Here is a 112,702-nt window from a genome sequence, read left to right on the forward strand (position 1 = left end):
TTCGATACGAATGAACGGCAACGGTGATGCCATTCTATTGAGCCGCGCGGCGAACGCAATCTTGGGGATGCTACGAATCGTGTCGCCGTATTTCACTCGCGATGCCGCGTAATTTCGCCGACATGCGGCGACATAAGTTATGACTCACGGATCGGATGGCGCTTCGCTATCGTTCTCATCGCCGGCAGGGCTGTTTCGTTCGCGCTGCCGAATCGATCGTCTCACGATGCATGAGGACTTCAACATGAACTTCCGTTTGCTCAGCGTTTCCACCATTGCCGCCATCAGCCTGACCTGCGCGAAAACCGCATCCGCCGGAACGAGCGTGCAGGTTTCCTATGTGGCGCCCGCCGTGGTCTATGCGCCGCCGCCGCCTCGTCCCGTCTACTACTACGCGCCCCCGCCGAGGCCGCCGTATTACTACGTCCCGGTGCGCACGGTCGTCGTCGCGCCGCCGGTCGCACCCGTGGTGATCCCAGCGCCGCCGCCGCCTCCGCCACGGCCGACCGTCGTCGTGGCGCCTTATGGGGTCGCGCCGGCCGTCAGGGTCACCTATGCGCAGCCGGTTCTCGCCGCGCCCGTCGTCGTGATGCATTGAGCGACGCTAGCCAGAGGCGCGTGCAAGCCCGCTGCGCCGAATGCGCACGACGATACGCCGCGATGCAAAGCGCGGCCGACTCCTATACTGGATGAACCGCACCGGCCGCATAGGCCGACGCGGCGGCGAATCCGGCGCGTCGCGCCGTTTCATGGCGTTCCAACAGGAGGATCGAGCCATGCTATTCATCGTCAACTGGACTGCGCAACCCGAGGTCGAGCGACAGGCTGCCGAGCGGTTCCTGCAAACCCGCGGCGCGCCGCCCGATGGCATTCATCTGCTGGGCCGCTGGCACGCGATCGGCTCGATCTGGGGCATCGCCGTGTGCGAATGCGACACCATCGAACCGCTCGCGCGCTGGGCGCACGAGTGGGCCGATCTGTTCATGTTCGACATCAAGCCGGCGATCACCGACGAGCAGGTCGGAAAAATGCTCGCCGAGGACGCCGAGCGAAAGTAGACGGGGACGTGGCCCGATTCGTCTTACGAACGCACCGCGGGAGCTTAGGGTTTGTGTGGCTTGCAGCGGACCGGAGAATGCCTCACCATTACAAACGTACTAGTTAGTTCAAATTTGAGTGCCGTTCGCGATCCCGGTAATGGCGGTCGCCAGGACGGTGCCGTCAAGGAGCGAAGCGTGACCCAATCCCCTACTAAAGAACCCTGCGTCATATCGGTCGCGATCACTGGCTCGGTGCCGCGCAAGAAGGACAATCCCGCCGTGCCGATCACGATTCCCGAGCAGATCGAGAGCACGCACGAGGCGTATGAAGCGGGCGCGACGCTCGTGCATCTGCACGTGCGCGACGAAGACGAACGCTCGAGCTCGGATCGGCATCGTTTCGCGGAGTTGCAGGAAGGCATTCGCAAGCATTGCCCGGACATCATCATCCAGTTCTCGACGGGCGGGCGCGGCCGTTCGTTCGAGCAGCGCGGCGCGATGCTCGATCTGAAGCCCGACATGGCATCGCTCGCGACGGGCTCCGTCAACTTTCCGACGATCGTGTACGAGAACCCACCCGACTTCGTGCGCTCGCTCGCGCAGACGATGCTCGATCACAACGTGAAACCCGAAATCGAAATCTTCGATCTGGCGATGCTCTATAGCACGGTCGATCTCGTGAATCAGGGCTTGCTGAAGTCGCCCGTGCACGTGCAGTTCGTTCTCGGCGTGAAGAACGCGTTGCCCGCGCGGCGCGAGATTCTCGAATTCGAAGTCGAGCAGTTGAAGAAGAATCTGCCGGATGCTACGTGGACTGCTGCGGGCATCGGACGTCACCAGCTCGAAGTGAACCACTGGACGCTGCAACTGGGCGGACACTGCCGCACGGGTCTGGAGGACAACGTGCGCTGGGACAAGGACACGCTCGCGAAGAGCAATGCGCAACTGGTGAGCCGCGTGGCGGCGTTGTGCGCCGAGTATGGGCGACCTGTGGCGACCGCGAAGGAGGCGCGCGAGCTGTTGTCGATTTGAGGGGTAAGCATTTGGTCCGAGAAGGCGCGTCGTCCGAATGGGCGTCGCGCCTTTTCTCATTTGCGTGACGTGCCTTCTTGTAATTCCGTTTCCGACCATTTATCCAAATTCCAGTGTCTTGATAATTTAGGTAACGGAAGTAAAGTAGATTCGTTATATGACTGACTATCGTCAATATTCCGGAACGGCCCCGCGAATCCGAGAGCCGCGTCTTGGTACACGCCCACCTTTCGCAAACAATGCCGCATCTTAAGTTTCATCTCGCACGAAATATCTTTAAATTCAATACCTTATCAGTATTATTGTCGATCACGATCGCTGATTAATGTAGTTTCGCACGTAATCATTCATACGCTGTTTAGGAATTTCGACGTGGAAATTTAAACGCGTCTAGCCAAGAATGCCGGACACGAACAAGATTGCCTAAAAACTGTTGTGCAATGGCAATCTTATTAATTAGGAATGCGATTTATATGCAACGTTTTTGAGGCGCATGTTCGATCATTGGGCAAATAACAACGTTGACAAGAATGAGGTCGTATGAACAAGCGGTATCGTGTTGTCTGGAGCGAGGCATCCGACGGATGGGTTGTGGTTGCGGAAAATGCGCGGGCAAGAGGTAAGGGATGCAAGCAGTCGGCCGCCGCCGTCGTGGCGCTCTTCGCCGCCGCGGCGGGAAGCGCACAAGCCGGATCGCCGTGGTCGTATTCGATCGGTTTGCTTGGGGATGGGACGTTTCCATCGGAGTGTTTCAACTCTGGCGCGCCGAGTGTAATTTCGACTGGTTCGGTGTGCGATGGTAATGGCCACGTCGGTGCCGGTTTTGGCGCGTATGACGCTTCGGGCAATCTGAGTGCGTTCGCCGTCGCGGTCGATCCCTACACGGTGCAACTAGGCGCTGGTGGCAACACGATGCTTACCCTGGATGCGGGCACCTCCCTTCCCGTCATCAGAGCCAGCGCGCAACTCGATATGGGGGGAGAAAGATCGCCAATGTCGCCGCAGGCTTGTTGACCAACAACGTAGGAAAGGAGGCTGTTAACACTGGACAGCTCTACACCGCACTGTCGACCACTGCATCGGCGCTGGGAGGTGGAGCATCGGTGAATACAAACGGAACGATCAATTCACCGCAATACACGCTGAACGGTACGCAATATAACGACGTCGGCAGCGCGCTCACTGGCGTCGATACACGCGTGTCTACGATATCGACATCTGTTTCCACTGCGGTGAACTCGTTATCCACAGGACTTAGCACAGTTACTTCCGACGTAGGTTCGCTTTCGACAGGGCTTAGCACGGTGACGTCGAACGTGAGTTCGCTGTCCACAGGACTTAGCACAGTAATGTCCGATGTGAGTTCTCTCTCGACTGGCTTGAGCACCGTGGCGTCGAACGTTGATTCGCTGTCGACTTCGACTTCGACAGGTTTGAGCACGGTCACATCAAGCGTCGGTTCTCTTTCGACTGGTCTGAGCACCGTCACATCGAACGTCGCCTCGCTGTCGACGGGTATCGACTCGCTCTCGACTTCGACCTCGACCGGTCTGAGCACAGTCACATCAAGCGTTGGTTCTCTCTCGACTGGCTTGAGCACCGTGACGTCGAACGTTGATTCGCTGTCGACGGGCATCGATTCGCTCTCGACTTCGACTTCGACAGGTTTGAGCACGGTTACGTCAAGCGTTGGTTCTCTCTCGACTGGCTTGAGCACCGTGACGTCGAACGTTGATTCGCTGTCGACGGGTATCGATTCACTCTCGACTTCGACGTCGACAGGTCTGAGCACGGTCACGTCAAGCGTTGGTTCTCTCTCCACTGGCCTGAGCACTGTGACATCGAATGTCGCCTCGCTGTCGACGGGCATCGATTCGCTCTCGACCTCGACCTCGACCGGTCTGAGCACAGTCACATCAAGCGTCGGCTCCCTCTCGACTGGCCTGAGCACCGTGACGTCGAACGTTGATTCGCTGTCGACGGGTATCGATTCACTCTCGACTTCGACATCGACAGGTCTGAGCACAGTCACATCAAGTGTCGGTTCTCTCTCGACTGGCTTGAGCACCGTGACATCGAACGTCGCCTCGCTGTCGACCGGTATCGATTCGCTCTCGACTTCGACGTCGACCGGCTTGAGCACAGTCACATCAAGTGTCGGTTCTCTCTCGACTGGTTTGAGCACCGTGACATCGAACGTCGCCTCGCTGTCGACCGGCATCGATTCGCTCTCGACTTCGACGTCGACCGGCTTGAGCACAGTCACCTCAAGCGTCGGTTCTCTCTCGACCGGCCTGAGCACCGTCACATCGAACGTCTCCTCGCTCTCGACAGGCGTCAGTTCACTCTCCGTCGCCTTGAGCAACACAGTCCAGTACGACGATCCGAGTCACACGAGCGTAACCTTCGGCACACTCGGCACGCCCGTTACACTCAAGAACGTCGCTCCCGGTGCGGTGAATGCAAACAGTCTGGAAGCCGTGAACGGTTCTCAGCTCTTCGCGACCGCGCAAAGCGCCGCGGACGCGCTGGGCGGCAATGCCGGCGTGGACGCGAACGGCAAAATCATCAAGCCGACCTACACGTTCCTGGACAACTCCACGTTCGATAACGTCGGCGACGCGCTCGCGAATCTGGATGGCCGGGTGACGCAGAACACATCCGACATCACCACGATCAACACCACGCTGAGCACGATCGAGAACGGCGGTGGCATCAAGTATTTCCACACCAATTCGACGCTGCCCGATTCGCAGGCCATCGGCACGGATGCGGTCGCGATCGGCGGTAACGCGGTTGCATCGGCGAACAACGCAGTCGCGCTTGGCTCCAACTCGGTAGCGGATCGTGCCAACACAGTTTCCGTTGGCGCGGCAAATGCGGAACGCCAGATCACGAACGTCAAAGCGGGCACGGAAGACACCGATGCAGTCAACGTCTCCCAATTGAAGACGACGATTTCGTCCAGTGTCGCGAACGTCGTGACCTACGACGATACGACCCATACCAAGGTCACCTTGGGCACGCCGGGCACGCCGGTGACGATCGACAACGTCGCGCCGGGCGAAGTCAGCGCGACCAGCCTCCAAGCCGTGAACGGTGCGCAATTGTTCGGCCTGGCGCAAAGCACGGCGACCGGCCTCGGCGGAGGCTCGACCGTGAACGCGGACGGCTCGATCACCGCGCCGACCTACACGTTCAAGGACAACTCGACCTTCAACGACGTCGGTTCCGCGCTCACCAACCTCGATGACCGCGTGACGCAGAACACATCGGACATCGACACGATCAACACGACGCTCAATAACATCACGACGGGCGGCGGGATCAAGTACTTCCACGCGAACTCGACACTGGCCGATTCGACCGCGAGCGGGGCCGACTCCGTCGCCATCGGCGGCAACGCGCAAGCCACGGCGAACAACTCGATCGCGCTCGGCTCGAACTCGGTCGCGAATCGTGCGAACACGGTGTCGGTCGGCTCGGCCGGTGCCGAGCGCCAGATCACGAACGTCGCGGCAGGCACGCAAGACACCGATGCCGTCAACGTCTCTCAGTTGAAGCAGGCGGGGCTGATCAACGGCGACGGTTCGTCGAAAACAGCCGTCACGTACGACGCCGGGACGGACGGCAAGACCGACTACGCGAACCTCACGCTCGGCAACGGCACCGGCGCTACAACGATTCACAACGTCGCGGACGGCGTCGCGGGCAACGATGCCGTGAACGTGAATCAGATGAACGCCGCGATCGACCGCGTGACGAACATCGCCGAAAGCGGTGGCAATCCGCTGTTCGTGGCCAACGGCGATCGCAATAGCGAGGTCGCCAGCGCCACAGGCGTGCACGCCACGGCAATGGGCGCGAACGCCAACGCCAGTGCGGACAACTCGGTCGCGCTCGGTGCGAATTCGGTGGCCGACCGGGCGAATACGGTGTCGGTCGGTTCGGCGGGAAGCGAGCGTCAGATCACGAACGTCGCGGCGGGCACGCAAGCCACCGATGCGGTGAATCTGAGCCAGTTGAATCTGGCGGCGGCACAGGCGCAAAGCTACACCGATTCGCGCGTCGCCAACCTGCAAGGCCAGATCAACAACGTCGCAAGCACCGCGTACGGCGGTATTGCCGCGGCGATGGCCGCAGCGGGATTGCCGCAGCCGACCGCTCCCGGCAAGACCATGGTGGCGATCGCGGGGGCGCGTTACGCGAGCGCATCCGGCGCGGCCATCGGTATCTCGTACGTGACGCAGGACGAACGTTGGGTCGTGAAGGCGTCGGGGAATACCAGCAGTTCCGGGAACGTCGGGTTTACGATCGGGGCGGGGCATCAGTGGTAAGCGCCTGACGTAGCATCCAGGCGATCAGGATCGGTCGACGCGGCCCATGCGTCGACCGATTTTTTTATGCGCGCGTCCGGCCCGACCGCGTGTCCCCGCACGAAAAATCTGTCTTACAATCGTTCTCCACCCTGACAAGCACGCCACGCGCGAACATGAACGAGCGTAAGTCATCCGGTCTCGCCGACCGGATCTACAGCGACATCCTCAACAGCATCATGGAAGGCGAGTTCAAGGAGGGCGACCGGCTCCTCACCGAACACGCACTCGCCGAACGCTTCGCGACCTCGCGCCCGACCGTGCGCGAAGCGCTCGCGCGGCTGCGCGCGGATGGCATCATCGTGACGCGGCGCGGATCGGGAACCATTGTCGGACGCCGTCCCGACCCGGACGTGCGCCGTTTCGCTCCGCTCGAAACGCTGTCCGACATTCGCCGCTGCTACGAATTTCGTGTGGTGACGGAGTCCGGCGCTGCCGAACTCGCCGCCATCAAGGCCGAAGAAGACGACATTCGCGCGATCCAGAAGGCGTGGGACCAACTCGAACGTGTCGTCGAAACGCAGCAGGGCATCGGCGCCAAAGACGATTTCGCTTTCCATCTAGCGGTGGCGCGTGCATCGAAGAATCAGTTCTTCATCACCGTCCTCTCGTTCATCGAGGAACAGGTCGAAGTCAGCATGAACCTGTCGCGCAATCTGTCGTTCGTGAAGACGCTCGAACGACAGCGGCTCGTCCAGCGAGAACATCTCGACGTGCTCGAGGCGATCCGTGCCCGCGATCCCGCGCGCGCCGGAAAAGCGATGAGGGCGCATCTGGAAAACGCGCTCGAGCGCATGTTCGGCGAGTAGCGACATAGAGGCAGTTGTCACACAACCTTAGCGCCGACACGCGAAAGCTCGCCGTCGAGTGCCAAGTTGTTTGACAACTTTGAATGGTGTTGATACCTTCTGCCGACCATCCGTCGATCCTGCGAGGCGTCGTGAACACCCATCCCATCACCGTCAGCGAGTTTTCCGAATCCGTAATGGCCGTGCCGCCCCTGGCTCGGCGCGCGGACTACTCCCTCAATCCTGAAGAAAATCGCAGGCTGATCGCCCATATCGAGGCGGGCGGCGTGCGTACGCTGCTCTACGGCGGCAATGCGAATCTCTACCACGTCGCCGTCAGCGAGTTCCGCGAGTTGCTTGACATGTTGTCGTCGCTCGCGGGTCCGCAGACGCGCGTGATACCCGCCATCGGGCCGGACTACGGCAAGATGCTCGATCAGGCGCGCATCCTCGCGCAGACCGACTACCGCACCGCGATGATCCTGCCGCTTTCGGGCTTCACGACGCCCGAAGGCGTTGCGACCGGCCTCAGACGTCTCGCCGATGTGGCCGGCATGCCGTTCACCCTCTATATCAAGAGCGAAAGCTACATCGACGTCGATACGCTCGCTCAGCTCATCGACGACGGCACTTTGCTGGCAGTGAAGTACGCGATCGTGCGCGCCGATCCGGCCGAAGACGACTATCTGCGGCGTCTGCTCGACAGCGTGCCGGCATCGAAAGTCGTGTCGGGCATGGGCGAACGCCCAGCGCTGATTCATACGCGCGACTTCGGCCTCGCGTCGTGGACGACCGGTTCCGGATGCATCGCGCCGCACGCCGTGACGGCGCTGCTGCGTGCCGCGAAAGCGGGCGCCCTGCGTGAAGCCGGTACGCTCCATGAGCGCTTTCTGCCGCTCGAAACGCTTCGTGACGACATCTCGCTGATCCGCGTCTTGCATGATGCCGTGACGCTATCCGGAATTGCGGACATGGGCCCGATCCTGCCGCTTCTGAGCACATCGCCCGATTTCGCCATCGCGGCCATTGCGCGGGAAGCACGTGCGCTTCTGGCATTCGACGAATCCATTCTCAAAGGGCTTGTGGTCTGACACGCCTCATTCGGGGGAAACGCGCGGGAAACCTGCAGGAAACCACAGTTAACTTCCGGTTAAAAAGGGAGGTAACGAGCGCTCGGGGTATATCCCGAGTTAGCTTGCAAAGCGCTGTCGGCTGAGGAAAAAGGCGCTTGCGCTGTTTCGGTAACAGCGCTCACAAGATCCGATTTGCTTGACATCCTATAACCCCGTTAGCTATTTTTCAGCATCCAATCGCATCGAGGGCGCACGCGCACAGAAACACGCGAGAACCAGAACCAAACACAAACAGGCCGGCGATCGACACAATCGACAAACATCGAAGATACGACCGGACCTCTTCCCGAACGTGGTTGCGAGAGAAGTGAGGAGACGACATGGCTTTCAAGGCAGGACTGTCAGTGAAACTGGCGGCGGTTTGCGTCGCCGTTGGCGCGGCTTTCGGCGCGAGCGCGGCACGCGCGGCCGATCCCGTATCGATCAATATCGTCGATGTCGCGGGCAATCTGCAACTGACGCAAAAGGGCTTCGAGGCGTTCAAGGCGAAGTACCCGGACCTCGTGTCGAGCATCACGTTCACGAACGCGCCCGCGCCGCAACTGCCGGGCAAGATCAAGGCGATGCAGGCGGCGGGACGCTCGGACATCGACCTTGTCGTGACCGGCACCGACGCACTCGCGGCCGGCATCCAGCAAGGCCTGTGGGAGAAGCTGCTGCCCGATAACGCGAAGGCGTTCCCCGGCGTGCTCGACAAGTACGCGCCCGGCCCGCGCAAGATGCAGGACATCGCGCAGGGCTACGGTCTCGAAGTGACCTACATGCCGGCAGGTCCGCTGCTCGAATACAACCCGGCGAAGGTCACGGACGTGCCGAAGACGCCGGATCAGTTGCTCGCGTGGTGCAAGGCGCATCCGAACAAGCTGATCTATGCGCGCCCGGCGAACTCCGGCCCCGGCCGCACCTTCCTGATGGGCCTGCCGTACGTGCTCGGCGACAAGGACCCGATGGACCCGATCAACGGCTGGGACAAGACCTGGGCATTCCTCAAGCAGCTCAACGACTGCATTCCGTACTACCCGGGCGGCACTTCCGCCGTCATGAAGGAACTGGGTGAAGGCACGCGCGACATGACCGTCACCGTGACGGGCTGGGATATCAACCCGCGGGCGCTCGGCATCGTGCCGGCGGAATTCAAGATCGGCGCGTTCGACAACATGACCTGGGTCAACGACGCGCACTACATGGTGATTCCGAAGGGCGTGCCGAAGGAAAAGCTCGACGTGCTCTACAAGCTGATGAACTTCATGCTCGAACCGGCGCAGCAGGCGCTCACGTATGACGACGGCTACTTCTACCCGGGCCCCGCCGTGAAGGACGTGCCGCTCTCGATGGCGCCGGCGAAAAGCCAGGAAGTCATCCAGAAGTTCGGCCGGCCGGAATACGCGAAGCTCCTCGCAGACCGTCCGCACGTGCTGCCGCTCAACGCGCAGGCGATGGTCGCGGCGTTCCAGAAATGGGACCGCGAAATCGGCGCGGCGAAGACGAAGTAAGGCGGCGTACCGCTGTGTGATGAGACGGCGACGTTCCTCGCGAGGAGCGTCGCCGCTTGTACAAAAAAGCGCAGGAAAATGTCATGAAGCACACTTTTGAGCAGTTGCGCCTCGACTCGGTCTCGCGCAGCTTCACCAATGCAGAAGGCCAGCAGCTCGCGGCGTTGAAGGGTCTCGACCTGAACATCCAGCGCGGCGAATTCATCGCGCTGCTCGGGCCGTCGGGCTGCGGCAAATCGACCGCGCTGAACTGCATCGCGGGACTGCAACCGTTGACCGGCGGCGGCATCTGGCTCGACGACAAGCGTATCGACGTGCTGCCACCCGAAAAGCGCGGCTTCGGCATGGTCTTTCAGAACTACGCGCTCTTTCCGCACATGTCGGTGCTCGACAATGTCGGCTTCGGGCTGAAGATGCGCGGCGTGCCGAAGGCGGAAGCGATGAAGCGCGCGAAGGCAGCGCTGCAACTCGTGCAACTGATCGGCCACGACGGCAAGCTGCCCGGCCAGCTCTCGGGCGGCCAGCAGCAGCGTGTCGCGATCGCGCGCGCGATCGTCATCGAGCCGCCGCTCGTTCTGATGGACGAGCCGCTGTCGAACCTCGACACCAAGCTGCGCATCGAGATGCGCGCGGAAATTCGCCGCATCCACGGCAAGCTGGAGCGCGCGACCATCTACGTGACGCACGATCAGGACGAGGCGCTCTCGATGGCCGATCGCATCGTCGTGATGAAGGAGGGCGTCGTGCAGCAGGTGGCGGCGCCGAAGGAAGTCTATTCGCGGCCGAAGAACCTGCACGTCGCGCGGTTCATGGGCTTTCGCAACGTCGTGCAGGCGACGCTCGAAGGCACGCAAGGTGAAGCCGTCGCGGTGAACGCGAACGGCGTCAGGCTCCTCGGCACGTCGATGGAAGGTTTCGACAGCAAGCGTGTTTCGGTCGCGCTGCGTCCGGAGGACATGGAGCGCGCCGCGCCCGGCGCCGAGAACGCGTTCGATGCGCACGTCGAAGTCGTCGAATATGGCGGACGCGATTCGCTGATCATCGTGAATACGGCGTTCGGCAAGCTGTGGGCGCGTATCGCGGGCGAATGCAGCGAAGGCGAGCGCATCACGCTGCGGGTCGCGCCGTCGAAGACGCTCGTGTACGGAGAAGACAAATGATCGCGCTCCCTGCGCAGCAACGCGATCCGAAGGGCTGGCTCGTAGCGCCCGCGCTCATCTTCATTCTCGCGCTGTTCATCTACCCGTTCGCCTACGGGCTGATGCTGTCCTTCAATCCGATGAACGGCGGCGGCATCTGGGCGAACTACGTCACGTTCTTCACCGATTCGTCGATGTGGCCGACGATCATCGTCACGCTGAAGCTCGCCGTGCCCGCGACGATCATCAACGTCGGCGTGTCGGTGCCGGTCGCGTTCGCGTTGCGCCGCACCTCGCCGTGGCAGAAGTTCGCGACGACGCTGCTCGTCGTGCCGGTGACGCTCGGCACCGTGCTGATCGCCGATGGCATGCTGACGTACTTCAGCCCGAACGGCTGGTTCCCGCAGGCATTGCAGGCGCTTCATCTCTACAGCGATGAAGTGCGTCTCACGCACAACTACTGGGGCGTGCTGATTTCGCTGATCGTGTCGGGATTTCCGTTCGCGTTTTTGCTGACGCTGTCGTACGTGACCGGCATCGACCCGACGCTCGCGCGCGCCGCCGCGACGCTCGGCGCGAGCCCGTGGCAGCAGTTCCGTCAGATCTATCTGCCGCTGCTGTTGCCGGGACTCACGATGACCGCGTGTCTTTCGTTCGTGCAGGCGTTCTCGGTGTTTCCGTCGGCGGTACTGCTCGGCGCGCCGGCCGGCCCGACGCGCGTGATCTCCATCGCCGCATCGGAGGCCGCGTTCGAGAACTACGACTACGCGCTCGCATCGACCATCGCGATCGTGATGGGCTTCGTGCAGTTGCTCGTCGTGGGCGGCATGCTCGGCGCGCGCCGCTTCTTCTACACGGGTCCGGTGACGGGAGGCAAGGGATAATGACAACCGACAACCGCGCGGCGTCCGGCTGGCAGGCCGGCGCCCTGACTCAAAGCCCCGGCAAACAGATGAAACAGCAAGTGAGCCTGCGCGACAGGCTATGGAAGTTCTTCGTCTGGACGACGATGGGCTTCTTTCTCGTCAACGTGCTGCTGCTGATCGCGACCGTCGCCGTGAACTCGGTGGCCACGCGCTGGTTCGGCACGCTGCTGCCGCAAGGCTTCACACTGCACTGGTACGCGCAGGCGTGGAGCGATTTCCAGTTGTCGAGCGTGCTGCTCGTGACGCTCGAAGTGGTGGGCGCGGTGGTGCTGCTGTCGATCGCGCTCGGCGTGCCGGCCGCGTATGCGCTCGCCCGCGTGCAATTCCCCGGCAAGCGCTTCGCGATGCTCGTGTTCCTGCTGCCGCTGATGGTGCCGCCCGTGACCTACGGCATCCCGATGGCGACCGTCATGTACAAGTTCCATCTCGCGGGCACGCTGACCGGCGTGATCCTCGCGAATCTGGTGCCTGCGCTGCCGTTCGTCATTCTCGTGATGACGCCGTTCATCGAGCAGATCGATCCGAATCTGGAATCGGCCGCGCGCATTTTCGGCGCGAACACGCTGCGCTACTTCCGCTACGTGCTGCTGCCGCTGCTCGTGCCCGGCATGCTGGCGGCCGGGCTGCTCGTGCTGGTGCGCACCATCGGCATGTTCGAGCTGACCTTCTTCACCGCTGGGCCGACGACCCAGACGCTCGTCGTCGCGCTGTACTACGCGGTGTTTTCGACGGGCGTGCGCGCGCCGCAATCCATCGACGCGATGGCGATGATCTACATGGCCATCACGATGGTCTGGGTGCTGATCGCGCTCCAGTTCGTGAGCCCGACGCAGCTCGTGTCGCGCGTGAAGGAACAGAAGCAGTGATGTTCGCCCGTGCCGCCGCGCACGGGCTTTTTTTCATGTCGAAGTCGTGCCGCAAGCAAAGTGACGAAACTCCGTGAAGTCGTAGAACTGAAGGCCGAGCCGCGCCTCTGCATTTCCAGCGGGCCGCATGTGATCGAAATCGCGCCGATGGCGGGCGGGCGCATCACGCGCTTCGCCACGCGGGACGCGCGCGGCATGCACGACTGGCTCGCGCCGGTGACGGTCGCGAGCTGGCCGTGCGATGCGTGGCCCAAGGGCGGCTGCTATCCGCTCGCGCCCTATTCGAATCGCGTGCGCGATGCGCGCTTTCCCGCGCCCGACGGTTCCCTCGTCGAACTGGCGACGTTTCCGGGCATGGCGCACGCATTGCACGGCTTCGGCCAGTTCGCGGCCTGGAGCGTCGAGCTTCTGGAGGCGGATTGCGTCGTGCTGCGCTATGTGCACGGCGAGGGCGAGCACGGTTGGCCGTGGGCGTTCGAGGCCGTGCAACTGATCGAGGCGAACGCGCAGGGCGCGCGGCTGTCGATGCGAATCGCGAACCGGTCGTCGAGCCCGATGCCGGTCGGCCTCGGCTTTCATCCTTATTTCGGTGCGCGGGAAGCCGAACTCCATACCACGACACACTGGCGCCACGAAGCGGAAATCGCGATCGAGCCGACCCTGGAACAGCCCGCGCGCCTGCATGAGCGCGAGCCGGAAGGCTACACGCGCTATCTGGGCGGCTGGGACGGCCGCGCGACCCTGCGCTATGCCGACGGCCGCACGCTCGAACTGATAGCCGACGACGCGCTGAGCCACGTCGTCGTGCATTGTCCGGCCGGGGCGGGCTATCTGTGCGTCGAACCGGTCTCGCACGTGAGCGACGGCTTCAACATCGCGGCACGGGGTTTGCCCGGAACCGGCGTCGCCATCATCGAGCCAGGTAGTGAAATACAGGCGTCGCTCGCGATGGCAACCGGCGCGAGCCCGGTCCGGCACGACGGCGGCGCCGCCTGACGCGCGCTTCCACGCAGGCACGCCCGCGCAGCGCCGAAAGTCGCGACGCATGCGCCGGCAACGTGCGCCCGACGACGAGGCAAGCATCCCTATTCATGGCGGCACCTCCTTCCAGTGTGCGCGTCAGCGCGTGAGCGGCATCGAAAAGAACGATTCGACGAGATCGACGATGCGCCAGGTCGCGCAAGGCCGGCGGCAGTGCGCGTCGAAGCCGGCTTCTTTCAGCGTCTGCACCGGATCGGCCGGCCAGACGTTGCTCATCGCGACGAGAAGACGACCGGTGAGATCGGCGTCCATGCGCAGCGTGCGCAGAAAGACATAGCCGGATTCGTTGTCGAGACGCGTGTCGAGCAGCAGCGCGTGCGGCTGCCAGCTGTTCACCAGTGCGCGCACGGATTTAAGATCCTGCGAAAGGATGACCTGCAAGCCTTTGAGCCGAAGTTGCACGGCGAGCGAATCGCCGACCGACTTGTCCGTGTGGGCAATCAGCACACGGCGCGCGGCATCGCCGGCGCGGGCCCGCTTGATACGCCACAACGCGAATTCGCTTTCGTTGTCGGCCAGACGGCTTGACATCTCATCCTCCATGCTCGTATCGGGTTACGTGGTTGAATCGACTGCGGCCAGTTTCGACCGAACGTGCTGGTCGATAAACCCGGCACGGGAGGGGAAGCGGAGGATTTTGGGGGACTGCCGAATGTATCCCTGCGAAAGGGGGGTGGAACTCGCACGAGGCGCGCGTAATATCGGAACGGTTCTCGGAGCGTCGCAATGGAAAATGGCTATTTCAAAAATGTGTTGCTAGTAGAGGACGAAGGGCTCACCAGGAGCGCCATGAAAAGCCTCATCCTGGCGAACGAGCCTTTGCTCGAAATCGACGAAGCCGATGGATTCGAGCAGGCGAAAGCCAAGCTTTCCGCCAATACCTACGATCTGATGTTCCTCGACTATCACCTGCGCGGCCAAGACACGGGCATGGATCTGCTCAACTGGATCCGCGAGGAAGAGCGCGAAATCCAGACGATCATGCTCTCGGCGCAGGATGACCGCGACACCGTGCTCGAATGCATCAAGAACGGCGCGTGCGGGTTCATCTCCAAGGGAAGCGAGCAGGGCGCGAGCGTGTTCCGCGAAGCGCTGAAAACGATTCTCAACGGGCGCGTCTACCTGCCGAACACCGTGCTCGGCAAGGGCGGCCACAGTCCGAAGCCGGTTTCGCCGCACGCGGGCGTGACGATCGAATCGCTCGATCTGCCGCCGCGGCTCACGGAGACGCTGCGTTACCTGCTGCAAGGGCTGTCGAACAAGGCGATCGCGCGCAAGATGAACATCAGCGAAAACACCGCCAAGGAATATTCGAGCGATCTGCTCGCGCGTTTTCACGTCACACGGCGAACGTTCCTGATCGTCGAAATGGCGCGGCGCGGGATCGAAATGCCGATGAGCAACACGTCGTCGGCTTCCTGAGCGTAGGTTTCATTTTTCTTCTTCGACGCGGGCGCACCCGAAAGGGCGTCCGCGTCGCCGCATCTGCGGCGACTTTTTTCATCGTTCCGAGGAATATGCCCGGGGATGGTAAGGTATAGCCCCGAGCCAATTTCGAGATAAGGTCAGCGCAGGTGATTCGCAGGATGACGTTCATAAAAGTGCAAGGCGCCGGCACGGCATTCACGGTGACAGCGGCGCTGCTTCTCGGCGCATGTGCGCCGCTTCCGCAGCAAAACGACGCCGACGCAGCCGCGGCGGCATCGGCCGCACAAGCGGCGCAGGCGCCGGTCAAGGCACCCGCGTCTGCGACGCCGCCGGGCGAGCAGCGCATCATGGTCGGCACCGCGAATGGCTACCATCTGATGCTCAAGACGACGCCGCCATCGCAAGTCTGCGACAGCGACGCGTTCGCCGACGGCGTGCGCTATGGCTACGCGCTGACCTGGAACCGGCTCGTGAGCGAAGACGTGCGCAACGGCGGCAAGGCCAAGCGCAAATTCGACGCATCGGTCGTCCATTCCCAGGACGATCAATACAAGATCCAGTGGGACGGCAAGGAACGCGTCAACGCGTGCGCGTCGGACGGCTATTTGATCGGGCGCGTGGTCGGCACGCATCTGGCCGGCGTCGACATGCACAACGGCAAGCCTTCCTGACCGCGAAAACGGGGATCAATCGCAGGTGTGCGTGGCCGTTACGTAGCGGCTCGCCGCCGCGATATCGCCGTAAATCGTGTAGCCCGTGCCGCTGGCCGACGCCTGGGCGATGACGAGCACCACCGACTGGCTCGTCAGACCGCCGCTCGGCACGGACACGGCCAGCGTATCGGAGCTCGGCGAGTATTCGCGCACGCGCGGCGCGATCGGGGTCCATTTTTCCTTGACGCAACGGATGAAGTCGTAAGGTTTGTATTGCGACGTGCCGGACCCGAACGGCACGGTCTTGAGCAGGGCGTCGTCGGTCGAAACGCACGCGCTGAGGAAGGACGCGCCGATCGCGGCGAACAAGATTGCTGTGGTTTTTCTCATGATTCCGATGCCTTTTTCTGTAATATCCGCTTAAGCTACCGTCCCGTGTTCATTCGATGCCAGCAGCCTTCGCGGCGTCGATCCTAACCGCTTCCCTGACATATCGTAAAGCCGCGCGACCGCTCGTTCGTGCCGCTCGTGCCGTTCGGGAATCCGCGCCAGATCTGAACGCAAGCTTTCGATCCGTAGTTTTCCCAATATTGATCAAGTCGGGTCAACCGCCGCCGTTATATAGGCGTTTCACGCAGTAAAGCCTTTTGTATGGCGCGAGCGCGGGCGGCGGGAGCCGAAATGGCGCTCTCCGACTGCGCGAAGTGCGCGGATCCCGATAATCGTGATGTATCGTTGCCGCCGTCAATTTCTTGACGACCGGCAGCGTGAGCCAGTTTGATAGAACGCATGTCTCGCACAAAGTTGCTCGCCCGGCTTCGCGCCATCTCCCCGATCGGACGTTCGTCCGGGGGCGTCGATCTTCAGCGGCTCGCCGCGCCCGCGCTCACGATCGTCATTTGCGTGCTGCTGCTGGTCGTCTTCCAGCATCTCTCGCGCTCGGTCGATTACAAATCGGTGATGCATTCGCTGCGGATGATGACGGCGCAAGCCTGGATCGCCGCGCTTTTCGCCACCGCGCTCAGCTTTGCCGCGCTCGTCGGGCGCGACGCGGTGGGACTGCGCCACATCGGCGTCGCGGTGCCGCGCTCGCTGCTTTGGGTCGGCGCGACGGTCGGCTCGGCGCTCGGCAACGTGACGGGCTTCGGTGCGCTGACGGGCGGCGCCGTGCGCTGCCGCGTTTATGGCGCGGCCGAGGTCACGCCCGCGCAGGTCGGCCGCCTGACCATCTTCACCAGCATTACGCTTGCGCTGTCGCTCGCTTTCATGGCCGCCGCCGGCATGCTGTTCGGCGCGGGCACGCTCTCCGGCATGATGCATCTGCCGCCGACCGCGTTGCGCGCGACCGGCGCGGCGCTGCTCATCGTGTTCGCCGCGATGGTCATGGCCTGCGGTCGCGAGCCGCGCACTTTGCGCTCGCGCTGGAAGTGGCTGTCGTTCACCGTGCCGGCACGCCGCGATTTCGTCGCGCAGAGCGTGCTCGCGGTCGTCGACGTGTTCGGCGCCGGCCTCGCGCTCTGGGCGCTTCTGCCGCACCCGCAAGTCGGTTTCGGCGAATTCATGACGGTCTTTTCGGCAGCGATGCTGCTCGGCATGATCGGCCATACGCCCGGCGGCGTCGGCGTGTTCGAAGCCGCGATGGTGTTCGCGCTCGGCGGCAGCGTCGAGACGCCGGACGTGCTCGCCGCGCTGCTCGCGTATCGTGCCATCTACTTCGGCCTGCCGCTGATCCTTTCGGCCGGCGTGATGGCCGCTTTCGAAGGCCGTGCGCTGAAGGGCCGGTTCAACTTTCTGAGCCCGCGTCACGTTTCGCAACTCGCGCCGGTGTTCCTGTCGATCGTCACCTTCGCGTCGGGCTCCATGCTCGTCATCTCGGGCGCGACACCCGCGTTCAAGATGCGGATCGCGCTCCTCCAGACCATCGTCCCGTTGTGGGTGCTCGAAAGCTCGCAACTGCTCGGCTCCGTGCTCGGCGTGCTGCTGCTCTTCGTCGCGCGCGGCCTGATGCGCCGGCTCGACGCAGCCTGGTGGCTCGCGCTGGCGCTCGCGGTCGCGAACCTTGCGCTGTCGCTCGCCAAGGGTCTCGCGTTCGTCGAAGTCGGCGTGCTCGCGTTCCTCGTCGTGCTGCTCGTCCTGACGCGCGAGCGCTTCAACCGCCGTTCATCGCTCTTCGCCGAGCGCTTCACCGCGACGTGGCTCATTTCGATCGGCGTCGTGTTGGCGCTCGCCGTGTGGATCATGTTCTTCGCATTCCGCGACGTGGCGTACAGCCGCGATCTCTGGTGGCAATTCGCGTTCGACGAGCGCGCGCCGCGCGCGCTGCGCGCGACACTCGCGGCTGCGGTGTTCGCCGCGGCGTTCGCCGTATGGCAATTGCTGCGTCCGGCGGCAGGCCGCTTCGTGAAACCCGCGCCGCAGGATCTCGCCGATGCCGCGCGCATCTTCCGCGCGCAGGAACGCAGCGACGCCGGCCTCGCGATGATGGGCGACAAGAGCTTTCTGTTCTCCGAGTCGCGCGAAGCGTTCCTGATGTACGCGAAGCACGGCCGCACATGGGCCGCGCTGCACGATCCGGTCGGTCCGCGCAGCGAATGGGCCGAACTGATCCGCAAGTTCGTCGAGCTCGCGCATGCCCACAATGGCCGCGCGGCGTTCTATCAGGTGCGCGCCGACGCGCTGCCGCTCTACCTCGACGCCGGTCTCACGCTGATGAAGCTCGGCGAGGAGGCGCATGTCGCGCTGTCCGAGTTCGACCTGAAGGGCTCGCATCGCTCGCATTTGCGTTACGCGCTGAAGCGCGGCGAGCGCGACGGCTTCGATACCGAAGTCATCGGGCCGGAACACATCGCCGAAAGCATGCCGATGCTGCGCGCCATCTCCGACGATTGGCTCGAAAGCCGCTCCGCGCGCGAGAAGAGCTTCTCGGTCGCCGCGTTCAACGAGGAATATCTCGCGGCGCAGTCGGTGCTGCTCGTGCGCCAGCAGGGCGAGCCGGTCGCGTTCGTCACCTTCATGACGACCGACATGAACACCGAAGCGACCGTCGGCGTGATGCGCCATGTTTCCGCTGCGTCGCCTTACGCGATGGAGTACCTCTTCACCAAGCTAGCGCTGCATCTGAAGGAAGCAGGGTTCAAGTCGCTGTCGCTCGGCATCGCGCCGTTGTCGGGCATGGAGCCGACGCCGCTCGCGTCGCACTGGCATCGACTGGCCGGACTCGTGTGGCGCTTCGGCGGCCGTTTCTACAACTTCCGCGGTCTGCGCGGATTCAAGAGCAAGTTCCAGCCGCGCTGGGAGCCGCGATATCTCGCGGCCTCCGGCTCGGTCGGCGTATTTTTTACTTTGGCGGATCTTTCGCTCCTCGCGGGCGGCTGGCGTTCATGAAATTCATTTGCAAGAAAGCGGCGGCGCTGGTAATGGCCGCCGTCTGTGGTGTGTCCGCGGCCGGTATGGCGCATGCCGCCGAGTCGATTTCCGGCGGACGTTACGGTCAGGTCACGCTCACGAAGCCCACCGGCGACATGACCGGCTTCGTCGTGCTGTTCTCCGAGAAAAGCGGCTGGACCAAGGCGGATCAGCAAGCCGCCGATGCGCTCGCCGCCAAGGGCGCGATGGTCGTCGGTGTCGATACGCCGCGCTACGCCGCGCGCCTCGCTGCCGACAAGACCGAAAAGTCCTGCCACAACCTCGTCGGCGATGCGGAGAACATGAGCCATCAGCTCGAACGCACCGTGCAGTCGAATCACTATTTTTCGCCGATTCTCGTCGGCACGGGGCAGGGCGCAATCGTCGCGGAAAGCTCGTTGAAGCAGGCGCCGGATAACACGGTCGCGGGTGCGGTGTCGCTTGCGGCTGACCCGATGCTCGACGCACGTTTCAATCCGTGCGCGCCGGATTCGACCATCATCCACGCGAAGGGCTTGCCAGGCTTCTTCGAGTACACGGCCGTGCTCGAAGCGGGCCGCTCGAAAGCCGACGCGCTCGTCGCGATGACCGCGCCGCACCTGAAAAAGCCAGCGCCTCCGACCGACAGCGACGTCTCCGATCTCCCGCTGATCGAACTACGCGCCGCGCAACCGACCGATCTGCTCGCCATCGTCATTTCCGGCGACGGCGGCTGGCGCGATCTCGACAAGACGATGGCGCTCGCGCTACAGCGCGACGGCGTCTCGGTGATCGGCATCGACTCGCTGCGCTACTTCTGGAGCGAGAAGTCGCCGCAGCAAACCGCCGACGACCTCGCCCGCGTGATCCGCGCGTACAACGCGCGCTGGCATACGAGCCATGTCGCGCTCGTTGGCTATTCGTTCGGCGCGGACGTGATGCCGTTCGCGTATAACCGTCTGCCGGACGCGGTGCGTGCGCAGGTGTCGTATATCTCGCTGATGGGCTTCGCGCCCGACGCCGACTTCCAGATTCGCGTGACCGGCTGGCTCGGCATGAAGGCGAGCGAAAAGGCCCTGAAGGTGCGGCCGGAATTCAACAAGCTGCCGCCCGCGATGGTGCAGTGCATCTACGGCGAGAACGAAGAGGACACGCTCTGTCCCGCGCTCACGAAGACCGGTATCGAAGTGGTGAAGCTGCCGGGCGATCACCACTTCGGCGGCGATTACGATGCGCTCGCCCGACGAATTCTCGCAGGCTGGCGCAAGCAGATCGCGGCGCGACAGAATTGAACGGCTGACCGGCGCGGGCAGTCCGATGTCGGGCTGAATCGCGCGGCGCGCGCTCGACCGTCGAGCGCGCGTCGCGGCTTACGCCGTTAATTGAGCGGCCCGAGAAAGTCCCGCTTGCCGATCGGCACGCCGAGATGGCGCAGGATGTCGTGCGTCGTGACGACGTGAAAGTAGAAATTCGGCAGCCCGAAGCCGAACAGATAGTCGTCGCCCGAAAACGACGGTGAGAAATCCGGAAACTTCAGCGTGACCGTGCGCGTTTCGCAACCGGCGAACGACGCCTTGTCGATGCTCTTCAGAAACGCGATCGTCTTCTCGATGCGCGCCTGCAATGCCGGAAAACTGTCTTCGTCGTCCGCGAAGCGCGGCGCTTCGACGCCCGACAGACGCGCCGCCGACGATTTCGCCGTATCGCTCGCGCGCTGGATCTGCGCGGCGAGCGGCAGCATGTCGGGCGCGAGGCGCGCGTTGATCATATCGGCGTGCGCGAGGCCTTTTTCATCGGCGAAGGCGGCGCCTTTCTTCAGCAGATCCGCGCAGACTTCGAGCCCGCGAATGAAGACAGGGATCGATGCGCGATACATCGTGAGAGACATGGACTTGCGCTCCTTGAGGTTCTGGTTTCGACAGCGACAGGGCAGACAAGCATAGCGCCGCGCGCGCTTGCCTGCCGAATCGACGGGACCGGCTCACGCGCCGGACTGCCCCGCATGCCGCGCCTCCCACGCCCGGAGTTCGGCCGCGTAGCGCTCGAGCGCCTCCTGATACAGATCGAAGACGCACGGTTGGCAGCCGCTCTGGCAGCATTCTTCCGGCAGCGGACGCTCGGGCGGCATCGGACGGGGATCGCCGAGATGGCTGGATGGATCGGTCATCGCTTCATTGTGCATCGGCTTCGCCGAGCGGGCGCGAGCGGCTAGACTTTGGCGGCGTATCGTGCTTCGCGCGATGCGATACTGCGCGCGGGGCGGTACTGCCCCCGTCATCACGTCGATCGGACCGAGGGACTCACGCGATGAATCAGATCGTAAGCAGTGCGATCTCCGGCGCGCTCGCGAGCGCGTTGCTGGCTGGCTGCGTCGCACCGGAAGGAGGGCCGGGCGGTCCCGGGCAAACAAATGCGGGCGCGCAAAGCGCCTGGAGCGCCGAAATCCGCCGCACCCAGGACGGCATTCCGCATATTCGCGCGGCCGACTGGGGCAGCCTCGGCTTCGGTTTCGGCTACGCGCAGGCGCAAGACAACCTCTGCACGCTCGCCGACGGCTTCGTCACCTATCGCGGCGAGCGCTCGGCATGGTTCGGCCCGGACGCACACCCGCCGTCCGCCGCGACCTTCGGCCAGCCGCGTAACATCGACGCCGATTTCTTCTTTCGTCTGATCGGCGATCAGGCGGCGGTCGACCGTTACCGCTCGGCGCAATCCCCGGAACTGCGCGATTTGATCGACGGCTTCGCAAACGGCTACGACCGCTATCTCGCCGATCTGAACGACGGCAATTTCCCGGAGGCGCATGCGGCGTGCCGAGGCAAGCCGTGGGTGGAAAAGATCAGCGCAGACGATATTTACCTGCGCCTGATCGCCGCCAATCTGGCGGGTGGCTCGGCGCGCTTCGTTACGCCGATCGCGATGGCGCATCCGCCGAAACCGGCCGCAACCGCGCCGCGCGGCGACCGCGAGACGCCCGCCGCGCAAACCGCGCAAACCGCGCTCGACTCGTTGCGGTTTGCGATCGGCGAGCATCCGGGCATCGGCAGCAATGCACTGGCGTTCGGCGCGCCAGTCACGCGCGACAAACGCAGCATCCTGTTCGGCAATCCGCACTGGTTCTGGCGCGGCCCCGATCGCTTCTATCAGGCTCAACTGACGATTCCGGGCCAGGTCAACGTCGCGGGCGTGTCGTTTCTCGGCGTGCCGCTGATCGTGCTCGGATTCAACGAGAACATCGCGTGGACGCATACGGTGTCGAGCGCGCGACGCTTCGGCATTTTCCAGCTGGCGCTCGATCCCGCCGATCCGACGCGCTATCTCGTCGATGGCCAGAGCGAAGCGATGACGCCCGTGCCGCTCACCGTGCGCTCGCTCCGCTCCGATGGCACTTACGAATCGGTGTCGCGCACGCTGTACAGAACGCGCTTCGGGCCGGTCGTCGATCTGTCGGCGATGGCGCAAGGCCTCGGCTGGAACGCGCAACGCGCCTACGCGATCGCCGACGTGAACAGCGATAACACGCGCGCGTTTCAGAATTTCTTCGCGTGGAATCAGGCGCGCTCGCTCATCGACTTCATGGCGATCCAGAAGCGCTACGCCGGCATGCCGTGGGTCAACACCTTCGCGATCGGGCGCGGCGACGATCGCGTCTGGTTCGCCGATATCGGTCCGATCCCGAACGTGCCCGACGCGCTCGCGCAGGCGTGCACGACACCGGCCGGCCGCGCGTTCGCGGCCCGCGTGCCGGGCGTGCCGTTCCTCGACGGCTCGAAGAGCGCATGCGCGTGGACCGTCGATGCATCGAGCGTGCAGCCGGGCGCGCTCCCCGTCGCGCAATTACCGAACACGGTGCGCGGCGACTACGTCGGCAATTTCAACGACAGCTACTGGCTCACCAACGCGAACGCGCCGATGTCGGGCTATCCGCGGATTGCGGGTGCGACGCGCGTCGAGCAGTCGCTGCGCACGCGCTATGGCCATCTGCTCGCCGCGCGCCTGCAACGCGAGCGCGGCGGCGTCACGCGCGAGGCGGTCGAATCGGCCGTGCTGGAGACCCATTCGATGTCCGAGCGGCTGTTTCGCAAGCCGCTGCTCGACGCGGTGTGCACGGTCGACGAAGCGGTCGGCCCGCTGCACGAAGCCTGCGAAGTCCTGCGCAACTGGAACGGCACGGCCGATATCGACGCGCGCGGCGCGAACCTCTGGGACGAGTTCTGGCTGCGCACGATGCGCATCGCGCCGGAGCGCCTGTACGAGTCCGGCTTCGATCCGAACAAGCCGCTCGCGAGCCCGGCGGACTTCAACGTCGACAATCCCGCCGTCGTTCAGGACTTGCGTCAGGCGCTCGGCGGCGCTGCGCTCGCGCTGAAGCTGAACGGCTTCGCGCTCGATTCGCGGCGCGGCGACATCCTCTACACGACGCGCAACGGCGCGCGCGTGCCGCTCTACGGCGGCTGCGATGAAGCGGGGTACTTCACCATCGTCTGCGCGCGGCGTCCGCTCGATGCGAAGGGGTACCCGATGGACATCAGCGGCCAGGGCGACAGCTACGTGCAGGTGGTGACCTTCGGCGAAAACGGCGTGGAAGCCGACACGATGCTGTCGCATTCCGAATCGGACGATCCGGCGTCGCCGCACTCGGGCGACTCGACGCGCGCGTTCGCGGCGAAACGCTGGGCGCGGTTTCCGTTCACCGAACAGGCGATCGATTCCGATCCGGCGACGACGCGTGTCGTCGTGTCGGGAACGCGCGATGGCGCAACGAGCGCGCCGGGCCGATAAAAATCACGCAAAAGGTGCATGCGCGGGCCAGTGCCAGTCGAGCCGAGGGCAAATCCCGTCTATGATGGAAGTTTGCCTCGAATGGAAACACGGTCATGACTATCGGCGACAGCACGCAACACCACGACGCGGTCCGGCTCGATTCCGCCGCGCTGCGGGATTTCGTGGATCGCAAATGGAACGACGAGATCGTTCCCGCATTGACCGACTACATCGCCGTGCCCGCGAAAAGCCCGATGTTCGATAGCGACTGGGCGCGCCACGGCTTCATCGAGCGCGTGGTCACCGATGCGGTCGACTGGATCAAAACCCAGCCGGTCAAAGGTCTGAAAGTCGAAATCGTGCGCCTGCCGGAACGGACGCCGGTCATTTTTTTCGAAGCGCCCGCCACGCGTTCGGGCAGCGCCGAAACGGTCGTGCTGTACGGGCATCTGGACAAGCAGCCGGAGTTCGAAGGCTGGCGCAGCGACCTGGGCCCGTGGACGCCGAAGCTCGAAGACGGCAAGCTCTACGGCCGCGGCGGCGCCGACGACGGCTACGCCACCTACGCCAGCATCACCGCGCTCGCGGCGCTCGATGCACAGGGCGTCGAACGTCCGCGCTGCGTGGGCATCATCGAGACGTGCGAGGAATCGGGCAGCTACGATCTCTTGCCCTACATCGATGCGTTGCGCGACCGGCTCGGCGATGTCGGCCTCGTGATCTGCCTCGATTCCGGCGCGGGCAATTACGATCAACTCTGGCTGACCACATCCTTGCGCGGTCTCGTCGCGGGCGATCTTGAAGTGCAGGTGCTGGACGAGGGCATTCACTCGGGCGGTTACGGCGGCATCGCGCCGTCGGCGTTTCGCATCTTGCGGCAACTGTTCGAGCGCCTCGAAGATTCGAGCAGCGGCAATCTGCTGCCGGAAGGCTTTCACTGTCCGATCCCGATGCTGCGCCGGCGCGAAGCCGAAATGACCGCGCGCATTCTCGGCGACGACGTCTGGAAGAAGCTGCCGTGGGCGTGCGGCGCGGACGGCGGCAGCGTCCTGCCGACGACGACCGATCCGCGCGAAGCGCTGCTCAATTCCACCTGGCGTCCTTCGCTCACGGTGACGGGTGCGTCAGGTCTGCCGCCGCTCGCGGACGCGGGCAATGTACTTGCGCCGCGCACGGCGTTCAAGCTGTCGCTGCGCTTGCCACCGCTCGTCGATGCGGCCAGGGCGGTCGTGCAGTTGCAGCGGCTGCTCGAAATGGATCCGCCGTACAACGCCAAAGTGACGTTCAAGCCGGAAGCGGGCGCGGCGACGGGCTGGAACGCGCCGGACCTCGCGCCGTGGCTGCGTTCGTCGCTGAACGATGCATCGAAACGACACTTCGGTGCGGATGTCGCCTATATCGGGCAGGGCGGCACGATTCCGCTGATGAATACGCTCAAGGAAGGTTTTCCGCGCTCGCAGTTCATGGTGTGCGGCGTGCTCGGTCCCAAATCGAACGCGCACGGTCCGAACGAATTCCTGCACGTGCCGTATGCAAAGAAGCTAACGGCGTCGGTGGCCGAGGTGATCGCCGCGGCGCCTTGAACTCGGTCGGTCGATCGCTGATCTCGAATAAGCCCGGCTCATCCGGGCTTTGTTTTGCCCGTCTTCAGTGATTTCGTAAAAACAAACTGGTAAGGCCAGTTGATCGTCTGTAAAGTAATAGGTCAACGCGCGTCTCAAAAAACGGAGCGCGCGAGCCATCAACTACGGAGACGATTGTCGCAATGAATGCATCCCCCACGTCGACCCTTTCCGCCGGCGAGCAGCGCATCGCTGCCGATACGCTGCACGCCTACGTCCGCGCGATCTGGGAATCCGCCGGGAGTGCGCCGCGCGAAGCGGAACTGGTCGCGGATCACCTCGTGATGTCGAATCTGTCGGGCCACGATTCGCACGGTGTCGGCATGATCCCGCGCTACGTCGCATCGCTCGGCGAAGGGCAGTTGAAGCTCAACACGCATGCCGAGATCGTGCGTGACGCGGGCGCGGTATTGACTGTCGATGGCCGCAAGGGCTTCGGTCAGGTCGTCGCCTACGAGGCGATGGAGCACGGCATCGAACGCGCGAAGAAACTCGGCGTGTGCGCGGTCGGGTTGCGCAACGCGCATCACATCGGGCGCATCGGGCATTGGGCGGAGCAGTGCGCGAATGCAGGGCTGGTGTCCTTCCACTTCGTGAACGTGGCGGGCGATCCGCTCGTCGCGCCCTTCGGCGGCATCGATCGGCGCTTCGGCACGAATCCCTTCTGCGCCGCGTATCCGCGCGACGGCAAGAGCCCGCTCGTGCTCGACTTCGCGACCGCGGGAATCGCTTACGGCAAGACGCGCGTCGCGTACAACAAGGGGGTGCAGGTGGCGCCGGGCATGCTGCTCGATCACGCAGGCAGGCCCACCATCGAGCCGAAAGTGATGCACGAGGAGCCGTTCGGCTCGCTCACGGCATTCGGTCTGCACAAAGGCTCTGGCCTTGCAGCGCTGTGTGAAATTTTCGGCGGGGCGCTCTCGGGCGGCTATACGACGCATGAGGACACGCTGGAGAAGTCGAGCGCGATCATCAATTGCATGACCTCGGTGATCGTGGACCCGAATGCGTTCGATGCACCCGCTGCGCAGGCGGAAGCCGAGGCGTTCCTCGACTGGATGAAGGCGTCGCCCCGTGCGGATGGAGTCGACGCGATCTACGCGCCGGGCGAGCCGGAAGAGGCGCGCCGGGCGGAGCGCACCGCCAACGGCATCGCGATCGATCCGACGACATGGAAGCAGATCCGCGATTCGGCGACGAAGTCGGGCATGCCGGAGGCAGAAATCGAGAAATTCGCTGGCGCGCTGAAGTAATTCGGCGACTGTCGGCGCGGCGAATTGGTCAAGCCACTTTGCCGCGCCGCCCGCGCTCAGGCGACCAGTTCCTTTTCGATCCAGTCAATCACGGACGTGCGCTTCGGCTGCCAGCCGAGCATCTCGCGCGTGCGTTTGCTGCGCACCCGGCTATTCGAGCCGAGCCCGTACGACGCCATTTCGTAGCCCCATTCCTCGATCGCTTCTTCGAGCGGCCAGTCTTCCGGTCCGCGCAAGTCGAGCGCCTTCGCCATTGCAATCGTCATGTCACGGAATTGCGCCTCGCCGCTTTCGACGAAGTAGAACGTACCCGCCGGCGACTTTTCGAGCGCGAGCCGATAGATCGCGACGACATCGTCGATATGCACGTTCGACCAGATATTCAACCCACGTCCCACATGGCGGACGATGCCGCTCTTTCGTGCCTGACGCTCCAGACGCGGCAACTGGACGCTCGATGTGTCCGGCACTGCGCCGTGGCCGTAAATCAGCGTATTGCAGAGCACGGCCGAGCGCACGCCGCGACCGGCGGCGGCGAGCACGAGATTGTCGATCGCCACGCGCGGCGCCTTGTCGGGCGTCGGTTCCGGCAGGTCGTCCTCGATATAGATTTTGTCGGATGCCTCGCCGCCCGACGCGTCGCCGACGATGCTCGAACCGCTCGTATGAAGAAACGGTTTGTTCGTGCCTTCCAGCGCGCCGATCAATGCCTCGACCGCGCCACGATGATCGCTGCTCGCCGCGTTGATGACCGCATCGGCGGCGCGTGCTTCGGCAGCGAGCAGAGCCGCGTCGTCCAGACTGCCGGTTACCGGTTCGATGTTCAGGCGTTTGAGAGCGTCGGCCTGCTCCGCGCGACGGATCAGCCCGCGCACGCGATGTCCGTCACGCGCGAGTCCTGCCGCGATCGAGCCACCGATGAAGCCGCCCGCGCCCGTGATGAAGATATTCATGTTCTTGCTCCGTTGAATGTTCAAACTGCGATGAGCGCAGTATGACCGGCTTCGACTTTCGCAAAAACGGTGATAGTCTCAAATGAACCTTGACTCGGAATCAACAATCCGGGTTTACCAACTCGACCTGAACGACGATGCCACCGATCGAACTCATCAACGCTCCCGGCCTGCCGATGCCAGCCGGGCACTACAGCCACGCGACGCGCGCGGGCAATCTCGTCTGCGTGTCCGGCCAGTTGCCGGTCCGCCCCGACGGCACACACACAGGCGACCTGCCGTTCGAAGAGCAGGCCGAACAGACCTTGTCCAATTTGCGCACCGTGCTCGAAGCAGCGGGGGCGAGCCTCGCCGATTGCATCGAAGTGACGGTGTATCTCGTCGGCGTCGAGCATTGGAAGACGTTCAACGAGATCTACGCGCGTCACTTCGGCGCGTGGAAACCGGCGCGCGCCGTCGTGCCGGTCGGCGCGCTGCACTACGGCTATTTGCTGGAGATCTCCGCGCGGGCGTGGATCGAACGCGCGTAGCCGTTACGCGAGATCGAGCGATCGAGTCAGATCGCCGAGCGGCGCCTGACCGTTCGCCGCGAACGCACGATCCCGACCCGCCACGCCGTCGAGCGGCGCGAGATCGTGCACCCGTGAGATGAAACGCAGGATCGAGTTCGTGTCATACACGGTGTGATCGACGTAACCCTTCTTCGCAAACGGCGAAATGACGAGTGCCGGGATGCGCGAACCGGGTCCCCAACGATCGCCCTTCGGCGGCGAGACGTGATCCCACCAGCCGCCGTTCTCGTCGACGGTGACTACCACCACGGTGTTCTCCCACTGCGGGCCGCGCCGGATATGCTCGATCACGTTCGAGATATGCCGGTCGCCCGACGCGATATCCGCATAGCCCGCGTGCATGTTGAGATTGCCCTGCGGCTTGTAGAACGTGACGGTCGGCAGGCGGCCCGCGTCGATATCCGCGAGCAGTTTGTTCGTCGACGGATCGTCGCCCAGGCCCGCGTCGCGCAGATGCCGGGCGCGCGCCGCCGTGCCCGGTGCGAAATTGGCAAAGTAATTGAACGGCTGGTGGTGGTACTGGAAATCGGGCACCGCGCCGGTGTCGCGATGCTCCAGCGCGTACGCCCACGCGCCGCTGTACCACGCCCAGTCGACGTTCTTGTCCGACAGACGATCACCGATGGTCGCGTAGGTCTGAGGCGGCAGCACCAGAGCGTTCGAGCGGTCCGCGTAACGCGGATCGCCGCCCTTCGGGGGCGGCACATTGCTCGGCTGGTACGGCGGGAACATGGTGTTGACCGCGTAGCCGTCGGCGGTGAGCGCGCCGTCGCGCACGAACTTCGGCGGGCCCTCGAGCGCGGATTTCGGTGAATCCGGCGCGAGCTTCAACTGCGCACCGGTGGGATCGTCGCCTTCGACGACCGCGAGCAGCTTCGCCGCCGGACTGCCTTTTACATCGGGATAAAAGGGTGCCTGCGCGGAAATCAGGAAGATATGGTTCAGCCAGGAGCCGCCGAACGCCGACATGAAGAAGTTGTCGCAGAGCGTGTATTGCTGCGCGAGCCCCCACAGCTTCAGCGTTTCCGGCGAATTCTGGTAATGGCCCATCACGAGTCCGCCCGAATCTCCCCACGCCGCGAATTGATTGTTGCGTCCCGCATTGATCTGCATCTGGTTCTGATAGAAGCGATGCACGAGATCCCGCGTGATAACGGAATTGGGTAGCGGCGCGCCTTGCGCATCCAGGATCTGAAAGGGCGCGTTGCGCAGATCGACGATTTGCTGCTCGGTGATCGCATAGCGCTTGCCGGCGACTTCCTGCGCCTGCGGTACGAGCCCGCCCCAGATTTTCGGGAGTGTGGGCATGGGCGTGACGCCATCCCGGTCGAGCTGCGTATAGCGAGCTTCGGGCACGGCCGAGAGCGGATATTGAACGCCCGGATAGTTGCCGTAGAGATTGGTGAAGCTGCGGTTTTCCGCGTAAATCACGACGATGTGCTGCACCTTCGCCGCGAGCGTACGGTCGAGCGCGATATCGGCTGCGGTTTTCGGGGTGGACGGCTTGTTATCGAACAGATTGCAGCCGCCGAGCGACAGCCCGGCGAGACCGACTCCCGCCGCGAGAAGCCGCCGCCGCGCAGGGTCCGCGGGTGCGTCGCCGGCTGGCGTATCGTTGCCGGCAGGAAGCTCGTGCTGCGGATGATCGTTTTCATTCATCGCCTGACTCCTCGTGAAATGCGGCATACGTCCGACGACGCGCACCTGCATTATCGACGCCGAAAGATGACGCGCCCATTATCCGGCGCCCCGACTTGACCGCTTCGCTGCTCGCGGATCAACTGAGTGGGGATGATGCCGCATTGGGCCGCTGCACGAAACCCGGCCGAACGGCATAGGGAAAAAACAGGAAAATCGTGCGAATCGGCCTATGTCTTTTGGCCGACTGGAAAGCGCGAACGAGCGTGACTAACATCAACTGAACACGAGCTTTACGCCGACGAGAACGAGCGTCGCGGCGAGCACGTAGCGCAGCAGCGCTTCCGGCGCCTTGCTGGACAACGCGCTGCCAATGGCAATGCCCGGAATCGAACCCACGAGGAGCGAGGCGAGCAGGGCCCAGTCGACCGAGCCGAGCATCCAGTGACCGGCGCCGGCGATCAGCGTCAGCGGCACCGCATGAGCCACGTCGGAGCCAACGATGCGCACCGTCGCGAGACGCGGATACAACAGCAGCAGCACGGTCACGCCGATCGCGCCCGCGCCCACGGAGGTGAACGACACCAGCACACCGAGAATCGCGCCGGTGAGGACCGTCCAGGCAGCGGTGCGCACGGGGTGCTCGGGGCGGCCGTGTCCTTTCTTGTACGCGAGACGTGCGAGTTGCGGCCTGAAGATCAGTGAAATAGCGGTGATGAGGAGCGCCGTGCCGAGTATCAACTGGATGAGCCGCGCGGTGCCCGGCGCCGCAATGCCGTGCTCGTGCAGGAAATAGAGTGTGATGGCCGCCGCCGGCACGCTGCCCGCCGCGAGGCGGCCGGTGATGCGCCAGTCGACTGAGCCCTTGATGCCGTGCACGAGCGTGCCGGCGGTCTTGGTCGCGGCGGCGTACAGCAGGTCGGTGCCGACGGCCGTCGCCGGATGAATGCCGAAAAGCAGGACGAGCAGCGGCGTCATCAGGGAGCCGCCGCCTACGCCCGTCAGGCCGACCAGGAAACCCACCGCGAGTCCTGAGGCAGAATAAAGTAAGTCGATATGCGGAAATGACATTGCGCGCGGAGAACCCGTCAGGCGTGGTTGGGTCGAAAAACCGTCGATGATAGCGGGTAAGCGGCTCACTTGCTGCATGAAAGCAACGCCGGACCGTGCGACTGCCACATGACGGGAGCACGGACGCGCTCCGAAGCGGCTCACGAATATCCTTCAGATTACTTTCAGGAAGGTGCAATGAATACACAGGAACAGACGCAACAACAGCAACAACAAATGCAAGAGTCGCAACCGAAACTTCAGGATGAGGCCTTCATCCCGACCGAGCACGCCAACTTGCCGAGCGAACGCCAGTTCGTGCTGAAGTCGGGCAATACGTTCGCGGTCTACGACGCGAACGGCGATATCCGCGGCGGCGACGACGGCCTCTTCGTCAACGACACGCGGGTGCTTTCGGAGCTCGTGCTGACATTCGGCGGCCGCGCGCCGTCTCTGCTTTCCGGGAGCGTCTCGAGCGACAACGCCGTGTTCACGGCGCATCTGACCAATCGCCCGTTGCCGCCAATCGGCGGTGCGCGCACGCCGGAAGGCGTGATTCACGTCGAGCGCAAGCGTGTGCTGTCGGGGCACGTGCTCCACGAGAGCATCGTGCTGACGAATTACGGCACGGAGCCGTCCACGGTGCCGCTCTCCATTTCCTTCAAGGCGGACTTTCTCGACATGTTCGAGGTGCGGGGCGCGAAACGCGGCAAGCGCGGCGCGCTGGTCCCGCCGGTGGTCGAGAACGGCGAAGTGGTTTTGCGCTATATCGGCCTGGACGAAGTGGAACGCACGGCGCGCATCCAGTTCACGCCCGCGCCGGATGTCCTTTCGCCGACGCGCGCCGATTACGCGCTGCATATCCAGTCGGAAACGGCAATCTCGGTGTATCTGTCGGTGACGGCGGTGACGCACGCGCTCTCCGACGCCAGCGAGGAAAGCAAGCGTAACGCTGCGGAAGCGGCCGAATGCGCGCCCGAATCGGGACGTCCGGCAATTCGCGAGGCGCTCGTCGAGGCGCATCGCCGCATGCGCGACCGGCGCCGCGCTAGCGCACGTGTGCGTTCGAGCAATCCGCTCTTCAGCGAATGGATCGACCGTTCGCTCGCCGATCTCGGCCTGCTTACCACCGATCTCGAAACCGGCCCTTATCCCTACGCGGGCATTCCGTGGTTCTCGACCGCATTCGGACGCGACGCGATCATCACATCGCTGCAAATGCTCTGGCTGCATCCGACGCTCGCGCGCGGCGTGTTGCGCTTTCTCGCCGCGCATCAGGCGCGCGAAGACTCGGCATTCCGTGACGCCGAGATCGGCAAGATCATGCACGAGACCCGCAAGAGCGAGATGGCGGCGACCGGCGAGGTGCCGTTCGCGCTGTACTACGGCGGGGTGGACAGCACGCCGCTCTTCATCGTGCTGGCGGGCGCCTATGCCGAACGCACCGGCGACCGCGCATTGATCGACGAAATCTGGCCGGCGCTGCAACTCGCGGCGCAATGGGTCTCGCGCCATTGCGACAAGAATCCGCATGGCCTGCTCGACTATCAGCGCGCATCCGAGCACGGGCTGGCGAATCAGGGCTGGAAGGACAGCCAGGATTCCGTGTTCCACGCGGACGGGCAATTTCCGGTCGGGCCGATTTCGCTCGTCGAAGTGCAAGGCTACGCATCGACGGCCTTCTCCACGATGGCGCGCCTCGCGCGCGAACGCGGCGAAGACGACAGCGCGCGCGAGTTCGAGCGGCGCGCGCGTCACATTCGCGAGCGCGTCGAAGAAATGTTCTGGATGCCGGAAATGGATTTCTACGGCATCGCACTCGACGGCAAGGGGGAGTTGTGTCGCGTGCTGTCGTCGAATGCGGGGCATCTGCTCGCGTTCGATCTGGTCGAGCGCAAACGAGGCGAAGCGGTCGCTCGTCAACTCGAATCGACGTTGTTTCACACCGGCTGGGGCGTGCGCACGCTGGCAGCGGGTCAGCCGCGATTCAATCCGATGTCGTATCACAACGGCTCCGTGTGGCCGCACGACACCGCCCTCTGCGCACGCGGTCTCGCCCGTTACGGTGACCGCAATGCCGCCGTGGGCCTGCTGCAGTCGCTGTTCGAAGCCGCCGTCACGTTCGACATGCGTCTGCCGGAGCTGTTTTGCGGATTCACACGTCAGCGCGGCGAACGGCCGATCGCTTATCCGGTCGCGTGTCTGCCTCAGGCGTGGGCGGCGGGCGCGCCTTTCATGATTCTGGAAGCGTGCCTCGGCATGACCGTCGACGCCGTCAACGACGAAGTGCGCATCGACCGGCCGGCGTTGCCCGAGGGCATCGACTGGCTGGAAATCGGCGATCTGCGTCTGGGCGACAAGACCGCGACGATCACGTTCCGGCGCGTCGGCGGGCAGGTGATTCCGTCGGTCGAAGGCGATGTGCGGGTCGTCGCGGTGCTGTGATGCGGAAGACGCACGGCCGCGAAAGAGCGCCGTGCGTCCGCTGTACGCTTAAACCGCGACGCTGCCGACGTAGTTCTCGGCGAGCGCGGTAGCGGCCGCACGCGATGTCGTCACGTGCTCCAGCTCCGCCACTTGCAGGCGCTGCTCGAACGGCGACGTGTCGTCGAGCTTGTGCAACATGCGCGTCATCCACCACGAGAAATGCTCGGCGCGCCAAACACGCTTCAGGGCGGTCTCGGTATAGCGGCCGAGCTTCTCGCTGTTGCCTTCCTGATAGAAGTCGAGGAGCGCGGCGTTGAGCACGCGCACGTCGGACACGGCGAGGTTCAGGCCCTTCGCGCCGGTCGGCGGCACGATATGCGCCGCGTCGCCTGCGAGGAAGAGTTTGCCCGACTGCATCGGCGTCGACACGAAGCTGCGCATCCCGACAATGTTCTTCTGGAAGATCTTGCCTTCCGTGATCTGCCAGCCATCGGCGGTATCGACGCGTGCGTGCAGCTCGGCCCAAATACGATCGTCGGACCAGGCATCGACCGAATCCTTCGGATCGCACTGGAAGTACATGCGTTGCACGCCCGGCGAGCGCGTGCTGATGAGCGCGAAGCCGCGGTCGTGACGCGCGTAGATGAGTTCGTCGGAGGAGGGCGGCGCTTCGACCAGAATCCCGAACCAGCCGAACGGATAGATGCGCTGATAATCCTGCCGCACCGCTTCGGGAATCGACTGGCGCGAGACGCCCTGCGAGCCGTCGCAGCCGATGATGAAGTCGCATTCGAGTTCTTCGTCGCGGCCTTCGTGCTGATATTTGATGCGCGGCTTGCGATCGCTGCCGTCCTGGAAGTCGTGCAGCGACACGTTCGACACGTTGAATTTCAGTTCGCCTTTCGCCGCGAGCCGAGCCGCGACCAGATCCTTGATCACTTCGTGCTGCGCGTAGACCGTGATCGAATGCCCGGTCAGTTCGGTCAGCGCGATGCGGCGGCGCTGCCCTTCGAAGGCGAGCTCGAAACCGTGATGTAACGCGCCTTCAGCCTGCATGCGCGCGCCGAGTCCGGCCTGAGTCAGCGTGTCCATCGTGCCTTGCTCGAGCACGCCGGCACGGATCGTCGATTCGATATCGAGCTGGCTGCGCGCTTCGAGTACGACCGATTCGATGCCGCGCAGATGAAGAAGATGAGAGAGAAGAAGCCCGGCGGGGCCCGCGCCGACGATGCCGACTTGTGTACGCATGATTGTCTCCGTGAGGCAGTGGTGATGTTGTGCGTACAGTGTCGGCAGAGCGGCGTTATGCCGCAACGCGATAGGAAGGATAAGGTCTATCGGATTTTGAGATAAAGGCCCTAAATCGCCGGAAAAGCGCTGGAACTACGGGAAAATCCCTAGCAGGCGCGGGGCACGCCCGCGCTGAACGACCTTATTGCGCCGCCTCTTCTTTCAACTGATTGCGCCGGTATTCGCCCTGCCGCGTGAGCATCCAGCCTGGATATTCCGACGGCAACTGGCTCACTTCGTCGAGTGCGGCGAGTTCGTCCTCGTTGAGCCGGACTTTCGTCGCCGCGATGTTGTCATCGAGTTGCTCGATCCGTTTTGCGCCGATGATCACGCTCGACACAACCTTCTGATGCAGCAGCCACGCAAGCGCGATCTGCGCGACCGACACGTTCTTGGACTCCGCCATGCGGCGCATCACGTCGACGCAGTCGTACGCGCGTTCGACATTGACCGGCGGAAAATCGAACTTGGTGCGCCGGCTGCCTTCTTCCTTCGCGCCTTCACGCGTGAATTTGCCGGAAAGCAGTCCGCCCGCGAGCGGACTCCAGACCATCAGCCCGACGTTCTCGCTTTGCAGCAACGGCACGATTTCGCGCTCGAGATCGCGGCCCGCGATCGTGTAATAAGCCTGCAGCGATTCGAAACGCGCGAGGCCGAGACGCTCCGACATGCCGAGCGCCTTCATGATCTGCCACGCGGCCCAGTTCGACACGCCGATATAGCGCACATGCCCGTGCTGCACGAGATTGTCGAGCGCGCGCAGCGTTTCCTCGATCGGCGTCGCCGGATCGAAACCGTGGATCTGATACAGGTCGACGTGGTCGAGTTGCAGCCGCTTCAGGCTCGCCTTCACGCCATCGATGATGTGATAGCGCGACGCGCCGCGAGAGTTCGTGCCCTTCGTCCCGGTCTCACCGAGAATCTTCGTCGCGACGACCACGTTTTCGCGTGGAACCTTCAGGTTCTTGAGCGCCTGGCCCGTGATGACTTCGGATTGGCCGTCGGCGTACACGTCGGCGGTGTCGATGAAATTGATGCCTGCATCGAGCGAGCGGCCGATCAGCTTGTCGGCGTCGGCCTGCTGCAACTGGCCGATGTTGTCCCAGATTCCGCCCGTTCCGCCGCCGAAGGTCATCGTGCCCAGGCACAGTTCGGAGACGAAAAGGCCGGTATTGCCGAATTTCCTGTAGCGCATGGTTGCTCCCGATTGACTGGAATGGCGCGGCCTCGCACGACCCTTCGCGAGCCGATCCGCGCCGGCAATGCAGTATCGTCCCGGCGCGCGGCCGGTTCATAGCCTGATCCTGTTCAATCCTTGCCTGTTCCTGCAAACGCTCGGGGTGCGCGCGAGCAATCTCGCGTCCGCGCGAGTAAGCTAAACGAACTCATCCCATCTCAAAATAATCCGTAAGCCATGGCTCTGAACGACACGCCCGGCCTCGCCGGAAAAGACAGACACGACCAGCCGAAGGAGGCGCGTCACGATCCCGCGCTGGATCAGGCGCGCCTCGATCTCGTCGCGCTGCTCGACCGATTCACCGCGGGCTGCGAAGGTTCCGTGGAAACGCCGGTGCCGGGCCTGTTCCTGCACCGGATCATGAATCCGGGCGGGCCGAAGCACGGCATCCAGACGCCCGCGCTCGCGCTGATCGCGCAGGGCAGCAAGCGCCTCATGGTCGGCGACGAGGTCTATATCTACGATCCGATGCACTACCTGGTCTCGTCGGTGGATCTGCCGGTGTGCGGACAGGTGTCGGTGGCGAGCGAATCGGAGCCGTATCTCGGCATGCGGCTGGATCTCGACGTCGACGAAATCACCTCGCTGATCCAGGACGAGAGCCTGCCGCCCGCGATGCAGACCGACGCCTCGCGCGGTCTCTACGTAAACCGTCTCGGCAACTCGATGCTCGACGCCGTGCTGCGCCTGCTGCGTCTCGTCGATACGCCCGAGGACGTGCCGATTCTCGCGCCGCTCGTGAAGCGCGAAATTCTCTATCGCCTGTTGATGAACGGCTCGGGCGCGCGGCTGCGCCAGATCGCGCTGCAGGACAGCCAGACGCAGCGCATCGCGAAGGCGATCCAGTTGCTGCGCCAGCATTTCGACCAGCCGCTGCGCGTCGAGGATATCGCGCGCGACGTGCATATGAGCGTGTCGTCGCTGCATCATCATTTCAAGGCCGTCACCGCGATGAGCCCGCTGCAGTATCAGAAGCAGTTGCGGCTCCAGGAGGCGCGACGCCTGATGATGCTCGATATCGTGGATGCCGCCACTGCCGCGCATCGCGTGGGCTACGAGAGCGCGTCGCAGTTCAGCCGCGAGTACAGCCGGCTCTTCGGCGCGCCGCCGTTGCGCGACACTCGCCGCTGGCGCGAAGCAACCGCCGCCGGCGCGAGCGCCTGAACGACGAAATTTCAATGAACCTCTGGCAAGGTGCGCGCGAATGGTCTTGAATGGAGTGCCGGCTGACGATGCGACGGCGCTGCCGCATCGATTTATTTCATCGTCCGCGGAATAGTGCAGCGCTTCCGAACGTTCTACGGATACTTCTACAACAAGGAAAGATGAAATGAAGAAGCGCATCCAGATGTTCGCCGCTGCCGCAACAGTCGCCACCGCTTTTGCCTCGCTCGCGTCTTCCTCGTATGCTGCGGCGCCGAAAGAATCGAACGGCATGTTCGTCGATGAAAACGGCATGACGCTCTACACCTTCGACAAGGACACGAAGGGCAGCCCGAGTGCCTGCAGCGGCGGTTGTGCGCAGGCCTGGCCCGCCGCGATGGCGAGCGATTCCGACAAGCCGAGCGGCAAATGGACCATGGAAGCCGCCGACGGCGGCAAGCAATGGGCTTACGACGGCAAGCGCGTCTATCGCTTTGCGAAGGACACGAAGCCCGGCGACAAGAACGGAGACAACTTCCGCGACGTCTGGCACGTCGTGAAGCCCTGACGGTCTTCGGCGCGCAATCCGGAAGAAATTTCGTCATGGGCAGGTTCGCGGAATAAATCGGCGGGCCTGCCGGTCTATGAATCAACGGGTAATGATCATGAAACGATCGATCGGAGTGACGGTGCTCCTGATCGCGCTCGGGCTCGCGGTGGGCGCGGCGGGTTGCGCGAGCGGCACGCAAGGTCCGCCGAATTCGTCGGGCGCGCCGAGCGGGCCGGCCGGCGGAGGCAGCTATTGATGGCGAACGTCCTTGGCGGTTCCTTCATGCAAGCGGACGCACGGCCTTGAGCTTCGAGAGCGATCTTCTCGCGCATCTGCCGCAGTTGCGTCGCTATGCGCGCGCGCTGACGGGCGATCGCGCATGGGCCGACGATCTCGTGCAGGACGCGACCGAGCGCGCGCTCAACCGCGCGAAATCGTTCCATGCCGGCACGAATTTGCGCGCCTGGCTGTTCACGATCATGCGCAACCTGTATATCGACCAGTTGCGTGGCCGTCGCGATATCGCGGTCGACGATGAAACCGCGCCCTGGCGCCAGATGGCCGCGCCGCGCGGCGAAGTTGATGGCCTCGTGCTGCGCGACGTGCAGCGTGCGCTTTACTGTCTGCCGGTCGAGCAGCGCGAGGTGATGCTGCTCGTGTGTGTCGAGGAAATGAGTTATCAGGAGGCATCCGTGGTGTTGAACGTGCCGACCGGAACCGTGATGTCGCGCTTGTCGAGAGCGCGGGAGCACATGCGCGTTCTGCTCGGCGAGGAATCGGGCCGCAAGACGTCTTCTTCGTCGCTGAAAGTGGTGAGCCGCTCATGACCAGTCAAGACCGTCCATTCGAAGGCGGCGACCGTATGGGTCCCCCGAAGCCCGATCGCGATCTGCAGGCGCTGTCCGCCTTCATCGACGACGAATTGCACGGCGACCAGCGCGACGCCGTGGCCGAGCGCATCGCGAAAGATCCCGCGAGCGAGGCGACCGCCGCCGCGTATCGCGCGCAGGACAATGCGCTGCGCGCGCTCTTCGCCGATCAGGGCGAACCGCAGATCGTGCGCCTGCGGCCGCGTTCACGCGAGCGTTATCTGCTCGCGGCGTGCTTTCTGGTCGTCGGCGTGGCGTGCGGATTCCTGCTGCACATGCTCCTGCCCTCGTTGCAGGACAGGCCGCGCTTCGCTGAGCGTGCGGATATCGCGTATGCCGTGTATGCGCCCGAGCAGCGGCATGCGGTCGAGGTGGCGGCGGCGCAGCAAGACCATCTCGTCACCTGGTTGTCGAAGCGGCTGAATCGCGCGGTGACGATTCCGTCGCTGGCCGAGTACGGATTTCAGCTCGTCGGCGGACGCCTGTTGCCGGACGAGGAGGGACCGGCCGCGCAGTTCATGTATCAGAACGCGGCAGGCGAGCGTCTCACGCTCTACATGACGACCGCCACGATCAGGCGCAACGACAGCAAGATCCGCACGCTGAAGGACGGACAGCGCACGACCTTCTACTGGGCGTGGGATCGCGTCGGCTATGCGCTCTCGGGGCAGATCGGCGAGGCGAAGCTGCAGGCGATCGCCTACGACACGTGCAAGGAGCTGGGCGGCGATCCGAAGAGCTGGTGAATCGCCGATCAAAACGAAGGCCGCGGCGAATACGCTTCGCTGCGGCCTTTTTCATGCCTCACCGGATTCAATAGTAACGATGAGGCGGCGGAGGCGCGACATGGTGATGATGACGCTCCCACTCCTGACGCTGCCAGTAGCGATGGCCGTCCCAGTAGCGGTCGCCGTGCCAGCCCACCGTCACATGATGCGGGACATCGCGATGGACGTCCGCGGACGCCACGTTGGCGAGACCCATGCCCAGCGCGGCAGCAAGGGATGCGATCAGCAGGCTCTTCTTCGTCTTGTTCATGATGTTTGCTCCTTGGTCTTTTGCTTGCGGACGAAACCGCGAGTCATGAGGTAGCAGTTTCGCTGAAATCCGGTGCATGGTTCGGAGCCGGATCAGTCGCGGTAATAACCGTGATGATGGTGATACCCGCCATCGTCCGGCACGACGATGCAGCCCGATAGCGCGCTGCCCAGCAACACGCCCAACGCTGCAAGGATCGCTAGTTTCTTCATGGGTTTCTCCGTGTGAATCCATGGAAAGCAATGTAGCGGTTCGCAAAATGACAAGCCGTGTTCGTTTGTAAGCAAACGTGTAATCTGAAATATTCACGACGGACGTCTGTAATGGCGTTGCATCGCATGGCGGATGCGTTGCACGCGAACGCACAAAGGGTTATCCTGAACTCCGATTCAGATTGTCGGAGTGAACATGTCTCACATCAGCACGGGCGTCGAGTACGCGCTGCATTGCATGCTCTATCTCGCGGAACCGCCGCACGGCGTGCGCGAGGCGAGCGTGCGCGATCTCGCGGACTTGCAGGGCGTGCCCGCGGAGTACGTCGCGAAGCTCTTCACGAAGCTGCACAAGGCCGGACTCGTCGTCGCGACGGAAGGGGCGCGCGGCGGCTTTGCGCTTGCGCGCCCGTCGACGCAGATCAGCGTGCTCGATGTCGTCGACGCGATCGACGGCGACAAGCCGCTCTTCGACTGCAGGGAGATTCGCGCGCGCTGCGCGGTTTTCGGCGATGACGCGCCGCCTTGGGCGACGAGCGGCGTTTGCGCCGTTCACGCGGTGATGAAGAACGCGGAGAAGCGCATGCGCGAAGCGCTCGCGGCGGATCGGCTATCGGATCTCGCGGGCCGCGTGCATGCGAAGGCGCCGCGCACCTTCGGGCCACAGGTCGTCAAGTGGCTGGACGAACGCACCGGCCAGCGGCGCGCGGCGAAAACCTGAAGAAGTCAGCGGACGATCTTCGGCTTCATGTTCGGCGTGAGCGACACGCCGACCACGTGACCATCGCGCACGCCACAGCGGCTGTCCACGCGCGTCCATTGCTCCTTGCCGCGCGCTTTCGCGAACGCGCGCATCACGATGACCTGGTCGACCGGAATCGGGTTGCCGACACTGAAGATCGCAGTATCGTCGTCGATCTTCGCGGAGAGCACGCGCCGGTCGGGCACGATCAGCGTGTCGTACTTCGGCGCGTTCTCCACCCAACGGTCGAATGCGGCAACACATTGCGCGACCGCGTCGGGCACATGAAGTCTCGTCAGATACGAATAATCCTCGGGCAGGTCCGGCGTTTCCTGAGCCTGGACGAGCTGGAACATGGACGCCGACAATGCGAGCGCGAGCAAGGCGGGAACAAGCGTGTTCTTCATGCGATGGGCGATGAAAAGGGGGCGTTCGGGACGTGTGGCAGTGCGCGGATCGCCAGGGCACGGATCGCGTGAATGGCGCAGAGGTGCGGTGCGCGCGCCTGCGCAGGAATGGCGCGGAGTATACCGTGTGACGTTTTGTGACGTCGAGCGATTCGCGCATTTCGAATGCTCTTCGAAAGCATTGCGCGGCGCGATGTATCCTGTCATGCGAACGAACACACGCAAAGAGGTGCGCGATGAAAGCGGTGCGATGGTCGCAGCAGGACCGCACAGGGCTCGAACATCTCGTTCTGAGCGAGACGGGCGATGGCATCGTGATCGAAAGCGCGGTGGTAGGCGAAGATGAAGCACACGCCTTCGGCCTCGTTTATCGCATCGAATGCGATGCGCAGTGGCGGGTCACGCGGCTCGCGCTGAAGCTCGCGGGCGGCGCGTCGCTCGACCTGCATCGCCGCGACGGCAATAACGGCGACGCGCATGCCTGGAGCGATGCGAACGGCGAGCCGCAGGAACTGCTGCGCGGCTGCATCGACGTGGACATCACCGCGACGCCTTTCACCAACACGCTGCCGATCCGCCGACTGCAACTGGAACGCGGCGAGCGGCGCGTGATCCGCGTGGTCTATGTGCGCGTGCCCGAACTCACCGTGAGCGCGGTGGAGCAGGCGTACACGTGTATCGAACCGAATCATCGCTATCGTTACGAAGGTCTCGATACGGGCTTCACCGCGGACATCACCGTCGACGAAAGCGGCCTCGTGCTCGACTATCCGGGACTCTTCAAACGCGTCATCGGCGTCGAGCGGCGATAATGCTGCGTATTGCAAGATTCAGCGCCGACCTTCCGACCATGACCGAAACCACTTCACCCCGTCTCACGAGCCTCTCACACGGCGGCGGCTGCGGCTGCAAGATCGCGCCCGGCGTGCTGGCCGACCTGCTCAAGCGCGCGACGCCGTTGCCCGCGTTCCCGAATCTCCTCGTCGGCAACGACACCGCCGACGATGCCGCCGTCTACAAGCTCAACGACGAGCAGGCCATCGTCGCCACGACGGATTTCTTCATGCCGATCGTCGACGATCCGTTCGACTTCGGACGCATCGCCGCGACCAACGCGCTGTCGGACGTCTATGCGATGGGCGGCAAGCCGATTCTCGCGCTCGCGCTCGTCGGCATGCCGATCAACGTGCTGCCGCATGAAGTCATCGCACAAGTGCTGAAAGGCGGCGAAGCGGTGTGCGCGGAGGCAGGCATTCCGGTGGCGGGCGGTCATTCGATCGATTCCGTCGAGCCGATCTACGGGCTCGCGGCGCTCGGCGTCGTGCATCCGTCGCGCGTGAAGCGCAACGCGGCCGCGCGCGCCGGCGACGTGCTGGTGCTCGGCAAGCCGCTCGGCGTCGGCGTGCTGTCGGCGGCGCTGAAGAAGGACAAGCTCGATGCCGCCGGCTACAGGGCGATGATCGACGCGACAACCAAGCTCAATCGTCCGGGTGCGGACCTCGCGCAACTCGACGGCGTGCACGCGCTCACCGACGTCACCGGCTTCGGCCTGCTCGGGCACACGCTCGAGCTCGCGCGCGGCGCGAAACTGACGGCGCGCATCCGTTACGCCGACTTGCCGTGGCTGCCGCAAGTGCGCGAATTCGTGCACGCGGGCATCTACACGGGCGCATCGGGACGCAACTGGAGCGCGTATGGCGGCGACGTCTCATTGAACATCGAAGGCGACGAGGCCCGTGCCTTGCTCACCGATCCGCAAACGTCGGGCGGGCTGCTCGTGTCGTGCGCGCCCGAGGCCGTGAACGACGTGCTCGCGATCTTCCGCGCGGACGGCTTCGACGACGCAGCGGTCATCGGCGAGATGGTGGACGGCGCCGGGCGCGTCGAAGTGAACTGATCAAACACAAAAAGGCATGAAGGAAGAATCACCGAAAGCCATTTTCTACGCGCTCGCCGCGAATTTCGGCATCGCCGTGTGCAAGTTCGGCGCGGCGGCTTTCACCGGCTCGGGCGCGATGTTCGCCGAAGCCATCCATTCCACCGCCGATTGCGGCAATCAACTGCTGCTGCTCTTCGGCCTGAAGCGCGCGCAGGCGCCCGCGAATGCGCTGCATCCGCTGGGCTCGGGGCGCGAGATCTACTTCTACGCGCTGATCGTCGCGCTGCTGCTGTTCTTCGTGGGCGGCGCGTTCTCGGTGTACGAGGGCGCGCATCGGCTGATGCATCACGAGCCGTTGTCCAATCCGATCGTCGCGCTCGTGATTCTCGGCGTCTCCGTCGTGCTCGAAGCATTCTCGCTCGCGGGCGCGGTGCGCGAGATCCGCAAGGGCGCGCCCGACAAAACGCTGTGGCGATGGTTCCGCGAGACGCGCGAGTCGGAACTGCTCGTCGTCGCGGGGGAAGATGTCGCCGCGCTGCTCGGCCTCGCGATCGCGTTCGCCGCCGTGCTCATGACGATGCTCACCGGCAATCCGGCCTACGACGCCTGGGGCTCGATCGGCGTCGGCGTGCTGCTGATGATCATCGCGTTTCTCGTCGCGCGCGAAGTGAAGTCGATGATCGTCGGCGAATCGGCGAGCCCGGAAGTGCGCAAGGCGATCGATGCCCGCTTGCGCACGCGTCCCGAGATCACGCGCATCATCAGCCTCATCACGCTGCAATGGGGCAAGCACGTGGTGGTCGCGGTGCAGGCCGAGATGATCGACTACGAGAGCGGCCGCGCGATGATCGATGCGATCAACCTCATCGAGGACGATCTCCAGCGCGCGTTTCCGCAAGTGCGCTGGGTGTTCTTCGAACCCGATGTCGCGCGCGATCGCGGCGAGCAGGCGGCCGCTTAGGTTCGCTCGGGCGCGGTGCAGGCGCGCCGCATGCTACCGCTTTCAGGGTTGTCCGGCGCCGCTTCTGCCGCGCCGGCGGCATCGCGTTAACATACGTCGTGCGCGTCGTCCGCATAGAGTTCCTGAAATTTCGTGATCTTCATCCGACCCATGCGCAAATTGCTCCTTGCCGTGCTGCTCGTCATCGTGTCGAGCGTTCTTCCGATCTGTTCGCAGTCCTCCTTCGCTGCAACCGCTTCGCCACAGCACGCGTCGCAGCCTGCTGTCGCGCTGACGCCGCAACAGGCGCGCGATGCGCTCGCGGTGCTCAACGATCCCGCGCGCCGCACACAGGTCGCGGACACATTGCGCGCGATTGCGGCCGCAGGCGCGCTGGCCGCGCCCGCGAGCGCCCCGCAGGCCGCATCGACGACGGCCGCCGCGACGCCGGCATCGGGCGCGTCGAGCGTGCTCGCGCAATCGTTGACCGCAAACGGTCTCGCATCGCAGTTGTCGCGGCAGGCCGGGCACTGGCTCGTGCAGACCGGCGCAGGCCTGCGGCACTCGACCGGGGCGCTGCTCGATTTCGGTTCGGTGATCTCGTGGTGGCGCGACCGCACGTCGAGCGAGCAAGGGCGCGCGCTCATCGGTCATGTAACGTGGACCGTGCTGGCGTCGCTGTTGCCTGCGCTGCTGATCGAATTCCTGTGTCTGCGCCTCCTGAAACGCCCGCGCGCGCGGATTGCCGCGCGCGGCGTCGCGGATGCCGAAGAGCAGGATCCCGGCCTCGCGCGTGACGAGCACGAGGCCGAGCGCGCGGAGGTTGCCGCCGCGCAGAGCGGCGACGCGACCGCGATGCATCTCGCCGAGCGCAAGGCCGACGACGCGCGCGGACAGCGTCACGCCGCGCGCCACTGGACACTGTTGCAGCGCCTGCCGAGCGCGCTCTTGTACGGCCTGCTGTCGCTGATTCCGCTGATCGTGTTCGTCGGCGTGGTGACCTTGCTGATGTCGATCTTCATCGACGAGAACACGCCCGAGGCGCGCGTCGCGGGCTCGCTGATCGATGTCTACCTGACATGTCGCGCGATCGTGATCGTCAGCGGCTTTCTGGTCGCGCCGCGTGCGCCCGGATTGCGCCTCATCCAGATGCGCGATTTCTACGCGGCCTATACGCATCGCTGGGTGCAGCGGATCGTGTGCGTCGGGGGCGCGGGCATCGCGCTCGCCAATGCCGCCGAACCGCTCGGGCTGTCCGGCGATGCGCGCATCGCCATCCTGAAGTTCGTCCTGCTGATCGTTCATCTGATGATCGCGTTCGTGATCTTCGAGAGCCGCACGTCGGTGGCCGAGCGCATCCGGCAACGCGCGCGGGCGAATCGCTCCGTGAGGCTCTTCGGCAACTGGGTCGCCGATGTGTGGGCGGGCGTCGCGATCTTCTTCGTGATCGCACTGTGGTTCGTATGGGCGCTCGACGTGCAGAACGGCTACCGGACGCTGTTTCATCTGGGCGGCGTGTCCTTGCTCGTGCTCGTCGGGGCGCGCGTACTGGCGATCGTCACGTTCGGCGCGCTCGCCCGCGCATTCCATCGAGACGATGAAGACGATCTCGCGGGCGAGTCGATCGCGCGACGGCGCGCCTACCGCTATTACCCGGCCTTGCGCCGGGTGGTGCAGGCGTTCATTTCCGTGGTCACGGTGGTCGCGCTCCTGCAGGTGTGGCACATCGACATCCTGCGTTTCTTCACGGCGGGCGGAATCGGCAACCGGCTCGCGTCGGCGCTCGTCACGATCGTGATCGCGGCCGTGTTCGCCGTGCTCGTGTGGGAAGCGGCGAATATCGTCGTCGAGCGGCGGCTCGAGCAATGGACCGCGAGCGGCGAGCGTCTGCGCGCCGCGCGCCTGCGCACGCTGCTGCCGATGATGCGCACGGGCCTTTTCATCGTGATCGCGATGGTCGTCGTCCTGACGGGACTTTCGGAGCTCGGCGTCAACACGGCGCCCTTGCTCGCGAGCGCGAGCATCTTCGGCGTGGCGCTCGGTTTCGGCTCGCAAAAGCTCGTGCAGGATCTCATCACCGGCATCTTTCTGTTGATGGAAAACGCGATGCAGGTCGGCGACTGGGTCACGCTCGCGGGCGTGTCGGGCACGGTCGAGTATCTGTCGATTCGCACGGTGCGTTTGCGCGGCGGCGACGGCTCGCTCTACACGGTGCCGTTCAGCTCGGTGTCGACGGTGAACAACACGAATCGCGGCATCGGCAACGCGGCGGTGCGCGTGTCGATCGCGCTCGGCCAGGATGTCGATCTCGCAATCTCCACGCTGAAGGAGATCGGCGCGGCGTTGCGCGACGACGAGGCCTTCCGCGACGGCATTCTCTCCGACTTCAGCTTCTGGGGCGTCGATGCCGTCGACGGCTCGACCGTCACGCTCGCCGGCCAGATCCAGTGCCGCGACAGCGCGCGCTGGCCGGTGCAGCGCGAGTTCAACCGGCGCATCCTCAATGAGTTCACTGCGCGCGGCATCGAGATCGCGAATCCGCAGCGCAACTTCGTGATCGTCAACGGCGGCAATCAGGACGGCAATCCGGAAGGCGTTCAGGACCCGGAAGAGGCGGGCGCGGATCAGCGCGGCGAGCCGTCGAAGGCCGCGCAGCATCCGACGAGCGAGGCGGCGGGCGCGCCGAACGTCGCATCGAATGCGCCGCCGCCGCGGACGTCGCAAAGCGGCACGTAACGGCGCGCGCGGACATCGCGCGAAACAGGATTGGTTGGCGCTCCTATAATTGTGCGGGCTGACCGCGTCCGGCCCGGGCGCGGTCTTCTTTCGAAGGTCGAACCCTTACGAGGATCCGCTCCGCCATGAGAAAAATCCGCGCGTCACGATCGAAAGAGAAGCAAGACACGCCACGAGCGATCAGGCTCAGAAAGGCCGCCTGCGCGACGCTGTTCGCCGCCGGCCTCGCGAGTCTCGCGAGCTTCACCGGCTGCGCCTTCGCCCAGCCATCCCATGACGCCGACGAAGCAGGCGAGCACGGTAACGGCGGCCGCGACGTCAAGGTCATGATCATCACGATGTTCGGGCCCGAAGGCCAGATCTGGCTCGACAAGCTCGGCCCGTGGCACGCGGTCAAGGTGCCCGGGCTGTCGCCGGATTATCCCGCGGTGAACTGCAATCGCGACGATGTCTGCGTCATCACGACGGGCATGGGTCACACGAACGCGGCCGCGTCGATGATGGCCCTCGCATTCTCGGACCGCTTCGACCTGCGCCACACCTATTTCCTGGTCGCGGGCATCGCGGGCATCGATCCGAAGCAGGGGACGATCGGCTCGGCGGCGTGGGCGAAATATCTCGTCGACTTCGGCATTCAGTGGGAACTCGACGCGCGCGAAAAGCCCGCCGACTGGCCGACGGGCTTTCTCGGCATCAACACGAAGAGTCCGTACGAGAAGCCGCCGCTCGACTACCGGACCGAGGTGTTCGCGCTCAACGCTTCGCTGACGGACGCGGCGTATGCCATCTCGCGAAACGTCACGCTTTCCGACAGCGACCAGGCCAAGGTCGCGCGCGCGAAGTTCGGTTACGCGCCGGCGAACCAGCCGCCGCGCGTGATCCAGTGCGACACGCTCGCGGGCGATACATGGTGGTCCGGCAAATATATCGGCGAGCGGGCACGCGCGTGGACGCAGTTGTTGACGGACGGGCGCGGCGTCTATTGCACGACGCAGCAGGAAGACAACGCGACGTACGAAGCGTTGAAACGTGCGGCGAGCGTGAAACGGGTGGATCTGTCGCGCGTGGCGGTGCTGCGCGCCGGCTCCGACTTCGACCGGCCCTACGAAGGGCAGGCCGCATCGGACAACCTGCTCAACTACGCGGATCAAGGCGGCTTCACGCCAGCCATCGAAAATCTGTATCGAACGGGCAATCCATTCATACAGGAGGTTGTTACACATTGGGGCGCGTGGCGTAAAGGCGTCCCGCAGAAGTAACAGAGGTTGTTACGAACTCAGTCAAAACCCGGGATTTCGCGCCGTAACAAACTTGTTACGGCGACAAGGTAATTATTACCTTATAAGCTGCGAGTCGGTAATTGCCGATATCGCGGCATTTTTTTGGCCTATAACATCAGATGAATGGCGAATAAAAGCTGTGTTCTGGCGTCAACCGAATCCGCCAAACCCCCGTTATATGGCGCTGTAGGCAATTATTACGATAAAAATGAAGCCGCGCTGGCTGGACGTCGCAAACGTTAGACAAATACGGACGTCATCCAAAAACCGGTAGAAATCTCCATACCGAAAAAGTTACCGATCGAAAGTGTTGTTTGCAACAAAATATTATTGAGACACTCTTGCAAACGATTCAGAGCTTTCTTAGAATCCGTCTCACAGTGGTTGTTACAAGATGTAACGCACTGAAACAAAGATTACGCAGGACGTAGCCGGGCAGAACAAGCTCGGTGAGGCACAAAAAAGATATCGGCTAAAAGCCGGCGGGAAATTCGGGGATTTACTGGAAGTTGCAACCATGAACGGTCGCGAAACGCTGGAATCGATCCGGGAAATCAACTTGTCGTACATCATGCTCGCGCAGCGTCTCTTGCGCGAAGACCGCGCCATCGGCATGTTCCGGCTCGGTCTGTCGGCGGAGCTCGCCGATCTGCTGTCGGGCCTCACGCTCGCGCAGGTCGTCAAGCTCGCGTCGTCGGATAACCTGCTTTGCGCTTTCCGTTTCAACGATCACACGATGCTGTCGGCGCTGACGCAACCCGCGAAGAATGCGGACATCGCGCCGACGCACGCGGCAATCCTGCTGGCTGGCCAGCCGGCCGAACAGTTCGCTTAAGTGATGACGGAGCGAGCCATGCTGAAGAAGAGCCTCACCGAAGACGCCCAGGAAGTTTTCCGCGCCATTGCACTGATCGAGCTCGGCGCGCGCATGCAGGTGCTGGAGAGCGAACTCACGCTCTCGCGCGATCGCATGATCCGGCTGTATCGCGAAGTGAAGGGCGTGTCGCCGCCGAAGGGCATGCTCCCGTTCTCGGCCGACTGGTACATGACGTGGCTCGCCAATATCCACGCGTCGCTTTTCTATAACACCTATACGTTCCTCAAGAACGAAGCTGGCTGCTCGCATCTCGATGCGTTGACCAAAGGGTATCGGCTGTATCTCGAGCACTGCAACCATAGCGGCGCCGAGGCGGTACTCGACCTTACGCGGGCCTGGACTCTTGTGCGCTTTTTCGACGCCGGCATGCTGCAGATGACGCCGTGCTGCCGCTGCACCGGGAAATTCGTCGCACACAAGCATGATTTGCAGAACAACGTGGTGTGCGGGGCCTGCCAGCCGCCGTCACGCGCGGGGAAGACCAAGAAAGCGGCGGCCGCGAAACAGGCCAGTCAAGAAGCCGCTCTGGAGGTGGTGATGTCGAAGAACGAAGTGCCGGAGCATGCGGAGCACACGGCACTCGGTAACGTAGCGGCGTTACAGCCGCAACGGGCAAGCCTGGTCGCACAGGCTGCTTAGGCGGTAGCGGCGGCCGGCCGTTCTCCGGGGACCGTCCGCGAGAGGATGGTGGATGACCGGCTTGCTGCTACCGCGTTTTACTTCGCTGTTTTTGTTTCCCGACTCCCGAAGCCCGGCGCCGATTGGCCGCCGGGCTTTTTTATTTTTCCGCCAAGTAAAATGCTTCGATGGCACGCGTTCTCGAAGGTATCGGCTTGGCTTCCGCACAACAGGGTTTTCTGCTGACCCGTCACTGGCGCGACACCGCGGCCGGGACGGAAGTCGATTTCTGGCTCGCCACCGACGCCGGCCCGAAGAAAATCCGCATTGCGTCGCAGACGAGCGTCGCGTTCATCCGCGCGGAGGATCGCGCGAAGGCAGAGCACATCGTCGCCGGCGTTCGGGACGCCTGTCTGCGCGACTTGACGCTCAGGGACTTTCGCCAGAAGCCGGTGTTGGGACTCTATTGCCCACAGTATCGCCAGTTGCTCGCGCTCGAAAAGAACCTGAGAAGCGCGGGCGTCGACGTCTTCGAAGCCGACATCCGTCCGCACGAGCGCTATCTGATGGAGCGTTTCATCACCGCGCCGGTGTCGTTCGAAGGCGTCGAGCGCGACGGCCGCGTGTCCAGTGAACTCAAGCCCTCGGCGGATTACCGGCCGTCGCTGAAAGTCGTGTCGCTGGATATCGAAACGAGCGTGAAGGGCGATCTTTATTCGATCGCGCTCGAAGGCTGCGGCGCGCGACAGGTGTATATGCTCGGGCCGCCGAACGGCGCGGCCCCCGGCGACGCCGATATCGATTTCGCGCTCGACTATTGCGCGTCCCGCGCCGACATGCTGCGCCGTTTCAACGCGTGGATCGCGCAACACGATCCGGACGCGATCATCGGCTGGAATGTCGTGCAATTCGACTTGCGCATTCTGCAGCGTCACGCCGACGACTACGGCGTGACGCTCGCGCTCGGCCGCGACGGCAGTGCGGCCGAATGGCGCGAGCACGGCATGAACCGCAATCACTGGTTCGTTTCGATCGCGGGACGGCTCGTGATCGACGGCATCGAGGCGCTGCGCTCGGCGACGTGGAATTTTCCGTCCTTCAGTCTCGAATACGTCGCGCAATCGCTGCTGGGCGAGGGCAAGGCGATCGACAGTCCGTACGCGCGCATGGACGAGATCGAGCGGCGCTTTCAGGAGGACAAGCCCGCGCTCGCGCGTTACAACCTGGGCGACTGCGAACTCGTGACGAAGGTTTTCGACAAGACGGAACTCTTGCCGTTCTTGCTCGAACGTGCTTCCGTCACCGGATTGCAGGCCGATCGCAGCGGCGGATCGGTGGCGGCGTTCACGCATCTGTACATGCCGCGCATGCATCGGCTGGGTTATGTCGCGCCGAATCTCGGCGACGTGCCCGAGGAAGCGAGTCCCGGCGGCTTCGTGATGGATTCGCGGCCCGGTCTCTACGACTCCGTGCTCGTGCTCGATTACAAGAGCCTCTATCCGTCGATCATCCGCACATTTCTGATCGATCCGGCCGGACTCGCGCAAGGCATGGCCACGCCCGATGACACCGCCACCGTGCCGGGTTTTCGCGGCGCGCGCTTTTCCCGCGACACGCACTGTCTGCCTGCGATCGTCGCGCAAGTGTGGGAAGGGCGCGAGGCCGCTAAGCGTCAGCGCAACAAGCCGCTGTCGCAGGCGCTCAAGATCATCATGAACTCGTTCTACGGCGTGCTCGGATCGAGCGGCTGCCGCTTCTTCGATCCCCGGCTCGCGTCGTCGATCACGATGCGCGGTCATGAAATCATGCATCGCACGCGCGAGCTGATCGAGGCGCGCGGCTACAGCGTCATCTACGGCGATACCGATTCGACCTTCGTCTGGCTGCGGCGCGCGCGCGGCGAGGAAGACGCGGCGCGCATCGGCCGGGCGCTCGTCGCGAATGTGAACGGCTACTGGCGCGAGCATTTGCGCGAGACGTTCGGACTCGACAGCGCACTCGAATTGCAGTTCGAAACGCATTTCACCCGCTTTCTGATGCCGACGATCCGCGGCACGGAAGAGGGCAGCAAGAAACGCTACGCCGGCCTGACGACGCGCGCGGACGGCAGCGAGGAAATCATCTACAAAGGGCTCGAAACGGTGCGCACCGACTGGACGCCGCTCGCGCAGCGCTTTCAGCAGGAGCTCTACATGCGCGTGTTCAAGGGCGAGGCGTACGAGGACTACGTGCGCGACTACGTCGGACGCACGCGGCGCGGCGAGCTGGATGAACTGCTGGTCTATCGCAAGCGCCTGCGACGCACGCTCGGCGACTATCAGCGCAACGTGCCGCCACACGTGCGCGCCGCGCGCATCGCCGATGACTACAACGCGCGCGCCGGCCGCCCGCTGCAATATCAGAACGGCGGCTGGATCAGCTACGTGATGACGACGGCCGGTCCCGAGCCGGTGGAAGCGCGGCATGCGCCGATCGACTACGAGCATTACGTGAGCAAGCAGCTTCAGCCGGTCGCGGACGGCATCCTGCCTTTCATGCGCGACGACTTCACCGCGCTGATGTCCGGCCAGCAGGAACTCTTCCAGCGCTAGAAGCGCACGCCGAAGCCCGCCTCGATGATGTCCGCATCGCGGTCGTAACGCGTGACGATGCGGTTCCACGTCACGCGCGCGAGCCATCGGTTCGTGAAACGGTAGCTCGCCGACACCGAGACGAGACCCGAGAATCGGCCGTCGCCGGTGCGGTTCTGCGGCAGGTCGTCGTTCTGCGTGATCGACAGATACGGTCCCGCCCCGACGCTGAGCGTGAGCTTGTCGTCGAAGAACGCGCGCGTCGCCCACAATTGCGCGGCGATCCCGTCGCGGCGCGACTGGACGTGCCCGCCTTCGTGCAAATAGGACGCGGTGAAATCGATGTAGTGCCATAGTCCGCGGCGGTACTCGATGCTCTCCGCCAGATTCGTTTCCGTGTCGGGGCTGTTGAGGACCGTCGTGCCGAGCATCACGGTGACTTCGTTGTTCGTGACGTTCGTCGTGCGCGGCACGGCACGCGCGCGCGGTCCGCGTCCTTCGGGCGCATCGAGCTGATAGCCGATGCCGAAGAGAAGCGCGGTCGTGTCCGGGCCGCCGAACGCCTGCACGCGGTTCAGCTTCATTTCGGCGATCCAGCGGTTGTCGAAGTAATACGCCGCGCGCAGCGTGAACATGCCGCCCCAGCCGTGCGTATTCGAGTATTCGCCGCCGGCCTGTGCCTGACTCGTGTCGAAATAGCGATAGGGCCCGGCGCCCGCCGACAATTCCAGCCGGTCGTTCCAGAGCGGCAGGCGTCCCCAGAGCTGGAAGGCCTGGCCGTCACGGTGATGATCGGGAATATGGCCTTCGTTCAGCCAGGAAAAACTCCAGGCCGCGTAACGTCCGAGTCCTTCCCGATAGTTCGCTTCCCAGGAATACGTGCTCTGGCTGCTGCTCTTGAGCGCGCCGGCAAGAAACGAGAACTCCTGAGCGTGAACCGGCTGGCTCGCGAATCCGAGCGCGGCGCAGGCGATCACCCACGCGGCGGTCCTGCAATGTCGTTCGTTTTTGGCGGCTGTCATTGGCGAGGTCCGATTCGGGCGACCCGGCACCGTTCATCAGGGCCTGTCCGAATCAGGATACAGACTTAAGAAAGTGCGCGCAGAAATCTTATCCATTCCCATTTACATCGATTCGAAGGTCAAACGTTTGCGCGTTCTGCCCGGCTTCGTCGCGGCGAACAATCGCTCGGCCTACGTTCGCAGCCACTCACACGCGGGGTTACGCGTTGCGCGGACCTTGCGTAGATTGATCTCCTTCAATGCATTCGCACAAACGAGGTCAGCCGTGGACTCCACTCCAATCGAATATCGAGGCTGTGAGCTTTCGGTCATCGTCCGGCATCGCGCCGGGGAATTCGTGGCGACGCTCCTTATCGAGCGGCCGGGCGGCGTGCGGCGCGCGATCGGGCCGCTTCGCGCATTTTCGACCGCGCAGGCCGCCGCGAATTTCGCGATCGAATGCGGCAAGGCCGAGCTCGACGGCCGCTCCGCGATGTGCGAGCCGCGCATTGCGGTGTCGGGCTGAACTCGCCGCGCGTTCGGATGGCGCTCAGGTGCCGCTCGTGCGCGGCTCGCCGGATGTCCGGGCCGATGCCGCTACTTGCGACGGATGCCGCGCACGATACGCGGCGAGCGCGCACACGCTGAGCGCCGCCAGCGCGATCGGCACGGCCACCGCTTCGAAGATGCTCGGCGGCAGCCAGTGCGCGGCGAGCATCGCGCCGCCGATCATCGAACCGACGATCGAGCCGACGCGGCCCATGCCGAGCGTCCACGCTACGCCGGTCGCGCGCGCCGCGGTCGGGTAATAACCCGTCGAGAGAATATTGGTGCCGGTCATCGTGCCGCCCGTGCCGACACCCGTCACGAAGAGCGCGACGAGGGACAGCCACGCGAGCGTCGGATGTCCCGCGAGATGCCCGAACGAAGCAAGGCTCGCAGCCGCGCAGACGAATGCCACCGCGAGCACGTACTGCGGATTGAACCGGTCCATCAGCACGCCGAGCAGGATCGCACCGAGACTGTTGCCGGTGAGATAGAGCGCCGTCATCAGCGATGCCTCACGAAACGGCACGCCGCTTTGCTGGATCAGGATCGGCAGCCAGTTGCCGAGAAAATAGATCACGAATAGCGCCATGAACGCCGTGATCCACAACAAGATCGTGCCGCCGCCGATGCCCGGCCGTAATAACTGGCCGACTGGAAAGCCGCGCACGCGGGCCTCGCCGAGCGTGAGTTGCGCGTTCGACAGATCGACGTGCGGCGCAATGCGCGTCACGATCGCGCGCGCTTCGGCCTGACGTTCGTCGTGCGCCACCAGATGCCGCACCGATTCCGGCAGCCAGCGGGCGAGCATGAACAACAGGATGACCGGCAGCACGCCGCCCGCGACGAGCATCGATTGCCAGCCGAACGCGCCGATCAGGTGCGGCGCCGCCAGCCCGCCCAGCGCGCCGCCCGCGGCGATGCCGCAACCGATCGGCGCGACGAGCGTCGCGCGCAAACGCGCCGGGCAATATTCCGCGGCGAGCGTGTACGCATTGGGCATCGCACCGCCGAGACCGAGGCCCGTGAGGAAACGCAGGACGGTCAGCATCGGGATCGAATCGGCCCACGCCGAGAGGAGGCTGAACAGTGCGAAGATGACGATGGACGCGAGCAGCGTCGGCTTGCGCCCGAAGCGGTCCGCCACAGGACCGAACACGAACGAGCCGATCGTGAGGCCGAAGAGGCCTGCGCCGAACATCGGCGCGAGTTGCGCGGGCGTCGCGCCGAAATGCGCCTTGAGCGCCGGCGCGATATACCCGACCACGACCGTGTCGTAACCGTCCAGCACGAGAATTGCGAAGCACAACAGGAACGTGACGATCTGAAAGCGCGAGAGCGGCGCTTCGTCGATCAGGGTCTGCACTGCCAGCGTAGGGGATCGCGGGGTCATGCGTGTCTCCTGCGCCTTGGTCGGCGCCGATGTGTCGGGATCGGCGTCGAACTTATCATCGTGAATAAAAAACACAATCCGGTTCGGCGCTATAACATGGCGTACTTCGCTCATTTGATGTCGATTATGTTCGGATATCGAACGATTTCAATGCTGACGCTCGCGACGACGCTTTCCGCGTGCGCAACATCGGCCACACAGACGTGCGCGACGGGTGAGCAGCGCGTTGTGTACGACCTCGTGTATTTCGGCACGGCCAAACCGAGGGATTCGGTCACGCCCGACGAATTCGACGACTTCCTGCGCGCCGAAGTCACGCCGCGCTTTCCGCAAGGTTTCACGACCTGGCGCGCGAACGGACAATGGCGCGCGGCGGACGGCTCGATGGTGCGCGAATCCACTTGGGTGCTGAACCTCGCGCATCCCGACGACGAAGCGAGCGACAAGGCCATCGGTGAAATTCGCGAGCACTACCGCGTGCGCTTCGAGCAGGAATCGACGCTGCGCGTACGACATGCGGCGTGCGCGTCTTTTTAGCGCGTCGCCCGTGCGCGTCGGGGCCGTTTTGCGCGGCCACACTGCTGTCCGTTACCATGCGGACGCGCCATTCATCCCAATAACAGAAAGTTCGATGACGAATCACACGCAGGAACCGCGCGTCAATTACTGGGCCGTCATCTCCGTTCTGCTCGGCTCGTTCCTGGGCAATCTGGATTCGTCGATCGCCAACGTCGCGTTGCCGACCATCGCGCACGACATGTCGCGCACGGCGGCGCAGACGGTCTGGGTCGTGACCGCGTACCAGTTGGCGGTCGCCGTATCGGTGCTGCCGTTCGCGGCGCTCGGCGAAATGATCGGCTTCAAGCGCGTGTTTCTCGGCGGCGTCGCGCTCTTCACGGCGGCATCGCTCGCGTGCGCGGCGGCGCCGAGTCTCGCGCTTCTCGTCGCGGCACGGGCGGTGCAGGGTATCGGCGGCGCATGTATGTCGACGATCGTGCCCGCGCTGCTTCGGCAGGTCTATCCGCCGAAGCTCGTCGGGCGCGGCATCGCGCTGCTCGGTCTCGCGGTGGCGTTGTCGGCGGCGCTCGGGCCGACGGTCGCGGCGGGCATTCTCTCGGTCGCCGGCTGGCGATGGCTGTTCGCGGTGAACGTGCCGCTCGGCATCTTCGGCCTGTGTCTCGCGAGCGCGACGCTTGCGCCTGTCGCGCCTTCATCGGCTGCGCGGCGCTTCGATTACACAGGCGCGCTGCTGAGCGCGGGCGCGATCGCGCTGTTCATACTCGGCGTCGGGGGATTGGGCGCGGGCGAGGGGCAGGCCGTGAGCGAAGGCATGCGCTTTCACGCGCTGCCTGTCGTCGAGATCGCGCTCGCGTGCATCGCGGGCTTCGCACTCATGCGTCATCAGCGCGGACGGCCCGCGCCGCTCGTACCGCTCGATCTGCTGCGCATTCCGATTCTCGCGTTGTCCGGATTGACGTCGATCTGCTCGTATGTCGCGCAGACGCTCGCGTATCTCGCGCTGCCGTTCATGCTCCAGCATCAGCTCGCGCGAACCGCGACCACGACCGGCCTGCTCGTCACGCCGTGGCCGCTCGTGATCGTGTTCGTCGCGCCGCTCGCCGGGCGTCTTTCCGATCGTCACGCGCCGGGGCTCGTCGGCGGCTTGGGACTCGCGATCATGGCGGCGGGGTTGTGCCTGCTGATCGGTTTGCCGGCCGAACCGTCGAATTTCGATATCGTGTGGCGCGTCGCGGTGTGCGGCATCGGTTTCGGCTTTTTTCAGACGCCCAACAACCGCATCATGCTGACGTCCGCGCCGCATGAGCGCACCGGCGCGGCGGGCGGCCTGATGACGATGGCGCGCATGATCGGCCTTTCGCTCGGCGCGGCGCTCGCGGCGGTGGCGTTCGGCCTCTACGGGCAAGACGGCGCGCGGGTGGCGCTCGTGGGCGCGGCGGTGTCGGCGGCGCTGGGCGTGATCGTCGGCGTCGTGCGGGTCGTGCGCACGAGATAGAGGTGTCCTCGTGTTCGCGTCGCACCGTCGCACCGTCGCGCATCGGCGAAACTTTCCGAGTGGCATGGCTAACCCGCAGTGCGCCGGTGTCGTTTCTCCGGCTTGACTCGATAATTTACAAATACGCGAAACGGCCCGGCTATGCTGGGAAGGGCGAGCATGCAGGTCGTCGGAGTCTCGCTTCCCGTCTCCCGTCTTTCGATTGTTGAACCGTCATGGTCACTCTGATTAGTTGTTTCTCTGATCGCAACGCGACATCGTCGCTCGACAACCATGCCGAATTTTGCAGGCGCACCGGTGCGAAACATCGCTTCGAACCGACGTCGAACTGCATCGGTTCGCTCGAACTGCGCACGCTCTATAAGTACCAGTTGCTCAGCGACATGTTGCAGGAAGCGGAAGAGGGCGAGGTCTTCGTTTTCGCCACGGAAAACGCGCTCTTCATCCGTTTTCACGATTTCGAACAGATCATGGCTGACCGTGACGTGCTGTTCACCAAAGGGCCCTTCGGCATCAACACCGAGATGTTCGTGTTGCGAAACAACGAGGAGAACCGGCGCATGGCGCGCGGGCTGGCCGCGCGATGCCGCAAATACTATGACTGCGGCGAGTTCGTCACGGAAGAAGCCTTGCTCGAAGAGCAGCCGACCGTGCCCGACTGCGACGATCTGAACGGCGTGGTGCCGATCGCGTCGATGTGGTCGGGGCAGCACCCGGATCTTCGCAACAGACCGGTCATTGCCGTAGCGCTCGTTTTCACGCCGCGTCTCTACAGCAAATACGGGCCGCTGTGGCGCGCGATGTTCGCGCGGCACGTGAACGCGTGCCACGCGTCCGGTGAATGGCGTGTATTCGACACGGCCGCGCCGTTGTCGATCGATTCGAACGAGCCATTGTCGGTGTATCGGCCGGGGTGCGCCGTGGCGGTCGTCATGCTCCATACGCCGAACATCGCGAGTTATGCGCGCTTCGGCGAAGCGAGCCTGCGCGCGTACTGCGAGCAGCACGGCTACACGCTCTACGTGCATCGCGACTTGCCGCCGGATTTCGGGCGCGACGGCTGCGGCAACTGGGCGAAGCCGTTCCTGCTCTGCAAGTATTTGCCCCAGCACGAATGGGTCTTCTGGATCGACGCGGATATCATCGCGATGAACCGGACGGTGAAACTCGAAAAGTTCACCGAAGGGCGCGAGCGCGTGTTGACCGCGGACATTTGCGGCTGGCCTTTCAATTCGGGCGTGATGGGCTTTCGCAACACCGAAGCGAACATCGCCGTGCTCGAAGCCGTGCTCGCGAAAGTGCGCGAAATCGACGACATCGGTCACACGTTCTCGAATCGGGGCGATCAGTTCATTTTCCTCGAGCAGCTGCAGGCGCACGGCCTGTGCCCCGAGACGGACTCGCCGGAGTTCGTGAGCTTCCGCGAGTTGAACACGCCGTGGTATTACGCGGACCGGAACACGTTCCTGTGCCACTTTCACGGCCTGAGCACCGAATTGCGCACGCTCTTCATGTCGATGGACGCCGTGCCCGACGGCGGCTTCGAAGCCATCGAACAGAGCGCGCCGATCTAGCCTTACGCGCCGGCCATCTTCCTCATGAGGCGCACGCGAGGATCGACGGCCTCCTGCAGCGCCGGCTCCGGCGCGAAATCCCATGCAAGCCCGCGCGCGCGCACGCGCCGCGTCGGTTTGACGGCCTGACGCCGGCGCACCAGCGAGCGCACGGCGCGAGCGAGCGCGAGATCGATTGCGCCGCGCCAATCACGCGCGATCGAGGTCGCCACGACCTTGTTCTCCCGACTCAACTGCACTTCCACCTGACAGCGTTTGTCGACGCCGCCGCGCGGCCCGTTGATGTCGGACAAGCTGACGGTCGCCTTCGAAATCAGCCACGCGAGGCGGCGAAAGACGAATTCGCTGCGCGCCTTCGCGAGCTCGTGCATCGCAATGGCTTCGGGATCGCGGGACTTGAACAGGACTTTCATTGACGCCTCCTCGTTGGACATGACTCCAGCGTAAGGCGCCCGCGCAATTCGAAAAAGCAGATCGAACGGAACACGAACTTCGGAAAAACCGAAGTTAAGTGATGGCGCGCGCGAGCACTTGCTGCGTCAGCGGATGATGCCGCCCGCGCCGCGACACGATCGCGTGCACTTCCTCTTTCACATCGGGCGAGCGGCCGAGCCAGCGCAGACCGCGCAACAACGGCGCATCGCCCGCGCCGAATTCGGCGAGCGGAAACACGCCCAGCCCGCGCGCGCCGAACACGGCCATCAGCGCGCTGTCCTCGAACTCGCCGACGATGCGCGGCGCGATGCCTTGCGCCTCCAGCCATCGATCGAGCCGTGCGCGCAGCGACGAATGGCCGGTCGGCAGAAGAATCGGCAGCGAGGCCAGACTCTCCGGAAAATGATCGATGGCGCTCTTGCGCACGATGGAAGCCGGCCCGTACCAGTCGACCGGCGAGGCGATCAGCCGCTCGCTCGTGAGGCGCAGATTCTGGTTGTGCGGCGCGGGATGACTCGCGAGCACGAGATCGAGCCGATGCAGCGCGAGTTCGCCGAGCAGTTCGTCGGTTTCGCCTTCGTGACACAGCAGGCGCAGCGAAGGATTGCCGAGCACCGGCGCGAGCAGTGCGTGCGCGGCAAGCTTCGAAATGCCGTCCGACAGCCCGACGGCAAGCCGCGCGAGCGTGCCGCTCGCCGCTTCGCGCACTTCGTCCTGGATCAACTGACCGATCTGAAAGATTTCCTCGGCGCGCGCGAAGGCCGCCTGTCCCGCTTCGGTCATCGTGACACCGCGGCCGGCCGGCTTCAGCAGTTGATGACCGAGCGATTTCTCCAGTTCGCGCACTTGAGCGCTGATGGTCTGCACGGCCATGTCGAGCCGCTCCGCCGCGCGCGCAAAACCGCCTTCCTTCACGACGACCCAGAAATAATGCAGATGACGGTAGTTGAGCATGCGTCGGATGTCCTGTTCGATACATCGAAAAAACCGAAGTATGGTTTCGATTATCGCTGATTTTTTCGAGAGCGAGACAAGCCGATCATGGCGCGATACGTCCAATCAATCAATTCTTCCGCACTCATGGAATATCTTCTTTCGCTTGCCGCCGATCCCGCCGTCTGGGCGGCGCTCGTCACGCTGATCGTGATGGAAGTCGTGCTCGGCATCGACAATCTCATCTTCATCTCCATTCTCAGCAACAAGCTGCCCGTCGCGCAGCGCGCGCGCACGCAGCGAATCGGCATCATGCTCGCGCTCGTGATGCGGCTCGCGCTGCTCGGTGCGGTCGCGTGGATCACGCAACTGACCACGCCGGTGTTCTCCGTGCTGGATCACGCGTTCTCGTGGCGTGACCTCATCCTGCTCGCAGGCGGCCTGTTCCTCGTCTGGAAGGCGACCAAGGAGATGCATCACCACGTCAGACGGGATCACGACGACGCTCCGGGTGTCATGTCGAGCGTCGGCAGCATGACGGCGTGGGCGGCGATCGGCCAGATCCTGCTGCTCGATCTCGTGTTTTCGGTCGACAGCATCATCACGGCGGTCGGCATGACGGAGCATCTGCCGATCATGTATATCGCCGTCATCTTCGCCGTCGCGACGATGCTGTTCGCTGCGCAACCGCTCTCCCGCTTCATCGAACGCAACCCGACTATCGTGACGCTCGCGCTCTCGTTCCTGCTCGTGATCGCGATGACGCTGATCGCCGAAGGTTTCGGAACGCACGTGCCGAAGGGCTACATCTACGCGGCGATGGGCTTCGCGGGATTTGTCGAAGGACTGAATCTGCTTGCAAGGCGCGCGAAGGGCAAGCGGGAAGGGAGCGCGCGGGCGCAAGGCCGCGCCCGGCTCGACAGCGTGTCCGGCTGAATTCGAACGAACATTCGCCTGCCGATGATCACCGTGCGCCGACCCGCAGTCCACGCGATACGGCCGGGAATTTGCCTTGCTTCTCGCACGGCAAGTGGCTACGTTATGCGATAGCGAGCGCAGGATTCCTTTCGGTTCCCGAACTATCCGCCGATGAATCCGCGCGTCGCGGCCATGGCGATCAATCGTCGACAGAATGGAAACAACCAAAGCCGGCGATTGATCAGGCGTACACCCGCGGCCTCGCTTTCCTCGGAATGCAGGCGACAGGAGGGAACGATGAGCCCGCATTGGGAGATCGGCACGGCGAGCGAAGGGTTCGAGCCCGTCGCGCCACGCGCGCTCGCGGCGGTCGCGCGGATCGATCCGTATATCGTGTGGGCCAACGCGACGCGCTATCGCGACCTGGGCGGCATGCCGCGCGGGCGCATGCCGATCGCCATCGAGATGAAGCAGGGCGGCGACACCGCGCAACAGTTCGCGCAAACGATCGAGCAAAATGGCTGGCAGCCCTGGATCTGGATGTCGGCGCTCTATCGCGATCCGCCCGCGGCGCTCGCGGCGACGCGCTTCTGCACGGCCCACGTGACGCGCGAGTTCTATACGCATCTGAATACGCATCTCGCGGGCAGGTTCGAACGCTTCACGGAAGCGCTGGCGATCCCGTCGCACGTCGACGCGCGCGCGCAACGCGTGCCGGCCGATCATGCGCCGATGCGCGAGGGGCTGGGCAATGCGATCGTCGGCGTATGCGATGAAGATGTCGCGTTCACGCATCCGCGCTTCTCGGAGGATGCGGCCGGAACGCGCACGCGCTTTCAATGTTTCTGGAATCAGAACGATGCGGCCGACTCCGCGGCGGGTCTCGGCTACGGAAGCGAGTTGCTCAAACATCAGATGGACGCGCTGCTGGACGACGCACGCCTTCATGCCGAGGCGGCGCACGCGGCCGGCGGGGCCCGCATCTACGGATTCGCGCACGACGGTCCGGCCGCTGCCGAGCTTGCGGGCCGTTATCCGTCGCGCGTGCTACGGTCTGCCGATTCGGCGCAATCAGGCGACGATCGCGACGCGCCCTTGCCGATGATCGGCGTCCAGCTCAAACGGCGCCTGCGCACGATGCGCGACGCGTTCGGCCCCTGTCCCGATGCGGAAGTGCTCGACGCCGTCCGCTATGTCGTGCAGCGCGCGCAGGACATCGGCGGTGCGGGGTGTCATGCGCTCGTCAGCCTGAATGCCGGGAACGTCGCTTGGCAGCAGGATGGCAGTTCGCTCATCGAAAGCGCGCTCGACGAACTGATGGACACCGGCGCCTGCTCCGTCGTGCTGCCGTCCGGAAACATGGATCTGTCGCGCTGCCGTGGCGCGTTGACCATCGCCGGCCGCGATCAGGCGGACTTGCGCTGGCCGGTGCGCGCGCATGCGCCGTCGCCGAGTCTCGCGGAGATATGGTTTTCCAGCGATGGCGACGCGCCCCGCGTCGACGTGCAGATCGTGCCGCCCGACGGGATCGCGAGCGCCTGGCTTGCGCTCGGCGACATCGGCAAATACACGCGCGGCGGCGAAGCGATCTGCACCGTCGTGCATCTCGGACGCGGCGCGCGCGGCGACGGGCACATGATTCTCGTCGCGCTCGCGCCGACCGGCGCGCGCAGCAGCACGCGCCGCGCCGCCGCGGGCGAATGGCTCATCCGCCTGAGGAACAGCGGCAGCGCAACCGTCACCGCCTATGCATGGATGCAATGCGACGATTCATCCGACGAGACGCCGCTCGTCGTCCCGTCGCACGAGCGCGGCGCGGGCCACTGAGCGCGCTCAGCCGCGCGAATGAAGCGCGATGATCTCCTGAAGATCGAGATCGTGCTCCAGCGAGTGCAGCAGTTCGTCGTGAATCTCGCCTGCGCGATGCATTCGCAGCAGTTCCGCGCGCCCGGCCGCGAGCGCGGCGAGCACGACGTCGTAGTGAGCATGGCGCGCTTCCGTCGGAAACGCCTCCATGCTTTCGAAACGCCGGGTGAGCTCCGCGCGATACGTATATTGCTCGAGCAGTCGCGGATGGATCACGGTGCCGTTCGCGTCGTGCACGAGCGGCTGGATCGCCGCCAGTTGCGCGGTTTCCATGCGCGCCCATGCCTGCGGCTCGGTGAGATGTCGCGGCGAACGCTCGTGGCCGCGCGTGAGCGAGAGCAGCGCGATGAGCGGGCCGATCGTCGCGCCCTGAAGAAGCACCGTGACGAGAATCACCGCGAAGCCGGCAAAGAGAATGAGATCGCGGCCAGGCATCGTCTCGGGCAGGGAAATCGCGACCGCGAGCGTCACGACGCCGCGCATGCCGGCCCAGCTCACGACCGTGGCCGCGCGCCAGTCGGGAACGGCGGCGCCGGCTTCGTCGGGCTCAGCGCGTGTGCGTCCGGTGACGGTCCACGCGATCCATTTCAGCGCTTCGACGCCGAATACCCACACGAAGCGCGACAGGATCACCACGGCGATGACCGCCGCCGTCGCGGGTCCGAGCAGCGAGAATGCATCGCCGACGCCGCCGAGCCGCACCGCGATGCCGCGCAGCGACAAGCCGATCAGCACGAAGACGAGCGCCTCCAGCACGAACACGACGACCTGCCAGAACGCCGTGCCGCGCATGCGCTGCGCCGCCGTGAACACCTCATGCTGATGCCAGCCGACGACCATGCCGCACGTGACCGTCGCGATGACGCTCGACACGCCCAGCTCTTCGCCCGCGATATAGCTGACCCACGACGTGAGCATCGACGTGGTGATGACGAGGTAATCGTCCTCGAGCGAGCGCATGAGCTTGACGGCGATGAACCCCGCGACGATCCCGACGACGACGCCGCCGATCGCGAGCCCCGCGAAGCTCGCGACGGCGCGCGGCGCGCTGAACACGCCGCTCATCGCGGCCACGAGCGCGAAGCGGAACAGCACGAGGCCGGCCGCGTCGTTGAGCAGGCTTTCGCCTTCGAGCAGCACCATCAGACGACGCGGCAGCGCGACGCGCTCCAGCACGGCCTTGGCGGCGACGGCGTCGGGCGGCGAGACGACCGCACCGAGCGCGAAGCACGCGGCCCACGGAAGCTCGGGCACGACCAGATGCACCGCGATGCCGACGACGAGCGTCGTGAACGCGACTGCGCCGATCGCGAGCAGCAGGATGCCGCTCAGGTTGCGCTTGAAGTCGTCCCACACGAAGAAATACGCGCCGTACATCAGCAATGGCGGCAGGAACACGACGAGCACGAGCTCGGGGTCCAGCTCCAGATGCGGCAGGCCGGGCACGAACGCCATCGCGACGCCGCCGACGAGCAATGCGGCCGCCGGCGGCAGACGCAGGCGCTTCGCGAGCACTTCGAGCGCGATGATCGCGATCAGCGAGACGAGCACCAGATTGAATGCCGTGGCGGCGTGCATGAAATGTCCTCGGGTTGCGGTGGAGTTCCTGTGCTGCAGTGCGCGGCGGCCCACGCAGGCGCCACGCTTCGCGCTGCTACCATCGACGCGGGGCCGGACCGCGAGCCGGGTCATCGTATCCGAAAGGGAGGGGAAATGAGACGAAAGTCGTCGGGCGTGGCGGTGGCGGCGGTGCTGGTGGGCGTCGCCGTGGCAGCCGTGGTTTATATCGCGAGCTTCGGCAGGTCGCGTCACGCGGATGCGCCCGTGCCCACGCCTTCCGCGCTCGCAGCCCAGGGCGACGCCGCGAGCACGGCGGCTTTCGGGAACGCACCGAAGAACCCGGAAGCGGCGCAGGGCGAACGAACCGCCGCGCGCTGATGCACCCGGCGTCCAGCCTTTGTCGCACGCGCGCCACATGCGCGTGGAACATGGCACGCCCGACAGGAATATGACTTGCTGCCCGACGATGCCATTCCAGGCTTGTCGGGAGCACTTCGCGATGGGACACCATCCCCAGCAGGTTCCGCCCGCCGCGCTGCCCGTCGACGCTCGCGGCATGATCGGCAACATGAAGACGGCGGCGCTCGTGTCGCTTTCCGGCGCGATCGACTTCATGTGCTTTCCGCGCATCGACTCCCCCACGCTGTTCGCCGCGCTGCTCGACCGCGAGCGCGGCGGCGCTTTCTCGATCACGCCGCGCGCACCCGGCGCCCGCGTGAAGCAGATGTATCTGCCCGAGACGAACGTGCTGCTCACGCGCTTCATGACCGGCGATGGCGTGTGCGAGCTGCTCGATCTGATGCCGGTTGCATCGAATGCGACGCGCGCCGGTGCAGTGCCGAACTGCGTGCTGCGCATCGTGCGGCTCGTGTTCGGATGCATGACGCTCGACGTGCGGTGCGATCCGCGTTTCGATTACGCGCGCGCGACGCACACGGCGCGCACGGTGGAGAAGGGCGTCGAATTCCTGTGCGACGATGGCTCGCCGCCCTTGCGACTGCTCGCGAATGTGCCGCTTGCGCTCGACGGGCAGAGTGCGTGCGCGACGCTGGATTTCAACGAAGGCGATTGCGCGTGCTTCGCGCTCGGCGATGCCGACGGGCTTGCCGACATCGAGGCGCGCCACGATGCGATCCTCACGGACACCATCGATTACTGGAAGGCATGGTCGTCGCGCTCGACGTATCGCGGACGCTATCGCGAAGTCGTGCTGCGCTCGGCGCTGACCCTGAAGCTGCTGAGCTCGGAGGAATTCGGCGCGATTGTCGCCGCGCCGACCTTCGGCCTGCCCGAGGCGCAGGACGGCTCGCGCCGCTGGGATTATCGCTTCACATGGATACGCGATGCCGCGTTCTCCGTCTACGCGCTGCTGCGCCTCGGCTACACCGGCGAAGCGGAGCGCTTCATGAAATGGATCGCCGAGCGCAGCCGCGATTGCAGCGCGCACGGCCAGTTGCGCGTGATGTATTCCGTCGACGGCAGCGACGCGCTCGCGGAAAGCGGCCTGACGAGCCTCGCGGGCGAAATGCCGGGGCAAGTCGTCGTCGGCAACGAGGCGCGCGAGCAGATTCAGCTCGATGTCTATGGCGCGCTGCTCGATTCGGTCTATCTCTACAACAAGTACGGCGCAGCCGTTTCCTACGATGGCTGGCGTCACGTGACGCGCACGGTCGATTACGTCGTCGAACACTGGCGCGAGGCCGACAACGGCATCTGGGAGTTTCGCAACGGCACGCGCGCGCTGCTGCATTCCCGCCTGATGTGCTGGGTGACGGTGGACCGGGCGCTACGGCTCGCCGAGAAGCGCTCGCTGCCCGCGCCGCTCGCGCGATGGTTCGAAACGCGCGATGAAATCCATCGCGATATCCACGAACAGTTCTGGAACGACGACATCAAGAGCTTCGTGCAGACGCCGGGATCGGCCACGCTCGATGCCTCGGCGCTGATGATGCCTCTCGTGCGCTTCATCGGCCCGAAGGATCCGCGCTGGATCGGCACGCTCGATGCGATCGGCCGTGACTTGCGCGTCGATCCGCTGATCTTCCGCTATACGCGCGGCTCGGTGCTCGACGGCCTGCCCGGCACGGAAGGCGGCTTCTCCGCGTGCTCGTTCTGGTATGCGGAGGCGCTCGCGCGCGCGGGCCGTGTCGACGAGGGACGGCTCGTCTTCGAGAAGATGCTGGCGTACGCGAATCACCTCGGGCTGTTCTCGGAGGAAGTGGCGACGAGCGGCGAGGCGCTCGGCAATTTTCCGCAGGCGTTGACGCATCTCGCGCTCATCAGCGCGGCGTTTCAGCTCGACAGGAATCTCGACCGCGTGCACGTTCCCTGGACGTGATCGATCTGCGCGAGAGGTCGGGCGACGCTGTATCCTTTCTGCACGCTCAGCCAGTGAACGGAGGATCGGCGCATGAACGGCAAGACGGTCATGGCGTGCATCGATGCGGCGCATGCGTCGCTCAGGGAACATGCCGACGAAATCGCATCGCTCGATCAGGCGATCGGCGACGGCGATCACATCATCAATCTGCTGCGCGGCATGGATGCGCTCGTCGCCATGCGCGCGCAGCTCGAAGCGGAAGCCTTCGCGCCCGCGCTCAAGCTCGCGGCGGCGAAGGTGCTGTCCACGGTCGGCGGCTCGTCCGGGCCGCTGTTCTTTTCGATGCTGACGGGAATCGCGAAGACCTCGACCGACGATGCGGGCGTGGCGGAGTTCGCGCGCGCCTTCGCGGCGGGCGTCGACGCGGTCGGCCAGCGCGGCAAGACGGGCACCGGCAGCAAGACGATGATGGACGTGCTGATGCCCGTGGCCGAACACTTCACCGCGATGGCCGATGCGCGCGCTTCGAAGCACGATGTGCTGACGGCGCTGCCGCGCATCGCGGAAGAAAACATGCTCGCCACGCGGGACATGCTCGCCACGAAAGGCCGTGCGTCGTTCCTCGGCGAGCGCTCGCGCGGTCATGTCGATCCGGGCGCGCGCTCGAGTCAACTCATGATCGGAGCCGTCTGTGCGCGCATCGCGCAGGACGATGCCTGAGCATAAAAAGGAGCAGGGGACATGAAGAAATTCATCAATCGCGTCGACGATTACCTGACCGAGAGCCTCGCGGGTTTTGCCGCGGCTCATGCGGACCTCGTCACGGTCAGCTTCGATCCGCTCTACATCGTGCGCAAGACGCTCAGTCCGGGCAAGGTCGCGATCATTTCGGGCGGCGGCTCCGGGCACGAGCCGTTGCACGGCGGCTTCGTCGGACACGGCATGCTCGATGCCGCGTGTCCCGGCCAGGTCTTCACATCGCCGACGCCCGATCAGATGATGGCCGCAGCCGAGGCAGCGGACACGGGCGCCGGCGTGCTGTTCATCGTGAAGAATTATTCAGGCGACCTGATGAATTTCGAAATGGCATCCGAGTTGTGCGAGATGCCGAACGCGTCGGTGCTGGTCAACGACGATGTCGCCGTCGAGAATTCGAGTTTCACGACCGGACGACGCGGTGTCGCGGGCACGGTGATCGTCGAGAAGCTCGTGGGCAGCTTCGCGGAGACAGGCGCCGATTTGCAGGCATGCCGGGCGTTCGGCGAGCGCGCGGTCGCGCGCATCGCGTCGATGGGCGTCGCGTTTTCGAGCTGCACGGTGCCCGCCGCGGGCAAGCCGACCTTCACGCTCGGTGGCGATGAAATCGAAATCGGCGTGGGCATTCACGGCGAGCCGGGACGCAGGCGCGCGAAGTTCGAGACCGCGAACGCAATCGCGGATGAACTGCTGACGGCGATCGTCGACGATCTGAAGCCGGCGGCGGATGCACCTTTGCTGCTGCTCGTGAACGGACTGGGCGGCACGCCATTGTCGGAGCTCTATCTGCTTTACCATGCGGCGCGCACGTGGCTCGACGGACGCGGTTTGAGCGTCGCGCGCTCGCAAGTCGGCGCGTTGACGACGTCGCTGGAGATGGCGGGTGCTTCGATCACGCTTTGCGCGCTCGATGACGAAATGATGCGTCATTGGGATAGTCCGGTACATGCAGCGGGATTGCGCTGGGGGATGTGAGCGTCGAAGGATTTGTGTTCGGCGCGCGGTTATTGAAATCGTCGGTGCAATCAAACTGAAGCGGGCGTCGTGCTGTGGCCGGTCTTCTCGCAGTCGTGTTGCGAAACACCATGACCCTGTCGCTGTAGAACGCACCGGGCTTGGCATGGCGCTGTATGTAGGCACGCGTGACCTCGAAGTAGCTGCGGTGCGACATCTGTACTTTGCCCAAGTACGACATTACAACTTTGCCGCAACAACAAAATGAACGCTAATTTATGTTATGTTAAATTATCAAATTCAGGATTAAGGCGCGACGCCTCCCGCAACATCGGAGCATCAACGCTGACGCCGTTTTGTAGGTGCGCTCGCCGAAGTGCGCTTCGAAAGCTGCACGCAGTCGATCGGTCGTCTGGATCCTCTGCAGACGCAGCGTCGTCGACCCATGTGAGCCCCGCCCGATGAGTTTGACCTTGAGGCTGTCGCCCGCCGAAAGAACCGTGCCGCTTCGATATCCTACCGTGCCCGCCGCGCCAACCATGACATGCTGGCCACGGATCACATCGGGCTTCGGGAAGCTTTTGGCCGTGCCGTCTTCGATCATGCTGCGGGCGTCGCGCGCGGCTTCCTCGACGGGCTGAACCACCGCCACCAGAGTCCCGCGCCAGGCGTCCCAATGCGCAGCCATCAAGCGCGCCGCACCCATTGGCCAGGTCACATGCATGTCGTGCCCGCACGAGTGCGCGACGCCCTCCTCGTCCTTTTTCCTCACTGTGCTCGAATAGGGCAATCCAATCGCTTCCGCCATCGGCAGCGCGCCCATGTCGGCGCGCAACATCGCGGCCGAGCTTCTCGACGTAGTCCGCGGCTATCTCTGCGGCGCGCACCTCCTGCATCGACAGATCGGGATGCTGGTGCAGGTCGCCGTAAATCGCTTCGAGTTCGGGCAAGAGCTTTTTGATGGAGTCCGTGTCGCGTCCATCAACGTCGTCGTGATCTATTCGCTTCACACTCGCCGATCGAGAAATCGAATTCGACGAAGCCGTCGTTCCGATGCTCCCCGAAGCGCGCGCAGCGCCGGGTGATGTCGAACGCGCGCGAGAACGTTCGATCGCTGTCTCCTGGTGTCTTGTGTCGATCGCCGCCTGTGTCGATTAACGATTTGATCGAGATCCGGCGTGTGGCCCCCATAAGGCAACACCCATGCCAATCGATGTTCATCGGCCAGACAATCGCAGTGCCCGATTGTGCCGAAGATCATGTGAGACAAGTCAATGCGGCATCGAAGCTCTGGGCTGGGTCATACGGCGACGCCCGGCAAACGCGCCCTGCCGACTTGATGAAATGCTCGAAAAGCGCGTGGTTCAGCGCGCTCTTCGTTGATCAAATCCGTATCAGGGAACGCACTGATAGCGTCGCTTCCGCAATCGACTAACCATGCGCCGACGCATTGCGCACCACACGGACATCGCCTATCGTGCGATGAGAACGACCCCACAGCAGGAGAAACATGCTATGTCACGCCGCGAGAAAGCGCTGGCGAACGCCCAGGACGGCATGTCGATGGTCGCGCCCAAGGGCGCCCCGGTCGACAGCCTTCGCTATCCCGACATCGCGGATCTCATGTCGCGGCTCCACTTCTCGCCCGGCGATGGCCGCATCTGGCTCGACGAGCAGCGCATGGTGCTCGTTCATACCGGTGCGATGGGCTCGATGCGCCGCGAGCTGATCGAAAGTCTCGGCATCGATGCCGCACGCGGCCTGCTCACACGCATGGGCTACAACTCCGGGGCGCGCGATGCCGAGCTAGCGCGCCGCGTGCGCCCGGAGAACAGCATCACGGCAATGTTCGCGGTCGGTCCGCAGTTGCACATGCTCGAAGGCATGACGATGGTCGAGCCGGTGCGTCTGGAAATCGACGTCGAGCGCGGCCGGTACTACGGCGAATTTATCTGGAAGAATTGCGCGGAGGACGAGGAGCACATCCGGATCTACGGCATCGGCGCGGAGCCGGTGTGCTGGATGCAGCTCGGCTATGCGGCGGGCTATACGAGCGTGTTCATGGGCCGCCCGATCCTGTATCGCGAAGTGGAATGCCGCGCGCTCGGGCAGCAGCATTGCCGCATCATCGGCAAGCCGGTCGAGGAATGGGGCGAGGAAGCCGCTGACGATCTGCGTTTCATGCAGGCGCAGGCCTTCACCAAGGGGCTGTCCGCGTCGGGCGCGCGAGGTGAAGGCGCATTCGGCGACGAGAACATGGTCGGTGCATCGCCCGGCTTCAACGCCGTGTGTCACATGATCAAGCGCGTCGCGGGCACGCGCGCGACCGTCCTGTTCCTGGGCGAAAGCGGCGTCGGCAAGGAAGTGTGCGCGCGCACGCTGCACAGGATCAGCGCGCGCAGTGATGGCCCCTTCGTTGCACTGAACTGCGCGGCGATTCCCGAAGCGCTCGTCGAATCGGAGCTGTTCGGCGTCGAAAAGGGTGGCTTTACCGACGCGACGCAAACCCGCCCCGGGCGCTTCGAGCGCGCGCACGGCGGCACGCTCTTTCTCGATGAAATCGGCATTCTCAGCATGACGGCGCAAGGCAAGCTGTTGCGCGCGCTGCAGGAAGGCGAAATCGAGCGCGTCGGCGGCACGGAGACCAAGCGCATCGACGTGCGCGTGGTCGCCGCGACCAATCTCGATCTGCGCGACGAAATCCGCGCGGGCCGCTTTCGCGAAGACCTGTACTTCCGCCTGAACGTATTCCCGATTCGCGTGCCGTCGCTGCGCGAGCGCCGTGAGGATCTGCCGGTGCTGCTCAATCACATGCTGCGCAAGTATCGCGAGCGGCACGAGCGCGACGTCACCGGCTTTACACCGCGCGCGCTCGACGCATTGCTCAACTACGGCTGGCCCGGCAATATCCGCGAGATGGAGAACATCGTGGAGCGCGGCGTGATTCTCGCCAACGACGGCGGCGCGATCGACATCGGCCATCTCTTTACGAGCGGCGAGACCATCGAGACCGAGAGCTTCGGCATCGGCAACGATGGCTCGCTCACAGCGTCACGCTCACTCCTTGCACGAACTGGCGAAGCGGGCGACGAACTCGAGCGCGTGACGCGCAAGGTGAACAGCCTGCTGCTGGGCATTGGCGGCGACGCGGAGCCCACATCGCTCGACGACATCGAGACTGCACTGCTCAAGAGCGCAGTGCAGCGCGCCGACGGCAATCTATCGGCAGCGGCGCGCACGCTCGGGATCACGCGGCCGCAGTTGGTCTACCGGTTGAAGAGTCGGGGACTGAGGATCTAAGAGGGTTCCACCTCTTCGATCCTGAGGCGTACCGCCGGTCACTGCCGGCGGCACGCGATGTCCGGGAGACGCTCCAAAGCACCTTTAGTAACCGGAGATTGACCCGGTCCGCTGGACACGTGGATGTCATGTCCAAATTGCGCGTCGAGCTGCAAGGTGGGTGAGACGACGATCTGCTGAATCAGCTTCGCGCGATTCCATGCGCTCCAGGCTGAGCGTATCAACAGGCTCTCATCGAGGGGCGCCGGGCGGCGGGCGGGAACACTCGCCACGAGCCGTCGTCGTGCCTGAAGAAGAAAACCACGAGCAATCCGGTTGGCCGGTCGGACTCCATGCAGACATAGCGCCCCCGATCCGACGACGTGCGGCTGAAGCGTACGACCCGAGCCGGCATCATCGACGTGGGAGCAAACCACTTCTCGACCAACAGACGCAAAGACATCGCACCGGTATTCATGATCCACTCCTACTACGTTCCATCCGCGCTCGCGAGCACCTCGCCGTCTGACGCCCGTGATATCGACGCTTTCATGCAGTCCGGGCGACACGATCCTACTAAGGCAACCAATGTGCCAAGGCGTGACCGGATGCAGAAGGATCGGCGTCAGGGACCATGCGAACACGTCGGATGCGCTACGGGAGCAGGCGTCACCGCACCATTGCGCGACGGCGACGCCCTCGTGCTCGCGAGAAATCGATCAAAAGGTCAAATGCGCGGCTTCGAGCTCGATCAATTCGGTATGCGGGAATACCCTCGAAAGCTCAACTTTGGACTTCCTCGGACAGCCGGCGACTGTCTCATCGTCATGGGCGCGCGAGTGCCCCGGACGCGCTTCATCATGCAGACCGGCAACCTCGATTCCCTTACGTGATCGTTCTCCCACACACCATGAGTTAATCAGAGAACGCGCTGGATTTACGTGAAGTTATTTCTGGGAAGGAACACTCGTGTCGTGCGTTAGAAATTCGTTTGATTACAAGTCTTCCTTGCTTGAGGGGACGAAGTTTTGCTTGAAGAGGCGCTCGGATTCGCGGAGACCCTCGTCGGTGAACACAACGGACTTTGCCTTATCGACGGGATCGCCGATCATGCATCGTTCACGAGGCCGGTTCATCACATCCCAATCGAAGCTTTTCCATGCACGGCTATGGTCATGCAGCGTCAGGTAAAGAAGTGCGAGGTATGGAGTCGTGGGTACGTCGCTTAGCAATGCCCGGTGCCAGCGGCAGCATGGGCTGTGTGCGAATAATTCAATGAATTTCCAGCTCACGACGCTGCTATCTCAACCCAACAACGCACCCGAAATCCCCGATCAAAAATTTTCGCCCAAAAATCCCCACAACGCGAATTTTTCCCCTATAATTCGCGGCTTCCGTAGGCTCGTAGCTCAGCTGGTTAGAGCACCACCTTGACATGGTGGGGGTCGTTGGTTCGAGTCCAATCGAGCCTACCAACGACATTCAGACGCACCGTCGCGATCGAAGTCGCCACGGTGCGTTTTTCATTTGCGCACAGCTTTCGATTACGAATCAGCGCGCGTCAGTCCCAGCAATTGCGGAACGCCACCGCGACGATCACCGGCACCGTCAGCACGAGCGGAATCGCGAAGTACGGCACTTCCAGATGGACGATCCACGTGTAGATGAGCCAGGCCACGCCCAGCGCGAGCGTGGCAAGGCCGATGAGCGCCGTCAGCACGTTGAGCGTGCGGGGCGTCATCCGCTTGCGGGAGGCTTCTTTGCCCGAAGGAGTTTCCATGGCGGCGAGCGCGTTCGAGCGCAGGTACAGGTACGTCTCGATTTTATACCGCCCTGCCCGCCACCGTCGTTCGATTCCGGCCTTTTGCACCGTCTCCGAAAGTGAAATAACCGCGCCGCCAGCACCGCGCCAAAAACGTCCTGGCGTTCGCGACGCCGCTAATTCGCTGGTCCGCTAACATCGTAGTCCGGCAGTCAAACAAGGAGCGCACGGCATGATCGACGATACCGACAAGAAGCACCTCATCCGCTGCATCGAACTGGCGCAGCAAGCGCTCGACGACGGTGACGAGCCCTTCGGCTCGATGCTCATCGCAAAGGACGGGCGCGTGCTTTTCGAAGACCGTAATCGCGTGAGCGGCGGCGATCAGACGCTGCATCCCGAATTCGCAATCGCGAAATGGGCGGCCGAGCATGTGCCGGAAGCCGAGCGCAAGGAGGCGGTCGTGTACACGTCCGGCGAGCACTGCCCGATGTGTTCCGCGGCGCATGCGTGGGTGGGATTGGGGCGCATCGTCTATGCGGCGTCGAGCGAGCAGTTCACGCGCTGGCGTGCCGAACTCGGTGCGAAGCCGGGGCGCGTGCGTCCGTTGGCCATTCAGGAAGTCATCGAAGACACGGTCGTCGACGGTCCCGTCGAGGAGTTCGCCGAACGTGTAAAAGCGCTGCACGTGGCGCACTATCGCAGGCACGGCGGCTAGCGGTGCGCGCTCAGCAATGGATCGTCATTGAAACGCCGGCCGCATCGGTCTCGATCACTTCGGGCAGATAGAACGCCTTTCCCGAAGCGATGCGGCGTGCGGTCCATAGCACCGCGAACGCGTCGAGCACGTCGTCCCGCGAAGCCTGAGCGGGCCTGCGCGCGGCCAGCGCCGTGTCGATGACACTGCCGAAACACTTCGCGAGCAACGCGTGACGCAACGCGAACCCCGGCGCATGCGCCTTGCTCTCGCGCAGGCCGTGCGCCGGTCCGCCCTGCTCCATCTGCATGTGCATGAAGCTCAGCTCGGGATGCACCTCGAAGACGCGCATCGCCGCATCGTGATGCGTGCGCATCACGTCATCGACTTCCGCGATCTTGTTGCGAATGTGAAATGCCTGAATGGAAATGCGCTTTCCGGATGCCGCGTAATTGACCGCACACGCATCTTCATAGCTCGATGCGCCTAATGCCGCACGTACCGGCGGAGAAAAAACGGAGCTTGCGCGAGGACGCCCGAGCAGCTTGCGGGCCCGCGTGTCGCACGTGCGAATGCCATTCGACGCAAGACCGATCGGAATATCGACGGCGACGATTGCATTCGCGCCTTTCCAGTCGAGCAAGTCTGCGAAGTTGTCGATAACATTCGCCGCGATCGCTCCGGTGGTCCCGCATTGCTTCACGACGAACCAGCCTGCCTTGCAGCCATCGACGCCGAACAGATCCGCATGTATATCGAGCTTATCGTTCATGCAGCGATCGTATCAGCGATCATTAGCTCATGCGTCCCCTTCCCTCACCGAAGAAGCGTGCCTGCACAAAGCCGTGACTTCCATCGACATATACGGAAACAACGGCAGACGGCTCAACACGTCGTGCAGATGCGCGGGGCTTTCGACATCGAAGATGCTGACGTTCGCATAGCGTCCCGCGATGCGCCACAAATGCCGCCATACGCCTTCGCGCTGTAGCTGCTGCGCCATATCCTTCTCTTGCGCCTTGAGCTCGTCCGCGCGCGCGGGCGCCATATCGTGCGGAAGCTTGACCGTCATCTCGACGTGAAACAGCATGTTCGCTCCAGAAGTTATCCAGAAGTTATCGCCGCTCCGCCGTCGCCGGCGGAGCCATGACACGTGACCCGGTTCAGGCCGCGGCGCGCACGCGGTCCACTTCCGTGCCCGGCACGTCATCGCGTTCGCCGCACAGCGTGAAGTCGAAATCGATCAGCGCGAAGCGTCCTTCCACGCCATACGACTTGCCTTGCGCGCCTTCGGCTTTTTTCACTTCCGGCACGAGACCGTCGCGCGTCGCGAAAGCGAAGTCGTCCCACAGATATGGATCGCCGTCGATATTGATCTGCGTCGTCAGCTTGCGATAACCCGGCGCGGACACGAAGAAGTGAATATGCGCGGGACGATGGCCATGCCGTCCGAGCTGATCGAGCAATTGCTGCGTCTTGCCGCCAGGCGGCACGCTATAGCCGACCGGCACGACACTCGTGAATGCATAGTTGCCTTCGCTATCGGTGCGGATCGAGCGGCGCAGGTTGAACTCGGACTGCGACTTGTCGAAGTGCGAGTAGTTGCCGAGATGATTGGCGTGCCATACCTCGACCAATGCATTCGCAAGCGGCTTGCCGTCCTTCGTCAGCACGCGGCCGCGCATCACGAGCGTCTCGCCGAGGCTCGTGCCGTCGTCGAGGCGCGCATGTCCGACGGATTCCGGCGCGCCAGCCACATAGAGCGGACCTTCGATCGTACGCGGCGTGCCGCCTTCGAGCCCGGCCTTCGCTTCCTTTTCGTCGAGACGCGCATCGAGGAAATGCTCGAAGCCGAGACCCGCCGCGATCAGGCCGAATTCGCCGCTCTGGCCGGTTTCGCCGAGATAGTTGAGCGCGGCCCAGAACTCGCCCGGTGTCACGTCGAGGTCTTCGATCGTATGGAAAAGATCGCGCACGATACGGTTCACGATGGTCTTCGTGCGCGCATTACCTTCGCTCGTGGCGCTCTCGTTGATCTTTTGCAGCAGGGCGTCGATGGTTTCTCTGTTCATTGTCGATGTCTCCTTGAATCGGTATGAGTGGGGTGCTGCGATGATCAAGCCGTTGCAACGAATGCGCCGCGCGTCGAATCGCGGCGCATGCGTTCGATACGCTCCCAGTCGAGCGTGATGCCGAGTCCCGGCCCTTGCGGCAAATGAAGTGCGAAATTCTCGTAGCGCAGAGGCTCGACGAGAATGTCCTCGGTGAGCAACAGCGGCCCGAAAAGCTCCGTGCCCCAACGCAATGCGCCGAAGGTGCTGAAGAGTTGCGCCGACGCGATCGTGCCGATCGCCCCTTCGAGCATGGTGCCGCCATAGAGATCGATGTTCGCGGCCTGCGCGATCGACGCGACGCTCGCCGCGCCCGTCAAGCCGCCCGATTGCGCGATCTTCACGGCGAAGCAATCGGCTGCGCGCGTGCTCGCGAGCGCGAAGGCATCCGCCGGACCGTGCAGCGCTTCGTCGGCCATGATCGGCACATGCGCGAGCTTCGTGAGCCGCGCGAGCCCCGCATGATCGTTCGCGGCGATTGGCTGCTCGATCAGGCTCACGCCCGCATCGGCGAAACGCGTCGCGGCCCATACGGTATCGCTCACGCTCCAGGCCTGATTGACGTCGACGCGCACTTCACCCCGATCGCCGAGCGCATGCTTGATGGCGACGACATGCTTCACGTCGTCGGCGACGGCGCGCGTGCCGATCTTCAGCTTGAATACGCGATGCCTGCGCCGCTCGAGCATCTGCTCCGCCTCGTCGATATCGCGGCCCGTATCGCCGCTCGCGAGCGGCCACGCCACTTCGACGCGGTCCGTCACGCGTCCGCCGAACAGCTCGGACAAGGGCACGTTCAGGCGCTGCGCCTGCGCATCGAAGAGCGCGGTTTCGAGCGCGCATTTGGCAAAGCGGTTGCCCTGGAAGAGATCGCGCACCCTGGCCATCGCGGCGCCCGGCCGGCTCGCATCCATTCCCTTCAGCAAGGGCGCGAAATACGTATCGAGGTTGACCTTGATGCTTTCGGGACTTTCCTCGCCATAAGCAAGCCCGCCGATGGTCGTGCCTTCGCCGGATCCGACGATGCCGTCGGTGCAGGTGACGCGCACGATCACGAGCGTCTGGCAATTCATGGTGGCGACCGACAGGCGGTGCGGGCGAATCGTCGGCACATCGACGAGCATCGTTTCGATCTTTTCGATGCCGATGAAGGGGAATGACACGACTTGCGTCTCCGTTTCGGTTGAGTCCGCAACGAAATTAAACGACGCGATGTTATCGGTCAAATCAATCATATATGGCGATGCGCATCCATAAGATTGATTAAAGGATTCGATGAAACAAGCGAAAAAGCCCGGCGGGGAATCATCCCGGCCGGGTCAAAGCACGCCTCGGAAATACTTAGAAGTTATGCCGTATGCCGAGCGTCACAGACAACTGGCGATCGCTGTTCGAGTTCGGCAGATTGGGAATCTGCGCGTAATTCGCCGGACCGCCGGTCGCGGGATCGATGCCGAGTCCCGCGCCCACCGCCTTCTGCATGATCGCCACACCATACAGCGCGGTGCGCTTGGACAGCGCGTAGTTCGCGCCGACGTTCACCTGATGAAAGCGCGTCGATGAAGAGCCGTCCGGCTTCGCGTTGTTATAGATGTAAGCGAGCCCCAGTTGCAGGAACGGCGTGGCGGCATACGTCAGATTCACTTCGCCGATATCGAACGCGATATTGCGGCCTTGCGGATTGGCGCTATCGGCAAAGTACTGACTATGCTCCAGACGGCTATGCGTATAAGTCAGCGCTATCGTGGCCGGCCCGATCGCATACGATGCGCCCGCGCCATATGCCTTCAACGCTTCCGCATTTTGCAACTGGCAATAGAGCGCCGACGGATTGGAACAGGCGAAGTCGCCGATATAGCCGTTCGTTCCGCCCAACGCGGCATCGAGCGGGTTGCGCAGATTCAGATAGCCCGCGCTGATGGAAACCGGCAAGCGCGTGTATGCCGCCGCAAGCGAGTATCCGCGCCGTTGCGAGAAATCACCCGCCACACCGCCCAGGCTATAGGTGCCGCCTACCGAGAAACCGTTCCAGTCCGGGCTCGTGTACTTGATCGCATTGTTGAAGTTGAACGCTTCATTCAGGTTATCGACGTCGCCGATGTGCGAGCCGTAGAGTGTCGCCCATGAATTGCTCGACACATAAGGCCCGAGGAAGTCGGAATACGAATCGTACTGACGCCCGAACGAAAGGGTGCCGAACTGCTCGTGCGCGAGACCGACCCATGCCTGACGATTGAAAAGCGCCCCACCCTGAACGAGACTTCCCGTTCCCGTATAGAAGCTGTTCTCCACGTTGAACTTCGCCTGCAGGCCGCCGCCCAGATCTTCCACGCCAAGCAAGCCGAAGCGCGACGGCACCAGATTGCCGCCGGAGAACGCGAAGTTATGCCCCGAGCTGACGCTCCCGTCCGCGTTGGTGACCTGTTGATTCGTCGTATAGGTCAGCCCGGCATCGACGGTGCCGTAGAGCGTCACATTGCTTTGCGCCGATGCGCTCGCGCACACGGCGAGCGCCGCCGTCGAGACGAGCTGCCGCGCGATCGTTTTAGTTGTCATGCAAGCGTCCTCACGCGTAATTGATCAGCACCGATTTGGTTTCGGTGTACATGTCGATCACCGCGCGTCCGAGCTCACGCCCGAATCCCGATTGCTTGAAGCCGCCGAACGGCATCGCGTTATCGAGCAGCGAGTGGCAGTTGACCCACACCGTGCCCGCCTTGATGCGCGGCACGAGCTTGTGAATCGCCGAAAGGTCATTGGACCAGATGCTCGCGCCGAGTCCATACGGCGTGTCGTTCGCCTTCGCGACGACGCTGTCGATATCGTTGAACGGCATCGCGACGAGCACGGGACCGAAGATTTCCTCGCGCACGACTTTCATCGAATGATCGGTGTCGACGAGCACCGTCGGCTTCACGAAGAAGCCCGCGCCTTCCTTGCGCGCGCCGCCCGCGATCGCACGCGCGCCCTCATCGCGTCCCGCTTCGATATAGCCCAGCACGCGATCCATCTGCCGTGCGGAAACGAGCGGACCGATCTGCGTCGATGCATCGAGGCCCGGCCCCATCGGCAGGGATTGCGCGATAGCCGCGACGCGCTCCATCACGCGATCGAATACTTTCTCGTGCACATAGACGCGCGAACCCGCGGTGCACACTTGCCCCGAGTTGAAGAAGATCGCATTGGCGACGCCTTGCGCGGCCTTGTCGATATCGACATCGGGAAGCACGATCACCGGCGACTTGCCGCCGAGCTCGAGCGACATGCGCGTCATGTTGTCGAGCGCCGCGTGACCGATGGCCTTGCCCGTCGGCGTCGAGCCGGTGAACGCGATCTTGTCGATCCCCGGATGACGCGCGAGCGCCGCGCCCGCGGTGCGGCCGAGGCCCGTGACGACATTCACGACGCCCTTCTCGATGCCCGCCTCTTCGATCAGCATCGCGAGGCGCAGCGCGGAAAGCGGCGTGTCCTCGGCGGGCTTCAGCACGACCGTGCAGCCCGTCGCGAGCGCCGGCGCGAGTTTCCACGACGCCATCAGCAACGGAAAATTCCACGGAATGATCGCGCCGACGACGCCCACCGCTTCCTTGCGCGTATAACCGAAGAAGTCATTCGAAGGGCTATACGGAATCGATGCCTCGATCGTGTTGCCTTCGATCTTCGTCGCCCAGCCGGCCATATAGCGGAAGCATTGCGCGGCCATCGACACGTCGAGGCCAAGCGCCACCGTCACCGGCTTGCCGTTGTCGAGCGATTCGATTTCCGCGAGTTCGCGGGCGTTCGCTTCGATGAGATCGGCGACGCGCAGCAAGAGGCGCTCTCGATCGGTCGGCTTCATGCGCGACCACGCGGAGTCGTCGAATGCACGGCGCGCGGCTTGCACGGCGCGATCCACATCGGCTTCGTCGGCGCTCGGCACGCGTGCGAGCAGTTCACCATCGGCGGGATTGATCACGTCGAGCGTCGCGCCGCTTGCGCTTTCCACCCACGCGCCATCGATCGACATTCTCTTCGCCGACACGAGGAATGCGCGCGTCGAATCGAGCATCGCGAGATGCTGGCTGTTATTCATCAAGGTGTCTCCTAGTAGTGTTCCGGGACGGCGTTGACGCCGTTCTCCTGCAATTCCTTCACGAGCTTCATGCGGGTGCGCGCCACATCGGTGAGCGCGGGCCGGCGATGCGCCGCGATTTCTTCCGCCGTATAGGGCTTGAACGATGCGGGCCGCGACTGCACGTTCATTGTCGCGAGCAGCCAGTTCAGGACGTTGGCGAGTTCTGCATCGCTCAATGCGGAATTGGCCGCACCCGGCACGCGCATCACGAACTGACGTCCCTCGGGCAGCGAGACGAAATGGCCGAGCGAGTCGCGCAAAGCGGGGACCTTGCCGGAAATGCCCGAGCCATCGGCGGTGTGGCATCCCATGCAATTGAGCACCCAGTCCTGACGCGCGCGCGCCGCGTCGTACGTCTGAGCCCGCACCTGCGACGAGGCCGCGATAAAGAGCGCGGCCAGCGTCGCGGCGGCGAGGACCGCGCGCGGCTTCATAGCCCGAGGCCCTTCACGACCGCTTCGCGATGCTGATGCACGGCGGTCTGGTCGAGCGGTCCCGTGCGCCATGCCTTGACCTCGGCGACGTCGAAAGGCTTTGCCGAGCCGTGCTGCGCGTTCAGATCGAACACGACGTAGTTCAGCACGTCGGCGATCTCTTCATCGGAGAGTGATGCGAAGCTCGGCATCTTGAAGTTGTAATTCTTCTCCTTGACCTTGATCGGACCGAACATGCCGTACATCACGGTGTGTCCCAGTTGCGCACGGCCATCGGGCGTGCCCGCATATTTGCCCGGATACTCGACGAGCGGCGGCGCGAGTCCGTCCATGCCTTTGCCGCCGGCCTGATGGCACACGGCGCACTTGCCGTCGAACGTCGACTTGCCGCCCGGGTAATGCACCGTCTGTGCGAATGCGCCAGAAGCGAAGGTCATCGCGCCGGCGGCCAGCGCCGCCATCAAAACACTTGCAGTCTTCATTGCGTTGCCGCTCCCAACAGAACCGATACCGAGCAGTGGTAATTCGAATTGCCGTTCGCCATGCACCAGTTGATATCGTTATTGAGCGATAGCTTGTAAAGCGGCTTCTCGCGTTCGTTGCGATTGCAGAAGCAGCGGCCGCAACTCGTCTTGCCGCAGCAGTCGTTGTACGACACGATGTAATCCGAGCCGTCGTGCGGATTGCGGCATGTGCCGATCCACGTAATCGGCGAAGGCGTCGTGCCCGGCGGGCAGCTGCTCGAAGTGCCGCCGCAGCAGCTACAGAGCCAGCCGTCGATCGCGCAATACTTCCAGTAGTCGCAGCTCGTCGGGTCGTCGCTCGCCGATGCACCCGGCTTCTTCGGTTCGGTCGCATACGCGGTGCGATCCACCGGCAACAGCGGCACCATCGCCGACCCGACCAATACCTTCCCGAGCTTCGCCATCGCACTGCGCCGCGAGCTGCGCTGCGCAACGCCGCGCGCCTTATGTTCGAAGAATGAATCCAGCCATTTCATGGACGCTCACCTGTAGGATTGAATGATTTATTGGCGTCTTCAGGCGTGTTGCCCGACTTGCCCTTCATGGTCGTGGTGCGCGTGGTCGTCGTGCTTGCCGTGCACGAACTCCTGCAGCGACGCGACACCGCGTTCTTTTGCTTCGAACAGGCTTTCCAGATGTTCACGCGTATTCACGAGACCCTTCGCGCGGACCTTGCCTTCGTCGTCGAGCAAGACGGCATAAGGCAGCTTGCCGATCTGATAGGACAGTCCCAGTTCCTGCGACAGCACATACGGATATTGCGAAAGACCGGACTTGCGATAGAACGCGGCGTGTTCTTCGAATTCGCCGTCGCTCGCGAGCACGATGTCGACTGCGCCTTCGCGCGCCTGGATCGACGGCAGCAAGGGCAGCAGCTTCTTGCAGACCGGGCACGTCGGCGAAAGGAAGAAGACGAGCGTGTTGCGCTTCGAGTTGGACAAGCCGCCGACCTTCACCGCGCGGCCGGCGATATCGCCGAGCTCGAACACCGGTGCGACGGCGCCGACTGCCGGCCCCTTGTCGATCATGAGCGCGCCCGCGGGCATCATGCGTTCATAGAGAATGCCAACTTGGCGAACGAGTGCGAGACAGATCGCGCCGAGCGCGAGCAAGGCGGCCCACGACAGTGCGGCCGAAATCATCAGGGCGGTTTGCATCATGAATTCCTCAGTGAATCGAGCTTGGGAAGATTGACCAGCAGCACATCGAGCGTGAACCACGCGGCGACGGCGAAAAGCGTGCAGGCGCCCGCGCTCAGGTAGTCGAACCACATGAGCGCGCGGCCGGTTGCGGGAACGAGCGCGGCGGCCGCGAGCGCGGCCAGCATCAGCGCGCGGGCCACATGCCACCAGCCGATCGATTTCGGCGTGCGCTCCGATGCGCGCGCGGCGATGAAGCCCGAGCAGCCGCAATCGATGTCGGTATGACCGCGCAACACGTTGATCGCGAGCGCCGCGCCGAAGAGCGCGAAGAGCGCGACCAGCACGATGGCGCTGACCACGCGCGTGTCGGCGAACAACAAACCGATTGCGCCCGCGGTTTCGAGTGCCGGAAACACGAACGACAAGGGCGTCACCGCAAACGACGGCAGCAACGCGAATGCTTCGAGCGAGGCGCGAAAGCGCGACGGCTCGCGCCACTTCGGCGCCGTGCTCGCGAGCGCGATGATCGTCGCGGACGCGATGCACACCATGAGAATGACGGGATCGATCATCGCGTCACCTCAGGGGTTGAGCAGCAGCGTCGACGTCGTGCCGAGTTGCTTTTCGACGTGCTGGCGCTTGCCGGTTGTCGCATCCATCACGACGAGATCGGAAGTCGGCGTGAGGCCGTAGAAGAGCGGCTTGTCGTCGGTGCTGACCTGGATCGAGAGCAGCGGATCGATCTTCTGCTTCGCGAGATCCCAGCGCGCCACGCGCTTCTTGCTTTCCGTGTCATAGACCCAGATTTCCGTGCCCGGGTCTTTATGCGAACCGTCCGCGCCTTTGTGCATGGCCACGTACAGGCGATGGGCCGCGGTATTCAGCGCGGTCTGCTGCAGACCGCCCGGACGCCAGCCCGCCTTGCGCTCCTGATCGCTCAACAAGGACCATGACGTGCCGAATACCGGTGCGTCGCCCGAAAAGTCGGCCGTGCGCACGTTGCCGTGGAAAGTCGTGAAAAGGTACTTGCTGCCGTCACGCACTGCGTTGATGAACGCGGGATCCTTGTCGACGTCGATGAACGCGTCGGAGAGCTTCCGGCTCGCCTCCTTGCCGTCCGCGCCGAGCTTCACGGTCAGCGCCTTGCCGCTTTCGCACAGCGCCGAGAAGCGGTCATTGCCGCTCGGATAGGCGAGCACGCAGCCATCGGTATCGATCTCGCCGAGCACCTTCTTCGCGGCCGTATCGATCACCGTGACCGATGTCGACGGCGTGATGTTCGACACATACAGGCGGCTGCCGTCCTGCGAAAGAATCGTGAGGTAAGGCGTCGGCACGGTCTGGCCGTGCTTGGCCGGAATCTCGATTTCGCCGGTCACTTCGAGCGTCGTGTTATCGACGATCTCGACCACGTCCGTGCGCGCGCCGTGGCTGCCGCGCGCGAAATACGTCGTCGCGACGTAGCTCGTCTTGTGATCGGGCGAGATCGTGAAGCCCGGTGCGAAACCGGCGTCGATCTCGCCGAGGAAGCGTTTCGTGTCGCCGTCGAATACGTGAACACGCGCGTCGGTCATGCTCGCGAACGAGACGTCCGTCACGAACACGCGATGCGGGCTATACGGCGGAACCTTCGCCACCGTCAGCTCTTCCGGCTTTTCGGCCGCGCCCGCGTGTGGCTGACACGCAAGCAGTCCATACAATAAGGCCCCCATCGCGGTGACCAGCCGTCTCATCTCCATCTGTGCTCTCCTTGTTTATCGTCGGGACGACTCTAAAGATGACAATAAAAAAGAGCACTTCGGAACCGGCAGCGCGTGCGTGCCGAAACGGAGCATTCGAAAGGGAGCCGACAGAGACGCGCGGCCATCGCGTGTTCAGGCCACTTTCGATGCGAGATCAGGAAAAGGAAATGCCGATAACAGGCCGCTGCAATGCGGCCTGCTATCGGCATCCAGGGAATGTGCCGCGCCGGTTATCGGGCGCGCAGCGTTTGCGAGGGAAGCTCGCCGAACAGGCTTTTGTAATCGCTCGCGAAGTGGCCGAGATTTGAAAATCCCCAGCGCATGGCGGCTTCGCGAACGGGAATTTCGCTTGGCGATGACGTCGTCAGGAGTCGTCTCACTTGCGCGAGCCGCACCGCGCGAAGATAACTTACCGGGTTCATCTGCGTGACCGATTGAAAGCTGTTTTGAATGGTCCGGCGGCTCACGCGCAGCTTCTCGCAGAGGTCCAGCACTGAAATCGGCTGCTCAGGACGCGCAAGCACGAGATCATGCGCGCGCCGGACAACGTCGGCGCGGCATGCATAAGTGAGCCGGTCCTCGCGCGTCGGCACATGAAATGTCAGCAGATCCAGAATACTTTCCGTCACGGTTGTCGTGAAGCGATGCGCGCCACCGTCCGACAAGAAGGGATCGGGGTCCGCCAGCACGGCCTCGACCGCCGCGATGATACGCTTGCCCGCACGCGCGCCGGCCGCACCGGGAATGCTGAGCACGTGCCGGCTGAGCACTTCGTCCTGGACATCGACGCCCGCCACGTCCGCTGTTGAAGCGAGCAATTGCGCGTCGACGGCAACGCCGAGCATCGACATGTTGGGGGGCGAATGCAGCAGGAACTCCTTGTCGCCGGGCGCGACCACGAGCGCGTTCTCGTCGACGCGCACGCCCTGAAACGAGAACGGCGCACCACCGCCGAGCACGAGTCCGAACGTGACGAATCCCGCGGGCAATTGGCCGCGCTGAACGATACGAACGTTCGCGGATTCCTGAAAGACCTGCACGCCCGCCACCGATACCTGCTTCACCGTGCTGCGAAACGCGCCTTCGCCTACCTGGTCGTAGCGCTGGTCCCAGCCCGTCAGCGCGTGGGCGTGGCGGTCGGCATCCTCGAAGCTTTCATAGTTGGCATACATGCCCTGCTCCTGCTACTTCTGTCGCCGATCATGCGACTGCTTATAAGTTTTCGATTTTTTGTCGTCAAGCTATCTATTTTTTTCGTGTGGCGCTCGTAACGCAATGCTAGGAATGCACGATTGAAAAACGCGCGCCCGCGTGCATAGGCGAACGCGCGTTCGCGCATACTTCAGAAATTACTTTAAAACTTGTGCCGGATGCCTACGCGCACGGTGCTCTGACGATCGCTCGTCGATGGCGTGAGGTTATTGATCGCGGCGACCGCGGCCGCTCCTGTGGAATCCGTGCCTGATGCCTTCTGATATACACCGATCAGATAGACATCGGTTCTTTTCGAAAGGAAATAGTCAGCACCGATCGAACCCTGATAATACTTCGCGCCCGGATTCGCGCCGCTCGCGGAATCGGCCTCGCCGCCCTTCGTATAGTCGAAAGCCGCGCCCAGCAAGAGTGCGGGCGTCGCCTGATACTTGAAGTTGACCTCGACGTTATCGAAATGCGCGTTGCCGGCATAGCCGCGCGGATTCGGCCCTGAGTTGGCGGTGTCGCCGAGATTCCTGAACTGCACGTTCGAATATGTCGCACCGACCGTTGCCGCGCCGAACGAATACGCGGCGCCCGTCGCGATCACCTGATAAGTTCGCGCCGATGCATAGCCGCTATAGACAGGCGATGCAATGAAGTTCGCGCTTGCGGTCGGCGGCGTGCTCGCGCCGTTGTCGCCGAAGAAGCCGACGTTCGGATTGCGCGCATTCAGATAGCCGACGCCGAGCGTCAGCGGCCCGTTCGCATAGCCCGCGCCGAGCGACCAGACCTGATTGCGCGAGACCTCTCCCGCGACGCCGCCGAAGCTATACACGCCGCCGAAAGTGAAGCCGCCATAGTTCCGGCTCGCATACTTGACAGCGTTGTTCACACGATAGGCGTTATTGATGTTGTCGAGATCGCCCGGATGCGCGGCGAGATAGCCGCCCCATTGCGTGCCCGCTTCGAACGGTCCGACATAGTCCACCACCGAATCGTATTGACGCCCGAAGAGCACCGAGCCATATCCGCTCGACATGCCCACATATGCCTGGCGTCCGAACATCAGGCCTTGCGTGCTGCCCCGATTCTTCTGCCCAAGCGAGCCGTTGTTCAGATCGAAGCCGTTCTCGATGACGAACAATGCGGCGATTCCTCCGCCGAGATCTTCCTTGCCGCGCAAGCCCCAGCGGCTGGCTTGCATGACGCCGCTCGACATGTTGTAGAGGTTATGGCCACCGGAGTTGGACGTCCAGTTGAAGCCGTCGTCGACGATGCCATACATCGTGACCGCGCTTTGCGCGTGTGCCGCGCTCGCGACGGCGAGCAACGCGAGCGATGCGCCCAGGGTAAGTCTCATGCGTTCGGTCCTTATTTGGAGGCGTTGTGAATGGATTTGCGGATCGAAGTCTGCGTTCGCCAATCTGGCGCGGCAAATCAGTCAAAAGCGCGATCATCGATAAGGCGCGCTGATGCGATTTCATATTTGCCGCACTGATAACCGCATCCCTTTTCGGCGAATTTGACGCCGATATCTGTCGCACTGACACTGCCTGCCAAGCGAAGCCTTTCGAAAGCATCGACGCCCCACTCATTCCCCAAGCGAGCCCACATGTCTTCCGTTCACTCCCCGACTTCCGAGGAACGCGCCGCCTGTACTCAGGATCGGGCGCTCAACCGGATCGTCGTCGCTTCCGTCGCGGGCAACGCGATGGAGTGGTATGACTTCTTCGTCTATGGCACGGCCGCCGCGCTCGTGTTCGGCCAGTTGTTCTTTCCCGCGAATGCAGACCCGCTCGTCGGCACGCTTGGCGCTTTCGCCGCGTTCGCGATGGGCTTCGTCGCGCGGCCGCTGGGCGGCATCGTGTTCGGGCATATCGGCGATCGATATGGACGGCGCGCGTCGCTCGTATGGACGCTGCTCATCATGGGCTTCGCGACCTTCGGCATCGGCCTGTTGCCGACATACGATCACGTGGGACTGTGGGCGCCCGGCGCGCTCGTCGCGCTGCGGTTGCTGCAAGGCGTCGCCTCGGGCGGTGAATGGGGTGGCGGCGTATTGATGATCAGCGAGAGCGCGCCGCCGGAAAAGCGCGGCTACTACGCGGCGTGGAGCCAGCTCGGCGTCGGTGGCGGCTTCGTGCTTTCGTCGGGCGCGTTTCTCGCCGTTCAGGCACTGCCGCACGATCAGTTCATTTCGTGGGGCTGGCGCTTGCCGTTTCTCGCGAGCATCCTGATCTTCGCGCTCGGCGTCTATATCCGCCATAACCTGCCCGAGAGCCGTGACTTCGAAAATGCGGATCGCGCGGGCAAGACTTCCCATATGCCGGTTATCGAAGTCATCAAGCGCCATCCGAAAGAAATCCTGATGGCGATGGGATTGCGCGTGGCCGAAAACGGCGGCGCGTATATCTTTCTCGCGTTCTCGCTCGTCTACGGCAAGTTCGCGGGCATCGACAATTCGACGATGCTCACCGGCGTGATGCTCGCGATGGTCGTCGAAATGGCGGCGATGCTCTTATGGGGCAAGCTATCCGATCGCATCGGCAGAAAGCCGGTCTATATGATCGGCGCGGTGTCGCTCGCGCTGATGGCGTTTCCGTTCTTCTGGCTGCTGAGCACGCATTCCACACCGCTTGTCTGGCTCGCTCTCGTGCTCGGCACGGCGGTGTGTCATGGCGCGATGATCGGCACATTGCCTTCGCTCGTCGGCGAGCTTTTCAGCACCGAAGTGCGATATTCAGGCGTCGCGCTCGGCCATGAAGTCGCATCGATCTTTGCGGGCGGACTCTCTCCGCTCATCGCCACGGCGCTGCTCGCGCACTACCACGCGTATTGGCCGGTATCCGTCTTTCTGATCGTGCTCGCCCTCGTCACGATCATCACGCTGAAGTACACGCACGAGACGCGCCGCACGTAACCCGCGCTTCGCCTCCTTCGATATTTTCCGACTCGCATTCGCGCGGCGCTGGCCCGCGCGAATGTCTGCGCACGTCCCAAGACCAGCATCCCTCGGAGACGCACGATGCATTCCCCAAGCACCATGAAGCCAAACGGCAAGCGCTATACATACGAGTGGTATGTCGTCGTGATCTGCATGCTGGCCTATGTTTTCTCCTTCATCGACCGGCAGGTGCTCGCGCTCATGATCGAGCCGATCAAGCGTGACCTGCATCTCACCGACACGCAATTCAGCCTGCTGCATGGATTCGCGTTTTCGCTCTTCTACGCGGTCATGGGCATGCCGATCGCATATCTCGCCGACCGCTTCGCCCGCCCGCGAATCATCGCGGCAGGCATCGCGCTGTGGAGCGTGGCGACGGCTGCATGCGGCTTGAGTCAGAGCTTCGCGCATATGTTCGTTTCGCGCATGAGCGTCGGCGTGGGCGAGGCAGCGCTGTCGCCCGGAACCTATTCGATGCTCGCGGACTTCTTTCCCAAGGAGAAGATGGGCCGCGCAATCGGCATTTATTCGCTTGGCTCGTTCATCGGCGGCGGCATTGCGTTTCTCGTCGGCGGCTATGTCATTGCATTGCTCAAGCACGCGAGCGTGTTCACCTTGCCGCTCGTCGGCGAATTGCGCGCGTGGCAGTTGACCTTCTTTATCGTCGGTTTGCCGGGTCTTCTCGTCGCATTCGTTTTCATGCTGACGGTGCGCGATCCCGCGCGCAAAGGACTTGCGCAAGACGGCGCGGGCAAGGTGAAACGCGTTGCGATGAGCGATGCGCTGCGCTTCATCGCGAATCATCGCAAGACGTTCTTCTGCCACTACCTCGGCTTCTCGTTCTATGCAATGGGCCTGTATTGCCTGATGGGCTGGACGCCCGCGTTCTATATGCGCCGCTTCGGTCTCACGCCTGTCGAAACGGGCTATATGCTCGGCATCGTGATGCTCGTCGCCAACACGACGGGCGTGTTCTGCGGCGGCTGGCTCAACGACTGGCTGCTGCGGCGCGGGCGCACCGATGCACCGATGCGCGCGGCATGGATCGGCGCCGCATGCATGCTCGTTCCGGCCATTGCGTTCACGCAAACGACGAGCCTCGGCGCATCGTTGGCGTGGCTCGTCGTTGCGATGTTCTTCGCGTCCTTTCCGCTGCCGACTTCCGCCGCCGCGATGCAGGCACTCGCGCCCAATCAGATGCGCGCGCAGGTTTCCGCGATGTTCCTGCTCGTATCGAACCTCATCGGGCTGGGTCTCGGCACGACCCTCGTCGCGCTCATCACCGACAAGGTCTTCGGTTCGCCGCTCGCGGTCGGCAACTCGATGGCCATCATCGATGCCGTCGCGATCGTGCTCGCAGCGATGCTCCTCTTCATCGGTTGCAGGCACTATCGAACGAGTCTCGAACGCGAAGCGCGTGAAGCTCGCGTGACACTCGACACCCCTGACGCGCGCGAAAGCGTGCCGTCGGGCGCGACGACGACGGCTTGAACATATCCGCCATATTGATGTGACCCACACTTTTTAATCTATTTTGTTTATCCGGTGAGGGGCGTTACGCTCGACGCATCGTCCCCTTGAACACACTGGAAAGGCAGCATCATGCAAGCTCAAACCTTCAAAGTTCGCGTCGACGCGTTGCGCGAGGAAGCTCACGGCGTGCGCTCATTCAGCATCTCGCGTCTCGATGGCCTGCCGTTCGACACCTATGAGCCCGGCGCGCATATCGACGTGACGGGTCCATCGGGCATCACTCGGCAATACTCGCTGTGCGGCGATCCGGCTTGCCGCGACTCGCATCTCTTCGCCGTGAAGAAGGAAGAACAATCGCGCGGCGGCTCGCGTTCGTTGCATGACGAAGTCGGCATCGGCAGCGAGCTATCGGTCGGTGCGCCGCGCAATCTGTTTCGCCTCGAAGAAGGCGCGAGCGAGCATATTCTGATCGGCGCGGGCATCGGCATTACGCCCTTGCTGTCGATGGCCTATCGTCTCGTCGCGATCGGTGCGCCCTTCACGCTACATTATTTCGCGCGCGGCAAAACCCATGCCGCGTTCCTTCCGCTTCTCGCACGCGCGCCGTTCGACCAGCACGTCGAACTGCATTTCGGGGTCGAGCGTGAAGCACTCGCCGATGAACTCGATGCCTGTCTGCGCAACGCGGCCACGGATGCGCATGTCTATACCTGCGGCCCTGCTCCGTTCATGGACGCCGTGGTAGACACGGCGCAAAAACATCTGCCTGCCGCGGCCGTTCATCTCGAGCGCTTCAAGGCAGAGCCGCAAACCGAAACGCAAGCGTCGCTCGATAGCTTCGATGTTCGACTTGCGAGCACGGGTCAGACCGTACGTGTCGACGCCGCCACGTCCATCGTCGACGCGCTCGCCTCGATCGGCGTCGAAGTGGACACGTCATGCGGCGAAGGCGTGTGCGGCACCTGCATGGTCGATGTGGTGAGCGGCGAGCCCGAGCACCGCGACCATTGCCTGAGCAAGGCCGAGCGCGCGAGCAACAGCGTGATCTGCTGCTGCGTGTCCCGTTCGCGTTCGCCGGTTCTCGTTCTCGACCTATGAGTTCATAGCTTGTCGAAACCAGCGAGGATGTCGGTTATCAGGCCGCGCATCCACGCTATGCCTTCGTCCTCGTGAAAGTGCTCGTGCCAGTGCATCGTCACGGCCGCCCTGGGCAATTGAACGGGCAACGCGTAGATCCTGAACGCATCGTTGCGATTGAGGATATGCGCGAGCCGTTCGGGCAATGTCGCGAACAGGTCCGTCACCGCGAGCACGCCGGGGACGGCGACGAAGTGCGGCAGCGCGAGCGCGATATTGCGCCCGACGCCCTGCGCACGCAATGCATCGTCGAGCGCGTGATGGCTATGTTCGAGCGAGCGCACCTGCACGTGCGACGCCGCAAGAAACGGGTCGAGATTCAATGTCTCCCCTGCGGGCAGGCCTTTGCGCTTTCTCGTCATGCACACATAGGCTTCCTCGAATAGCAACGCGTGACGCGTGCGCGGCAATAGCGAAGGCAGATTGCCGATCGCGAAGTCGAGCCGGCTCGAACGCAATGCTTCCTCGATTTCCTCCACGGGCAAGGGCTCGACGAGCAGCTTCACGCGCGGCGCGGCTTCGTGCAGCGCCTGGCAGATCGCCGGCAAATACGCCATTTCTCCCGCATCCGAAAGAGACAGTCGAAACGTGCGATTGCTGGTCGATGCATCGAAACGCTCGGCAAAGCGCAGTGCTTCACGCACGGTATCGAGCGCACGTCCGACGATCTCGGCAAGTTCCAGCGCCACGGGCGTCGGCTGCATGCCCGCGCGCGTCCGGATGAAGAGCGTGTCATCGAACAGCGTGCGCAGACGGCCGAGCGAATAGCTCACGGCCGGTTGCGAGAGCGCGAGCCGTTCGCCGGCTTTGGTGAGGCTGCGCTCCTCCACGATCGCCTGAAAGACGCGCAGCAGATTGAGATCGACATGGTCGAGGGAAGTCATTGGGCAACTCTCAAGATATCGGCCGGATTTATCCAGCACCCGTTTTTTAATCGATTTGACGCATGATCTTCGCAAAGCGAGACTGATGTCAACGAGAGGATGTGCCGATCTACAGCGCCGTCCTCGTGTTAGCCGATCAACTTCACCCCACATCAATACGATGACTACGCCGACAACCCAAATCATCGATACGAGCGCGCTCGGCCGCCGCGCGCAAGCGGACCGCATCGCGCCGTCGCTCTATTACGATCCCGACCTTTTCGAAGCCGAGCTCGAGCGCATCTTCTATAAAACGTGGATCTGGGTCGCGCACGAAAGCGAATTGCCGAAGCCCGGCGATTTCGTCACGACGACCATCGGCCGCCAGCCGGTCATCGTCGTGCGTGACAAGACAGGCGCGGTGCATGTGCTGCAAAACCGCTGCCGTCATCGCGGCGCCACGGTATGCGAGGAGCACAAGGGCAACGCGAAGGGCTTCACGTGCCCGTATCACAGCTGGTCTTACGCGCTCGACGGCACGCTGCGTGCGCTGCCTTACGGCGACGGCTACGAAGGCGTTTGCGAAAAAGGCGATCTGCCGTTGAAGAAACTGCGCGTCGGGATCTATCAGGGCTTGATCTTCGCGAGCTTCAACGAAGTTATCGAACCGCTCGAGGATTTTCTCGGCGGCGCCAAGCCGTGGATCGATCTTTTCATGAAGCAAGGTGCGGGCTATCCGATCAAGGCCAACGGCGAGCACAAGTTCAAATTCAAGGGCAACTGGAAAATCCAGCTCGAGAACACGACCGATCTCTATCATTTTCCGGTCGTGCATAAATCATGGATGAAGTCGATCGACGACGAAACCGCTGCGGCGATCACGAGCTTCATGACGAGCGACGATGCGTTCTGCCGCTCGCTCGGCAACGGCCATAGCCTTGCGGTGCTGGTGCCCGAGATCGTCGATCTCGACAAGGACGACGGCGCGCCCTTGCCGGAGCGCTTCAACGATCTGGCCGCGAAGCTCGCCGAAAAACACACGCCCGAAGAAGTGCGCCGCATCGTGCGCTCGCTGATGGGCGTCGGCTTCAATCTGAATCTCTTTCCGAACCTCGCGCTCTCGATGGCGTTCTTTCGTGTCTTGCGGCCCATATCGGCAGAGGAAACGGAGATTCGCCACGTCGCGCTCGCGATGGACGGCGGACCGGAAGAAGCGAATCGCGTGCGCCTGCGCATTCACGAGCATTTCCAGGGTCCGTTCGGCTTCGGCAGCCCCGACGATGCCGAAGCATGGGAGCGCGTGCAGCGCGGCTCGCACGCCGGCCCCGACGTGCCGATTCTCGTGAATCGCGGCCTGAATCGCGAAACGACCGCATCGAACGGAGAAAAGACCGCGCACGCCACGGACGAAACCGGCATGCGCGAAGCCTACAAGCAATGGCGCGCAATGATGGAGCAGGCATGATGGACGATCGCAACGCACTCTTCTCTCAACAGACTTTCGCGCGCGCGATCGAGTTCATCTGGCGCGAAGCCGAACTGCTGGATCGGCGCGACTATCGGGCGTGGCTCGAGCTCTGGGACCCGCGAGGCCTCTATGTGGTGCCGATCGATCCGAACGCGACCGACTTCGCCGCCACCCTGAACTACGCGTACGATGATCAGCATATGCGCGAATTGCGCGTGCAGCGTATGACATCGGGCTATTCGGCGTCCGCATCCGACGCGGCTCGCACGGTGCGCACCGTTTCGCGCTTCACGTTGTCGAGCGATAGCGCCGATGTCGTCGAAGTGAAGTCGGCGCAAGTGATCGTCGCTTACAAGCGCGGCGTGGCGACGATCTTCGCGGCCGATCTCACGCACAAGATCAGCATGGCCGACGGTGAACCGAAACTCGTGGAAAAGGTGATCCGGCTGATCGATTCGACCGAGGCGTTGAGTGCGATCGGCTTCCTGCTCTGATCGCGCAACCTCGTGTCAATCCGGGCGATGAGACCAGGTGAGCGACAAGGGCAACGCGAAGCAGCACTCGAGTCCGCCGCTCGCTGCGCGTTGCGCCCAGATGCGCCCTTCGTGGCGCGACACGATGTTCTTGCACAACGACAGACCGATGCCGTTGCCACCCGCTTTCGACGAAGAAAAACCGTCGAACAGGCGTTCGAGCGCATCGTCGGGCACGCCCGGGCCGTTGTCGATCACATGCAGTTCGGCCGTCTCGCCATTCATCGCGGTGGCAAGGGTGACGATGCCCGTCGATGGCTTCGCGCCGCTCAACGCTTCAACGGCGTTGAATGCGAGATTGAGGATCACCTGACCGATGAGCACGCGCTCGCAGCGTATCGGCAACGGCTCACGCGATTGTTCGATTCTGACCGTCACGCCTTCGTCTCGCGCGCGCAATTGAATGAAGTACGCGACATCCGCGAGCACGTCGCGCAGATCCGCCTGCGCCTCGACGGGTTCGCGCTTCACGATGAACTCGCGCACGCTCTTGATGATATGCGCCGCGTGTTCGGCTTGCCGGTCTGCCGCGCGCAGGCCCCAGATCGCGCTGTCGATGGAATCCGGCTGGGCAAGCCGCTGGATCGCGCCCTCGATGAAGTTGCGCACGGCGGCGAGCGGCTGGCTCAGCTCGTGAGCGATCGCCGTCGCCATCTCGCCCATCGCGTTATAACGCCCCGCGTATTCGAACATGCGTGCTTCGTTGCGGCGCGCTTCCTCTATCGCCACTTCGTCGCTGATATCGCGGAAATGCACCAGCGTTCCGTTCTCGATATCGATGCGCCTGCACGTGATGCGCAGCCATCGCTTCGCGCCGTCGCGACGCGTGATCGCATAACGTTGCGCGGGCGTCGAATGCTGGCGTGTCGCGCTGCGCAACTGCGCGATCAGCCGGTCGCGGTCCTCTCTCGTGCAGTAGTCGAGCGGGACACCGAGCGGCGCATCGCTCGCGACGCCCAGCACGCGCCGCCCCGATTCGCTGATGAAGCTCACCTTGCCGCGCGGCGTCAGCACCGCGACGCCCTCGCCCAGATCCTGCATGTATTCGCGCAAGCGTGTTTCATAGCGCCGCAACTTCTGGCGCATCGCTTCTTCCTCGCTGATGTCGCGGAACTGCACCATCACCACCGCACTGCCGGAAAGCTGCACATAAGTGGCGATGGCCTCGGACAACATGTCGACGCCCGCGCGCGAGCGATAGCACCATTCATAGCTCTGCGGGCCTTCCGTGATGGAGCGATCCATCGCATTCACTGCAATTTCGCGGCGATATTTGATGTCGTCGCGCGTCATGTCGTGCGCCTTGAGCGGCAGCAATTCCTCCACCGAGAAGCCGAGCGCGACACACGCCGCACGATTGGCCCACACGATGGCCTTCGTCCCCGCGTCGTGCAGCAGCACGCATTGCGTCAGTGCATCGAGCAGGCGGCGGAAATCGTCTTCGGCGGGGAAGTTCATATGGGAACGCGAGGCAAGCGTGGTGGCAAGGATAACCATAGCATCGGCGCGACTCACGCGTCGCTAAAGATTTCTTTAGACGACCCGGGTCATTCACTGAATTGCACGCTCGCCTTCCCAATTGTTTCGAGCTTTTTGGGTTTCTAGACTGGCATCAATGTGTGCGGCTCGAAAGCACTGCCACTCATCCTGTGAGCCAAACAAACGAAAAGGAGACGTCCCCATGTCAGCTTCCGCGACCGCCGTCGCTATGCGCGATGATCTGTCCACTCAAACCGATATCGTCACGCTCGACGATGTCATCGCCGAAATCGCTGAGCGCCGCGATGAATTCGACCGGCTGTCTCACGTGCCGCGCGATGTCATCGAAAACATGAAGCGTGCGGGCATCTATCGCGCGGCGACGCCGAAGCGCTTCGGCGGCGATGCGCGCGCGCCCGGCGAATTCCTTAACATGATCGAGCGCATCGCGGTCGCCGATGGCTCCGCCGCATGGGTCGCGAGCTTCGGTTCCGCGAATCTCTATCTCGCCGCGTTGCCGCTTGCGACTCAGGCAGAAATCTATGCGACAGGTCCCGATCAGGTTTTCGCGGGCGGTCTATTTCCCGTGCAGAACGCACAACCCGCGCCCGGCGGATTCCGCGTGAACGGCACGTGGAAATTCGCGAGCGGCTGCAAGGGCGCGGACTGGCTCGGCGTGGGCATAGGAACGGGCAAGCCGGGCGAAGCACCGGGCAAGCCGCGCACCGCGGTGTTCCGTCCCGCGCAGGTCGAGATCGTCGAGAACTGGAACGTCGTCGGCATGCAAGGCACGGGCAGTCACGACTTGCGTGTGACGGATCAATTCGTCGCTGAAGACTGGACTTTCGTGCGCGGCGGAACACCGACGGTCGATGAACCGCTGTATCGCTATCCGACCATCGCTTATGCGGCACAAGTGCTCGCCGTGGTCAACCTCGGTCTCGCGCGCGCCGCGCTCGATGTGGCAAATCACATGTCCGGTGGACGCAAGACGACGACCGGCGCGCCGCAACTCGCCGATCGCGCCTACTACCGCATCGAGCTAGCAAAGGCCGAGGCGCAATTGCGCTCCGCACGCGCGTTCTTCTATGAGTCGACCGATGGTGTCTGGCAATCGATTCTCGCGGGCAACGAAGTCACGCCGGACCAGGTGAGCCTGTTGCGGCTTTGCGCAACGCAGATCGCGCGCGAAGGCGCCGACGTCGTGAATCGCGCCTATCGGCTGGGCGGAACGATGGCGATCTATCGCACGCATCCGCTGCAACGCCTGATGCGCGACGCAATGGTCGTCACGCAACACGCATTTCTCGGCGAAGGCAATTACGACGGCGCGGGCGCCGTGTTCGTCGGCGTGCCGCCGATTCCCGGCTATCTCTGATCTACTTTTTTCGCATAACAACGGAGTAACGCTTCATGACCGAAAACCGAAACCTGCCTTTGCGCGTGCTGTTCTGCTGCGGCGTCACCCAGAATTTCTTCGACTTGCCGCGCGAGCAGATCGGCGAAGTATGGCAAGCCTACGGCAAGATGCTCGCCGCCGTCGAAGCGATGGAGAACGTGCGCGTGCTGGGCGTCATGGACGACGATCGCCTCGTCGTCGGCCAGTCCGACGGCGCGCCGTGGACCTTCTACATCATGGCCGACGTCGCCGATTTCGACACGGCCGTTGCAGTGTGCAATCTCTATCGCACGACGCCTGTCGGCGAATACAACTTGTGGCGCTATGGAAAGATCGAGGCGCGCGTCGGGCGTGCATTGACTGTTCCCCCCGCCGTAGCCAATAACGCATGACGCCATGACGCACATCACCATCGATGCGTTGCTCACGCGCCTGTGCACGCTCGAAGCGCAGAATGAAGTGCGCAAGACCATCGCACGTTATATGGCGCTATGCGATGTGCCTCGTGCGCCGCTCGAAAGCGAATCGCTTGCCGCCCTGTTCACCGATGACGCCGTGTGGGAAGGCATCGGCTCGCAATACGTGCGGAAGTTCGGGCGTCTGCAAGGGCCGGCGGCGATCGTCGACATGCTGCAAACTTATCTGCCGCCCGCGCCGCATTTCGCCACCAACGTGCATTTCCTGACGTCGGAACATATCGAGGTTCAGGGCGATATCATCAAAGGCCGATGGATCATGCTGCAGGCGTCGGGCTATGTCGATGCGGGGGCCGAGCTCATCGCCGCGCGGCTGGAAGTCGATTTCGCGCCTTCGACACGCGAGGAAGGTCATGCATGGCTGATCCGGCATTTCCGCACCGAGCGTCTCTTCGACGCGCCGTGGCAAGTGAACCCTCGCAAGGAGACGAGCGCATGAGCGCATTCATCAGCGAGTTCGATCTGCGCGCACACGCCGATGCCGATGGTCCTACTATCGCGATCAAAGACAGTATTGATATCGCCGGTTATCCGACGACCGCAGCGAGCCGCGCGCTCGCCGATGCGCCGGCTGCCGCCGAACATGCCGAGGTCGTGCAGCGTCTGCTCGATGCAGGCTGGCGCATCAAGGGCAAGGCCAACATGCATGAGCTCGCGTTCGGCATGACCGGAATCAACGACTTCACCGGGACGCCGAAAAACCCCCAGGACGCGACGCGCATTCCAGGCGGGTCGTCGAGCGGCTCCGCTTCGGCGGTCGGCCTCGGACTCGTCGATGCCGCGCTCGGCACCGATACGGGCGGCTCGGTGCGCGGCCCCGCGGCCTGCTGCGGCGTGATCGGATTGAAGCCGACTTTCGGTCGAGTATCGCGTCGCGGAGTTGCGCCCATCGAGACCACGCTCGACTGCGTCGGTCCGTTCGCGCGGGACATGCGGGTGCTGATCGCGGCCATGACCGCGATCGATCCGTCGTTCGATACGCGTAGCGCGCTACTTGACGCATCCAGGGCGCGGGTCGGAATCGTCTCGGTCATCGCGGATGCAAGTATCGGCAAGGCTGTCGAATATGCCGTACATCGCGCGGGATTCGCGTCATGCAAGGTCGAACTCGAATCGATGGCCGATGCTTTCGCCGCCGGTCTCGACGTCATCAATGCGGAGACGTGGCATGCGTTCGGCCATCTCGTCGAGACGGGAAAAATCGGCGCGGATCTGGATGCGCGTTTGCGTAATGCATCGAACACCACCGCCGCCGATCTCGATGCCGCAGAAAGCGTGAGACGCAGCTTCACGGCCCGCGTGGATCGTGCACTCGAAGATGTCGACGTGCTGGTGCTCCCTACTCTGCCCGCGTTTCCCATCACGCTCGAAGCCGCGCGCGCCGGAACATCGGTGATTGCGATGTCGTCGTTGATCAGGCCGTTCAATCTCAGCGGACATCCTGCCTTGAGCCTTCCCCTTCCTGTCGAAGGATCGCCGCTCAAGGCCGGCTTGCAGATCGTCGGGCGCAAGGGCGCCGATGAAAAGGTCTGCGCAGTCGCCGTGTATCTCGAAGCCGCGCTCGCTCAATAAAGGAACTCCAACATGTCGAATAGAATCGCCCTCATCACGGGCGCTGCGCGCGGCCTCGGCGCTGTAGTCGCGCGCCGCTTTCATGCCGCGGGCTACAAGGTCGCCTTGGCCGATATCGCAATCGAAGCAACGCAAGCACTCGCACGCGAGTTGAGTGCGGATCAAGGCAGCGCATTCGCGATCAGGCTGGACGTGACATCCAAGGCGGACTTCGAACGCGCGCGCGATGCCGTGCTCGAACGCTGGGGCCGCATCGATGTGCTCGTCAACAACGCGGGGGCATCGAAGGTCGTGCCGGTGATGGAGATCACCGCCGAACAATTCGATCAGGTTATCGACATCAACCTGCGCAGCGTGCTCTTCGGGTGTCAGGTATTCGGCCGCTATTTCGCGGATCGCGGCGCGGGCCGCATTGTCAATATCGCATCGCTCGCGGGGCAGAACGGCGGTTCGGCCACCGGCGCGCACTACGCGGCCGCGAAAGGCGGTGCGATCACGCTGACCAAGGTATTCGCGCGCGATCTCGCCGCACATGGCGTGACCGTCAACGCGATTTCGCCCGGACCGCTCGATCTTCCGATCGTGCACGAGAGCGTACCCGCCGACAAGCTCGACAAGGTGATCGCGGGCATTCCCGTGGGCCGTCTAGGCTCGGCCGACTATATCGCCGATGTCGCCGTGCTGCTCGCATCGCCCGATGCGTATTTCGCCAACGGCGCGTGCTGGGATGTGAACGGGGGCCTGTACATGCGCTAGCGTGCGTGTCATGCGCGATCGTCGCCGGGGGGACTCCATACTTCGAGCACGTCGCGCACGAGCGTGGCGATGGATGCCGCGCCGAGTTTGTCCTTGATGCTCGCGCGATGCACGTCGACCGTCTTGACGCTGATCGACAGATCCGCGGCGATGCGCTTGCTTGCCTTGCCTTCGATCACGCCGCGCAAGACTTCCTTCTCGCGCGCGGTCAGCGACTCGACGCGCTCGCGCAATTCGCGCTGCCGCTGATCCTTCGCGTGCCGCTGCGTCGCGAGCTTCATCGCACGCTGCACGCGATCGAGCATTTGCTGCGAGTTATAGGGCTTCTCGACGAAATCGATCGCGCCTTGCTGAAGCGCACGCACGGACATCGGGATATCGCCGTGGCCGCTCACGAAGATGATCGGCAACGTTGCGCCACGGCGATTGAGCTCGGCTTGCACGTCGAAGCCGCTCGTCTCGGGCATGCGTACATCGAGCACCAGGCACGCGGGACGGTTCGGGTCGAATGCGCGCAGGAACTCGGCGGCATTCGCGAAACCTTCCGACTTCACGCCGACCGAATCGAGCAGCCACGCCAATGAGGTGCGCATGCCGTTGTCGTCGTCGACGATATACACCACGGGAGCGGAAGAATTCATTGCGATTGCTCTTTCAATGCATGCGTCAGGGACCGTGCGCGCCGGGAATGCGGCTGTCTCATCACAAGGTCTCGTTTTTTGAAGCGTCAATGATAACCAGCCGAAATTCCCTGCGAAAGTCCCTTCTTTACTTCGATTAACGCAAATAGGTAAAAGCTTTAGTGCGCTCGGTAACGAGCAGTGCAGGCCGGCGGAACATGCCGATTTTTTTTGTGCGCTTCAGCGCGTACGCTTGATTCACGATTTGCTATATACAACCTGAACATGAAACGAACAGGAGACACTCCCATGTCCGCGCTGCCCCGTCCCGACCTTGCCGATATCGATCAGGCGCGCAAGCTGTTTCGCCAGGCCATGGCCCATCTGGGCGCTGCAGTGAACGTAATTACCACGACAGGCACGGCCGGACGCTGCGGCATAACCGCAAGCGCCGTGTGCTCGGTCACCGATGCGCCGCCCACGCTGCTCGTCTGCATCAACCGGTCGAGCGCGATGCATGCCGCATTCGTGAACAATCGCCATGTGTGCGTGAACGTGTTACCGGGTCACCTCGAGCAGATCGCGCGGCACTTCGCCGGTCTCACGCAATTGTCGATGGAAGAGCGCTTCTCGTTGCCCGTATGGGACGAAGGCGCGAACGGCGTGCCAGTTTTGCGCGATGCACTCGCGAGCCTGCAAGGCACCATCGTCGAAGCGAAAGAAGTGGGTTCGCACTCGGTGATGTTCGTGGAAACCACCGGGATCCGCGTGCGTGACGATGGCGACAGCCTGATTTACTTCGACCGAAACTTTCATCGCGTGCCGCGCGTGTGCGCCACGCAGTAACGTTTCGAGGCTGTCTCTGCGTCAATTGACTGCGGCAACGTCCGCTGCCTCTGTTCCATAACGCGATTGGAACGCGGCGCAACGGACCGCTTTCGAGGCTGACGCCTTGTCGGCCTCGCTTCCTTTCCCTCAGTGCATCGCGGAGAGCCGGGCATTCAACCGCGCCCGCGTGATCGCCGCGATCTGCGCGAGCGCCTCGTCCAGTTCCTGCTGCGTGCTGCGCCCGATGCGCCGTTCCAGTGCGCTGAAGATGCCTTCGCACGTGTAGTGCCGCACGCAAATGATGAACGGAAAGCCATGCCGTTCAAGATAAGCTGCATTGAGACGATCGAGTGATGCTTCCTGCTCGACCGACATCGCATCGAGCCCGGCGCTCTTTTGCTCCGCGTCGGAATCCGCCGTCATCGTTCCAGAACGGATGTTGGCGCCGGACAATAGCGGGTGGAGATTCAGAAACGCGCGCTGGCTCTTGTCATCCAGGTTGCGGATCACGTCCATCATCGCGTCATGCAAGGCGTTCTCGGACGCGAACGGCCGCACGCTCCACGCACCCTCCGCCGCCTGCGGAAAGTGCTCGAAAACGCTCGCGAACGCGCCGACGAAGGCCGTGTGATCCAGCGAGTTGACCGGCTCCAGATTGATCGAATGCGACATGAACATCTCTCCTATAGGCTTCGATGGCGATTCGTGCCGAGTATAGGAAGCACGCGATCGAGCGGCGAGACATCCGATCCTATTGACCACATAACAGAACGCGATAGCGCTACGCTCGATACATGTCGCGCAGCGCGCGCAGTTCCTGCGCGGCCGCCGTCAGCATCCCGCGAAGCCATACGTGCGATGCCGAGCGATGCCGCGACGGATGCCATAACTGATAAAAGCGCATGAACGGAAATTCGATCGGCGGATCGAGCACGGCGAGCGGGAGATGCTGCGCGTGATAGTTGGCGAAGTGCCGGCCTGTCGTGAGGATCAGATCGGTGCCCGGAATCAGGCTGGGCGCGAGATTGAAGTACGGACAGCTCACGCGGTTATCGCGATGCACGCGCATGGTGCTGAGGCCCGTATCGACGACGCCGCGCTGATCGCGAGAATACGGCGTCGGCACGATATGCGACGCGCTCAGATAGTCCTGGGCATCGAATTTGCCTGATTGGGCATACACGCTATCGCGGGCGACGATGCATACGACGTCGTCCTCGAGCAGCACCGACAAGTGAAGATGCTCAGGAGGATTGGGCCAGTTGCCGATGACGATATCCGGCGAGCCTTCGGAAAGCCCCTGTTCGTAGTTGAATGACGCCGAGAGCGGCACCGCGACAAGGCGCGCATGTGGTGCAGCACGCCTGAATTCGCGCACGACATGCGCAAAGAAGGGCGGCGCGAGATAGTCGGGCATGCCGACGGTGAAGCTCTGCTCGGTGGTAGCGGGATCGAAATGATCGTCCGACACGAGCAGGTTATCGAGCGCGCTCAAGGCGGCCTGCGCGCTCTGCGCCAGTTGTATTGCGCGCTCGGTCGGCACCATCACGTTCTTTTCGCGCGTGAGCAGCGGATCGTTGAAGATGGCGCGCAGCCGCTTCAGCGCCGAGCTGATCGCCGGCTGCGACTGGTTCATACGAATGGCCGTGCGCGACACGCTGCGCTCGCCGATCAGCGTGCACAGCACGCGCAGCAGATAGGTATCGAATGGATCGTCGGTGCGATTCATGGTGAGTTCCGTCTCTCTTTGTTCGCGTGGCCGCGCCGCTATTTTGCCAGCCGGCATCGCAGGAACCGCTTCATGCAGCGGGCGCTAGGGTAATCCATAGGTCGTGAAAAGCGCGGCGAAAAAACGCCCGGAGCCGCGTCAGACAAGGCGTTGCAACCTATATAGGTGTTGCTATGGGGCTTATTGGCCCGTCCCCCGTTCCCGATTTTTTGGCCGTTTCTATACTTGCTTCCAACCGAACGCACGGCCATGTCCGCGCGACTCAATCCGACTGGAAAGGAGAAACCATGTCGCTCATCAAACAGGAGATGCCGGTTTTCGCGAGCGAGGCGGAAAGCGCCGAAGCGAGCGTCTATCGCAAGGTCTCATGGCGCCTGCTGCCGTTCCTCGGCGTGCTGTGGGTGCTTGCATGGCTGGATCGCGTGAACATCGGCTTCGCCAAGTTGCAGATGCTTGACTCGCTGCATTTCAGCGAAGCGGTCTACGGTCTCGGCGCGGGCATTTTCTTCCTCGGCTACTTCCTGTTCGAAGTACCGTCGAACATGCTGTTGCAGAAGATCGGCGCGAAAAAGACGATCATGCGCATCACGATCTGCTGGGGCATCATCTGCATGCTGCAAACGCATGTCACCACGCCCACGCAGTTCTATATCCTGCGCTTTCTGCTCGGCGCATTCGAAGCGGGCTTCTATCCCGGCGTGATTCTCTACCTCACGTACTGGTATCCGTCGCAGCGGCGCGCACGGGCCTTCGGCACGTTCATGTCGGCATCGGCAATCGCGGGCGTGCTCGGTGGTCCCCTCGCCGGCTGGATCATGACGTCGATGAGCGGCGTGCACGGCATGTACGGCTGGCAGTGGCTCTTCATCATCGAAGGCATTCCGTCGGTGCTCGCCGGTGTGTTCGCGTATTTCTACATGACCGACAAGCCCGAGCAGGCGCGCTGGCTCTCCGAAGATGAAAAGCGCGTCGTGCTCGAGGCCCTGCAACGCGACAACGCCGCGATGGGCGAACGCGGTCACGACTGGCGCTCGCTCTTCACCAATCGGAAGGTGTGGCTGCTGATCGCGATCTTCTTCTGCCTGTTGTGCGCGAACTCGACGCTCACGTTCTGGATCCCCACCGTCATCAAGGATGTCGGCGTGAGCACGCCGATGGCCGTCGGCTGGATCGCGGCGGTTTCTTATCTGTGCGGCGCGGCCGGCATGATCATCAACGGCGCGCACTCGGACCGCAGCAACGAGGTGCGCTGGCACTTCAGCGGCGCGGCGATCGTCGGTGGCATTTCGATGGCCGTGCTCGCCGTGCTGATGGGCTTCGAAAAGATCTCGCCGGTCATCGCGTTGCTGGCCATGACGGCATCGCTCATCGGCACCATGAGCGCGATCCCCGTGTTCTGGCAATTGCCCAACCGCTATCTGGCGGGCAGCGCGGCGGCCATCGGCGTGGCGCTCATCAACTCCGTGTCCAATCTCGCAGGCTTCGGCGCGCCTTACGTCATGGGGCTCATCAAGAATGCGACCGGCAAGGTGACGAGCGGCCTGTATCTCGTGGCCGTGATCGAAATTCTCGCTGCGGTGCTCGTGATCGTCGGTATCCGCAAGCTCGGCAACAAACAAGAGGCCTGACATGCGCGACAAAGATTCTTCCCCGAGCTTCGACGTGAGCCGCCGTCGCTTCGCCCTGCAATCCGTCGCACTCGGCGGCAGCATGCTGATCGCGAAAGGCGCGCTGGCCGCCGATGCGCCCGCACCGAATCAGACGACGGGCCCGGTTCAACAAGACGGCCTGAGCCCGCGGCTTACGATGCACGGCCTCGACACCTGGCACGGGACGCCCGCGGCGGGCATGCGCGTCGATCTCTTCGCGATAGAAGACGGCCGCTCGAAGCTGCTGCAGACGATCACGCTTGCCGCGAGCGGCCGCAGCGAGCCGCCGCTCCTGATTGGCGATACGTATCGCGCCGGCACCTATGAACTGTTGTTGCATGCGGACGACTACTTCGCCGCGCGCAAGGCCAATCTGCCGCAGCCGCTATTCCTTTCGAAGATTCCGCTGCGCTTTCGCATCACCGACGTCAACCAGCGCATTCATCTGCCTGTGTTGTTCGGACCTTGGAGTTACAACTACTACCGCGGCAGTTGAACCGGACATATTCGAAACGCGAGATCAGGAGACACACCATGGCCGCAGGCATCACTACGCATGTACTCGACGTCGCGCTCGGCAGGCCCGCCGCCGGGATGCAGATCGAATTGTTCGACATCGGCACGCAGCCGCCGACACTCATCGCACGCACGCGCACCAATCGCGACGGACGCACCGATGCGCCGATCCTGCCTGCCGCGCAAGCGCGCGCGGGAGATTTCGAATTGCGCTTCTGGGTGGCCGATTACTTCAAGACGCCCGATGTATTCGCCGACGTCGTGCCGGTTCGCTTCACGCTCGCCGATGCGGCGCAGCACTATCACGTGCCGCTGCTCTGCTCGCCATGGAGCTTCGGAACTTATCGCGGCAGTTGATACGGCAGTCGCGGTCATAAAATTATGCAAGTTATCGCGGGTGCCGCGGTAACGAAGAACAAAAGCATCGAAGTGGCCGCGAGGTTCAACGGCCACTCTCGCGCCCGGACGATCGCTTCGGGCGCCGCGAACGCAGATTGCATCCTGCTATCGATCTCGTGCATCGAGCCAAAAGATCTGAGCTACCGGCGACAAAAGAACGATATCGAAACTCGCTTTCTGAATTCTTGTCTCGGCCCGACAGCAACTCAAATCCGCAATGTGCGTCTTACCACTTTCTGTTCTAGAGATGCTTTCTAGAATCTTGTCTGCCACGTATTTACACGAATTTCCTCTAGCGCATTGCAGATGTGCATGGCATAGTGCAACCGATAATCTATTAGAGGTAAATCATGTCGACGCTGGAAAGCATTCAGGCACGTATCGAAGCACTTCAAGCGAAAGCCGATGCGCTCATCGCCAGCCAATCGGAAAGCGCGCTGCAAAAGATTCATGATTTGATGTCGAGCCACGGATTGACTGTCTCGGACATCGAGCAATATTCCGGTACACGCAAGAAAGCAGGCCGAAAGAGTTCGGCGAAAAAGCAAAGCGCGGTCGCCTATCAGGATCCTAAGACCGGCGCGACGTGGAGCGGCCGCGGACGTGCACCCGGCTGGATCGCCAATGCCAAGGACCGCAGCAAGTTTGCGGTTGGCGCAGCTGCACAAGAAACCAAAACCAAAGGAAAAGCGCGCGCCGCAGTGAAACGCAAAGGAAAAGGACAACCGCGCGGTCCTCAACCCGCGCTTTATCGCGATCCGCAAAGCGGGGCAACATGGAGCGGCCGTGGTCGTGCCCCCAACTGGCTCGCATCCGTCGAAGACCGCACGCCATTTCTGATTGCCTGACAGCGAATCCCTATACGACTACGCCGGAGTTCATTCACGACTCCGCCGTTTTTATTGCGGTCACGCTTTGATCTATACGCGGGGATCGAAATCGAATTCGATCCTTATGCCACCCGGCTCATAGACCATCATATGACGCTTCGGGCCTGCCCCTAGCAGTTCCGGCACGAATTCCACCGTCACTCCCGGCCACGCCGAAACGCGCTCGAGAATCGTCGCGAGCGCAGCTTCATCCGCTGCGCGCAATGCCAGATGATGAAGCCCGATATTCTTGCGCCGGTCGAATGCTATTGGCGCCGATTCGTCCTTCACCTGCCATAACGTAACCAGCAGCTTTCCGTCCGATACGAAAACGGCTGGATAATCGGGCCGCTCGCCGGCGATCCGCCAGCCGAGACATTGCACAAAGAAGTCACGCGTCGCGTCGAGATTGCGCACGGTGAGGCCTACATGATCGATTCCGGCGGTCAGCATCGTGTTCTCCTTGCGTCGGGCCAGTGAAGCGCTCGAATCGGTTGGCATGCCAGGCGTTCGGGATGCTCATGCCAGCGTCAATATGACATCGATGTTATTGCGCGTCGCATTCGAATACGGACACACGATGTGCGCCTTGTCGATCAGCGCCTGTGCCTCGCTGCGATCCATGCCCGGCAGCGATATCTTCAATTCGACTTCGATGCCGAAGCCATTGGGAATCTGACCGATGCCCACACTGCCGTCGATCGCGACATCTTTCGGGAGCGTGATCTTGTCACGAGCGGCGACGAACTTGATCGCGCCAATGAAGCATGCGCTATAACCCGCGGCGAAGAGTTGCTCGGGATTCGCGCCGTCGCCGCCACCGCCGCCGAGTTCTTTCGGCGTCGTCAGCTTGAGATCGAGATTGCTTTCGGGCACCGTCGCGCGGCCGTCGCGCCCGCCGGTGACATGCGCATGCGCGCGGTATAAAACCTTTTCGATCGACATCGCCAGACCTCCTGTGGATTCTCGATGGGACACTGCCCCGCCTGGGGCCGTGTTCAATATCGAAGGATACTCAAGACGCGGCGAGCGCGCTGACGCGTGAGCGACAGGCCGAAGCACGCACTTCGATCACAACACGACAGGCTCTCTGACAGGAATCACCGGATCGGCGACGGGCGAAGTCGTTTCCCTGGCAACGCGTTCGCACAGTGCGGCGACATGCATGGAACCTGTCGTCATGAAAAGCGCATGATCCAGATCGGGATAGATAGCCATTCGCACGGAGGGAAAACGCGCCAGTCGCACGCCTCGTTTGCCGAAATGCGCGGCGATCAGATCCATGCCCGCGTCATATGCGCCATAAACGAGCACCGTCTTCACACCTTTTGCGTCGAGCGCGCGAATGATGGGCGCGGGCTCCGTCGCCAGTTCGGGCGGTGTGCTGCTCAGTCGATCGAGCCGCAGCACATCGACAATGCGTGAACGCGCGCGCGTCATCGCATAGTCCAGCACGAAGCGCAATACACGCGTCAATTGCTTTTCGCCGCGCAGGATCGCTTTCCATTTTTGCGGATCGAGCATCGAGAATGCATAACCTGCCATCGAATTGCGCGTCGACTGACGCAAGCCATCGGGTGCGACGTCCGCGGGTCTCTTGAACGTCGGCAGATTTACCGTAACGACACCGTTGATCGCGCCTTCGACGACGGCGGCCTTGAGCGCGTGATAGGCGCCCGAACAGACGCCGAACGAGAAGATCGACTTGTAGCCCTGCCGCGCGAGCCAGCGTGCTGCGGCTGCGGTGTCGTCGGTTGCGATCTGGTTGTAGATGCGGCCGAACGCCGTGTCCGATTGCACTTCGCCCGGTGCGGCCGGACTGTCGCCGCGGCCTCGCGCATCGAAGCGCAATGACGCAATGCCACGTCGCGCAAGCTCGCGCGCGATGCGCACCGATAGCCGGCTGTCGCCGACTCGCGCGCTCGCGGACGTATTCGCGATCAGAAACACCGGACCGCGCGCCGAGCCCGCGCGTGGCTCGCATAAGATGCCGAACAGCCTTTCGTCGCCGATGCGCACCGGATGTTCGATTGAGTCGGGCGTTTCGATTTGCAGCGCGGACCAGTCACCGGTATCGAGCGTCGACGCCGCCCGCGTAGTCGGTGAAGCAGCGCCCGCGATCCAGTTCACGACTTCGGCGAACGCAGCGCGCGGCACCTCGTTGAAGGCCGTTTCCTGAAGGAAGCCCGTGAGATCGTCGAACGGAAGCGCCTGCGCTTCGACGCCCTTTGCGGCGAGCGCATCGCGTAGCGGATCTGTGCCGCCCGCTTTGAGACTCATGATCAACGCGCGACGCGCCGGCGCCGTTCCCGCGCATTGCACGCTCGCGACGAGATCGATCGCCTGCAATGAGCTCTTGAACTCGTCGCTATAAACCTGACCGAGCACGTTGAGCCGTGCATCGCCTTGCTGCATGTCACGCAACGGCGGTGCAAGCAGTTCGAGCCATGTTTTACGCACGATATTCAGTTCGCGCATATACACGCGGCCACTCGATACGGGCGCGAGCAGGACGAGTTCATCGACGGGCCGGCGCAGTGCGGCCGCGAGCGCGAACGCGGCGCCTACGCGAAAACCGCACAACGTGACGTGCTCGACGCCCGTGGATGTTCTGAGCCAGTCGACGGCCGCGCCGACATCGTCGACTGATGATTCGAATTGATCGGGGGCGAGATCGGCGCCCGCCGAGTCGCCCGTGCCCCGATAGTCGAAACGCAGCACCCAGATGCCGCGCGCGGCCAGCGCATCCGCGAGATAACGCATGCCGCCATATGTCCACACGTATTCGTGCCCGTACGTGTTGCAGAGCACCACACCGCGTGTGCCGCTTCCCGGGTGCAGCCATCCGAAGCGGTTCCCGAATACGACCGGTCTCATTTCGATCTCGTCCTCGTCTTGGTGGCGGGCAAAGCGCGATGAGCTACGTCTCGCCTTGCCATGCCTGGCCGTCGACGTGCGGTCGAACACGAGTGCATCGAGTTCGGCGGGCAAGCGACGTACCATGAACGAAAAGACCCCGTGCGACGCCGAAGCCGACCTGTCGGCCGAGCCGTTCGACGATCCTCGCATCGGGATCGCGAGGTATTGAGATGATTATATTAAGCGCCTCCTTCGTAACGGATAGCGCCTTGGCAAATCTGTCCGAGGGAGCTATCTATTGGCGCATAAGGCATGGCTTGTGTTATCCGCCGCGCATTTCTCAGGGCGATTCGTCGGCGGAACGTCAGGTTGAAAAACGCGAGAACGTCACACGGTAAAGCGCAAAAGGGCAGACAAGTTGCCTTGGCTGCCCTTTTGCCGTGCGAAGCGTAACTCACGCCGCTTGTTTCGCCCTCTCCTCCTCCACCATGCGTGCATGCGCGTACACGCGATCGCGTTCGCGCTCGACGAGCGTGCGCTTGCGCGCAAGCGTCTGACGATGATATTTCGGATCGCCCATCTGCATAACATATTCGCCATGACGATGACGCAGGTAGCGCTGGAAGAACTCCGCGCCGGGCAGACCGCTGTCGAGCGCCATGAGCACACCGTAGTCGATGTCGCGCACGTTGCCGAGCGCCTCGATCGCAGATTCGAGCGCGGCATAGCGCTCAGGCAGCGGCACGCCTTTGTCGCATAGCGCATGAAAGCGCTGATAGGTCAGCACCTGCCCGTGTGACGCACATCGCCATAAAACTTTCGCGAGCCGTTGACTGAGTTCGGTTTCCACGTTTTCCTCCCGCATGGTGCGCGGATCGTATGCGTGCAACATTCACCGTCATTCCAAAACGGATGACGGATACCGGTTGCCTGGAAATTCCTGCAACGCCAAAGATATGCACGATGCTCGCCATTGCGCCATGTCGCTTCGCGCGCATCGTTGAAGCGGGTTAAGCTAAACAAGCCGTCTTTAAAGGCCACACTAACCACGTTTTATGATTACTACGTGCGAGTTATTTCCCGCATCGAAAGAAACGGCTCGAATAACAAAGAATGCGAAATGCGTTAAACGTCCATGCTTGCCGATCTCGCATAATGCGACTGCAAGATTGCGCACGAGACCCCACCGCCGCTTTAAGCAGCAGTGAAAGTGCGGAGACCATCTGACACGGGCGATGCAGTGCCAAGCGCGGACAATGCGCGCTTCGCTTATCGTTGGCCTCGACGGGCCTTATTGAATTCCACGCCACAGCGCCGTACCTTTTGACCGAAGGCTCACACGGCGGCTGCGATCCGATTACATGCTAGCAAACATATTGCGCAAAACCAAGGAAAGTTTCCGCATGGAAGAACGCCGGCGTTTTCATGCGGCCGTCATTCGGCATATTTTTCCCGGACCTGCCCGCGCCTGACTTTAAAGGCAAATCGCAATGCCGTGGCAGACAGACGCGCAACAAACCATTAACGCGCTTTTTAGCAACAGCGCTAAGCGAATGCGCTAAAACTCGCCCATGCTGTTTTACCGGCACGCCCGCCGCTTCGCGCGCGACGACACGTTTAAGATTGGTTTAAGCCTGAGAGACTAAAACGTCATTTGAGGCCGGCAAGATCGCAGTCCGACGACACTGTCTCGCGGTTCAATGCGAATCGGCTTTCACTCGAACGTCCACGCGGATGATCAGACCGGGCAACGCCCCACGCGCATCCCAACCGCGCGATCAGGCGCAGGCGATGATCATCCCATTCAGCCCGGCAGCAATGTCGGGCTTTTTTTTATCCGCGCCATCCGCGCGCATGCGGCGCGCCGTCGCCGGTCTGCGCGACCGCCGCGGGCAAATCGAAGCGAAACGTGGTGCCCGCGCCCTGCGTATCGATCAGGCGAATCTGGCTGCCGTGCAACTGCAGCATGCGTTGCACGATAAGCAAGCCGAGTCCGCCGCGATGCGCGCCACCCGATGCGAACGGACGCAGAAAAAGCCCTTCGCGCATCGCGGGCGGGATGCCCGGGCCGGTGTCGGCGACCGTGACCTCGACTCTGTCGGACTGCTCGTGCGCGAGCGCCAGCGTCACGTTCACCACGCCTTGCGCGGGCGTATGACGGATCGCGTTGTCGAGCAGATTCGTCAGCACACGCTCGATCATGCCCAGGTCCGCCACGACGTTCGGCAGGCGCGGCGCGATCTGCGCGCTCAGGTGCAGGCCTCGCGACTGCGCGGACAATTCGAACTTCTCGAATACGTCCTGCACGAGATCGGCGAGCGAAAACGCTTCGGCCTCGGGTGCGACCATGCCGTGCTCGAGCTTCGCGAGCTCGAACAACGACTGCGCGAGATGACCCACTTTCGCGCTCTGCGCGAGCGCGATCGACAGATAGCGACGCCGGTCGGTATCGGGCAACGTGTCGGACTTGAGGGACAGCGTCTCCAGATAGCCATGCAGCGACGACAGCGGCGTGCGCAGATCGTGCGAGATGTTCGCGACCATCTCGCGCCGCTCGCGATCCTGCTGACCGAGCGCGCGCCATTGCTCGCCGATGCGCTCGGCCATTTGCGCGAACGCGCTTTCGAGCACGACGATCTCGTCGCGCTCGTTCTCGCGCGCATCGCGCGTGTCGATCCGGGGCAGCGCCGGCGGTTCCGCGGGCGTGCCGCGGGCGTCGAACTTGCGCATGGCTTCGGTGAGACGGCGCAGCGGTCGCGTGACGAGCCCGAACGCGACCACGCCCGCGACGAGCCCGAGCAAGGTGACGAGGCCCATCGACGCGAGCGTGGTGCGCAACACAGCGCTCGCCGATGCCTTCGCGGCCAACGCATCGTGCTCCTCGCCGAGCAACACGATATAGACATAGCCGAACGGCGGCCTCGCGGGCGCGGCGAGCGGCGCGGCGCTGAAGACCTTGCGTTTGTCGTCGCTGCGCGGATCGTCGCCGAGTATCGGCAACGGCGCGCCATCGAGAAACTTGCGCACTGGAGCGAGATCGACATGATCGCGCTTCAGGTGTCCGGGCGGCGCATCGTCGGCGCGGATGCGTCCCGTGGCGTCGAGCAGATAGACTTCGACGCTCGGGTTCACCACCATCAACTGGCTGAAGAGCCGGCGCACGGCGGGGGCGTCGATATCGTTGGCATCGGCGAGCGCGCCGTCACGCGCGATATGCGCCGCGAGCCCGCGCGACAGACTTTGAATGACCTCTTTCTCGCGCAGATCGCTCGCGCGAATCTGCAGCCACGCAGACGCGCCGCAGCACGCGAGCAGCAGCACGCAGAACACCGCGAAGAGCCGTTGCGACAGCGTGAGCTTCACGGCGCGGCGTCCCTGCCTTCAGGCGCTTGCGCCGCGAGCTTGTAGCCGTGGCCCCATACCGTGAGAATGCGCTTCGGGTCGGCCGCATCTTTTTCGACCTTCGCGCGCAGCCGGTTGATATGCGTGTTCACGGTGTGCTCATAGCCTTCATGCCGATAACCCCAGACCGCGTTGAGCAGATCCATGCGCGAGAACACCTTGCCCGGATGACGCGCGAAGTGATAGAGCAGATCGAATTCGCGCGGCGTGAGCTCGATGCGCGCGCCGTCGACCCACGCTTCGCGTGCGAGCGGATCGATCGCGATGCCCGCCACTTCGATGCGCCCCGTATCGAGCCGCGAGTCCTTCGCGACGGCATCGACGCGGCGCAGCAGCGCCTTCACGCGCGCGACGAGTTCCAGCACGGAGAACGGCTTCGCGAGATAGTCGTCCGCGCCGAGTTCGAGCCCGAGAATGCGATGCACTTCGCTGGAGCGCGCGCTCGTGATGATGATCGGCGTATAGCGCGTCATCGCGCGCGCGCGGCGGCAGA

At 63.3% G+C, this 112,702-nt stretch carries 108 protein-coding genes, 1 tRNA gene and 1 pseudogene (1 of these 110 cut by a window edge); 64 read left to right on the forward strand and 46 right to left on the reverse strand.

Features of this window, described 5'->3' with window-relative positions; genetic code table 11:
• Positions 1–244: 244 nt before the first annotated feature.
• The 4 genes from U4Y90_RS06830 (at position 245) to U4Y90_RS06845 (ending at position 3,086) form a co-directional block, all read left to right on the forward strand.
• Entirely contained in the window at positions 245–598 is a 354-nt protein-coding gene (locus U4Y90_RS06830; RefSeq protein ID WP_321793569.1) for a hypothetical protein, read from the forward strand.
• Between the two features lie 178 nt (positions 599–776).
• Positions 777–1,058 (forward strand): DUF3303 domain-containing protein, encoded by a 282-nt coding sequence (locus U4Y90_RS06835; RefSeq protein WP_321793571.1) that lies wholly within the window; start codon positions 777–779, stop codon positions 1,056–1,058.
• Positions 1,059–1,235: 177 nt separating this feature from the next.
• Entirely contained in the window at positions 1,236–2,072 is an 837-nt protein-coding gene (locus U4Y90_RS06840) for a 3-keto-5-aminohexanoate cleavage protein (RefSeq protein WP_321793573.1), read from the forward strand.
• A 540-nt stretch (positions 2,073–2,612) separates the two neighbouring features.
• Positions 2,613–3,086 carry an ESPR domain-containing protein gene (locus tag U4Y90_RS06845; protein ID WP_321793575.1) on the forward strand — a complete coding sequence of 158 codons (474 nt, stop codon included), beginning with the start codon at positions 2,613–2,615 and terminating at the stop codon, positions 3,084–3,086.
• A gap of 40 nt (positions 3,087–3,126) precedes the next feature.
• On the opposite strand, the gene U4Y90_RS06850 is transcribed toward U4Y90_RS06845, so the two are convergent.
• Positions 3,127–4,437, reverse strand: coding sequence for a hypothetical protein (locus U4Y90_RS06850; RefSeq protein ID WP_321793577.1), 1,311 nt, complete (start codon positions 4,435–4,437; stop codon positions 3,127–3,129).
• On the opposite strand from U4Y90_RS06850, the gene U4Y90_RS06855 reads away from it, so the two are divergent.
• The 8 genes from U4Y90_RS06855 to U4Y90_RS06890 all read left to right on the forward strand — a co-directional run bounded on the left by U4Y90_RS06855 (position 4,430) and on the right by U4Y90_RS06890 (position 13,789).
• Positions 4,430–6,409: a YadA family autotransporter adhesin gene (locus tag U4Y90_RS06855; RefSeq protein ID WP_321793579.1), complete on the forward strand. Its 1,980-nt coding sequence runs from the start codon at positions 4,430–4,432 to the stop codon at positions 6,407–6,409. The genes U4Y90_RS06850 and U4Y90_RS06855 overlap by 8 nt on opposite strands.
• A gap of 155 nt (positions 6,410–6,564) precedes the next feature.
• Positions 6,565–7,257: a FadR/GntR family transcriptional regulator gene (locus U4Y90_RS06860; protein WP_321793581.1), complete on the forward strand. Its 693-nt coding sequence runs from the start codon at positions 6,565–6,567 to the stop codon at positions 7,255–7,257.
• Between the two features lie 131 nt (positions 7,258–7,388).
• Complete coding sequence (locus tag U4Y90_RS06865) at positions 7,389–8,327, forward strand: dihydrodipicolinate synthase family protein (RefSeq protein ID WP_415749305.1); 939 nt, start codon at positions 7,389–7,391, stop codon at positions 8,325–8,327.
• A gap of 362 nt (positions 8,328–8,689) precedes the next feature.
• Positions 8,690–9,862, forward strand: coding sequence for an ABC transporter substrate-binding protein (locus tag U4Y90_RS06870; RefSeq protein WP_321793583.1), 1,173 nt, complete (start codon positions 8,690–8,692; stop codon positions 9,860–9,862).
• An 83-nt stretch (positions 9,863–9,945) separates the two neighbouring features.
• Positions 9,946–11,022 (forward strand): ABC transporter ATP-binding protein, encoded by a 1,077-nt coding sequence (locus U4Y90_RS06875; protein WP_321793585.1) that lies wholly within the window; start codon positions 9,946–9,948, stop codon positions 11,020–11,022.
• On the forward strand, positions 11,019–11,885 hold the full coding sequence (locus U4Y90_RS06880; RefSeq protein ID WP_321793587.1) for a sugar ABC transporter permease: 867 nt from the start codon (positions 11,019–11,021) through the stop codon (positions 11,883–11,885). Before U4Y90_RS06875 ends, U4Y90_RS06880 begins: the two co-directional genes overlap by 4 nt.
• Positions 11,885–12,793, forward strand: a complete 909-nt coding sequence (locus U4Y90_RS06885) for an ABC transporter permease (protein WP_321793589.1) — start codon at positions 11,885–11,887, stop codon at positions 12,791–12,793. Before U4Y90_RS06880 ends, U4Y90_RS06885 begins: the two co-directional genes overlap by 1 nt.
• 60 nt (positions 12,794–12,853) lie before the next feature.
• Positions 12,854–13,789, forward strand: coding sequence for an aldose epimerase (locus U4Y90_RS06890; RefSeq protein WP_321793591.1), 936 nt, complete (start codon positions 12,854–12,856; stop codon positions 13,787–13,789).
• 123 nt (positions 13,790–13,912) lie between these two features.
• Here the strand turns inward: U4Y90_RS06890 and U4Y90_RS06895 are convergent, their stop codons facing one another.
• On the reverse strand, positions 13,913–14,365 hold the full coding sequence (locus U4Y90_RS06895; RefSeq protein ID WP_321793593.1) for a histidine kinase: 453 nt from the start codon (positions 14,363–14,365) through the stop codon (positions 13,913–13,915).
• A 195-nt stretch (positions 14,366–14,560) separates the two neighbouring features.
• On the opposite strand from U4Y90_RS06895, the gene U4Y90_RS06900 reads away from it, so the two are divergent.
• Together U4Y90_RS06900 and U4Y90_RS06905 are read left to right on the forward strand one after the other, a co-directional pair.
• Complete coding sequence (locus U4Y90_RS06900) at positions 14,561–15,256, forward strand: response regulator transcription factor (RefSeq protein ID WP_321793595.1); 696 nt, start codon at positions 14,561–14,563, stop codon at positions 15,254–15,256.
• Between the two features lie 164 nt (positions 15,257–15,420).
• Positions 15,421–15,933 (forward strand): hypothetical protein, encoded by a 513-nt coding sequence (locus U4Y90_RS06905; RefSeq protein ID WP_321793597.1) that lies wholly within the window; start codon positions 15,421–15,423, stop codon positions 15,931–15,933.
• A 15-nt stretch (positions 15,934–15,948) separates the two neighbouring features.
• Here the strand turns inward: U4Y90_RS06905 and U4Y90_RS06910 are convergent, their stop codons facing one another.
• On the reverse strand, positions 15,949–16,305 hold the full coding sequence (locus U4Y90_RS06910) for a hypothetical protein (protein WP_321793599.1): 357 nt from the start codon (positions 16,303–16,305) through the stop codon (positions 15,949–15,951).
• Between the two features lie 399 nt (positions 16,306–16,704).
• On the opposite strand from U4Y90_RS06910, the gene mprF reads away from it, so the two are divergent.
• Together mprF and U4Y90_RS06920 are read left to right on the forward strand one after the other, a co-directional pair.
• Entirely contained in the window at positions 16,705–19,299 is a 2,595-nt protein-coding gene (mprF, locus tag U4Y90_RS06915; RefSeq protein WP_321793601.1) for a bifunctional lysylphosphatidylglycerol flippase/synthetase MprF, read from the forward strand.
• Positions 19,296–20,591, forward strand: a complete 1,296-nt coding sequence (locus tag U4Y90_RS06920) for a virulence factor family protein (RefSeq protein ID WP_321793603.1) — start codon at positions 19,296–19,298, stop codon at positions 20,589–20,591. Before mprF ends, U4Y90_RS06920 begins: the two co-directional genes overlap by 4 nt.
• A gap of 86 nt (positions 20,592–20,677) precedes the next feature.
• Here U4Y90_RS06920 and U4Y90_RS06925 read toward each other — a convergent pair whose 3' ends face one another.
• Entirely contained in the window at positions 20,678–21,187 is a 510-nt protein-coding gene (locus U4Y90_RS06925) for a DUF1993 domain-containing protein (RefSeq protein WP_321793604.1), read from the reverse strand.
• 93 nt (positions 21,188–21,280) lie between these two features.
• The gene (locus tag U4Y90_RS06930) at positions 21,281–21,466 is read right to left on the reverse strand and encodes an oxidoreductase-like domain-containing protein (protein ID WP_321793606.1); all 186 of its coding nucleotides are present in this window, start codon (positions 21,464–21,466) and stop codon (positions 21,281–21,283) included.
• 140 nt (positions 21,467–21,606) lie between these two features.
• Here U4Y90_RS06930 and U4Y90_RS06935 point away from each other — a divergent pair, with 140 nt between their 5' ends.
• From U4Y90_RS06935 to U4Y90_RS06945, 3 genes are all read left to right on the forward strand, one after another.
• Positions 21,607–24,081, forward strand: a complete 2,475-nt coding sequence (locus U4Y90_RS06935) for a penicillin acylase family protein (RefSeq protein WP_321793607.1) — start codon at positions 21,607–21,609, stop codon at positions 24,079–24,081.
• Positions 24,082–24,176: 95 nt separating this feature from the next.
• On the forward strand, positions 24,177–25,646 hold the full coding sequence (locus tag U4Y90_RS06940) for a M20 family metallopeptidase (RefSeq protein ID WP_321793609.1): 1,470 nt from the start codon (positions 24,177–24,179) through the stop codon (positions 25,644–25,646).
• A gap of 182 nt (positions 25,647–25,828) precedes the next feature.
• Entirely contained in the window at positions 25,829–26,938 is a 1,110-nt protein-coding gene (locus tag U4Y90_RS06945; RefSeq protein ID WP_321793611.1) for a malate/lactate/ureidoglycolate dehydrogenase, read from the forward strand.
• A gap of 56 nt (positions 26,939–26,994) precedes the next feature.
• Here the strand turns inward: U4Y90_RS06945 and U4Y90_RS06950 are convergent, their stop codons facing one another.
• Positions 26,995–27,891 carry an NAD-dependent epimerase/dehydratase family protein gene (locus U4Y90_RS06950; RefSeq protein ID WP_321793613.1) on the reverse strand — a complete coding sequence of 299 codons (897 nt, stop codon included), beginning with the start codon at positions 27,889–27,891 and terminating at the stop codon, positions 26,995–26,997.
• Positions 27,892–28,028: 137 nt separating this feature from the next.
• Between U4Y90_RS06950 and U4Y90_RS06955 the strand changes: the two genes are divergently transcribed.
• Positions 28,029–28,421 (forward strand): RidA family protein, encoded by a 393-nt coding sequence (locus tag U4Y90_RS06955; protein ID WP_321793615.1) that lies wholly within the window; start codon positions 28,029–28,031, stop codon positions 28,419–28,421.
• A 3-nt stretch (positions 28,422–28,424) separates the two neighbouring features.
• Here U4Y90_RS06955 and U4Y90_RS06960 read toward each other — a convergent pair whose 3' ends face one another.
• Together U4Y90_RS06960 and U4Y90_RS06965 are read right to left on the reverse strand one after the other, a co-directional pair.
• Entirely contained in the window at positions 28,425–30,122 is a 1,698-nt protein-coding gene (locus U4Y90_RS06960) for an acid phosphatase (RefSeq protein WP_321793617.1), read from the reverse strand.
• 255 nt (positions 30,123–30,377) lie between these two features.
• The gene (locus U4Y90_RS06965) at positions 30,378–31,172 is read right to left on the reverse strand and encodes a sulfite exporter TauE/SafE family protein (RefSeq protein WP_321793619.1); all 795 of its coding nucleotides are present in this window, start codon (positions 31,170–31,172) and stop codon (positions 30,378–30,380) included.
• A gap of 177 nt (positions 31,173–31,349) precedes the next feature.
• On the opposite strand from U4Y90_RS06965, the gene U4Y90_RS06970 reads away from it, so the two are divergent.
• The gene (locus tag U4Y90_RS06970) at positions 31,350–33,596 is read left to right on the forward strand and encodes an amylo-alpha-1,6-glucosidase (protein WP_321793621.1); all 2,247 of its coding nucleotides are present in this window, start codon (positions 31,350–31,352) and stop codon (positions 33,594–33,596) included.
• A 48-nt stretch (positions 33,597–33,644) separates the two neighbouring features.
• On the opposite strand, the gene U4Y90_RS06975 is transcribed toward U4Y90_RS06970, so the two are convergent.
• Positions 33,645–34,826, reverse strand: a complete 1,182-nt coding sequence (locus U4Y90_RS06975) for a 4-hydroxybenzoate 3-monooxygenase (RefSeq protein ID WP_321793623.1) — start codon at positions 34,824–34,826, stop codon at positions 33,645–33,647.
• Between the two features lie 184 nt (positions 34,827–35,010).
• Positions 35,011–36,063 (reverse strand): aldo/keto reductase, encoded by a 1,053-nt coding sequence (locus tag U4Y90_RS06980; RefSeq protein ID WP_321793625.1) that lies wholly within the window; start codon positions 36,061–36,063, stop codon positions 35,011–35,013.
• Between the two features lie 219 nt (positions 36,064–36,282).
• On the opposite strand from U4Y90_RS06980, the gene U4Y90_RS06985 reads away from it, so the two are divergent.
• The 5 genes from U4Y90_RS06985 (at position 36,283) to U4Y90_RS07005 (ending at position 39,413) form a co-directional block, all read left to right on the forward strand.
• Entirely contained in the window at positions 36,283–37,269 is a 987-nt protein-coding gene (locus U4Y90_RS06985) for an AraC family transcriptional regulator (RefSeq protein WP_321793626.1), read from the forward strand.
• 166 nt (positions 37,270–37,435) lie between these two features.
• Positions 37,436–37,816, forward strand: coding sequence for a hypothetical protein (locus U4Y90_RS06990; RefSeq protein ID WP_321793628.1), 381 nt, complete (start codon positions 37,436–37,438; stop codon positions 37,814–37,816).
• A 97-nt stretch (positions 37,817–37,913) separates the two neighbouring features.
• Positions 37,914–38,054, forward strand: a complete 141-nt coding sequence (locus tag U4Y90_RS06995) for a hypothetical protein (RefSeq protein WP_321793630.1) — start codon at positions 37,914–37,916, stop codon at positions 38,052–38,054.
• A 46-nt stretch (positions 38,055–38,100) separates the two neighbouring features.
• Positions 38,101–38,625, forward strand: coding sequence for an RNA polymerase sigma factor (locus U4Y90_RS07000; RefSeq protein ID WP_321793632.1), 525 nt, complete (start codon positions 38,101–38,103; stop codon positions 38,623–38,625).
• Positions 38,622–39,413, forward strand: coding sequence for an anti-sigma factor (locus U4Y90_RS07005; RefSeq protein ID WP_321793634.1), 792 nt, complete (start codon positions 38,622–38,624; stop codon positions 39,411–39,413). The genes U4Y90_RS07000 and U4Y90_RS07005 overlap by 4 nt, the downstream gene beginning before the upstream one ends.
• Before the next feature lie 67 nt (positions 39,414–39,480).
• Here U4Y90_RS07005 and U4Y90_RS07010 read toward each other — a convergent pair whose 3' ends face one another.
• Positions 39,481–39,705, reverse strand: coding sequence for a hypothetical protein (locus U4Y90_RS07010; RefSeq protein WP_321793636.1), 225 nt, complete (start codon positions 39,703–39,705; stop codon positions 39,481–39,483).
• Between the two features lie 408 nt (positions 39,706–40,113).
• Here U4Y90_RS07010 and U4Y90_RS07015 point away from each other — a divergent pair, with 408 nt between their 5' ends.
• Positions 40,114–40,638 carry an Rrf2 family transcriptional regulator gene (locus U4Y90_RS07015; RefSeq protein ID WP_321793638.1) on the forward strand — a complete coding sequence of 175 codons (525 nt, stop codon included), beginning with the start codon at positions 40,114–40,116 and terminating at the stop codon, positions 40,636–40,638.
• 5 nt (positions 40,639–40,643) lie between these two features.
• On the opposite strand, the gene U4Y90_RS07020 is transcribed toward U4Y90_RS07015, so the two are convergent.
• A complete protein-coding gene (locus tag U4Y90_RS07020; protein ID WP_321793640.1) occupies positions 40,644–41,066 on the reverse strand; it encodes a BspC domain-containing protein in 423 nt (140 codons plus the stop codon).
• Between the two features lie 236 nt (positions 41,067–41,302).
• On the opposite strand from U4Y90_RS07020, the gene U4Y90_RS07025 reads away from it, so the two are divergent.
• From U4Y90_RS07025 to U4Y90_RS07060, 8 genes are all read left to right on the forward strand, one after another.
• A complete protein-coding gene (locus tag U4Y90_RS07025; RefSeq protein WP_321793643.1) occupies positions 41,303–41,878 on the forward strand; it encodes a putative glycolipid-binding domain-containing protein in 576 nt (191 codons plus the stop codon).
• A gap of 38 nt (positions 41,879–41,916) precedes the next feature.
• The gene (gene selD / locus U4Y90_RS07030; RefSeq protein WP_321793645.1) at positions 41,917–42,963 is read left to right on the forward strand and encodes a selenide, water dikinase SelD; all 1,047 of its coding nucleotides are present in this window, start codon (positions 41,917–41,919) and stop codon (positions 42,961–42,963) included.
• Between the two features lie 16 nt (positions 42,964–42,979).
• On the forward strand, positions 42,980–43,906 hold the full coding sequence (locus U4Y90_RS07035; RefSeq protein WP_321793647.1) for a cation diffusion facilitator family transporter: 927 nt from the start codon (positions 42,980–42,982) through the stop codon (positions 43,904–43,906).
• Positions 43,907–44,056: 150 nt separating this feature from the next.
• Positions 44,057–46,621: a mechanosensitive ion channel domain-containing protein gene (locus U4Y90_RS07040; RefSeq protein WP_321793649.1), complete on the forward strand. Its 2,565-nt coding sequence runs from the start codon at positions 44,057–44,059 to the stop codon at positions 46,619–46,621.
• 326 nt (positions 46,622–46,947) lie between these two features.
• Positions 46,948–47,880 carry a purine-nucleoside phosphorylase gene (locus U4Y90_RS07045; protein ID WP_415749312.1) on the forward strand — a complete coding sequence of 311 codons (933 nt, stop codon included), beginning with the start codon at positions 46,948–46,950 and terminating at the stop codon, positions 47,878–47,880.
• Between the two features lie 538 nt (positions 47,881–48,418).
• Positions 48,419–48,736, forward strand: a complete 318-nt coding sequence (gene flhD / locus U4Y90_RS07050; RefSeq protein ID WP_014250878.1) for a flagellar transcriptional regulator FlhD — start codon at positions 48,419–48,421, stop codon at positions 48,734–48,736.
• An 18-nt stretch (positions 48,737–48,754) separates the two neighbouring features.
• Positions 48,755–49,417, forward strand: a complete 663-nt coding sequence (gene flhC / locus U4Y90_RS07055; RefSeq protein ID WP_250515086.1) for a flagellar transcriptional regulator FlhC — start codon at positions 48,755–48,757, stop codon at positions 49,415–49,417.
• A 167-nt stretch (positions 49,418–49,584) separates the two neighbouring features.
• Positions 49,585–51,987, forward strand: a complete 2,403-nt coding sequence (locus U4Y90_RS07060) for a DNA polymerase II (protein WP_321793664.1) — start codon at positions 49,585–49,587, stop codon at positions 51,985–51,987.
• Here the strand turns inward: U4Y90_RS07060 and U4Y90_RS07065 are convergent.
• A complete protein-coding gene (locus tag U4Y90_RS07065) occupies positions 51,984–52,988 on the reverse strand; it encodes a hypothetical protein (RefSeq protein ID WP_321793666.1) in 1,005 nt (334 codons plus the stop codon). The two genes, U4Y90_RS07060 and U4Y90_RS07065, sit on opposite strands and share 4 nt — an antisense overlap.
• 73 nt (positions 52,989–53,061) lie before the next feature.
• On the opposite strand from U4Y90_RS07065, the gene U4Y90_RS07070 reads away from it, so the two are divergent.
• Positions 53,062–53,493, forward strand: a complete 432-nt coding sequence (locus U4Y90_RS07070; protein WP_321793668.1) for a hypothetical protein — start codon at positions 53,062–53,064, stop codon at positions 53,491–53,493.
• Between the two features lie 24 nt (positions 53,494–53,517).
• On the opposite strand, the gene U4Y90_RS07075 is transcribed toward U4Y90_RS07070, so the two are convergent.
• Entirely contained in the window at positions 53,518–54,906 is a 1,389-nt protein-coding gene (locus U4Y90_RS07075; RefSeq protein WP_321793670.1) for an aromatic acid/H+ symport family MFS transporter, read from the reverse strand.
• Between the two features lie 150 nt (positions 54,907–55,056).
• On the opposite strand from U4Y90_RS07075, the gene U4Y90_RS07080 reads away from it, so the two are divergent.
• From U4Y90_RS07080 to U4Y90_RS07090, 3 genes are all read left to right on the forward strand, one after another.
• Complete coding sequence (locus U4Y90_RS07080; protein ID WP_321793672.1) at positions 55,057–55,443, forward strand: DUF3574 domain-containing protein; 387 nt, start codon at positions 55,057–55,059, stop codon at positions 55,441–55,443.
• Positions 55,444–55,537: 94 nt separating this feature from the next.
• Positions 55,538–56,920, forward strand: coding sequence for an MFS transporter (locus tag U4Y90_RS07085; protein ID WP_321793674.1), 1,383 nt, complete (start codon positions 55,538–55,540; stop codon positions 56,918–56,920).
• A 215-nt stretch (positions 56,921–57,135) separates the two neighbouring features.
• The gene (locus U4Y90_RS07090; RefSeq protein ID WP_321793675.1) at positions 57,136–58,494 is read left to right on the forward strand and encodes a hypothetical protein; all 1,359 of its coding nucleotides are present in this window, start codon (positions 57,136–57,138) and stop codon (positions 58,492–58,494) included.
• A gap of 2 nt (positions 58,495–58,496) precedes the next feature.
• On the opposite strand, the gene U4Y90_RS07095 is transcribed toward U4Y90_RS07090, so the two are convergent.
• Together U4Y90_RS07095 and U4Y90_RS07100 are read right to left on the reverse strand one after the other, a co-directional pair.
• Positions 58,497–58,907 (reverse strand): HPF/RaiA family ribosome-associated protein, encoded by a 411-nt coding sequence (locus U4Y90_RS07095; protein ID WP_321793677.1) that lies wholly within the window; start codon positions 58,905–58,907, stop codon positions 58,497–58,499.
• Between the two features lie 94 nt (positions 58,908–59,001).
• Positions 59,002–59,883, reverse strand: coding sequence for a LysR family transcriptional regulator (locus U4Y90_RS07100; RefSeq protein ID WP_321793679.1), 882 nt, complete (start codon positions 59,881–59,883; stop codon positions 59,002–59,004).
• Between the two features lie 126 nt (positions 59,884–60,009).
• Here U4Y90_RS07100 and U4Y90_RS07105 point away from each other — a divergent pair, with 126 nt between their 5' ends.
• The gene (locus U4Y90_RS07105) at positions 60,010–60,798 is read left to right on the forward strand and encodes a TerC family protein (protein WP_321793681.1); all 789 of its coding nucleotides are present in this window, start codon (positions 60,010–60,012) and stop codon (positions 60,796–60,798) included.
• Positions 60,799–61,077: 279 nt separating this feature from the next.
• Positions 61,078–62,607, forward strand: a complete 1,530-nt coding sequence (locus U4Y90_RS07110; RefSeq protein ID WP_321793683.1) for a hypothetical protein — start codon at positions 61,078–61,080, stop codon at positions 62,605–62,607.
• Between the two features lie 6 nt (positions 62,608–62,613).
• Here U4Y90_RS07110 and U4Y90_RS07115 read toward each other — a convergent pair whose 3' ends face one another.
• Positions 62,614–64,224 (reverse strand): Na+/H+ antiporter, encoded by a 1,611-nt coding sequence (locus tag U4Y90_RS07115; RefSeq protein WP_321793685.1) that lies wholly within the window; start codon positions 64,222–64,224, stop codon positions 62,614–62,616.
• 135 nt (positions 64,225–64,359) lie between these two features.
• Here U4Y90_RS07115 and U4Y90_RS07120 point away from each other — a divergent pair, with 135 nt between their 5' ends.
• The 4 genes from U4Y90_RS07120 (at position 64,360) to dhaK (ending at position 68,257) form a co-directional block, all read left to right on the forward strand.
• Positions 64,360–64,584: a hypothetical protein gene (locus U4Y90_RS07120; RefSeq protein WP_321793687.1), complete on the forward strand. Its 225-nt coding sequence runs from the start codon at positions 64,360–64,362 to the stop codon at positions 64,582–64,584.
• Between the two features lie 121 nt (positions 64,585–64,705).
• On the forward strand, positions 64,706–66,544 hold the full coding sequence (locus tag U4Y90_RS07125; RefSeq protein ID WP_321793689.1) for a glycoside hydrolase family 15 protein: 1,839 nt from the start codon (positions 64,706–64,708) through the stop codon (positions 66,542–66,544).
• A gap of 72 nt (positions 66,545–66,616) precedes the next feature.
• Positions 66,617–67,246 carry a dihydroxyacetone kinase subunit DhaL gene (dhaL, locus tag U4Y90_RS07130; protein WP_321793691.1) on the forward strand — a complete coding sequence of 210 codons (630 nt, stop codon included), beginning with the start codon at positions 66,617–66,619 and terminating at the stop codon, positions 67,244–67,246.
• Between the two features lie 21 nt (positions 67,247–67,267).
• Positions 67,268–68,257 carry a dihydroxyacetone kinase subunit DhaK gene (dhaK, locus tag U4Y90_RS07135; protein ID WP_321793693.1) on the forward strand — a complete coding sequence of 330 codons (990 nt, stop codon included), beginning with the start codon at positions 67,268–67,270 and terminating at the stop codon, positions 68,255–68,257.
• 394 nt (positions 68,258–68,651) lie between these two features.
• On the opposite strand, the pseudogene U4Y90_RS07140 reads toward dhaK, so the two are convergent.
• Positions 68,652–69,237 (reverse strand): annotated as a pseudogene (locus U4Y90_RS07140) (M20/M25/M40 family metallo-hydrolase); the annotation flags it as partial.
• Entirely contained in the window at positions 69,218–69,457 is a 240-nt protein-coding gene (locus tag U4Y90_RS07145) for a phenol hydroxylase subunit (RefSeq protein ID WP_321793694.1), read from the reverse strand. The pseudogene U4Y90_RS07140 and the gene U4Y90_RS07145, both read right to left, overlap by 20 nt.
• Before the next feature lie 342 nt (positions 69,458–69,799).
• Here U4Y90_RS07145 and U4Y90_RS07150 point away from each other — a divergent pair, with 342 nt between their 5' ends.
• Together U4Y90_RS07150 and U4Y90_RS07160 are read left to right on the forward strand one after the other, a co-directional pair.
• Positions 69,800–71,536, forward strand: a complete 1,737-nt coding sequence (locus U4Y90_RS07150) for a sigma 54-interacting transcriptional regulator (RefSeq protein ID WP_415749313.1) — start codon at positions 69,800–69,802, stop codon at positions 71,534–71,536.
• A 362-nt stretch (positions 71,537–71,898) separates the two neighbouring features.
• Positions 71,899–72,408, forward strand: coding sequence for a hypothetical protein (locus U4Y90_RS07160; RefSeq protein ID WP_321794083.1), 510 nt, complete (start codon positions 71,899–71,901; stop codon positions 72,406–72,408).
• A 102-nt stretch (positions 72,409–72,510) separates the two neighbouring features.
• On the opposite strand, the gene U4Y90_RS07165 is transcribed toward U4Y90_RS07160, so the two are convergent.
• Positions 72,511–72,747: a DUF6429 family protein gene (locus U4Y90_RS07165; RefSeq protein ID WP_321794070.1), complete on the reverse strand. Its 237-nt coding sequence runs from the start codon at positions 72,745–72,747 to the stop codon at positions 72,511–72,513.
• 166 nt (positions 72,748–72,913) lie between these two features.
• Between U4Y90_RS07165 and U4Y90_RS07170 the strand changes: the two genes are divergently transcribed.
• A tRNA-Val gene (locus U4Y90_RS07170) sits at positions 72,914–72,990 on the forward strand.
• Between the two features lie 86 nt (positions 72,991–73,076).
• On the opposite strand, the gene U4Y90_RS07175 is transcribed toward U4Y90_RS07170, so the two are convergent.
• Positions 73,077–73,295 carry a hypothetical protein gene (locus U4Y90_RS07175; RefSeq protein ID WP_033536141.1) on the reverse strand — a complete coding sequence of 73 codons (219 nt, stop codon included), beginning with the start codon at positions 73,293–73,295 and terminating at the stop codon, positions 73,077–73,079.
• Between the two features lie 214 nt (positions 73,296–73,509).
• Here U4Y90_RS07175 and U4Y90_RS07180 point away from each other — a divergent pair, with 214 nt between their 5' ends.
• A complete protein-coding gene (locus U4Y90_RS07180) occupies positions 73,510–73,995 on the forward strand; it encodes a nucleoside deaminase (RefSeq protein ID WP_321793702.1) in 486 nt (161 codons plus the stop codon).
• A 10-nt stretch (positions 73,996–74,005) separates the two neighbouring features.
• On the opposite strand, the gene U4Y90_RS07185 is transcribed toward U4Y90_RS07180, so the two are convergent.
• From U4Y90_RS07185 to U4Y90_RS07250, 14 genes are all read right to left on the reverse strand, one after another.
• Positions 74,006–74,746, reverse strand: coding sequence for a DUF429 domain-containing protein (locus U4Y90_RS07185; protein ID WP_321793704.1), 741 nt, complete (start codon positions 74,744–74,746; stop codon positions 74,006–74,008).
• 27 nt (positions 74,747–74,773) lie between these two features.
• Entirely contained in the window at positions 74,774–75,064 is a 291-nt protein-coding gene (gene catC, locus U4Y90_RS07190) for a muconolactone Delta-isomerase (RefSeq protein WP_321793705.1), read from the reverse strand.
• Between the two features lie 73 nt (positions 75,065–75,137).
• Positions 75,138–76,046, reverse strand: a complete 909-nt coding sequence (gene catA, locus U4Y90_RS07195) for a catechol 1,2-dioxygenase (protein WP_321793707.1) — start codon at positions 76,044–76,046, stop codon at positions 75,138–75,140.
• Between the two features lie 44 nt (positions 76,047–76,090).
• Positions 76,091–77,248 carry a muconate/chloromuconate family cycloisomerase gene (locus U4Y90_RS07200; RefSeq protein WP_321793709.1) on the reverse strand — a complete coding sequence of 386 codons (1,158 nt, stop codon included), beginning with the start codon at positions 77,246–77,248 and terminating at the stop codon, positions 76,091–76,093.
• Positions 77,249–77,426: 178 nt separating this feature from the next.
• Positions 77,427–78,641: a porin gene (locus U4Y90_RS07205; protein WP_321793711.1), complete on the reverse strand. Its 1,215-nt coding sequence runs from the start codon at positions 78,639–78,641 to the stop codon at positions 77,427–77,429.
• A 10-nt stretch (positions 78,642–78,651) separates the two neighbouring features.
• A complete protein-coding gene (locus tag U4Y90_RS07210; protein ID WP_321793713.1) occupies positions 78,652–80,157 on the reverse strand; it encodes an aldehyde dehydrogenase family protein in 1,506 nt (501 codons plus the stop codon).
• Positions 80,158–80,168: 11 nt separating this feature from the next.
• Positions 80,169–80,633 (reverse strand): cytochrome c, encoded by a 465-nt coding sequence (locus tag U4Y90_RS07215; protein ID WP_321793715.1) that lies wholly within the window; start codon positions 80,631–80,633, stop codon positions 80,169–80,171.
• Entirely contained in the window at positions 80,630–81,115 is a 486-nt protein-coding gene (locus tag U4Y90_RS07220; protein WP_321793717.1) for a cytochrome c, read from the reverse strand. The genes U4Y90_RS07215 and U4Y90_RS07220 overlap by 4 nt, the downstream gene beginning before the upstream one ends.
• Positions 81,112–81,633, reverse strand: a complete 522-nt coding sequence (locus tag U4Y90_RS07225; RefSeq protein ID WP_035501898.1) for a methylamine dehydrogenase light chain — start codon at positions 81,631–81,633, stop codon at positions 81,112–81,114. The genes U4Y90_RS07220 and U4Y90_RS07225 overlap by 4 nt, the downstream gene beginning before the upstream one ends.
• Positions 81,634–81,672: 39 nt before the next feature.
• Positions 81,673–82,317, reverse strand: coding sequence for a methylamine dehydrogenase accessory protein MauD (gene mauD / locus U4Y90_RS07230; RefSeq protein WP_321793721.1), 645 nt, complete (start codon positions 82,315–82,317; stop codon positions 81,673–81,675).
• On the reverse strand, positions 82,314–82,871 hold the full coding sequence (locus U4Y90_RS07235; protein WP_321793723.1) for a MauE/DoxX family redox-associated membrane protein: 558 nt from the start codon (positions 82,869–82,871) through the stop codon (positions 82,314–82,316). Before U4Y90_RS07235 ends, mauD begins: the two co-directional genes overlap by 4 nt.
• A gap of 9 nt (positions 82,872–82,880) precedes the next feature.
• The gene (locus tag U4Y90_RS07240; RefSeq protein WP_321794071.1) at positions 82,881–84,011 is read right to left on the reverse strand and encodes an amine dehydrogenase large subunit; all 1,131 of its coding nucleotides are present in this window, start codon (positions 84,009–84,011) and stop codon (positions 82,881–82,883) included.
• Positions 84,012–84,271: 260 nt separating this feature from the next.
• Positions 84,272–85,213 (reverse strand): helix-turn-helix domain-containing protein, encoded by a 942-nt coding sequence (locus U4Y90_RS07245; RefSeq protein ID WP_321793725.1) that lies wholly within the window; start codon positions 85,211–85,213, stop codon positions 84,272–84,274.
• A 182-nt stretch (positions 85,214–85,395) separates the two neighbouring features.
• A complete protein-coding gene (locus U4Y90_RS07250; RefSeq protein ID WP_321793726.1) occupies positions 85,396–86,598 on the reverse strand; it encodes a porin in 1,203 nt (400 codons plus the stop codon).
• A 252-nt stretch (positions 86,599–86,850) separates the two neighbouring features.
• Between U4Y90_RS07250 and U4Y90_RS07255 the strand changes: the two genes are divergently transcribed.
• From U4Y90_RS07255 to U4Y90_RS07265, 3 genes are all read left to right on the forward strand, one after another.
• On the forward strand, positions 86,851–88,158 hold the full coding sequence (locus U4Y90_RS07255; protein ID WP_321793728.1) for an MFS transporter: 1,308 nt from the start codon (positions 86,851–86,853) through the stop codon (positions 88,156–88,158).
• A gap of 105 nt (positions 88,159–88,263) precedes the next feature.
• Complete coding sequence (locus tag U4Y90_RS07260; RefSeq protein ID WP_321793729.1) at positions 88,264–89,673, forward strand: MFS transporter; 1,410 nt, start codon at positions 88,264–88,266, stop codon at positions 89,671–89,673.
• A 111-nt stretch (positions 89,674–89,784) separates the two neighbouring features.
• Positions 89,785–90,753, forward strand: a complete 969-nt coding sequence (locus U4Y90_RS07265) for a PDR/VanB family oxidoreductase (protein ID WP_321793731.1) — start codon at positions 89,785–89,787, stop codon at positions 90,751–90,753.
• Between the two features lie 2 nt (positions 90,754–90,755).
• Here the strand turns inward: U4Y90_RS07265 and U4Y90_RS07270 are convergent, their stop codons facing one another.
• Positions 90,756–91,676, reverse strand: a complete 921-nt coding sequence (locus tag U4Y90_RS07270; protein WP_321793733.1) for a LysR family transcriptional regulator — start codon at positions 91,674–91,676, stop codon at positions 90,756–90,758.
• Between the two features lie 160 nt (positions 91,677–91,836).
• On the opposite strand from U4Y90_RS07270, the gene U4Y90_RS07275 reads away from it, so the two are divergent.
• Together U4Y90_RS07275 and U4Y90_RS07280 are read left to right on the forward strand one after the other, a co-directional pair.
• Complete coding sequence (locus U4Y90_RS07275; protein WP_321793735.1) at positions 91,837–93,120, forward strand: aromatic ring-hydroxylating dioxygenase subunit alpha; 1,284 nt, start codon at positions 91,837–91,839, stop codon at positions 93,118–93,120.
• Positions 93,117–93,617 (forward strand): aromatic-ring-hydroxylating dioxygenase subunit beta, encoded by a 501-nt coding sequence (locus U4Y90_RS07280; RefSeq protein WP_321793736.1) that lies wholly within the window; start codon positions 93,117–93,119, stop codon positions 93,615–93,617. The genes U4Y90_RS07275 and U4Y90_RS07280 overlap by 4 nt, the downstream gene beginning before the upstream one ends.
• A 15-nt stretch (positions 93,618–93,632) precedes the next feature.
• Here the strand turns inward: U4Y90_RS07280 and U4Y90_RS07285 are convergent, their stop codons facing one another.
• A complete protein-coding gene (locus tag U4Y90_RS07285; RefSeq protein ID WP_321793738.1) occupies positions 93,633–95,114 on the reverse strand; it encodes a sensor histidine kinase in 1,482 nt (493 codons plus the stop codon).
• Positions 95,115–95,337: 223 nt separating this feature from the next.
• Here U4Y90_RS07285 and U4Y90_RS07290 point away from each other — a divergent pair, with 223 nt between their 5' ends.
• From U4Y90_RS07290 to U4Y90_RS07310, 5 genes are read left to right on the forward strand one after another with little or no spacing between them, the layout of a single operon-like run.
• Entirely contained in the window at positions 95,338–96,513 is a 1,176-nt protein-coding gene (locus U4Y90_RS07290) for an acyl-CoA dehydrogenase family protein (RefSeq protein WP_415749306.1), read from the forward strand.
• A gap of 35 nt (positions 96,514–96,548) precedes the next feature.
• Positions 96,549–96,926 (forward strand): hypothetical protein, encoded by a 378-nt coding sequence (locus U4Y90_RS07295; protein WP_321793740.1) that lies wholly within the window; start codon positions 96,549–96,551, stop codon positions 96,924–96,926.
• A 4-nt stretch (positions 96,927–96,930) separates the two neighbouring features.
• Positions 96,931–97,449 (forward strand): nuclear transport factor 2 family protein, encoded by a 519-nt coding sequence (locus tag U4Y90_RS07300; RefSeq protein ID WP_321793742.1) that lies wholly within the window; start codon positions 96,931–96,933, stop codon positions 97,447–97,449.
• Positions 97,446–98,582: an amidase gene (locus U4Y90_RS07305; RefSeq protein WP_321793743.1), complete on the forward strand. Its 1,137-nt coding sequence runs from the start codon at positions 97,446–97,448 to the stop codon at positions 98,580–98,582. Before U4Y90_RS07300 ends, U4Y90_RS07305 begins: the two co-directional genes overlap by 4 nt.
• A 12-nt stretch (positions 98,583–98,594) precedes the next feature.
• Entirely contained in the window at positions 98,595–99,338 is a 744-nt protein-coding gene (locus tag U4Y90_RS07310; RefSeq protein ID WP_321793745.1) for an SDR family NAD(P)-dependent oxidoreductase, read from the forward strand.
• A gap of 8 nt (positions 99,339–99,346) precedes the next feature.
• Here U4Y90_RS07310 and U4Y90_RS07315 read toward each other — a convergent pair whose 3' ends face one another.
• On the reverse strand, positions 99,347–99,979 hold the full coding sequence (locus U4Y90_RS07315; RefSeq protein ID WP_321793747.1) for a response regulator transcription factor: 633 nt from the start codon (positions 99,977–99,979) through the stop codon (positions 99,347–99,349).
• A gap of 288 nt (positions 99,980–100,267) precedes the next feature.
• Here U4Y90_RS07315 and hpaC point away from each other — a divergent pair, with 288 nt between their 5' ends.
• Complete coding sequence (hpaC, locus tag U4Y90_RS07320; RefSeq protein ID WP_321793749.1) at positions 100,268–100,804, forward strand: 4-hydroxyphenylacetate 3-monooxygenase, reductase component; 537 nt, start codon at positions 100,268–100,270, stop codon at positions 100,802–100,804.
• A gap of 129 nt (positions 100,805–100,933) precedes the next feature.
• On the opposite strand, the gene uraD is transcribed toward hpaC, so the two are convergent.
• Together uraD and U4Y90_RS07330 are read right to left on the reverse strand one after the other, a co-directional pair.
• Positions 100,934–101,458: a 2-oxo-4-hydroxy-4-carboxy-5-ureidoimidazoline decarboxylase gene (uraD, locus tag U4Y90_RS07325; RefSeq protein ID WP_321793750.1), complete on the reverse strand. Its 525-nt coding sequence runs from the start codon at positions 101,456–101,458 to the stop codon at positions 100,934–100,936.
• Between the two features lie 109 nt (positions 101,459–101,567).
• Complete coding sequence (locus tag U4Y90_RS07330) at positions 101,568–102,515, reverse strand: LysR family transcriptional regulator (protein WP_321793752.1); 948 nt, start codon at positions 102,513–102,515, stop codon at positions 101,568–101,570.
• Between the two features lie 287 nt (positions 102,516–102,802).
• Here U4Y90_RS07330 and U4Y90_RS07335 point away from each other — a divergent pair, with 287 nt between their 5' ends.
• The 4 genes from U4Y90_RS07335 to U4Y90_RS07350 all read left to right on the forward strand — a co-directional run bounded on the left by U4Y90_RS07335 (position 102,803) and on the right by U4Y90_RS07350 (position 105,927).
• Positions 102,803–104,143 (forward strand): MFS transporter, encoded by a 1,341-nt coding sequence (locus U4Y90_RS07335; RefSeq protein ID WP_321793754.1) that lies wholly within the window; start codon positions 102,803–102,805, stop codon positions 104,141–104,143.
• A 1-nt stretch (position 104,144) separates the two neighbouring features.
• On the forward strand, positions 104,145–104,660 hold the full coding sequence (locus U4Y90_RS07340; protein ID WP_321793756.1) for a hydroxyisourate hydrolase: 516 nt from the start codon (positions 104,145–104,147) through the stop codon (positions 104,658–104,660).
• 38 nt (positions 104,661–104,698) lie between these two features.
• Complete coding sequence (gene uraH, locus U4Y90_RS07345) at positions 104,699–105,037, forward strand: hydroxyisourate hydrolase (RefSeq protein ID WP_321793758.1); 339 nt, start codon at positions 104,699–104,701, stop codon at positions 105,035–105,037.
• 392 nt (positions 105,038–105,429) lie between these two features.
• The gene (locus U4Y90_RS07350) at positions 105,430–105,927 is read left to right on the forward strand and encodes an H-NS family nucleoid-associated regulatory protein (RefSeq protein WP_321793760.1); all 498 of its coding nucleotides are present in this window, start codon (positions 105,430–105,432) and stop codon (positions 105,925–105,927) included.
• A gap of 72 nt (positions 105,928–105,999) precedes the next feature.
• On the opposite strand, the gene U4Y90_RS07355 is transcribed toward U4Y90_RS07350, so the two are convergent.
• The 6 genes from U4Y90_RS07355 to U4Y90_RS07380 all read right to left on the reverse strand — a co-directional run.
• The gene (locus U4Y90_RS07355; RefSeq protein ID WP_321793762.1) at positions 106,000–106,401 is read right to left on the reverse strand and encodes a VOC family protein; all 402 of its coding nucleotides are present in this window, start codon (positions 106,399–106,401) and stop codon (positions 106,000–106,002) included.
• 66 nt (positions 106,402–106,467) lie between these two features.
• Complete coding sequence (locus U4Y90_RS07360) at positions 106,468–106,893, reverse strand: organic hydroperoxide resistance protein (RefSeq protein WP_321793764.1); 426 nt, start codon at positions 106,891–106,893, stop codon at positions 106,468–106,470.
• Between the two features lie 126 nt (positions 106,894–107,019).
• Positions 107,020–108,825, reverse strand: a complete 1,806-nt coding sequence (locus U4Y90_RS07365) for an alpha/beta fold hydrolase (protein WP_321793766.1) — start codon at positions 108,823–108,825, stop codon at positions 107,020–107,022.
• Between the two features lie 436 nt (positions 108,826–109,261).
• Complete coding sequence (locus U4Y90_RS07370; RefSeq protein ID WP_321793768.1) at positions 109,262–109,699, reverse strand: hypothetical protein; 438 nt, start codon at positions 109,697–109,699, stop codon at positions 109,262–109,264.
• Positions 109,700–110,640: 941 nt separating this feature from the next.
• Complete coding sequence (locus U4Y90_RS07375) at positions 110,641–112,170, reverse strand: HAMP domain-containing sensor histidine kinase (protein WP_321793770.1); 1,530 nt, start codon at positions 112,168–112,170, stop codon at positions 110,641–110,643.
• Positions 112,167–112,702: the 3' portion of a response regulator transcription factor gene (locus U4Y90_RS07380; protein ID WP_321793771.1), read on the reverse strand. It continues 196 nt past the right edge of the window; only the last 536 of its 732 coding nucleotides appear in the window; its start codon lies beyond the right edge, outside the window; the stop codon is at positions 112,167–112,169. The genes U4Y90_RS07375 and U4Y90_RS07380 overlap by 4 nt, the downstream gene beginning before the upstream one ends.

This window comes from Caballeronia sp. J97, assembly GCF_905220305.1.
Classification (GTDB): Bacteria; Pseudomonadota; Gammaproteobacteria; order Burkholderiales; family Burkholderiaceae; genus Caballeronia.

Excerpts from the sequence above, each read along its gene's own strand:
- U4Y90_RS07365 (WP_321793766.1), bottom strand. The coding sequence starts at position 108,825 with ATGAGACCGGTCGTATTCGGGAACCGCTTCGGATGGCTGCACCCGGGA.
- U4Y90_RS06885 (WP_321793589.1), top strand. The coding sequence starts at position 11,885 with ATGACAACCGACAACCGCGCGGCGTCCGGCTGGCAGGCCGGCGCCCTG.
- U4Y90_RS07090 (WP_321793675.1), top strand. The coding sequence starts at position 57,136 with ATGGTCACTCTGATTAGTTGTTTCTCTGATCGCAACGCGACATCGTCG.
- dhaK (WP_321793693.1), top strand. The coding sequence starts at position 67,268 with ATGAAGAAATTCATCAATCGCGTCGACGATTACCTGACCGAGAGCCTC.
- flhD (WP_014250878.1), top strand. The coding sequence starts at position 48,419 with ATGAACGGTCGCGAAACGCTGGAATCGATCCGGGAAATCAACTTGTCG.
- U4Y90_RS06935 (WP_321793607.1), top strand. The coding sequence starts at position 21,607 with ATGAATCAGATCGTAAGCAGTGCGATCTCCGGCGCGCTCGCGAGCGCG.
- U4Y90_RS07110 (WP_321793683.1), top strand. The coding sequence starts at position 61,078 with ATGAGCCCGCATTGGGAGATCGGCACGGCGAGCGAAGGGTTCGAGCCC.
- U4Y90_RS06940 (WP_321793609.1), top strand. The coding sequence starts at position 24,177 with ATGACTATCGGCGACAGCACGCAACACCACGACGCGGTCCGGCTCGAT.
- U4Y90_RS06905 (WP_321793597.1), top strand. The coding sequence starts at position 15,421 with ATGACGTTCATAAAAGTGCAAGGCGCCGGCACGGCATTCACGGTGACA.
- mauD (WP_321793721.1), bottom strand. The coding sequence starts at position 82,317 with ATGATGCAAACCGCCCTGATGATTTCGGCCGCACTGTCGTGGGCCGCC.
- U4Y90_RS07085 (WP_321793674.1), top strand. The coding sequence starts at position 55,538 with ATGACGAATCACACGCAGGAACCGCGCGTCAATTACTGGGCCGTCATC.
- U4Y90_RS07235 (WP_321793723.1), bottom strand. The coding sequence starts at position 82,871 with ATGATCGATCCCGTCATTCTCATGGTGTGCATCGCGTCCGCGACGATC.
- U4Y90_RS07100 (WP_321793679.1), bottom strand. The coding sequence starts at position 59,883 with ATGCTCAACTACCGTCATCTGCATTATTTCTGGGTCGTCGTGAAGGAA.
- U4Y90_RS06950 (WP_321793613.1), bottom strand. The coding sequence starts at position 27,891 with ATGAATATCTTCATCACGGGCGCGGGCGGCTTCATCGGTGGCTCGATC.
- U4Y90_RS07245 (WP_321793725.1), bottom strand. The coding sequence starts at position 85,213 with ATGTATGCCAACTATGAAAGCTTCGAGGATGCCGACCGCCACGCCCAC.
- U4Y90_RS07350 (WP_321793760.1), top strand. The coding sequence starts at position 105,430 with ATGTCGACGCTGGAAAGCATTCAGGCACGTATCGAAGCACTTCAAGCG.
- U4Y90_RS07205 (WP_321793711.1), bottom strand. The coding sequence starts at position 78,641 with ATGACAACTAAAACGATCGCGCGGCAGCTCGTCTCGACGGCGGCGCTC.
- U4Y90_RS07275 (WP_321793735.1), top strand. The coding sequence starts at position 91,837 with ATGACTACGCCGACAACCCAAATCATCGATACGAGCGCGCTCGGCCGC.
- U4Y90_RS06895 (WP_321793593.1), bottom strand. The coding sequence starts at position 14,365 with ATGTCAAGCCGTCTGGCCGACAACGAAAGCGAATTCGCGTTGTGGCGT.
- U4Y90_RS07095 (WP_321793677.1), bottom strand. The coding sequence starts at position 58,907 with ATGAAAGTCCTGTTCAAGTCCCGCGATCCCGAAGCCATTGCGATGCAC.
- hpaC (WP_321793749.1), top strand. The coding sequence starts at position 100,268 with ATGTCCGCGCTGCCCCGTCCCGACCTTGCCGATATCGATCAGGCGCGC.
- U4Y90_RS06920 (WP_321793603.1), top strand. The coding sequence starts at position 19,296 with ATGAAATTCATTTGCAAGAAAGCGGCGGCGCTGGTAATGGCCGCCGTC.
- U4Y90_RS06955 (WP_321793615.1), top strand. The coding sequence starts at position 28,029 with ATGCCACCGATCGAACTCATCAACGCTCCCGGCCTGCCGATGCCAGCC.
- U4Y90_RS07340 (WP_321793756.1), top strand. The coding sequence starts at position 104,145 with ATGCGCGACAAAGATTCTTCCCCGAGCTTCGACGTGAGCCGCCGTCGC.
- U4Y90_RS07210 (WP_321793713.1), bottom strand. The coding sequence starts at position 80,157 with ATGAATAACAGCCAGCATCTCGCGATGCTCGATTCGACGCGCGCATTC.
- U4Y90_RS07330 (WP_321793752.1), bottom strand. The coding sequence starts at position 102,515 with ATGAATCGCACCGACGATCCATTCGATACCTATCTGCTGCGCGTGCTG.
- U4Y90_RS07125 (WP_321793689.1), top strand. The coding sequence starts at position 64,706 with ATGGGACACCATCCCCAGCAGGTTCCGCCCGCCGCGCTGCCCGTCGAC.
- U4Y90_RS07270 (WP_321793733.1), bottom strand. The coding sequence starts at position 91,676 with ATGACTTCCCTCGACCATGTCGATCTCAATCTGCTGCGCGTCTTTCAG.
- U4Y90_RS06965 (WP_321793619.1), bottom strand. The coding sequence starts at position 31,172 with ATGTCATTTCCGCATATCGACTTACTTTATTCTGCCTCAGGACTCGCG.
- U4Y90_RS07115 (WP_321793685.1), bottom strand. The coding sequence starts at position 64,224 with ATGCACGCCGCCACGGCATTCAATCTGGTGCTCGTCTCGCTGATCGCG.
- U4Y90_RS07290 (WP_415749306.1), top strand. The coding sequence starts at position 95,338 with ATGTCAGCTTCCGCGACCGCCGTCGCTATGCGCGATGATCTGTCCACT.
- U4Y90_RS07310 (WP_321793745.1), top strand. The coding sequence starts at position 98,595 with ATGTCGAATAGAATCGCCCTCATCACGGGCGCTGCGCGCGGCCTCGGC.
- U4Y90_RS06860 (WP_321793581.1), top strand. The coding sequence starts at position 6,565 with ATGAACGAGCGTAAGTCATCCGGTCTCGCCGACCGGATCTACAGCGAC.
- uraD (WP_321793750.1), bottom strand. The coding sequence starts at position 101,458 with ATGTCGCATTCGATCAATCTGGAGCCGGTCAACTCGCTGGATCACACG.
- U4Y90_RS06990 (WP_321793628.1), top strand. The coding sequence starts at position 37,436 with ATGAAGAAGCGCATCCAGATGTTCGCCGCTGCCGCAACAGTCGCCACC.
- U4Y90_RS07250 (WP_321793726.1), bottom strand. The coding sequence starts at position 86,598 with ATGAGACTTACCCTGGGCGCATCGCTCGCGTTGCTCGCCGTCGCGAGC.
- U4Y90_RS07180 (WP_321793702.1), top strand. The coding sequence starts at position 73,510 with ATGATCGACGATACCGACAAGAAGCACCTCATCCGCTGCATCGAACTG.
- U4Y90_RS06985 (WP_321793626.1), top strand. The coding sequence starts at position 36,283 with ATGGCTCTGAACGACACGCCCGGCCTCGCCGGAAAAGACAGACACGAC.
- U4Y90_RS07075 (WP_321793670.1), bottom strand. The coding sequence starts at position 54,906 with ATGACCCCGCGATCCCCTACGCTGGCAGTGCAGACCCTGATCGACGAA.
- U4Y90_RS06970 (WP_321793621.1), top strand. The coding sequence starts at position 31,350 with ATGAATACACAGGAACAGACGCAACAACAGCAACAACAAATGCAAGAG.
- U4Y90_RS06980 (WP_321793625.1), bottom strand. The coding sequence starts at position 36,063 with ATGCGCTACAGGAAATTCGGCAATACCGGCCTTTTCGTCTCCGAACTG.
- U4Y90_RS07035 (WP_321793647.1), top strand. The coding sequence starts at position 42,980 with ATGAAGGAAGAATCACCGAAAGCCATTTTCTACGCGCTCGCCGCGAAT.
- U4Y90_RS07005 (WP_321793634.1), top strand. The coding sequence starts at position 38,622 with ATGACCAGTCAAGACCGTCCATTCGAAGGCGGCGACCGTATGGGTCCC.
- U4Y90_RS07225 (WP_035501898.1), bottom strand. The coding sequence starts at position 81,633 with ATGAAATGGCTGGATTCATTCTTCGAACATAAGGCGCGCGGCGTTGCG.
- U4Y90_RS07120 (WP_321793687.1), top strand. The coding sequence starts at position 64,360 with ATGAGACGAAAGTCGTCGGGCGTGGCGGTGGCGGCGGTGCTGGTGGGC.
- U4Y90_RS07300 (WP_321793742.1), top strand. The coding sequence starts at position 96,931 with ATGACGCACATCACCATCGATGCGTTGCTCACGCGCCTGTGCACGCTC.
- U4Y90_RS06835 (WP_321793571.1), top strand. The coding sequence starts at position 777 with ATGCTATTCATCGTCAACTGGACTGCGCAACCCGAGGTCGAGCGACAG.
- U4Y90_RS06900 (WP_321793595.1), top strand. The coding sequence starts at position 14,561 with ATGGAAAATGGCTATTTCAAAAATGTGTTGCTAGTAGAGGACGAAGGG.
- U4Y90_RS07295 (WP_321793740.1), top strand. The coding sequence starts at position 96,549 with ATGACCGAAAACCGAAACCTGCCTTTGCGCGTGCTGTTCTGCTGCGGC.
- U4Y90_RS07080 (WP_321793672.1), top strand. The coding sequence starts at position 55,057 with ATGCTGACGCTCGCGACGACGCTTTCCGCGTGCGCAACATCGGCCACA.
- U4Y90_RS07260 (WP_321793729.1), top strand. The coding sequence starts at position 88,264 with ATGCATTCCCCAAGCACCATGAAGCCAAACGGCAAGCGCTATACATAC.
- U4Y90_RS06995 (WP_321793630.1), top strand. The coding sequence starts at position 37,914 with ATGAAACGATCGATCGGAGTGACGGTGCTCCTGATCGCGCTCGGGCTC.
- U4Y90_RS07240 (WP_321794071.1), bottom strand. The coding sequence starts at position 84,011 with ATGGGGGCCTTATTGTATGGACTGCTTGCGTGTCAGCCACACGCGGGC.
- U4Y90_RS07315 (WP_321793747.1), bottom strand. The coding sequence starts at position 99,979 with ATGAATTCTTCCGCTCCCGTGGTGTATATCGTCGACGACGACAACGGC.
- U4Y90_RS07335 (WP_321793754.1), top strand. The coding sequence starts at position 102,803 with ATGTCGCTCATCAAACAGGAGATGCCGGTTTTCGCGAGCGAGGCGGAA.
- uraH (WP_321793758.1), top strand. The coding sequence starts at position 104,699 with ATGGCCGCAGGCATCACTACGCATGTACTCGACGTCGCGCTCGGCAGG.
- U4Y90_RS07020 (WP_321793640.1), bottom strand. The coding sequence starts at position 41,066 with ATGAAGAACACGCTTGTTCCCGCCTTGCTCGCGCTCGCATTGTCGGCG.
- U4Y90_RS07145 (WP_321793694.1), bottom strand. The coding sequence starts at position 69,457 with ATGAACATCGATTGGCATGGGTGTTGCCTTATGGGGGCCACACGCCGG.
- U4Y90_RS07280 (WP_321793736.1), top strand. The coding sequence starts at position 93,117 with ATGATGGACGATCGCAACGCACTCTTCTCTCAACAGACTTTCGCGCGC.
- U4Y90_RS07265 (WP_321793731.1), top strand. The coding sequence starts at position 89,785 with ATGCAAGCTCAAACCTTCAAAGTTCGCGTCGACGCGTTGCGCGAGGAA.
- dhaL (WP_321793691.1), top strand. The coding sequence starts at position 66,617 with ATGAACGGCAAGACGGTCATGGCGTGCATCGATGCGGCGCATGCGTCG.
- catC (WP_321793705.1), bottom strand. The coding sequence starts at position 75,064 with ATGCTGTTTCACGTCGAGATGACGGTCAAGCTTCCGCACGATATGGCG.
- mprF (WP_321793601.1), top strand. The coding sequence starts at position 16,705 with ATGTCTCGCACAAAGTTGCTCGCCCGGCTTCGCGCCATCTCCCCGATC.
- U4Y90_RS07025 (WP_321793643.1), top strand. The coding sequence starts at position 41,303 with ATGAAAGCGGTGCGATGGTCGCAGCAGGACCGCACAGGGCTCGAACAT.
- U4Y90_RS07285 (WP_321793738.1), bottom strand. The coding sequence starts at position 95,114 with ATGAACTTCCCCGCCGAAGACGATTTCCGCCGCCTGCTCGATGCACTG.
- U4Y90_RS06910 (WP_321793599.1), bottom strand. The coding sequence starts at position 16,305 with ATGAGAAAAACCACAGCAATCTTGTTCGCCGCGATCGGCGCGTCCTTC.
- flhC (WP_250515086.1), top strand. The coding sequence starts at position 48,755 with ATGCTGAAGAAGAGCCTCACCGAAGACGCCCAGGAAGTTTTCCGCGCC.
- U4Y90_RS06880 (WP_321793587.1), top strand. The coding sequence starts at position 11,019 with ATGATCGCGCTCCCTGCGCAGCAACGCGATCCGAAGGGCTGGCTCGTA.
- U4Y90_RS06830 (WP_321793569.1), top strand. The coding sequence starts at position 245 with ATGAACTTCCGTTTGCTCAGCGTTTCCACCATTGCCGCCATCAGCCTG.
- U4Y90_RS07220 (WP_321793717.1), bottom strand. The coding sequence starts at position 81,115 with ATGAAGACTGCAAGTGTTTTGATGGCGGCGCTGGCCGCCGGCGCGATG.
- U4Y90_RS07360 (WP_321793764.1), bottom strand. The coding sequence starts at position 106,893 with ATGTCGATCGAAAAGGTTTTATACCGCGCGCATGCGCATGTCACCGGC.
- U4Y90_RS07010 (WP_321793636.1), bottom strand. The coding sequence starts at position 39,705 with ATGAACAAGACGAAGAAGAGCCTGCTGATCGCATCCCTTGCTGCCGCG.
- U4Y90_RS07060 (WP_321793664.1), top strand. The coding sequence starts at position 49,585 with ATGGCACGCGTTCTCGAAGGTATCGGCTTGGCTTCCGCACAACAGGGT.
- U4Y90_RS06870 (WP_321793583.1), top strand. The coding sequence starts at position 8,690 with ATGGCTTTCAAGGCAGGACTGTCAGTGAAACTGGCGGCGGTTTGCGTC.
- U4Y90_RS07215 (WP_321793715.1), bottom strand. The coding sequence starts at position 80,633 with ATGAAGCCGCGCGCGGTCCTCGCCGCCGCGACGCTGGCCGCGCTCTTT.
- catA (WP_321793707.1), bottom strand. The coding sequence starts at position 76,046 with ATGAACAGAGAAACCATCGACGCCCTGCTGCAAAAGATCAACGAGAGC.
- U4Y90_RS06875 (WP_321793585.1), top strand. The coding sequence starts at position 9,946 with ATGAAGCACACTTTTGAGCAGTTGCGCCTCGACTCGGTCTCGCGCAGC.
- U4Y90_RS06925 (WP_321793604.1), bottom strand. The coding sequence starts at position 21,187 with ATGTCTCTCACGATGTATCGCGCATCGATCCCTGTCTTCATTCGCGGG.
- U4Y90_RS07015 (WP_321793638.1), top strand. The coding sequence starts at position 40,114 with ATGTCTCACATCAGCACGGGCGTCGAGTACGCGCTGCATTGCATGCTC.
- U4Y90_RS06975 (WP_321793623.1), bottom strand. The coding sequence starts at position 34,826 with ATGCGTACACAAGTCGGCATCGTCGGCGCGGGCCCCGCCGGGCTTCTT.
- selD (WP_321793645.1), top strand. The coding sequence starts at position 41,917 with ATGACCGAAACCACTTCACCCCGTCTCACGAGCCTCTCACACGGCGGC.
- U4Y90_RS07305 (WP_321793743.1), top strand. The coding sequence starts at position 97,446 with ATGAGCGCATTCATCAGCGAGTTCGATCTGCGCGCACACGCCGATGCC.
- U4Y90_RS07355 (WP_321793762.1), bottom strand. The coding sequence starts at position 106,401 with ATGCTGACCGCCGGAATCGATCATGTAGGCCTCACCGTGCGCAATCTC.
- U4Y90_RS07185 (WP_321793704.1), bottom strand. The coding sequence starts at position 74,746 with ATGAACGATAAGCTCGATATACATGCGGATCTGTTCGGCGTCGATGGC.
- U4Y90_RS06960 (WP_321793617.1), bottom strand. The coding sequence starts at position 30,122 with ATGAATGAAAACGATCATCCGCAGCACGAGCTTCCTGCCGGCAACGAT.
- U4Y90_RS07045 (WP_415749312.1), top strand. The coding sequence starts at position 46,948 with ATGATCATCACGATGTTCGGGCCCGAAGGCCAGATCTGGCTCGACAAG.
- U4Y90_RS07065 (WP_321793666.1), bottom strand. The coding sequence starts at position 52,988 with ATGACAGCCGCCAAAAACGAACGACATTGCAGGACCGCCGCGTGGGTG.
- U4Y90_RS06930 (WP_321793606.1), bottom strand. The coding sequence starts at position 21,466 with ATGACCGATCCATCCAGCCATCTCGGCGATCCCCGTCCGATGCCGCCC.
- U4Y90_RS06845 (WP_321793575.1), top strand. The coding sequence starts at position 2,613 with ATGAACAAGCGGTATCGTGTTGTCTGGAGCGAGGCATCCGACGGATGG.
- U4Y90_RS07370 (WP_321793768.1), bottom strand. The coding sequence starts at position 109,699 with ATGTTGCACGCATACGATCCGCGCACCATGCGGGAGGAAAACGTGGAA.
- U4Y90_RS07105 (WP_321793681.1), top strand. The coding sequence starts at position 60,010 with ATGGAATATCTTCTTTCGCTTGCCGCCGATCCCGCCGTCTGGGCGGCG.
- U4Y90_RS07175 (WP_033536141.1), bottom strand. The coding sequence starts at position 73,295 with ATGGAAACTCCTTCGGGCAAAGAAGCCTCCCGCAAGCGGATGACGCCC.
- U4Y90_RS07255 (WP_321793728.1), top strand. The coding sequence starts at position 86,851 with ATGTCTTCCGTTCACTCCCCGACTTCCGAGGAACGCGCCGCCTGTACT.
- U4Y90_RS07150 (WP_415749313.1), top strand. The coding sequence starts at position 69,800 with ATGGTCGCGCCCAAGGGCGCCCCGGTCGACAGCCTTCGCTATCCCGAC.
- U4Y90_RS06945 (WP_321793611.1), top strand. The coding sequence starts at position 25,829 with ATGAATGCATCCCCCACGTCGACCCTTTCCGCCGGCGAGCAGCGCATC.
- U4Y90_RS07040 (WP_321793649.1), top strand. The coding sequence starts at position 44,057 with ATGCGCAAATTGCTCCTTGCCGTGCTGCTCGTCATCGTGTCGAGCGTT.